This is a genomic window from Burkholderia sp. Bp9142, assembly GCF_003853415.1.
In the GTDB taxonomy this organism is placed as follows: Bacteria; Pseudomonadota; Gammaproteobacteria; order Burkholderiales; family Burkholderiaceae; genus Burkholderia.
Map to the genome: position 1 here is coordinate 1 of NZ_QTPP01000011.1, position 114,762 is coordinate 114,762.

Annotated in this window: 103 protein-coding genes, 2 tRNA genes and 2 pseudogenes (1 of these 107 only partly in view); 32 read left to right on the plus strand and 75 right to left on the minus strand. The window is 65.5% G+C overall.

Annotated elements, in window-relative coordinates:
- Both DIE22_RS14425 and DIE22_RS14430 read right to left on the minus strand, forming a co-directional pair.
- Positions 1-296, minus strand: a 296-nt coding sequence (locus DIE22_RS14425) for an amidohydrolase family protein (RefSeq protein ID WP_148092773.1), incomplete at its 3' end; no start/stop codon positions are given.
- 19 nt (positions 297-315) lie between these two features.
- Positions 316-483: a DUF1427 family protein gene (locus tag DIE22_RS14430; RefSeq protein WP_006756038.1), complete on the minus strand. Its 168-nt coding sequence runs from the start codon at positions 481-483 to the stop codon at positions 316-318.
- A gap of 103 nt (positions 484-586) precedes the next feature.
- Between DIE22_RS14430 and DIE22_RS14435 the strand changes: the two genes are divergently transcribed.
- A complete protein-coding gene (locus DIE22_RS14435; RefSeq protein WP_124502166.1) occupies positions 587-1,510 on the plus strand; it encodes a LysR family transcriptional regulator in 924 nt (307 codons plus the stop codon).
- Between the two features lie 61 nt (positions 1,511-1,571).
- Here DIE22_RS14435 and DIE22_RS14440 read toward each other — a convergent pair whose 3' ends face one another.
- A complete protein-coding gene (locus DIE22_RS14440) occupies positions 1,572-2,258 on the minus strand; it encodes a hydrolase (protein ID WP_124502167.1) in 687 nt (228 codons plus the stop codon).
- A gap of 276 nt (positions 2,259-2,534) precedes the next feature.
- Between DIE22_RS14440 and DIE22_RS14445 the strand changes: the two genes are divergently transcribed.
- Genes DIE22_RS14445 through DIE22_RS14460 form a run of 4 tightly spaced genes read left to right on the plus strand, consistent with a single transcriptional unit; the run spans position 2,535 to position 5,776 of the window.
- Complete coding sequence (locus tag DIE22_RS14445; protein ID WP_124502168.1) at positions 2,535-2,795, plus strand: XapX domain-containing protein; 261 nt, start codon at positions 2,535-2,537, stop codon at positions 2,793-2,795.
- Between the two features lie 34 nt (positions 2,796-2,829).
- Positions 2,830-4,410 carry a sodium:proton antiporter gene (locus DIE22_RS14450; protein WP_124605365.1) on the plus strand — a complete coding sequence of 527 codons (1,581 nt, stop codon included), beginning with the start codon at positions 2,830-2,832 and terminating at the stop codon, positions 4,408-4,410.
- A gap of 53 nt (positions 4,411-4,463) precedes the next feature.
- A complete protein-coding gene (locus DIE22_RS14455; protein WP_124502170.1) occupies positions 4,464-4,856 on the plus strand; it encodes an OsmC family protein in 393 nt (130 codons plus the stop codon).
- Positions 4,857-4,891: 35 nt separating this feature from the next.
- Positions 4,892-5,776, plus strand: coding sequence for a pirin family protein (locus DIE22_RS14460; protein WP_124605366.1), 885 nt, complete (start codon positions 4,892-4,894; stop codon positions 5,774-5,776).
- A gap of 60 nt (positions 5,777-5,836) precedes the next feature.
- Here the strand turns inward: DIE22_RS14460 and DIE22_RS14465 are convergent, their stop codons facing one another.
- The 9 genes from DIE22_RS14465 to bcsB all read right to left on the minus strand — a co-directional run bounded on the left by DIE22_RS14465 (position 5,837) and on the right by bcsB (position 20,840).
- Positions 5,837-6,034 carry a hypothetical protein gene (locus DIE22_RS14465; protein ID WP_006761544.1) on the minus strand — a complete coding sequence of 66 codons (198 nt, stop codon included), beginning with the start codon at positions 6,032-6,034 and terminating at the stop codon, positions 5,837-5,839.
- A complete protein-coding gene (gene bcsG, locus DIE22_RS14470; RefSeq protein WP_124500948.1) occupies positions 6,016-7,572 on the minus strand; it encodes a cellulose biosynthesis protein BcsG in 1,557 nt (518 codons plus the stop codon). Before bcsG ends, DIE22_RS14465 begins: the two co-directional genes overlap by 19 nt.
- 27 nt (positions 7,573-7,599) lie before the next feature.
- On the minus strand, positions 7,600-10,137 hold the full coding sequence (bcsA, locus tag DIE22_RS14475) for a UDP-forming cellulose synthase catalytic subunit (RefSeq protein WP_124605367.1): 2,538 nt from the start codon (positions 10,135-10,137) through the stop codon (positions 7,600-7,602).
- Positions 10,134-10,922 (minus strand): cellulose biosynthesis protein BcsQ, encoded by a 789-nt coding sequence (gene bcsQ / locus DIE22_RS14480; RefSeq protein ID WP_124605368.1) that lies wholly within the window; start codon positions 10,920-10,922, stop codon positions 10,134-10,136. Before bcsQ ends, bcsA begins: the two co-directional genes overlap by 4 nt.
- Positions 10,919-11,128 (minus strand): hypothetical protein, encoded by a 210-nt coding sequence (locus DIE22_RS14485; protein WP_124500951.1) that lies wholly within the window; start codon positions 11,126-11,128, stop codon positions 10,919-10,921. The genes bcsQ and DIE22_RS14485 overlap by 4 nt, the downstream gene beginning before the upstream one ends.
- The gene (bcsE, locus tag DIE22_RS14490) at positions 11,125-13,086 is read right to left on the minus strand and encodes a cellulose biosynthesis protein BcsE (RefSeq protein ID WP_124605369.1); all 1,962 of its coding nucleotides are present in this window, start codon (positions 13,084-13,086) and stop codon (positions 11,125-11,127) included. The genes DIE22_RS14485 and bcsE overlap by 4 nt, the downstream gene beginning before the upstream one ends.
- 294 nt (positions 13,087-13,380) lie before the next feature.
- Positions 13,381-17,313, minus strand: coding sequence for a cellulose synthase subunit BcsC-related outer membrane protein (locus DIE22_RS14495; protein ID WP_124500953.1), 3,933 nt, complete (start codon positions 17,311-17,313; stop codon positions 13,381-13,383).
- Positions 17,298-18,518 (minus strand): cellulose synthase complex periplasmic endoglucanase BcsZ, encoded by a 1,221-nt coding sequence (bcsZ, locus tag DIE22_RS14500; protein ID WP_124500954.1) that lies wholly within the window; start codon positions 18,516-18,518, stop codon positions 17,298-17,300. The genes DIE22_RS14495 and bcsZ overlap by 16 nt, the downstream gene beginning before the upstream one ends.
- A 3-nt stretch (positions 18,519-18,521) precedes the next feature.
- Positions 18,522-20,840 (minus strand): cellulose biosynthesis cyclic di-GMP-binding regulatory protein BcsB, encoded by a 2,319-nt coding sequence (gene bcsB, locus DIE22_RS14505; RefSeq protein ID WP_124500955.1) that lies wholly within the window; start codon positions 20,838-20,840, stop codon positions 18,522-18,524.
- 78 nt (positions 20,841-20,918) lie between these two features.
- On the opposite strand from bcsB, the gene DIE22_RS38745 reads away from it, so the two are divergent.
- Positions 20,919-21,677: a diguanylate cyclase domain-containing protein gene (locus DIE22_RS38745; RefSeq protein WP_260426672.1), complete on the plus strand. Its 759-nt coding sequence runs from the start codon at positions 20,919-20,921 to the stop codon at positions 21,675-21,677.
- Positions 21,678-21,723: 46 nt separating this feature from the next.
- On the opposite strand, the gene DIE22_RS14515 is transcribed toward DIE22_RS38745, so the two are convergent.
- From DIE22_RS14515 to DIE22_RS14530, 4 genes are all read right to left on the minus strand, one after another.
- Entirely contained in the window at positions 21,724-22,176 is a 453-nt protein-coding gene (locus DIE22_RS14515) for a hypothetical protein (RefSeq protein WP_124500956.1), read from the minus strand.
- Positions 22,176-23,576, minus strand: coding sequence for a phosphatase PAP2/dual specificity phosphatase family protein (locus DIE22_RS14520; RefSeq protein WP_124500957.1), 1,401 nt, complete (start codon positions 23,574-23,576; stop codon positions 22,176-22,178). Before DIE22_RS14520 ends, DIE22_RS14515 begins: the two co-directional genes overlap by 1 nt.
- The gene (locus tag DIE22_RS14525) at positions 23,573-25,342 is read right to left on the minus strand and encodes a bifunctional alpha/beta hydrolase/class I SAM-dependent methyltransferase (protein WP_124500958.1); all 1,770 of its coding nucleotides are present in this window, start codon (positions 25,340-25,342) and stop codon (positions 23,573-23,575) included. Before DIE22_RS14525 ends, DIE22_RS14520 begins: the two co-directional genes overlap by 4 nt.
- A gap of 67 nt (positions 25,343-25,409) precedes the next feature.
- Positions 25,410-26,015, minus strand: a complete 606-nt coding sequence (locus DIE22_RS14530) for a CDP-alcohol phosphatidyltransferase family protein (protein WP_006757190.1) — start codon at positions 26,013-26,015, stop codon at positions 25,410-25,412.
- 83 nt (positions 26,016-26,098) lie between these two features.
- Between DIE22_RS14530 and DIE22_RS38210 the strand changes: the two genes are divergently transcribed.
- The 3 genes from DIE22_RS38210 to DIE22_RS14545 all read left to right on the plus strand — a co-directional run bounded on the left by DIE22_RS38210 (position 26,099) and on the right by DIE22_RS14545 (position 28,066).
- Complete coding sequence (locus DIE22_RS38210; RefSeq protein WP_185640614.1) at positions 26,099-26,236, plus strand: hypothetical protein; 138 nt, start codon at positions 26,099-26,101, stop codon at positions 26,234-26,236.
- Between the two features lie 231 nt (positions 26,237-26,467).
- Positions 26,468-27,100 carry a lysophospholipid acyltransferase family protein gene (locus tag DIE22_RS14540; protein WP_124605370.1) on the plus strand — a complete coding sequence of 211 codons (633 nt, stop codon included), beginning with the start codon at positions 26,468-26,470 and terminating at the stop codon, positions 27,098-27,100.
- A 36-nt stretch (positions 27,101-27,136) separates the two neighbouring features.
- Positions 27,137-28,066, plus strand: coding sequence for a phosphatidate cytidylyltransferase (locus DIE22_RS14545; protein ID WP_124605371.1), 930 nt, complete (start codon positions 27,137-27,139; stop codon positions 28,064-28,066).
- Positions 28,067-28,117: 51 nt separating this feature from the next.
- On the opposite strand, the gene DIE22_RS14550 is transcribed toward DIE22_RS14545, so the two are convergent.
- From DIE22_RS14550 to DIE22_RS14570, 5 genes are all read right to left on the minus strand, one after another.
- A complete protein-coding gene (locus DIE22_RS14550) occupies positions 28,118-28,966 on the minus strand; it encodes a topoisomerase IV (RefSeq protein ID WP_124605372.1) in 849 nt (282 codons plus the stop codon).
- A gap of 100 nt (positions 28,967-29,066) precedes the next feature.
- Complete coding sequence (locus DIE22_RS14555; RefSeq protein ID WP_124605373.1) at positions 29,067-30,896, minus strand: methyl-accepting chemotaxis protein; 1,830 nt, start codon at positions 30,894-30,896, stop codon at positions 29,067-29,069.
- Positions 30,897-31,223: 327 nt separating this feature from the next.
- Positions 31,224-31,535 (minus strand): hypothetical protein, encoded by a 312-nt coding sequence (locus DIE22_RS14560; RefSeq protein ID WP_124605374.1) that lies wholly within the window; start codon positions 31,533-31,535, stop codon positions 31,224-31,226.
- On the minus strand, positions 31,535-32,896 hold the full coding sequence (locus tag DIE22_RS14565; RefSeq protein WP_124605375.1) for an acyclic terpene utilization AtuA family protein: 1,362 nt from the start codon (positions 32,894-32,896) through the stop codon (positions 31,535-31,537). The genes DIE22_RS14560 and DIE22_RS14565 overlap by 1 nt, the downstream gene beginning before the upstream one ends.
- 37 nt (positions 32,897-32,933) lie before the next feature.
- Positions 32,934-34,232 (minus strand): CitMHS family transporter, encoded by a 1,299-nt coding sequence (locus DIE22_RS14570; protein WP_124500966.1) that lies wholly within the window; start codon positions 34,230-34,232, stop codon positions 32,934-32,936.
- Positions 34,233-34,329: 97 nt separating this feature from the next.
- Here DIE22_RS14570 and DIE22_RS14575 point away from each other — a divergent pair, with 97 nt between their 5' ends.
- Positions 34,330-35,160, plus strand: a complete 831-nt coding sequence (locus DIE22_RS14575) for a LysR family transcriptional regulator (protein WP_124605376.1) — start codon at positions 34,330-34,332, stop codon at positions 35,158-35,160.
- A gap of 40 nt (positions 35,161-35,200) precedes the next feature.
- Here the strand turns inward: DIE22_RS14575 and DIE22_RS14580 are convergent, their stop codons facing one another.
- Positions 35,201-35,794, minus strand: a complete 594-nt coding sequence (locus DIE22_RS14580; RefSeq protein ID WP_124605377.1) for a flavin reductase family protein — start codon at positions 35,792-35,794, stop codon at positions 35,201-35,203.
- Positions 35,795-36,319: 525 nt separating this feature from the next.
- Here DIE22_RS14580 and DIE22_RS14585 point away from each other — a divergent pair.
- Positions 36,320-37,549 carry a transglycosylase SLT domain-containing protein gene (locus DIE22_RS14585; protein WP_124605378.1) on the plus strand — a complete coding sequence of 410 codons (1,230 nt, stop codon included), beginning with the start codon at positions 36,320-36,322 and terminating at the stop codon, positions 37,547-37,549.
- Positions 37,550-37,730: 181 nt separating this feature from the next.
- On the opposite strand, the gene DIE22_RS14590 is transcribed toward DIE22_RS14585, so the two are convergent.
- Both DIE22_RS14590 and DIE22_RS14600 read right to left on the minus strand, forming a co-directional pair.
- Complete coding sequence (locus DIE22_RS14590) at positions 37,731-38,063, minus strand: hypothetical protein (protein WP_260426673.1); 333 nt, start codon at positions 38,061-38,063, stop codon at positions 37,731-37,733.
- A gap of 120 nt (positions 38,064-38,183) precedes the next feature.
- Positions 38,184-38,930, minus strand: a complete 747-nt coding sequence (locus DIE22_RS14600) for a MipA/OmpV family protein (protein WP_124605450.1) — start codon at positions 38,928-38,930, stop codon at positions 38,184-38,186.
- Positions 38,931-39,175: 245 nt separating this feature from the next.
- Between DIE22_RS14600 and DIE22_RS14605 the strand changes: the two genes are divergently transcribed.
- Positions 39,176-39,901 (plus strand): response regulator, encoded by a 726-nt coding sequence (locus tag DIE22_RS14605; RefSeq protein WP_124605381.1) that lies wholly within the window; start codon positions 39,176-39,178, stop codon positions 39,899-39,901.
- Entirely contained in the window at positions 39,902-41,302 is a 1,401-nt protein-coding gene (locus DIE22_RS14610; protein ID WP_124605382.1) for an ATP-binding protein, read from the plus strand.
- 40 nt (positions 41,303-41,342) lie between these two features.
- Here the strand turns inward: DIE22_RS14610 and DIE22_RS14615 are convergent, their stop codons facing one another.
- The 5 genes from DIE22_RS14615 to DIE22_RS14635 form a co-directional block, all read right to left on the minus strand.
- On the minus strand, positions 41,343-42,383 hold the full coding sequence (locus tag DIE22_RS14615; protein WP_124605383.1) for an iron ABC transporter permease: 1,041 nt from the start codon (positions 42,381-42,383) through the stop codon (positions 41,343-41,345).
- Positions 42,380-43,405: an ABC transporter substrate-binding protein gene (locus tag DIE22_RS14620; protein ID WP_260426674.1), complete on the minus strand. Its 1,026-nt coding sequence runs from the start codon at positions 43,403-43,405 to the stop codon at positions 42,380-42,382. Before DIE22_RS14620 ends, DIE22_RS14615 begins: the two co-directional genes overlap by 4 nt.
- Before the next feature lie 5 nt (positions 43,406-43,410).
- Positions 43,411-44,208 carry an ABC transporter ATP-binding protein gene (locus tag DIE22_RS14625; RefSeq protein ID WP_260426675.1) on the minus strand — a complete coding sequence of 266 codons (798 nt, stop codon included), beginning with the start codon at positions 44,206-44,208 and terminating at the stop codon, positions 43,411-43,413.
- A complete protein-coding gene (locus tag DIE22_RS14630) occupies positions 44,205-46,298 on the minus strand; it encodes a TonB-dependent siderophore receptor (protein ID WP_124605384.1) in 2,094 nt (697 codons plus the stop codon). The genes DIE22_RS14625 and DIE22_RS14630 overlap by 4 nt, the downstream gene beginning before the upstream one ends.
- Positions 46,299-46,629: 331 nt before the next feature.
- A complete protein-coding gene (locus DIE22_RS14635) occupies positions 46,630-47,007 on the minus strand; it encodes a nuclear transport factor 2 family protein (RefSeq protein ID WP_124605385.1) in 378 nt (125 codons plus the stop codon).
- Positions 47,008-47,100: 93 nt separating this feature from the next.
- On the opposite strand from DIE22_RS14635, the gene DIE22_RS14640 reads away from it, so the two are divergent.
- A complete protein-coding gene (locus tag DIE22_RS14640; protein ID WP_124500977.1) occupies positions 47,101-47,763 on the plus strand; it encodes a hypothetical protein in 663 nt (220 codons plus the stop codon).
- Between the two features lie 41 nt (positions 47,764-47,804).
- Positions 47,805-48,026 carry an alpha/beta fold hydrolase gene (locus tag DIE22_RS38750; protein WP_260426676.1) on the plus strand — a complete coding sequence of 74 codons (222 nt, stop codon included), beginning with the start codon at positions 47,805-47,807 and terminating at the stop codon, positions 48,024-48,026.
- A 282-nt stretch (positions 48,027-48,308) separates the two neighbouring features.
- Here DIE22_RS38750 and DIE22_RS14650 read toward each other — a convergent pair whose 3' ends face one another.
- The 4 genes from DIE22_RS14650 to DIE22_RS14665 form a co-directional block, all read right to left on the minus strand.
- Positions 48,309-48,755 carry a hypothetical protein gene (locus DIE22_RS14650; protein WP_124500978.1) on the minus strand — a complete coding sequence of 149 codons (447 nt, stop codon included), beginning with the start codon at positions 48,753-48,755 and terminating at the stop codon, positions 48,309-48,311.
- Between the two features lie 373 nt (positions 48,756-49,128).
- On the minus strand, positions 49,129-49,740 hold the full coding sequence (locus tag DIE22_RS14655; protein WP_124500979.1) for a hypothetical protein: 612 nt from the start codon (positions 49,738-49,740) through the stop codon (positions 49,129-49,131).
- 29 nt (positions 49,741-49,769) lie between these two features.
- Complete coding sequence (locus DIE22_RS14660; RefSeq protein ID WP_124501010.1) at positions 49,770-50,075, minus strand: RebB family R body protein; 306 nt, start codon at positions 50,073-50,075, stop codon at positions 49,770-49,772.
- Between the two features lie 106 nt (positions 50,076-50,181).
- A complete protein-coding gene (locus DIE22_RS14665) occupies positions 50,182-50,739 on the minus strand; it encodes an RNA polymerase sigma factor (RefSeq protein ID WP_124500980.1) in 558 nt (185 codons plus the stop codon).
- A gap of 406 nt (positions 50,740-51,145) precedes the next feature.
- On the opposite strand from DIE22_RS14665, the gene DIE22_RS14670 reads away from it, so the two are divergent.
- Positions 51,146-51,820, plus strand: a complete 675-nt coding sequence (locus tag DIE22_RS14670) for a Crp/Fnr family transcriptional regulator (protein WP_124605386.1) — start codon at positions 51,146-51,148, stop codon at positions 51,818-51,820.
- 79 nt (positions 51,821-51,899) lie between these two features.
- Here DIE22_RS14670 and DIE22_RS14675 read toward each other — a convergent pair whose 3' ends face one another.
- The 4 genes from DIE22_RS14675 to DIE22_RS14690 all read right to left on the minus strand — a co-directional run bounded on the left by DIE22_RS14675 (position 51,900) and on the right by DIE22_RS14690 (position 54,035).
- On the minus strand, positions 51,900-52,223 hold the full coding sequence (locus tag DIE22_RS14675; RefSeq protein ID WP_124500982.1) for a RebB family R body protein: 324 nt from the start codon (positions 52,221-52,223) through the stop codon (positions 51,900-51,902).
- A gap of 203 nt (positions 52,224-52,426) precedes the next feature.
- Positions 52,427-52,795 (minus strand): RebB family R body protein, encoded by a 369-nt coding sequence (locus tag DIE22_RS14680; RefSeq protein ID WP_124500983.1) that lies wholly within the window; start codon positions 52,793-52,795, stop codon positions 52,427-52,429.
- A 190-nt stretch (positions 52,796-52,985) separates the two neighbouring features.
- The gene (locus DIE22_RS14685; RefSeq protein WP_124500984.1) at positions 52,986-53,321 is read right to left on the minus strand and encodes a RebB family R body protein; all 336 of its coding nucleotides are present in this window, start codon (positions 53,319-53,321) and stop codon (positions 52,986-52,988) included.
- 81 nt (positions 53,322-53,402) lie between these two features.
- Positions 53,403-54,035: a hypothetical protein gene (locus tag DIE22_RS14690; protein ID WP_124500985.1), complete on the minus strand. Its 633-nt coding sequence runs from the start codon at positions 54,033-54,035 to the stop codon at positions 53,403-53,405.
- 106 nt (positions 54,036-54,141) lie between these two features.
- Here DIE22_RS14690 and DIE22_RS14695 point away from each other — a divergent pair, with 106 nt between their 5' ends.
- Positions 54,142-54,339 (plus strand): hypothetical protein, encoded by a 198-nt coding sequence (locus DIE22_RS14695; RefSeq protein ID WP_124500986.1) that lies wholly within the window; start codon positions 54,142-54,144, stop codon positions 54,337-54,339.
- Between the two features lie 539 nt (positions 54,340-54,878).
- On the opposite strand, the gene DIE22_RS14700 is transcribed toward DIE22_RS14695, so the two are convergent.
- The 5 genes from DIE22_RS14700 to DIE22_RS14720 are packed head-to-tail and all read right to left on the minus strand — an operon-like array spanning position 54,879 to position 61,056.
- Entirely contained in the window at positions 54,879-55,238 is a 360-nt protein-coding gene (locus DIE22_RS14700; protein WP_124605387.1) for a hypothetical protein, read from the minus strand.
- A gap of 31 nt (positions 55,239-55,269) precedes the next feature.
- The gene (locus DIE22_RS14705) at positions 55,270-55,761 is read right to left on the minus strand and encodes an SMI1/KNR4 family protein (protein ID WP_124605388.1); all 492 of its coding nucleotides are present in this window, start codon (positions 55,759-55,761) and stop codon (positions 55,270-55,272) included.
- A 36-nt stretch (positions 55,762-55,797) separates the two neighbouring features.
- Positions 55,798-57,597: a PAAR-like domain-containing protein gene (locus DIE22_RS39195; RefSeq protein WP_124605389.1), complete on the minus strand. Its 1,800-nt coding sequence runs from the start codon at positions 57,595-57,597 to the stop codon at positions 55,798-55,800.
- Entirely contained in the window at positions 57,590-58,933 is a 1,344-nt protein-coding gene (locus DIE22_RS14715) for a DUF2169 domain-containing protein (protein ID WP_124605390.1), read from the minus strand. Before DIE22_RS14715 ends, DIE22_RS39195 begins: the two co-directional genes overlap by 8 nt.
- Before the next feature lie 11 nt (positions 58,934-58,944).
- Complete coding sequence (locus tag DIE22_RS14720; protein WP_124605391.1) at positions 58,945-61,056, minus strand: type VI secretion system Vgr family protein; 2,112 nt, start codon at positions 61,054-61,056, stop codon at positions 58,945-58,947.
- Positions 61,057-61,198: 142 nt separating this feature from the next.
- Between DIE22_RS14720 and tssF (DIE22_RS14725) the strand changes: the two genes are divergently transcribed.
- Positions 61,199-63,079 carry a type VI secretion system baseplate subunit TssF gene (gene tssF / locus DIE22_RS14725; RefSeq protein ID WP_124605392.1) on the plus strand — a complete coding sequence of 627 codons (1,881 nt, stop codon included), beginning with the start codon at positions 61,199-61,201 and terminating at the stop codon, positions 63,077-63,079.
- A 1-nt stretch (position 63,080) separates the two neighbouring features.
- On the opposite strand, the gene DIE22_RS14730 is transcribed toward tssF (DIE22_RS14725), so the two are convergent.
- Complete coding sequence (locus DIE22_RS14730; protein WP_124605393.1) at positions 63,081-63,653, minus strand: hypothetical protein; 573 nt, start codon at positions 63,651-63,653, stop codon at positions 63,081-63,083.
- 21 nt (positions 63,654-63,674) lie between these two features.
- Positions 63,675-64,052, minus strand: coding sequence for a DUF3592 domain-containing protein (locus DIE22_RS14735; RefSeq protein WP_041491136.1), 378 nt, complete (start codon positions 64,050-64,052; stop codon positions 63,675-63,677).
- Between the two features lie 405 nt (positions 64,053-64,457).
- On the opposite strand from DIE22_RS14735, the gene tssF (DIE22_RS14740) reads away from it, so the two are divergent.
- Positions 64,458-66,269 carry a type VI secretion system baseplate subunit TssF gene (tssF, locus tag DIE22_RS14740; RefSeq protein ID WP_124605394.1) on the plus strand — a complete coding sequence of 604 codons (1,812 nt, stop codon included), beginning with the start codon at positions 64,458-64,460 and terminating at the stop codon, positions 66,267-66,269.
- 51 nt (positions 66,270-66,320) lie between these two features.
- Here tssF (DIE22_RS14740) and DIE22_RS14745 read toward each other — a convergent pair whose 3' ends face one another.
- The 6 genes from DIE22_RS14745 to DIE22_RS14770 are packed head-to-tail and all read right to left on the minus strand — an operon-like array spanning position 66,321 to position 74,516.
- Entirely contained in the window at positions 66,321-66,572 is a 252-nt protein-coding gene (locus tag DIE22_RS14745) for a PAAR domain-containing protein (RefSeq protein WP_124605395.1), read from the minus strand.
- An 11-nt stretch (positions 66,573-66,583) separates the two neighbouring features.
- Positions 66,584-67,363, minus strand: a complete 780-nt coding sequence (locus DIE22_RS14750) for a putative type VI secretion system effector (protein WP_409410193.1) — start codon at positions 67,361-67,363, stop codon at positions 66,584-66,586.
- Entirely contained in the window at positions 67,332-68,063 is a 732-nt protein-coding gene (locus tag DIE22_RS14755; protein WP_124605396.1) for a putative type VI secretion system effector, read from the minus strand. The genes DIE22_RS14750 and DIE22_RS14755 overlap by 32 nt, the downstream gene beginning before the upstream one ends.
- Complete coding sequence (locus DIE22_RS14760) at positions 68,060-70,960, minus strand: T6SS effector BTH_I2691 family protein (RefSeq protein WP_124605397.1); 2,901 nt, start codon at positions 70,958-70,960, stop codon at positions 68,060-68,062. The genes DIE22_RS14755 and DIE22_RS14760 overlap by 4 nt, the downstream gene beginning before the upstream one ends.
- Before the next feature lie 43 nt (positions 70,961-71,003).
- Positions 71,004-71,978 (minus strand): DUF4123 domain-containing protein, encoded by a 975-nt coding sequence (locus tag DIE22_RS14765; RefSeq protein WP_124605398.1) that lies wholly within the window; start codon positions 71,976-71,978, stop codon positions 71,004-71,006.
- Positions 71,979-71,984: 6 nt separating this feature from the next.
- Positions 71,985-74,516 (minus strand): type VI secretion system Vgr family protein, encoded by a 2,532-nt coding sequence (locus DIE22_RS14770; RefSeq protein WP_124500998.1) that lies wholly within the window; start codon positions 74,514-74,516, stop codon positions 71,985-71,987.
- A 308-nt stretch (positions 74,517-74,824) separates the two neighbouring features.
- Between DIE22_RS14770 and DIE22_RS38770 the strand changes: the two genes are divergently transcribed.
- The 3 genes from DIE22_RS38770 (at position 74,825) to DIE22_RS14785 (ending at position 76,820) form a co-directional block, all read left to right on the plus strand.
- The gene (locus DIE22_RS38770) at positions 74,825-75,553 is read left to right on the plus strand and encodes a hypothetical protein (RefSeq protein ID WP_260426677.1); all 729 of its coding nucleotides are present in this window, start codon (positions 74,825-74,827) and stop codon (positions 75,551-75,553) included.
- A 110-nt stretch (positions 75,554-75,663) separates the two neighbouring features.
- Entirely contained in the window at positions 75,664-76,632 is a 969-nt protein-coding gene (locus DIE22_RS14780; RefSeq protein ID WP_124501012.1) for a DUF932 domain-containing protein, read from the plus strand.
- Entirely contained in the window at positions 76,629-76,820 is a 192-nt protein-coding gene (locus tag DIE22_RS14785) for a hypothetical protein (protein WP_124500999.1), read from the plus strand. Before DIE22_RS14780 ends, DIE22_RS14785 begins: the two co-directional genes overlap by 4 nt.
- A 367-nt stretch (positions 76,821-77,187) precedes the next feature.
- Here the strand turns inward: DIE22_RS14785 and DIE22_RS14790 are convergent.
- Positions 77,188-77,264 (minus strand) — tRNA-Arg (locus DIE22_RS14790).
- Positions 77,265-77,441: 177 nt separating this feature from the next.
- Positions 77,442-78,272 (minus strand): undecaprenyl-diphosphate phosphatase, encoded by an 831-nt coding sequence (locus DIE22_RS14795; RefSeq protein ID WP_124605399.1) that lies wholly within the window; start codon positions 78,270-78,272, stop codon positions 77,442-77,444.
- Positions 78,273-78,756: 484 nt separating this feature from the next.
- Here DIE22_RS14795 and DIE22_RS14800 point away from each other — a divergent pair, with 484 nt between their 5' ends.
- The 5 genes from DIE22_RS14800 to DIE22_RS14820 all read left to right on the plus strand — a co-directional run bounded on the left by DIE22_RS14800 (position 78,757) and on the right by DIE22_RS14820 (position 84,291).
- The gene (locus DIE22_RS14800) at positions 78,757-79,668 is read left to right on the plus strand and encodes an aldose epimerase (RefSeq protein WP_124605400.1); all 912 of its coding nucleotides are present in this window, start codon (positions 78,757-78,759) and stop codon (positions 79,666-79,668) included.
- A 133-nt stretch (positions 79,669-79,801) separates the two neighbouring features.
- Positions 79,802-80,494: a peptidoglycan DD-metalloendopeptidase family protein gene (locus tag DIE22_RS14805; protein ID WP_124501002.1), complete on the plus strand. Its 693-nt coding sequence runs from the start codon at positions 79,802-79,804 to the stop codon at positions 80,492-80,494.
- Positions 80,495-80,872: 378 nt separating this feature from the next.
- A complete protein-coding gene (locus DIE22_RS14810) occupies positions 80,873-82,492 on the plus strand; it encodes an acyl-CoA synthetase (RefSeq protein WP_124605401.1) in 1,620 nt (539 codons plus the stop codon).
- A 91-nt stretch (positions 82,493-82,583) separates the two neighbouring features.
- A complete protein-coding gene (locus tag DIE22_RS14815) occupies positions 82,584-82,910 on the plus strand; it encodes a DUF2288 domain-containing protein (RefSeq protein ID WP_124501004.1) in 327 nt (108 codons plus the stop codon).
- Positions 82,911-82,920: 10 nt separating this feature from the next.
- Complete coding sequence (locus tag DIE22_RS14820) at positions 82,921-84,291, plus strand: MATE family efflux transporter (protein ID WP_124501005.1); 1,371 nt, start codon at positions 82,921-82,923, stop codon at positions 84,289-84,291.
- 19 nt (positions 84,292-84,310) lie between these two features.
- Here DIE22_RS14820 and DIE22_RS14825 read toward each other — a convergent pair whose 3' ends face one another.
- On the minus strand, positions 84,311-84,502 hold the full coding sequence (locus tag DIE22_RS14825) for a hypothetical protein (RefSeq protein WP_124501006.1): 192 nt from the start codon (positions 84,500-84,502) through the stop codon (positions 84,311-84,313).
- 135 nt (positions 84,503-84,637) lie between these two features.
- Here DIE22_RS14825 and DIE22_RS38215 point away from each other — a divergent pair, with 135 nt between their 5' ends.
- Entirely contained in the window at positions 84,638-84,808 is a 171-nt protein-coding gene (locus DIE22_RS38215; protein WP_162840567.1) for a hypothetical protein, read from the plus strand.
- A 210-nt stretch (positions 84,809-85,018) separates the two neighbouring features.
- Here the strand turns inward: DIE22_RS38215 and DIE22_RS14830 are convergent, their stop codons facing one another.
- Together DIE22_RS14830 and sixA are read right to left on the minus strand one after the other, a co-directional pair.
- Complete coding sequence (locus DIE22_RS14830; protein WP_040143919.1) at positions 85,019-85,825, minus strand: GNAT family N-acetyltransferase; 807 nt, start codon at positions 85,823-85,825, stop codon at positions 85,019-85,021.
- Positions 85,826-85,984: 159 nt separating this feature from the next.
- On the minus strand, positions 85,985-86,446 hold the full coding sequence (sixA, locus tag DIE22_RS14835; RefSeq protein ID WP_124502187.1) for a phosphohistidine phosphatase SixA: 462 nt from the start codon (positions 86,444-86,446) through the stop codon (positions 85,985-85,987).
- Between the two features lie 161 nt (positions 86,447-86,607).
- On the opposite strand from sixA, the gene DIE22_RS14840 reads away from it, so the two are divergent.
- Positions 86,608-86,684: transfer RNA gene (locus DIE22_RS14840), tRNA-Pro, on the plus strand.
- Positions 86,685-87,923: 1,239 nt separating this feature from the next.
- Here the strand turns inward: DIE22_RS14840 and DIE22_RS14845 are convergent.
- The 5 genes and pseudogenes from DIE22_RS14845 to DIE22_RS14865 form a co-directional block, all read right to left on the minus strand.
- Entirely contained in the window at positions 87,924-88,211 is a 288-nt protein-coding gene (locus tag DIE22_RS14845) for a PAAR domain-containing protein (RefSeq protein ID WP_124502164.1), read from the minus strand.
- Between the two features lie 11 nt (positions 88,212-88,222).
- Complete coding sequence (locus DIE22_RS38220; RefSeq protein ID WP_185640618.1) at positions 88,223-89,179, minus strand: T6SS immunity protein Tli4 family protein; 957 nt, start codon at positions 89,177-89,179, stop codon at positions 88,223-88,225.
- Between the two features lie 74 nt (positions 89,180-89,253).
- The gene (locus DIE22_RS14855) at positions 89,254-91,203 is read right to left on the minus strand and encodes a triacylglycerol lipase (RefSeq protein ID WP_124605402.1); all 1,950 of its coding nucleotides are present in this window, start codon (positions 91,201-91,203) and stop codon (positions 89,254-89,256) included.
- Positions 91,204-91,238: 35 nt separating this feature from the next.
- Positions 91,239-94,013: a type VI secretion system Vgr family protein gene (locus DIE22_RS14860; protein ID WP_124605403.1), complete on the minus strand. Its 2,775-nt coding sequence runs from the start codon at positions 94,011-94,013 to the stop codon at positions 91,239-91,241.
- Between the two features lie 190 nt (positions 94,014-94,203).
- Positions 94,204-94,649, minus strand: a pseudogene (locus tag DIE22_RS14865) (phage late control D family protein); the annotation flags it as partial.
- 326 nt (positions 94,650-94,975) lie between these two features.
- On the opposite strand from DIE22_RS14865, the gene DIE22_RS14870 reads away from it, so the two are divergent.
- Entirely contained in the window at positions 94,976-95,416 is a 441-nt protein-coding gene (locus tag DIE22_RS14870) for a hypothetical protein (protein ID WP_124499605.1), read from the plus strand.
- A 49-nt stretch (positions 95,417-95,465) separates the two neighbouring features.
- Here the strand turns inward: DIE22_RS14870 and ppx are convergent, their stop codons facing one another.
- Positions 95,466-96,980 (minus strand): exopolyphosphatase, encoded by a 1,515-nt coding sequence (gene ppx / locus DIE22_RS14875; protein WP_124499604.1) that lies wholly within the window; start codon positions 96,978-96,980, stop codon positions 95,466-95,468.
- Between the two features lie 279 nt (positions 96,981-97,259).
- On the opposite strand from ppx, the gene ppk1 reads away from it, so the two are divergent.
- Entirely contained in the window at positions 97,260-99,323 is a 2,064-nt protein-coding gene (ppk1, locus tag DIE22_RS14880; protein ID WP_124499603.1) for a polyphosphate kinase 1, read from the plus strand.
- 120 nt (positions 99,324-99,443) lie between these two features.
- Here ppk1 and phoR read toward each other — a convergent pair whose 3' ends face one another.
- The 11 genes from phoR to DIE22_RS14940 all read right to left on the minus strand — a co-directional run bounded on the left by phoR (position 99,444) and on the right by DIE22_RS14940 (position 111,686).
- Entirely contained in the window at positions 99,444-100,763 is a 1,320-nt protein-coding gene (gene phoR / locus DIE22_RS14885; RefSeq protein WP_124605404.1) for a phosphate regulon sensor histidine kinase PhoR, read from the minus strand.
- A gap of 57 nt (positions 100,764-100,820) precedes the next feature.
- Entirely contained in the window at positions 100,821-101,522 is a 702-nt protein-coding gene (gene phoB, locus DIE22_RS14890; protein WP_006750313.1) for a phosphate regulon transcriptional regulator PhoB, read from the minus strand.
- A 30-nt stretch (positions 101,523-101,552) separates the two neighbouring features.
- Positions 101,553-102,257 carry a phosphate signaling complex protein PhoU gene (gene phoU, locus DIE22_RS14895; RefSeq protein ID WP_124499601.1) on the minus strand — a complete coding sequence of 235 codons (705 nt, stop codon included), beginning with the start codon at positions 102,255-102,257 and terminating at the stop codon, positions 101,553-101,555.
- Positions 102,258-102,275: 18 nt separating this feature from the next.
- On the minus strand, positions 102,276-103,124 hold the full coding sequence (gene pstB, locus DIE22_RS14900) for a phosphate ABC transporter ATP-binding protein PstB (protein WP_124499600.1): 849 nt from the start codon (positions 103,122-103,124) through the stop codon (positions 102,276-102,278).
- A 15-nt stretch (positions 103,125-103,139) separates the two neighbouring features.
- Positions 103,140-104,033: a phosphate ABC transporter permease PstA gene (pstA, locus tag DIE22_RS14905; protein ID WP_124499599.1), complete on the minus strand. Its 894-nt coding sequence runs from the start codon at positions 104,031-104,033 to the stop codon at positions 103,140-103,142.
- The gene (pstC, locus tag DIE22_RS14910; RefSeq protein ID WP_124499598.1) at positions 104,030-105,016 is read right to left on the minus strand and encodes a phosphate ABC transporter permease PstC; all 987 of its coding nucleotides are present in this window, start codon (positions 105,014-105,016) and stop codon (positions 104,030-104,032) included. The genes pstA and pstC overlap by 4 nt, the downstream gene beginning before the upstream one ends.
- Positions 105,017-105,110: 94 nt before the next feature.
- Entirely contained in the window at positions 105,111-106,145 is a 1,035-nt protein-coding gene (gene pstS / locus DIE22_RS14915) for a phosphate ABC transporter substrate-binding protein PstS (protein ID WP_124499597.1), read from the minus strand.
- A 454-nt stretch (positions 106,146-106,599) separates the two neighbouring features.
- Complete coding sequence (gene glmM / locus DIE22_RS14925) at positions 106,600-107,955, minus strand: phosphoglucosamine mutase (protein WP_124499596.1); 1,356 nt, start codon at positions 107,953-107,955, stop codon at positions 106,600-106,602.
- A gap of 36 nt (positions 107,956-107,991) precedes the next feature.
- Complete coding sequence (folP, locus tag DIE22_RS14930; RefSeq protein ID WP_124499595.1) at positions 107,992-108,933, minus strand: dihydropteroate synthase; 942 nt, start codon at positions 108,931-108,933, stop codon at positions 107,992-107,994.
- Positions 108,934-108,961: 28 nt separating this feature from the next.
- Positions 108,962-110,857: an ATP-dependent zinc metalloprotease FtsH gene (gene ftsH / locus DIE22_RS14935; RefSeq protein WP_124605405.1), complete on the minus strand. Its 1,896-nt coding sequence runs from the start codon at positions 110,855-110,857 to the stop codon at positions 108,962-108,964.
- A 166-nt stretch (positions 110,858-111,023) separates the two neighbouring features.
- A complete protein-coding gene (locus DIE22_RS14940; RefSeq protein ID WP_124499593.1) occupies positions 111,024-111,686 on the minus strand; it encodes an RlmE family RNA methyltransferase in 663 nt (220 codons plus the stop codon).
- 194 nt (positions 111,687-111,880) lie between these two features.
- Between DIE22_RS14940 and DIE22_RS14945 the strand changes: the two genes are divergently transcribed.
- Entirely contained in the window at positions 111,881-112,408 is a 528-nt protein-coding gene (locus tag DIE22_RS14945) for a YhbY family RNA-binding protein (protein WP_124499592.1), read from the plus strand.
- On the opposite strand, the pseudogene DIE22_RS14950 reads toward DIE22_RS14945, so the two are convergent.
- The 3 genes and pseudogenes from DIE22_RS14950 to carB all read right to left on the minus strand — a co-directional run.
- Positions 112,372-112,925 (minus strand): annotated as a pseudogene (locus tag DIE22_RS14950) (DUF4149 domain-containing protein). The gene DIE22_RS14945 and the pseudogene DIE22_RS14950 sit on opposite strands and share 37 nt — an antisense overlap.
- A 14-nt stretch (positions 112,926-112,939) precedes the next feature.
- Positions 112,940-113,416 carry a transcription elongation factor GreA gene (gene greA, locus DIE22_RS14955; protein ID WP_014897431.1) on the minus strand — a complete coding sequence of 159 codons (477 nt, stop codon included), beginning with the start codon at positions 113,414-113,416 and terminating at the stop codon, positions 112,940-112,942.
- 118 nt (positions 113,417-113,534) lie between these two features.
- A protein-coding gene (carB, locus tag DIE22_RS14960; protein WP_124499591.1) for a carbamoyl-phosphate synthase large subunit crosses the window boundary here: on the minus strand, positions 113,535-114,762 show its 3' portion. Its footprint extends 2,027 nt past the window's final position; only the last 1,228 of its 3,255 coding nucleotides appear in the window; the start codon falls outside the window, past its right edge — the gene reads right to left on this strand; the stop codon is at positions 113,535-113,537.

A 114,762-nucleotide genomic window follows, 5' to 3' on the forward strand; every position in this document is an offset into this window, starting at 1 on the left:
TCCATCGCGACCGCGAGCGAGCGCACGCCGTCCCAGCGCAGCTCCATGTTGTAGTTCAGGCCGCCGCGAATCACGTGCGTGTGGTTGTCGGTCAGGCCCGGCATCACCGTGCGGCCGCCGAGGTCGACGACCTTCGTCGCGCGGCCCGCGAGCGGCCTCACGTCCGCGTCGCTGCCGACCGCGACGAAGCGGCCGTCCTTGATCGCCACCGCGGCGGCGACGGGGTTCGCACGATCGAGCGTCGTGATGCGCCCGTTGTGCAGGATCAGATCCGGTTGAGTATCGGTTGCGTTCATCAACATGTCCTCGATGCGGTCAGAAGCCGAGCCAGTGACGCACGGGCCCGATGGCCTGCGCGCCGACCAGCATGCCGGCGAGGCCGATCAGCGCGATCAGCGGCGGCGCCGGCGAGCGCACCTTGATCACGCTGTACACGACGCCGATCAACACGCCGGCTGCCAACGACGATAGATAAGATTCCATAACGATTTTTTCTCCCGGCCGGATTAAAATGACCCGCATCGCGTCGGCCGCATGCGTCGCCGCCTTCGCCCCCACTTCGCGTCCCTGTCACCCTTGTCCGACCATGCAACACCTTCCTGATCTCGAAGCCTGGGCCATCTTTGCGCGCGTCGCGGAAACCGGTTCGTTCGCGAAAGCCGCGGAACTGCTCGGCGTGTCGCAGCCGACCGTGTCGAAGGCCATCGCGCGCCTCGAAAAGCGCCTCGGCGCGATGCTGCTGTACCGCACGTCGCGCAAGCTGTCGCTCACGCCGACCGGCGAACTGCTGCGCGACCGCGCGATCCGCCTGCTCGCCGATGCGGAACTGATCGAGAGCGAGGCATCCGCGCAAGCGCTCGAACCGCACGGCCTCGTGCGCGTGAACGCACCGATGTCGTTCGGGCTGCGCCATCTGTCGCCGCTGCTGCCCGCGTTTCTCGAACGCTATCCGCACGTCGACATCGACCTCGTGCTGACCGACCACATCGTCGACATCGTGTCCGGCGGTTTCGACGTCGCGATCCGCATCGCCGAGCTAAGCGATTCGTCGCTGCGCTCGCGCAGGCTGTGCGCGGTGCGCCGTCCGCTCGTCGCATCGCCCGCGTATCTCGACCGGCGTGGCCGCCCCGCGCATCCGCGCGACATCGAACAGCACGTGTGCCTCACCTACACGAACCTGCCGACGCCCGAGTACTGGCGCTTTCGCAATTCGGCATCGGGCGAGGAAGTCGGCGTATCGGTGCAAGGACGCATCCGCACCAACAACGCCGACGTCATCGTCCCCGCGCTCGTCGCCGGCCACGGCCTCGCGCTGCAGCCCGAGTTCCTGGTGTGGGACGAACTGCAGCGCGGCGAGCTCGAGGAAGTGATGCACGACTGGAAGATCGCCGACATCTACGTCAACCTCGTCACGCCGCCCGGCATGCTGCGCGCCGCGCGCGTGACGGTGCTGCTCGATTTCCTCGCCGAACATTTCTCGCACGCGCCGTGGGCGCTGCCCGTGAGCTGAGCGCGCGACGGCCGGCGCGTGCATCGCGCACGCCGGCCGCGGCAATCCGGCCGACTGCCCGTTACTTCGCCGGAACGGCCGGGATCGACTCGTGCGGCGTCAGCGTACGCTCGGCGGCCTTGTGGACCATCGTGTACGCGTAGTCGACGCCCATCCCGTACGCGCCCGAATGCTCCTTCGCGATCGCCATCACCGCGTCATACGTGTCGCGGCGCGCCCAGTCGCGCTGCCACTCGAGCATGACCTGCTGCCACGTGACGGGCACCACGCCCGCCTGCACCATCCGCTGCATCGCGAAGTCGTGCGCGGCCTGCGACGTACCGCCCGATGCGTCGGCCACCATGTAGATCTCGTAGTCGCCTTCGAGCATCGCGCACAGTGCGAACGTGGTGTTGCAGACTTCCGTCCACAGGCCGGACACGACCACCTTCTTGCGGCCGTTCGCGGCGAGCGCGTCACGCACCTTCTGGTCGTCCCACGAGTTCATCGACGTGCGTTCGAGCGTCTTCTGGTTCGGAAACACGTCGAGCAGCTCGGGATACGTATGACCCGAGAAGCCCTCGCTTTCGACCGTCGTGATCGTGGTCGGGATGTTGAACGCCTTCGCGGCCTTCGCGAGACCGACGACGTTGTTCTTCAGCGCCTGGCGATCGATCGACTGCACGCCGAACGCCATCTGCGGCTGCTGGTCGATGAAGATCAGCTGGCTGTTCTGCGGAGTGAGTACTTCAAGTTTCGGGTTGCTCATGGCGTGAATCATCCTGTGAACGAAAAGAGGGACCGGCCTCGCCGCGAACGCGGGAGGACTCGAGTCGGTGTTGCGCCGGGTCGGCGCCGTCCGGCTCCAATTATTTAAACTGCAATCCTGCTGTACGAACACCCAAAAACTGGAATCACTCGGATTCCAGAATAGGCGGTCGACAAGGGCAATCCGCCCTTTTTTTCGTCACGTAAACCCGATACGCTTCCAGGACCTCGACGATGCACTCGTCGCCACCAATCGTCCGATCACGAGACGCCCGTCATGAAATCCTATGTCCTGTCGCTGCTCGCCGGCATCCTCGCCGGCGTCATCTACGGCGCGATCGGCGTGAACTCGCCCGCGCCGCCGCTCATCGCGCTCACCGGCCTGCTCGGCATGCTGGCCGGCGAACAGATCCTGCCCGTCGCGCGGCGCATGCTCGCGGGCCATCGGCTGAACGCCGCATGGCGCGACGCGAAGTGCAGCCAGCACATGTTCGGCGCGCTGCCGGGCGGCAGCACGAACGATCGCAAGCCGTCGTGATGCGCACGCCCCGCATTCGCCATATTCGCCGCGCATGAGCAACGTCGAGCTGTTCCATTACCTGCTGCTGTTGATCTGCGGCGCGGGCGCGCTCACGTGGCTCGCCGAACGGATCTCGATTCCGCCAGCCGTCGTGCTGCTGCTCGGCGGCTGCGCGGTGGCCGTCGCGGGCAAGCGCGTGCCCGACATGGACCCGGCGCTGCTGCTCGCGGCCGTGCTGCCGCCGCTGCTGATGTCGAGCGGCTTCTATACCGCGTGGAAGGAATTCCGGCGGGATCTCGCATCGATCGCGTCGCTCGCGCTCGGCGCGGTGGTGTTCACGACGGTTGCGGTCGCGCTCGCGGTGCATGCGGCCAATCCGGCGTTGCCGTGGGCCGCGTGCTTCACGCTCGGCGCGATCGTGTCGCCGCCCGACGCGGTCGCCGCGAAGGCGATCCTGCAGCGCCATCCGCTGCCCGCGCGGCTCGTCGCGGTGCTCGAAGGCGAAAGCCTCGTCAACGATGCGTCGGGCCTGCTGCTGTATCAGATGGCCGTATCGGCCGCGCTCACCGTCACGATCACGACCGCGAGCGCCACCGGCCTGTTCTTCTCGCTCACGCTGATCGGCATCGCGGTCGGCCTCGCGTGCGGCCATGCGATGTGCTGGGTGCTGCCGCGCCTGCGCGAGCCGATGCTCGGTATCGTCGTGACCTTCGCGATGGCGTGGGGCAGCTACGGGATCGCGGAAGCCGTGCACGGCTCCGGCGTGCTGTCGGTCGTGACCTGCGGCCTCGTGCTCGGCGTGCGCCAGCATCGCGTATTCGACGCCGACCTGCGGATCAAGGCGAAAGCGACCTGGGAAGCGATCGTGTTCGTGCTCGACGCACTCGTGTTCATCCTGATCGGCCTCGCGCTGCACGCGATCCTCGCGCGCGTGAACCACGAAGGCGCGGTGCTGATGGCCGGCCTGCGCGTCGCGCTGCCTGCGACGGCCGCCGCGATCGCCGCACGCGTCGTGTGGGTGTGCGTCGCGATGTGGCTGCCGGGCCGCCTGCGCGCATCGCGCGCGGGTCATGCGCCGTGGTCGTGGCGCGAGGCCGTCGTGCTCGGCTGGTCCGGCATGCGCGGCGTCGTGAGCCTCGCCGCCGCGATCGCGCTGCCGAGCGATTTCCCCGGACGCGACCTGATCCTGTTCAGCACGTTCCTGCTGATCATCGCGACGCTCGTCGTGCAGGGCGGCACGCTCGCGCCGCTGATCCGCGTGCTGAAGCTGCGCCCGGCCGCGCGGGAAACGATGTCCGAGCACGCGGTGCGCGCGCATACGTTCGGCGCGGCGCTCGCCGAGCTCGATGCGCGCGGGCAGCGCGGCGCCGGCCTCGAACGCGCGTCGCTGGATCGCCTGCTGGCCGAATACCGGAACCGCGTCTCCTACAACGAAAGTGCGCACCGTCACGGCGCCGAGCCCGCGAAGGTGCGCGCGCGCATGCTGCGTGTCGAGCTCGAACTGGTCGGCGTGTCGCGCGACGCACTGCTCGACCTGCACCGCGACGGCCGGGTCGACGACGCCGTGCTGCACCGCATAGAATCCGAGCTGGATTTCGAGGAACTGCGACTGCAGCGTCTGCTCGAACCATAAGGCCCGGCCATGCCGGCCGCCGGCCCGCCCCCCTCTCCCCACCTGGAATTGCAATGAGCGAACTGTCCGTCGAAGCGAGCATCGGCTCGGTCGATTACCTGGTCCATTTCACCGACGGCGTCCATCAGTGGCGCGCCGACGAGCCGGCGCCGCTCGGCGGCGGCGACGCCGCACCGACGCCCGTCGCGCTGCTGCTGTCGAGCCTCGGCGCATGCACCGCGATCACGCTGAAGATGTATGCGCAACGCAAGGGCTGGCCGCTCGCCGAAGTGCACGTGAAGCTCGCGCACGAATCGGGCAGCGCGGGCAGCACGATCATGCGCCGCATCACGCTCGACGGCGACCTGTCGGACGAGCAGCGCGAACGCCTGCTGCAGATCGCGAATGCGTGCCCGGTGCACAAGATCCTCACGCACCCGATCACGATCGACACGGCCATCGCCTGACGCATCGCACCCCGACCACGAGATAGATCCCCGTCATGTCCGCATCGATCAAGACCCTGCTCACACCGCGCGAAAGCGACATCGGCAACCTCATCGTGCGCCGCGTGCTGCCCGCGCGCGCCGCACGCCTCGTCGGCCCGTTCATCTTCTTCGACGAGATGGGGCCGGCCGTGCTGCCGGCCGGCAGCGGCATCGACGTGCTGCCGCATCCGCACATCGGCCTCGCGACCGTCACTTACCTGTTCGACGGCACGCTGATGCATCACGACAGCCTCGGCTTCCGCCAGAAGATCGTGCCCGGCGACGTGAACTGGATGACGGCCGGGCGCGGCATCGTCCACTCGGAGCGCTCGCCTGACGAGGACCGGCCGCTTGAACAGCCCGTGCACGGAATCCAGACCTGGGTCGCGCTGCCGGTCGAGCACGAGGACACCGCACCCGCGTTCGTGCATCACGCGGCCGACACGCTGCCGTCGTTCACGCGCGACGGCGCGAGCGTGCGCGTGATCGCGGGCACCGCGTTCGGGCTCACGTCGCCGGTCGCCGTGTTCTCGCCGACGCTCTATGCGTATGCGCAGTTCGCGGCGGGCGGGCAACTCGCGCTCGATGCGGAACACGACGAGCGCGGCGTGTATCTCGTCGACGGCGACCTCACGCTCGACGGCACGCCGCTCGCGCCCGCGACGATGGCCGTGCTCGAACCCGGCACGAGCGTCGTGCTCGCGAGCGCGAATGGCGCGCGCGTGATGCTGCTCGGCGGCGCGCACCTGCCGGGCGAACGGTTCATCGAATGGAATTTCGTGTCGAGCGAGCGCGCGAAGATCGAGGCGGCGCGCAACGCGTGGGCCGCGCAGACCTTCGGCAAGGTGCCGGGCGAGGAAAACGAGTGGACGCGCCAGCCGGAGCGCAAGGCGAAGTAAGCCGGTAGCGCCTGGTCCATCGATGCACGGCGGCCGGCATGCACGCCGGCCGCCGTGCGTTTACCGCTTCAATCCCATCAGCTTCGCCAGTACCGGCCAGCGGTCGAGCGATTCGACGAACGCGCGCCGCGCCTGCTCGTCGACATAGCGGGCCGGGTCCAGCGCGGGCAGGTGCCGCGCGAGGCCGAGCACGTCATTCGGTTGCGACAGGCGATCGTCGTCGCCTTCGCCGATGTTGATCACTGTTCGTCGATCCATACGCCATCCGGAGTCTTGACTGCGTAGCCGGCGTTCGTCGGCATCGTCACCGTGCCCTCGTTCTCGCCGACCATCCGTGTGCTCGGCAGGTCGGCCGCGTATTGCGCGAGCGTCACGCCAGGCTTGAACGGGCTGCTCGACACGAGGTTCGACAGCAGTTGCGCGAGCGCGAGGAAGCTCGTCGGCTGGTCGATCACGGTCGTCGCGCCGTGATTGCCGGCGAAGCCGACGAGCCGCACGCCGACCGGCCCGTGAATGATGCGCGGCGTCGGAATCTCGCGCAGCCCCGCGACCTGGTTCTTGTCGCCGCGCAGCGCGGCGCCGTGCTCGGGCACGAACACGATCACCGCGCGCCGGCCCGACTGCGCGATCAGGTCGGCAAGCCGGTCGAAGTCGGTCATCAGCCGGGTCGCGCGCTGCGGATACGAATCGATGCTGGTCAGCGAGCTGCCCACCACGCGGTTGCCGTCGTGCAGGCTGATCGTGTTGTAGTACAGCGCGACCGGGCCCGGCACCGACGCACGCTGCGCGTACCAGTTCGCGAGCGTGCCGTAGTCATCCTTGATCGCCGAGCCGTCGAACGCGTGCATCGCGACCGGCGCGGCCGCGTTCGAGATCATCGGCGCGTCGGGCACGCCGAGGTTGTCGTGAATGACCTGCAGGAAGTTGTCGAAGTGGCCGTCGTGGTTCAGCAGCGACTGCACCGTATAGCCGGCGGACGCAAGCTGCGAGAACAGGTAGCACTGCTGCGGCGCGCTCTTGTACAGGTCCGCGTGCGCCTCCTGCCCGCAGCTCGCGCGCAGCACGCGGATCGCGGCCGGGCCGCTGTAGCTCGCGGCCGTGCTGAAGTGGTTGAACAGGTAGTCGAAGCGGCTCAGCATCGGGTGATTGCGCACGTTCGCGGCATCGAGGTCGTCCCACGACAGCGAGCAGATATGCAGCACGATCACGTCGAACTGCGCGGACGGATCGCTCGCGAGATGACCGAACGCGACCTGCCGCTGCGACTCCTGCGCGCGGAACGTCGCGAGTGCCGCATTGTGATCCTCGGGCTGGCCGGCGCGAACGCCCGCTGCCTCGACCGGCCGCGATGCGGCCGGCGCGGCGACGCGCGCCATCAGCCCGTTGCCGGCCTGCCACAGCGGCATCACGATCAACACGGCGAGCACCAGGGTCGCGACGCGCACCCAGCGGTTGACGATGAAATAGACGATCAGCACGCCTGCCACCGTCAGCACCAGCACCGGCGGCAACAGGCGCGGCAGCAGCTCCATCCAGTAGTCGACGCGGAACGTGCTGACTTCGCGCGCGGCTTCGGCGAGGCGCGCGAGCGGCGGTGCATGCAGTTCGCGCGCGAGCAGCGGCACCGCGATCGCGATCGCGACGAGCTGCCGCACGATGCGCCAGACGCGCTGCCGGATCGGCGCGCTCGCCGCGAGCGCCAGCGCGAACGCGAGGTTCGCGAGCCACAGCGGCTGCAGGTGGCCGGTTGCGAACAGCGCGAACTTCAGGATGAAATACAGATTCCAGAACGTCATCTAAACCACTCCGTGATGGGCGCCGCGTCAGTCGCGCGCCCGATCGAGCTTCGGTGCCAGCATCGACTGCACGCCGCGCGCCACACCCTTCCACATCCGTACGTAACCGTCCAGGCCCACCCGCAGCACTTCCTTCAGTCCGCGCAGCGGCGTGTCCGAACGCGTGCCCGCGTGCCAGTCGAGCCACGCGTCCGCACGGCCGAACGTGCACTGCACGAGCTGGCGCTCCTGCTCGAGCGTCAGCGCCTCGAAGCTCACCCCGACGTGGGTCGGCGTCACGCGGCTCACGCGCACCGGGAACGGGAACGGCCGATCGCCGCGCGTCACGCACACCGTCAGCGTGTCACCGACCGCGAGCGGCAGCCCCGGCACCGCCTCGAGGCCGAGGCCGCCGGTCGAGTAGTCGCTCGTGAAGCACGCGGCCGTCGAGCCGTCGGCGAGCAGGAGCGTCGCCGGCACGCGCATCGCGATCCGGTGCGTGACGCGCACCTGCTTGGTCTCGCGCGCGACGGCCAGCGCCGCGCCGAGCATCGCGAGGTTGTAGACGGTCCAGCCGAGCGTGATCAGGATCGTCGACGCCTCGTCGCCCTGGTCGGCCACGAGCCGCCACAGCCCGGCCGCGATCGCGAGCACGTTCAGCGCGAACAGCACCAGGTACGGCTTCGACGTCGACCAGTCGACGTAGCCTTCGTCGATCTTGCCGCCCTTGTCGGTCACGTTGAACTTGCCGTGCTTCGGGCTGAAGAACGCGACGGTGGTCGGCAGCGCGATGTACCACGCGAGCACCGATTCGTAGACCTCGGCCCAGAACGAATGGCGATAGCGCCCCTGCATCCGCGAGTTGGCGACGTTCGCGAGCACCAGGTACGGGATCACGTAGCTCGCGAGCGCGATCGACGACGCGTTGATGAAGTACAGGTGGAAGAACAGGTACGCGAGCGGAATCGTCAGGAACACGAGCCGCGGGATCCCGTAGAAGAAATGCAGCATCGCGTTGCCGTAGCAGATCCGCTGGATGAAGCCGAGCCCGCGCCCGAGAAACGGGTTGTCGATGCGGAAGATCTGCGCCATCCCGCGTGCCCAGCGCGTGCGCTGCTTCACGTGGCCCGCGAGGCTCTCGGTCGCGAGGCCCGCCGCCTGCACGGTCGGCAGGTACGCCGACGTGTAGCCGCGGCGATGCAGCTTGAGCGCGGTGTGCGCGTCCTCGGTCACGGTCTCGACCGCGACGCCGCCCACCTCCTCCAGCGCGCTGCGCTTGAGCACCGCGCACGACCCGCAGAAGAACGTCGCGTTCCACAGGTCGTTGCCCGACTGCACGAGCCCGTAGAACAGGTTGCCCTCGTTCGGGATCTCGCGGAACGTGCCGAGGTTGCGCTCGAACGGATCGGGCGAGAAGAAATGGTGCGGTGTCTGCACCAGCGCGCATTTCGGGTCGCGCAGGAACACGCCCATCGTGGTCTGCAGGAACGAGCGCGTCGGCACGTGATCGCAGTCGAAGATCGCGATGTATTCGCCGTGCGTCTTCGGCAGCGCGCGGTTGATGTTGCCGGCCTTCGCGTGGCGGTTGTCGTCGCGCGTCAGGTAGCCGATGCCGGCCTCCCGCGCGAACGCGGCGAACTCGGGGCGTCGGCCGTCGTCGAGCAGGTACACGCGCAGCTTCCCGGTCGGCCAGTCGATGCTCTGCGCGGCGAACACGGTCGGCTTCACGACCGACAGCGGCTCGTTGTAGGTCGGGATATAGACGTCGACGCTCGGCCAGCTTTCGGGATCGTCGGGCAGCGGCACGATCGGCCGGTCGAGCGGCCACGCGGTCTGCACGAAGCCGAGCAGCAGGATCATCCACGTATAGGCCTCGGCACCGTACAGCAGGTAGCCAGCGACCGCTTCGACAGGGCTGCGGAAATCGAGCGTCTGGGTCGTGCGCCACCACACGTAGCGCACCGCGGCGAGCAGCGCGAGCGACGCGAGCGCGAGGGTCGGCAGATGCCCCGGCAGGCGGCGCAGCGCGAGCGCCAGCACCGCGACGATCGCGAAGAATGCGAACTGCGCGCCGGGCATCAGCGGCGACATCCCGGCCGCGGCCCACATCAGCGCACCGGAAATCAGCAGCAGCGGCGCGAGCCAGCGGCGCCGGCCGACGCCGTGCGCGTGCGCGTCGAGCCAGTGGCCCCAGCGCGCCCACGGCAGACGCTCGAGCAACGCGTCGACGCGCGCGCCGAGCGCGCGCGCCGCGACGTAGACCGGCACGACGAGCGTATCGAACCACGCGAGCGGATCGCGCGCGGGCTGCCCGTCCGCCGCGCGCGGCGCGCGCACGATCGAGCGCCACAGCCATTCGCGCAGGCTCAGCGGCTGAAGCACGCCCCACTCGCGCGCGAGCCACCGGAAGGCGCTGCGCGCCCAGCGGCGCACGCGATCGGGCCGGCCGGGCGGCGGCGCATGGAAGAACAGCCGCACGAGCCAGTCGAGCAGCGTGCGCTGTGCCGGCAGCCCGATCCCCCGCGCGCACCAGTCGGTCGCGCGCCGGGCCGCGGCGCGCCAGCGTGACGCGAGCGCGGCTTTCATCGCCGGGCTCCCGCACGGCCGGCCGCGGCCGCCGCGAGCCACGTGTCGACCCAGTTCGCGACGCCGTTCAGGTCGTGCGACGCCTGCGAATACGGCGCGTCGTCGAAGATCCAGCTGCCGCGCGCAAGCGTTTCGGGCACGGCCGCGTCGACGTGAATCCGCTGCTCGAGCATCGACGCCGGCCCCGCGACCGCGCGCAGCATCGCGAGCGCATCGCGCTGCATGTCGCGCGCGGGGTTCAGCCGGTTCACGACGATCTGCAGGTCGCCGCCGCCGGCACGCAGCGCGTCGAGGCGCGCGGCGACGCTCGCGCAGGCGGCCGGTTCGGGCGGCACGACGACGAGCGTCAGGTCGGCGCGGCGAATCGCCTGCTCGGCCTGCGGCGACGGATAGCGGGCCGTGTCGACCAGTACCACGCCGTCGTCCGGCAGCGCGATCTCGTCGAGCGCGCGCGACAGCCAGGCCGAATCGGCCACGAGCCGCGCATCGCAGGCGGCGGCGCCCGCCGCATCGACTTGCCCGTACGGCACGAACAGCACGCCGTCGGCATTGCGCCACGTATGCGCGTGCCACGGCGCGGCGTCACCAGGGTCACCGAGCAGGCCGTGCGCGAGCCCGTGTTCGGCCAGCGTGTCGAGCCCGAGCGCCGCACCCATCAGGTTCTGTGCATCGAATTCGACCGCGACGACCGGCCGGCCGCGGCGCGCGAGCAGCACCGCGAGCGCGGCGGCGAGCGTCGTGCGGCCCGCGCCGCCGGTCGTCGACGTGATGGCGATCGTCTTCATTGCGGGGTCTCGTCGGTGCCGTCGGCATCGGGCAGCAGGCGCCCGCGCAGCGCGACCGGCACGAGTTCGCACGGCACCGCGTCACGCCGGTGCAGCCCGCGCGGCGCATGAAAACCGCGGCCGATGCCCAGGTGCTGCGCGACGATCCACACCGGCACCGCGATCGCGATGCCGACGATGAATCCGATGACGAGTTCGGCGATCATGCGTCCTCCGGCTTGCGCAGCGGCATCGCGCTGCGAATGGCGCCGCGCGTGCGCGCGGCGGGATTGTCGGGTTCCGGCGCCGATGCGTCGACGGACGCGGGCGTCGCACGGATCGCCTCGAGCGCGACGATCGTATCGATCGCGTCTATCGCATCGCTCACTTCACTCGCTTCACTCGCTTCGGTCGACGCCGTGCCGAGATCGGCGCGCGCCGCCGTGGCGCGCGCGGCACCCGCCGGCTGCGCGGTCGCGAACAGGTCGCTGTAGTCGGCGATCGGCGCGCGCCGGTTCTCGGTCTTCAGCGCGTCGAGCTCGGTGTCGATGCTGCCTGCCCCGAGACACACGACACGATCGGACAGCGTATCGACCGGCGCGTCGAAGATCCGCGCAAGCGCGTCCTCGGCGTCGGCCGGCTCGCACGCGAACAGGAACACGTACAGGTGCCCGGCATCCGCCGTCACGACGTCGCCCGCGCGGCGCGGCCGGCAGTGCCGCAGCGCATCGACGTGCGACACGCCGGGCAGCAGCGCGATCTTCGCGAGCGTATGCGGCAGCGCGAGCACGGCGCCGCGATCGAGCACCGCGCGAATCCGCAGGCAGAACGCGCCGACCGGCAGGTAGCCGAGCACCGAATCGCCGAGCGCGGCCGCGAGCGCCGCGCGATAGTCGGGCGCGACGGGCCGCGCATAGAGCTGCCCGCGCAGCGCGTGCACGGCGGCCTGCATCCGCGACAGCGGCAGGTCGCGCGCGACGACGCGGTTCGCGCCGACGCTCAGCAGCAGCATCTCGAACTGCTGGCGCAGCACCTCGCCGCGTTCGACGACGGCGATCTTCAGTGCACCGCCGCACTGCCGGCGCAGCGCGTGAACGGCCGCGCACAGCGCCTCGAGCTGCGCATGCGAGCGGAATGCGAGCACCGCGGTCGCGGCCTGCGCGTGCGCACAGGCGGCGACGACCGCCGCGTTGTCGTCGACGAGGTCCCAGCCGGCGGGCACGCGGCCCGCGTCGTCGAGCACCGCGCGGCTGACGATGACGCGATCCTCGTCGATCGCGAGCTTCATCCGGCGCGACGGTTCGACGGCGCCGCCGTCGACGATCGCCGCGAGCCGGCCGTCCGGCGCGAAGCGCAGCGGCCTCACTTCACCGGCCGCGAGCGTGTCGCCCGCGCGCCAGAAATCGACGACCCACAGCAGCTCGCCGTGCGTGCGCTGCAGCTGCGCGACGCCCGAGCACACGCCGTGAAAGCCGCTGCGCGGCGCGCGATTCGCGTCGCGCACGAGCGGCGGATCGTCGGTGTCCGGATCGGCGCCGGTGCGCACGATCTCGGGATCGACCAGCAGCACCAGCGCGATCCGGTGCGTGCGGCACCAGTCGGCGAGCGCGTGCGCCTCTTCCGCGAGCGCGGCCGGATCGTCCCAGCTGAACCAGCGTTGCGCGCCTTCGATGAAATACAGCGAGCGCGCGCGAAAGCCGTAGCGCTTCATCGCACGCAAGCCGCCCGTGAGCCGTGCGAACGGACCCGGCGCCGCACGGCGCGGCACGCCCGGTTCGATCGCGGCATCGCCGTCGGCGGCCGCGGGCGCGGGCGGCATCGCCAGCACGTTGAGGTTGCGCGGCCAGCCGGCCGGCTGCGCGCCGCCCGCGAAACCGCGCGCCTGCATCTGCGCGGCCACCCGCGCCGCGTCGCGTGACAGCACGACCGTCACGTCGCGCGTGCGCGACTGCCGCGCGCTTTCCCACACCAGCGCGTCGCACGCCGGCGTGCCGGCGGCCGCGTAGACGGTGTACAGGCCGCCCGCTTCCAGTTGCGTCCACGCATCGGGCAACCCGTCGATCGCGAGCCGGCTCAGCGGGCCGGCGCGGCCGCCCGCCGGACCCATGCGCAGCAGCGCGCGCAGGCGGCCCAGCAGGCCGGCGGCGCCGAGCGCGGGACGGGTTGCATCGATTTCCGTATTCACGCGCTTCCCCTAGGGTCTGCTTGCATATGGAACGCACATGCGTTGCCACGAGAACGGCCGCTCGCGAGGCGCGCGACGCCGCGAATACTGACGTATTCGCAAGGAGCGCAACGCGGCGAGCGGCCGTTCTCGTGGCAACCCCAAATTAAAAAACCCATTCCAGGGGAATGCCCGAAAGCGCCCGTATGGCGGCGTCGCTCGTCGCTTGTTTGGCACGGCCAAACGGCGCTCCTCACTTCTTGCCCTACGAGCGCTTTCGGGCATTCGCATGTGCGTTCCATATGCAAGCAGACCCTAGTAATCCGAATAAAGCCGCACCGGCGTCGGCGTGACGAGCCAGCTGCGCTCCGCGCGTGCGTCGAACGCATAGCGCAGGTACACGAGCGCCGAACTCGGCGCATAGTCGTGCGACCGGTCGACGTGCAGCTGCGCGCCGACGCTCAGGTGCGGATTCACGCGATACTCGGCGATGCCGTTCACGCCGTACGAGAACGACACGCCGCGCGTCGAACTGCCCGCGTAGACCAGCCCGGCCGCCTCCTGCGCCGCGCGCTGGTCCGCGAAGGTCGGGTAGAACAGCGAATCCTTTTCATGGCTGTTCGAAATCCCGGCCGTGACGGTCAGGTCCCACGACAGCGCGTCGCGCCGCCCCGCCCATTCGATCGGCACGCCGAGCGACAGGTAGCGCTGCGGGCTGTAGTAGCCGCCCTGCCCGTACGTGTAGTAGCGCAGGTTCTGCGCGTAGTGCCACGCATTGCCGACGAGCCCCGTGCTCACCCTCATCGTCGCGCGTTCGTACACGGGCACCGTGAAGCCCGAGCGCAGCGTGACTTCCGCGTTGCGCTCGACGTTGCGGCCGGACAGCACGCCCGCGCCGAGTTCGGCGAACAGGTTCACGCGCCCGACGTCGACCGCCGCACGCAGGTTCACGCCGTCGCGGCGCACGCCGCCCCATACTGCACCGGTCCACGGGTCGCGCATCCCCGCATACGACAGCACGCTGCTCGTTTCCGGCCGGCGCGACGCGTTCACGGTGAAGCTCGCCGGGCCCGCGTCGAAGCGGTAGCGCACGCCGCCGACCAGGTAATGCACCGGGAAGCCGAGCGGCGACGTGCCGAGATCGACACGCCACGCGTCCGTGCGGTAGCCGGCGCCGAGCGCGACGCCCGTCATCGGCTGGTGCAGGTCGCCCTGCGGATGCGCGATCAACGCGGCGGCCTGCTGATTCAACGGCGACTGCACGGGCAATGCGGCCAGCGCGTTGAGCGCCCCGTAGGTCCCGAAGGTCTTCAGCGAATACGCGTTCGGGTCGCTCGTATCGAGCGTGCCCGCGTCGAGATGCACGGTGTCGAGCTGCAGGAACGCATGCCCGTCGTAGCGCACCGGCATCTGCATGTAGATCGGCACCTGCTGCGCGCGGTACGCGGAAATCCCTTCGTCGCCCGACTTGTACGCGGGCAGCCAGCCGATCTCGATTTCCGGATCGCGCCGCTGCTCGAGATCCGCGAACGCGGCCTGCGCGGGCGTGCGGCCGTCGCGGCCCGGGCTGACGCCGCTCGTGCGTTCCTGCGACAGCGACAGCCGGTACAGCGACGCGGCATCGTCGTAGCGGCCCTGCGCCTCGGCCACGCGGCCGGCCGCGACCGTCACGTCGGCGCGCGCCGGATACGCGGCCTGCAGCCGGTCGGTCAGCAGCGCGGCTTCGTCCGGGCGGCGCAGCGCGTTCAGGCGGCGCACGGCGGACAGCCGCGTATCGACGTCGTCGTCCGGCGTGCGCGCGAGCACGGCCTGCACGCGCGCGAGTGCCGCCGCGCGATGACCGCTGTCCTGGTCGATCCGCGCAAGCGCGAGCTGCGTATCGGCGTCTTCCGGCGTGCGCGCGACGACCGGCGCGAGCGCGTCGCGTGCCGCGTCGTAGTGCCCCTGCGCGCGTTCGAGGTCGGCCAGCTCGAGCGCATGGCGCTTGTCCGCGCGTCCGGCCGGGCTCGCGCGATCGAGCAGCGTGCGCGCGCGCGCATAGTCCTGCTGCGCGATCGCGTCGTCCGTCTGCCGCAGCACGAGCCGCAGCGACTGATCCTCGATGCGCGCGGTCTGTGCCGCCGTCAGCGCCGGCTCGCGACGCAGCGTGTCGAGCCACGCGGCGAGCGCGTCGTCGCGTCCCGCGCTGCCGAGCAGGTCGCCGTAGCGCAGCCGCACATCGGTATCGGCATCGTGCGGATGCGCGGCGATCCAGTCGCGCAACGGCGCGAGGCCGCGCTCGGGTTGGCCCGCGTCGATCCACTGCGCGCCGATCGCGGCCAGCATGTCGGGATCGTCCGGCGCGCTCGCCTGCGCATGCGCGAGCGACGCGGCGAACGCCGTGCGATCGCCGCGGCCGAGCGCGGTGCGCGCATCGGCCAGCGCGCCTTCGGCGTCGAGCTTGCGCGCGAGCGCGCGCATGCCGTCCGAGCGGTGCGCGTCGTCGACGCCCGCGAGCGCGGCCTGCGCGCCGGCGACGTCGTCGAGCGAGTTGCGATACAGCGCGCTCGCATAGCGCATCTCGGGCGTATCGCTCTGCGCGAGCCCGTCGTCCATCACCGTGCGGCCGAGCTGCGGCAGCCCCATGTCGCGATACAGCCGCGCGAGCGCGAAACGCGTCCACGGCGCATCGGGTGCCGCGCGCACCGCCGCTTCGTAGCGTTGCGCGGCCGGTCCGCGTTCGCCCTTGTCCGCGAGTGCGCGTGCCTGGTTCGCGAGCAGGTCGGCACGCAGGCCGTCGAGCGCCCGGCGGTCATCGCGGCCCGTCACGCGGCCTTGCAGCGCGTCGAGCAGCGGGCCGATGCGGTCCGCGCGGCCGGTGTTCTCATACAGCGTCGCGGTGTCACGCACGGCCGACACGTTCGGCGAACGGGCGGCCAGCAGTTCGCGCAGCACCGGCTCCGCGCGTGCCCAGTCGCGCTGCGCGAGCAGCGCATCGGCGAGCTGCAGCTTCGCGTCCAGGCTGCCGGGCTGCATCGCGAGCGCGGCGCGCGCCGCGCGCTCGGCATCCTGCGGGCGTCCGGCCGACGCCGCCGCGCGGCCTTGCGCGAGCCGCCCCCAGAACTGCGCGGTGCGCGCGAGGCCCTGCCACTTGCCGCGCTGGTCGGCCGACAGTGCCGCGGCACGCGTGAACAGCGCACGCGCTTCGTCGTGCCGGCCTTCGCGCAAGCGCAGCAGGCCGAGCCCGCCGACCGCATCGGCATCGTCGGAGCGCGCCTGCACGGCGCGCGCGAGCAGCGGATCGGCGCCGGCCAGGTCGCCGCGCGCGAGCGCCTGCAGGCCGCGCTGCTGCGCGATGTAGTCGGGATCGCGTTCGAGCCGGCGCTGCGCGTCGCGCTGCCGGTCGAGTGCGGCGGCGCGATCGCGAAATTCGGTGTCGTCCGGCACACGCGCCAGATACGCCTGCAACGCATCGAGATACGCGGGATCGTTACCGGCGGACTGCAGCACGCGCCGCCACACGGCCATCGCTTCCGTATGGTCGGTGTCGGCCCGCTTCGCGAGCGACCAGGCGATCCGGTTCGCTTCCGCGCGCGTGTCGTCGCGCTGGTTCAGGAGCCGCGCGAGCGCCAGCGCCGCGCTCGCGTCCTGCGGGTCGGCCGCGACCGCGCGGCGCAACGCGGCGATCGCCGGTTCGCGGCCGCGCGGCGCGTTCGAGACGATCTGGTAGTACTCGGCGCCGAGCGCGCCGGACGGCGCGCCGTTCGGAAACAGCGCGACGATGCGCCGCGCCGCTTCGTCGGCGCGGCCGCTGCGCGCGAGCAGGCGGATCTGCGCCATCTCGCCGCGCCCGCTCGTCGCGACGCGGTATTCGTCGGCCGCGCGACGCGTGTCCGGTGCCGCGGGCGCACGGGCCTGCAGGCGTGCCAGCGCGGCCTGCGCGCCTTGCGCGTCGCCGAGCCGCAGCAGCACGCGCATCTGTTCCGCCAGCAGCTCGGGATCGTCCGGCGCGATCAGCAGCCCCTTGCGCAGCGCGTCGCGCGCGAGGTCGTCGCGATGCTTGGCGCCCCACATGCGGGCGGTCGCGAGCTGGCGCTGCGCGTCGGACGGATCGGCCGTGGCCGGCGCCGATGCGGACTTCGGCGCGACGGTTTTCGGCGGCGTGGCGGCGGCGACGGCGGCCGCGGCCGGCGCCGCCGCACAGACCGACGACGCGAGCCACGCGAACCCCGCGACGCGCGGTACGGTGAGCTTCATCGGACCGCGCATGGACGGCCCTCCCAGCGCGCATCGAGCGCCCCGTCCGCGCCGAACCGGTAGCGGCCGTCGCGCCAGCCGAGGCCGAACAGCGTCAGCACGCTCGTGTAGTAGCCGGGCGCCGACTGGCGCGCGAGCGTATCGACGCGGGCCGCCTGCGCATCGGCGAGCGCATGCTGGCCGCGCGCGTCGAGGAACGGCACGGCCGCCGCGGAGAAGCCGCCGTTGCCGTCGTTCGGCCCCGCGACGCCGGTCGTCGTGTCGACCTTCTCCGGCGGTGCGCCATGCGCGGCGATGTAGTCGGCAAATGGCGCAAACCGTGCAAGCAGCGGCGCGGCAAGCGGATCGGCGCGATCGAGCATGCCGGCCCACAAGTACACGCGGATCGCGTTGTACGCGCTTTCCGCACGGGTCTGCGGATCGGGCCCGAAGCCGGCGCCCGCGCGATACAACGCCCAGTCCGGCGCAAAGCCCTTCGGCGCGGTGTCGAGCAGCACGCGGCCGGTGCCGGCCGCGAGCGCGGCCCAGCGGCGCTCGTCGGGCAGGCGCGTGGCGAGCCCGCGGATCACCTGCGGCGGCGAATAGCTGGGGTTCACGCGCCATTGACCATCGGCCAGCTTGAACCCGGTCGGCCCGGGCAGCAGCGTGAGGCCGAGGCCCGGCACGCTGGCCGTCTCGTCGTCGAGCACGCGCTTCGCGAGCAGCGCGCCGCGCGCGGTATAGCTGCGCTCGCGCCACAGCCGTCCGGCTTCGACGAGCGTGTAGGCGATCCACAGGTCGGCATCCGACGCCGCGTTCGCGTCGAGCACGCGCCATGCGCCGTCCGGCGCGCGGCCCCACAGCCACGCCGGCAGACGAGCGCTCAGGTCGCCCTGCGCGAGGTTGTTCTCGGTCCATGCGAGGATCGTGTCGAACGTACGCCGGTCGTTCGCGACGAGCGCGAAGAACAGTCCATACGCCTGCCCCTCCGATACCGTGCGCGAATCGGCCGAGCCGACGTCGATCACCCGGCCGTCGGCCGACACGAAATCGCGCTTGAACGCGTCCCAGCGCGGCCACGCCGCGCCGCACTGCAGGTCGGTCGCGCCGCTTTGCGCGGCCTGCGCGCGCCCGGCGGTCCCGGCCGCCGCGCACGCTGCCGCGACGGCCAGCACGAGCGTCGTGCCGGCGCGACGCGCCGGCCGCGTTGCCCGTCGCCTTGCGAATGCCCACGCCATCCGTTACATCCCCCGTCGGCGCGCGGCGATCCTCTGCAGCACGCTGAACACGCCGAGCGCGAGCAACAGCCCCGCGACGACGCCAACCACGCCGAGCACGACCGGGTGCCGCGCCGCATGCGTCCAGACGCGCGCATACCACGGCACGAAGCCGACCACGTACGGCTCGCCGACACGCAGGCTGTCGACCTGCCCCGGCCGCACCAGCGCGAGGTCGCCCTGCAACTGCGACACGAGGCCCGGCTTCTCGAATACGTCGAGCAGGTCGGCCAGGCGCGTCTGGTCGGTCGCCGTCAGCGCAACGACGCTGCGGCCGTGGCTGCCCGGCAGCTCGAACCCGGCGAGCGCGGCGAGCGCGCCCGTCTGTTCGACATGCGCGCCGCCGTCGGCCATGCCGACGCCGTTGCGCCAGCGCTCCTTCACCGAGAATGCGACACGCGTCGCGCCCGTGCCGGGCTGCTGGTCGATCGACAGCGGCAGCGCCGCGCGCCAGCGCGACAGCAACGGCGACGCGGGCGAGCCGTCGATCACGAGCAGGTCCTTGCGGCCCGCCAGCGCGGCAACGTCGCCGGGCCGCGCGACCTGCACGCGCAGCGCGGGGAAGCCGGTCCACTGACCCATGTGGCCGAGCATCGTCAGGTAGGCTTCGAGCTCGTGCGGCGACGGCCGGTCGGGAATCACGACGGCCGTCTGCGACAGGTCGGCGAAACGCGTGAACGGGAAGCCGCTGTTCGCGAAGAACGCCAGATTCGGCAATTGCGCGTAGTGGACGAAGTGCGAGAAGTCGATCGTCGAATCGGGATCGATCGCCGCGCGCTGCGGCTCGGTCGCGGTGCTTGCGCAGAGCCCCGTCTTCTGCGAATCGAGCGTGAAGCGGAACTGCAGCTGGTTGCCGCTGCCGACGCGGAATGCCGGGATGTCGACATCGCTCGTCACGCGCCCTTCCGGCACCGACAGCAGCGGCAGCTGCATGCGCCCGCGCGCGTCTTCCGCATGGGCCGGCCCGAGCCGGTACGACTTCACGAGCTGCTCGTTGATCTCGACGGCGAGCGTCGAGTTGTCCTGCACGGTCGGCGCCGTATAGCGATAGCGCAGCGTGATCGGCACGCCCGAGCCGTTCCACGAATGGAGATCGGCCGGCACGCGCAGGTTCAGCCGGATCGCGTCGGGCGACGTGCCGCGCACTTCGAGTTCGCGCGGATCCGGCACCAGCTCGCGGAACGCGATCGGCCGGTTCACCGGCAGCCAGCGCGGTGCGTCGTACGGCTGGCGCGGCGCGCCGAGATCGACGTGCGCGACCGTCGCCGCCGGGCCCGACAGCGCCGCGCGGCCGAGCACGAGCGTGGCGACCGCGTCGTCGACCTCGGCCGCCGTGCGGCCCGTCGCGACCAGCAGCTTGCGGCCCGGCGCGGCCGGGTTGTCGGCGACGGCGAGCAGCGGGCCGTTGATCGACGGCAGCGCGAGGCCGGCCGGCAGCGTCGCAGCCGTGCCGACCACCACCGCCTGGTCGTCGGCCGGCAGCGCCGCTGCGACCGGGAAGCGTGCCTGCCGGTAATCGGCCTGCGCGCCGAACCACGACGCGAGCACACCGGCGCTGCGCAGCGTCGCCGAGTCGGGCGACGCCGGCAGCACGAACGGCAGCCGCAGCAGTCCGTTGTCACGCCGGTCGAAGAACGGCGCGGGCAGCAGTGCGAGATCGTTCGGCAGGCGCACCGGCGACTCGTCGAGAATCAGCTCGCTGGTCGGGCTCACGTCGGCCCACAGTGCCGAGTTCGACGGATCCTCGCAGTGATCGAGCGTGTAGTGCGCGATCAGGCGCAGCCCGATCTGGTTGAAGTCGGAGAAATAGCGCGGATCGATCGGGATGTCCTGCGTGACCGTGCGGCCCGCGCGCGCCGCGTCGAACGGGACGGTCGCGACCACCTCGCCGTTCATCGACACTTTCAGGTGCGACATCGGGAACACCAGCGACGGCGAGTACGCATAGGTCAGGCGCAGCCGTGCGCCGGTGACCACCCGGTCGAGCCGTACGCCCGCGCTGATCGTGCGCGCATCGTCGGCGCCGCGCAGGCGCACCGGATCGAATGCGCCAAGCGACGCGAACGGCAGGTGCACGGTCGTCGCCGGCAGGCCGGCGGCGCTCGGCGCGGCCGCGAGCGGCGGCACGGCCGCGCCGCTGGCGAGCGCCGGCCCGGGCGGACTGCCCGCGGACGCCGAAGCGGCCGCGGGCACCGCCGGCATCGGTGCGGCCGACAGCGCGGCCGCATGAAACGCGCCAAACGTGGCGACCGACAGGACGAACAACGACATCGCCGCCTTCATGCGCGGCCCCGCATCGTCGCGATCATCCGGTCATCAAGCGCGTCGCGATCGGCGCGCGCAAAGCAGCTATGCCCGTGAGTGCACATCCCCACTGCTTCCCCTCATGTCTGGCCTGAATGCATTTATGGAAACGACGCGCCGGACTCCTCCGCTGCCGGTTCGTCGTACTGCGCGCGCCTGGCACCGGCGCACGCCCATTCGTCACACTATCTCAAAATTAGGGCAGAACTTACCCTGATTCGTGATGACGAAGGGAAAAAAACTCAATTCGGTCGGAAATGCTGCGCGCCGCGATTGAATGGCAAGAATTACGCCGTTGCTGGCGGTCGGGCCGCCCGGCATACTGCCGGCTGGCCGGACGGCGACCACGACCCGTTGCGACCCGTTGCGAGCCGCCGGAACGCGCTGCCGCGTGAGCGGCGCGTATGCTACCGCAAGCCCGCGTCGCGCGCTGCGTTTTCTCGATGGAAAACTGACCTGGATCAAATCGTCGACACCGCCACCCCGTCCTCCGACACGCTGCTGCGCATCATCGCCGCGCGCATGCTCGGCACCGTGCGGCGCTCGGATACGGTTGCGCGGGTCGGCGGCGACGAGTTCGCGGTGATCCTGCCCAACGTCGGCAACCGCGACGATGTCGACGCGCAGCGCGCCCGGCTCGCCCGGCAGGTCGGCGAACCGTTCGAGTTCGAGGGGCATCCGCTGCGGCTCGGCGTCAGTGTCGGCGTCGCGATGCTGCCCGACGACGGCACCGACATGAACGCGCTGATCGAGCACGCGGACCAGGCGATGTACGAAGTGAAGCGCACGCGGACGCAGCGGGTGGCGCACGCGTGATGCACGACGCGTGCCGTGTCCCGCCGCCCGGGCCGCGACCGCGCGGCTAACCGACCCGCGGCAGCGCGATCGCCAGCCCGACCACGCTCCACTGCACGATCGCAACCAGCACGCCGGCACGGCACAGCCCGACCGCGCCGCGCACCCGCGCGTCGAGCGTGCGTCCGGCCTTCCCTTCATCGATCCAGCCGAGATCGGCGAGCGCCCGATCGAGCGCGGCGAGCCCGTCGTCGACCGACGCGTCGTCCGACACCGCCCGCGCCAGCGCGGCAAACAGCCGCCGGTCGATCTCGATGCGCACCGCGTACCACAGCGCGGCAATCCCCGACACGGTGCTGACCAGGGCCAGCAGCACGCGCGCGATCGTCGCCGGCGTCCAGCCCGACGCGATCCACCAGCCGGCACCGGCCGCGGCCAGCGCGGCCGCGATCGCCCACGCGCCCGCGTCGAGCGCACCGCGCGCGGCGGCGATCCGGAACGGGGCGGACGGGTCGCGCATCACGCCCCTCCCGTCACGCGGCGCCGGTCGATCCAGTCCTGCAGCACGGCCACGGCGTCGTTCGACCAGACCGCGCGCGGCCGCACCGCCCATACCGCCGCGAGCGCGTCGCGCGCGTCGCCGAGCCCGCGCCGCGCGGCAAGCCAGGCGGCCGCGCACAACACGCTGCGCCCGTAGCCGAGCGCGCAGCAGACCAGCACGTCGCGCCCTTCGGCATGCAGGCGTTCGAGTGCCGCGACGGCCGCCGCGAGCTGCGCGGAGGTTGGCGCGACGAGGTCGAGCTGCGGCACCGCCGCATACGCGAACGACGCGTCGGCCGCGGCCCAGCGCGGCATCTCGGCCGTCAGGTCGACGAGCGCGGTGAAACCGTGGCGCCGCATGTCGCGCGTGGTCGGCGCACGGCCGATCGACACGCGTTCGTCGATCCGCACCGGCGCCGGCTGCCGGAACGTCCACAGCCGCGAATTGACGAACGCGCCGGCGATCGTCGGTGCGAGCAGCCAGCGGATGAACACGGGGATGCGGCCCGCGTCGTCCTTCTGGAACGCACCGGGCGCCCCGCGCCGGTAGATCCACGCGACGCACGCGAGCGCCAGCGCGCCCCACCCGGCCGCCAGCGCCCAGCCCGGCGCACGCGACACGCAGTAAAGCGCCGCGAGCGCGACCAGCGCCGCGCCGAGCGCGTAGCGGCGCGCCAGCGCGCGGCCGGCGGCGGACGGCGAGCCCGCGGCACCCGGCAGCCGCCCCGCCGCGTCGCGCAACGGAAACAGGAACAGCGCCAGACAGCCGACGGCCGCGCCGGTCGGCACGTCGATCGCGTGATGCTGGTAGGTCGTCAGGACCGACACGCCGATCGCCGCGAACCACGGATGCAGCACGATGCGCGCGGCCGTGCCGCGCAGATGCTTTGCATAGACGGCCCACAGCACGACGAGCAGGCCGATGTGCAGCGACGGCGCCTGGTTGAACGGCTTGTCGAACCCCATCAGCAGCGTGAACAGCGCGCCGGCCGCGCCGAGCGCATCGGGGCGCTCGAAGCCGAAGCGCAGCGGCCACGCGATGAAGCACGCGACCGACACCAGCTGCACCGTCAACAGCCGCTTCACGTGATCGAGCAGATCGTCGCGGCGGGTCCAGAAGAAGAACGACAGCGCGTACAGCAGGTCGATCGACCAGTACGGCACGATGCTCCACGGCACGAACGGAATCGCGTGCTCCCAGCCGAACGCGAAGGTCGGCACCACCGCACGGCGCGCGGCGAGCCAGTTCGCGAAGCCGTAGGTGGAAAAGAACACGGCGCCCATCGCCGCGAGCCAGCCGACGCGCAGCGCGAACGACGCGTCGCGCGCGCCGGCCGCCGGCTCGGCGAGACCGTCCGCGCCGCCGCCGAGCGCGCTCATGACGCGTCGACCCGCTGCGCGAGACTGACCGTGAAGATGCCCATCTCGTCGATGCGCTGGTCGAGCTTGCGGAAACCGGCGCGCGCGACGAGTTCGTCCATCTCGGCCTGCGAGCGGCGGCGCATCACCCAGGTCGCGTCGCCACGGTGATTGTTCAGCGCACGCGCGATGAATTCGAGCTGCGGATGCCACGGCTGCCCCGTATAGACGAGATAGCCGCCGGGCGGCACCGCCTGCGCGAGCCCGCGCAGCGAGCGCTCGATCAACGCGTTCTCGCCGAACAGTTCATACAGCCCCGACACGATCGCGAGCGTCGGGCGCGGCTCGAGCGTCGCGAGCGACGCCTCGTCGAACGCGTCGCCGCGCTCGAAGCGCGCGATCGGCTCGAGGCCGCGCTGCGCGATCAGCACGCGCCCGGCCTCGACGTTCGGCGGGCTGTAGTCGCGCAGCGTGATGTCGTCGGGCGCCGCGCCGTCGCGTTCGGCGGCCGTCGCGATCGCGTCGAGCACGTAGCGTCCGTGCCCGGCCGCGATGTCGACGATCCGAACCGGTTCGCCGCGGCCGCGCAGCCGGCCGATCGCCGCGCCGATCAGCTCCTGCAGATGCACCTTGCGCTGACGGATGCCGACCCAGCCCGGCGAATCCAGATAGGTGCGGTCGATCAGCGCGCCGACGCCGAGCCGGCCCTGTGCGCGGTTGCGGTACACGTAGTCGAGCGTCGAACCCGAATCGAAGCCGAGCCGCAGCCCGAGCGCGATGCCGTCCGACAGCGCGCCGCCGGCCTTCAGGCCCGCCCGCGTGATCGCCCAGTACGCACGCGCGAACGGGTTCGCGGGCGGCCGGCCGAGCGCCGCGTATTCGTCGTGGAACGCGCCGCGCCGGTCGGCGTCGGCGAGCGACACGCGCGGGCTCGGCATATCGAACTCGCGCAGCACGAACGTGCGCAGCGGCGCGAGCGCCTGCGCGCGGTCGCGCTCGCCGAGCGTGTCGTGATAGAAGCCGGGCAGCACGATGCGCTCCTTGCGCGCGGCGCCGAGCCGCTCGAAGAAGCGGTCCTGCGGGCCGCGATGCACGACCCAGTCGGCGCCCGAAATCAACAGCTGCGTCGGCACCGTGATCGCGGCCGCATCGGCGACGATCCGCTTCGCGGTGTCGTGCAGGTCGAGCAGCATGTTGACGGCGATCGGCCGCGTGATCAGCGGATCGGCCGCATAGCTCGCGATCCGTTCGGGGTCGTGGGTGAGGAATTTCGGTTTCACGTAGCTGTTCACGTAGAACAGTCCGCGCAGCTTGTGCATCAACCGCAGCCCCGGCCGCGCGAACGGCACGTAGAGCTTGATGTGGAACGCGGGCGACGCGACCACGAGGCAGCGGATCGGCGGGGCGTAATCGTGAACCCAGGTAGCCGCGAGCACCGCGCCGACGCTCTGCCCGACCACGGCCATGTCCTCGATCGCGATGCCGTGCGTGTCGCGGATATGCTCGACGAAGGTCTGCAGGTCGCGCACCGACGCGGCCGCGCTCGGGCTGTAGCCGCGCGCGCCGGGCGAGCGGCCGTGGCCGCGCGCATCCCACGCGAAGAACGCGAAGTCCGGCAGGCCGAGCTCGTCGACGAGGTGCGCGACGCGCGCCGAATGTTCGTGGCCGCGATGCAGCAGCACGATCGCGCCGCGGCAGCGCGGGCCCGTCGCGGGCCAGTGACGATAGAACAGCGTTTCGCCGTCGTGCGTGATGAAGTCGGCCTCGCGGGCCGTGCGTGCGTTCATGCGTTTCTCTCGTCTCGTTATTCGAATCATGCGGCGCCGCCCTCCGGCACCGGTCCATCCAGGGCCGTCAGCCGCCCGCTTCGGCGACGCCGGCCTGCACGCGCCGCACCACCGTCACGATCGACAGCACGATCAGCACGCGCCACAGCCATGCGGCGACGCTGCCGACCGGCAGACCGAAGCCGATCCACAGCGCGAATGCGCCGAGCGCAAGCGCGCGGTCGCTCTTGCCGAACGGGCCGTCGTAGCGGCGCGTCGCGCCGGCGAGCGGGCCGATCAGCCCCGCGCATTCGACGATCACCGCCGTCAGCGCGAACAGCCAGACGTCGGCCGGCGCGAACGCGGGAATCGCGAGGAACGGCAGCACGAGCGCGACATCGGACACGACGTCGCCGAGCTCGTTCAGGTATGCGCCGAGCGTGCTCTTCTGCCCGTGTTCCCGCGCGAGCATGCCGTCGATCGCGTTGAGCGCCATCCGCACGAACAGCCAGATCGGGATCAGCAGGAACAGCACGCGGGCGAACACGCCGAGCCCGGCGAGCGCGCCGACGACGATCGAGCCGCCGGCCGCGAACAGCGTGACCTGGTTGGCGGTGACGCCGCGTTCGGCAAGCGAATCCGCGAACGGACGCAGACGGTTCTGGAATTTCGGTTTGAGTGCGTAGAGGCTCATCGTTTTATTGGTTCGTCACGTTCGGACACGTTTCCAGCCGCCATGCCCCGGGCGGCGCAACCGCCAGCGGCGGTTTTCGACAGGTGGTCGTCATCGTCGCCGAGCGGCCCCGACGCGTCAAGCCGCGCCCCGCTTCGGCCGCGCCGCGCAATCTGGCGTTTTTGACGGAAACTCGCGATAATCCGCTGGCCCGTGAGCGCAGCAACGCATTCGAACTGTGACCGGGCACTCGTGCAACAGCCGATTATCACGCCGCCGACCGGCGCATTCGCCGCGACGCAAAATGCGCGAGCGAATCGTCCGATTACCGCGGCCCTGCGACAGGCAGCCACGAATTTGAAAAAACTTGAACAATGGCCGTCTGGCGCGCATCCTGCCGCGCCGGCATTCCGGGATTCCGCCCGCCGCGCATGCGCGGCTGCGCGGGCATGCAGGCAGGAGGCGCGACGCCGATGAACATCCTGAACGTCTGGCAGCGCGATTTCCTGCTGTCGATCGTGCGGCTCGTCGCCGGTGCGTATCCGGTCTGGCATCAGGCGCCGCCGTCGCCGACGCAGAAGATCTACTTCTCGAACCACACGAGCCATATCGACACGCTCGCGATCCTCGCCGCACTGCCGCGCGACGTGCGCGCGGTCGTGCGGCCGGTCGCGGCACGCGACTACTGGGACAGCAGCGACCTGAAGCGCCACATCGCGCAGAAGCTGCTGAACGTCGTGCTGATCGACCGTCACCGTGACAGCGGCGGCGACCCGTTGGGCCCGGTGCGCGACGCCCTGCGGCAAGGCCACTCGATCATCATCTTCCCGGAAGGCACGCGCGGCGCCGACGTGTTGCCGCAACCGTTCAAGAGCGGCCTGTTCCATCTCGCGACCGAGTTTCCGCACGTCGCGCTGGCGCCCGTCTACCTCGAGAACCTGCAGCGCATCATGCCGAAGGGCGCGATCTGGCCCGTGCCGCTGATCTGCAAGGTGCACTTCGGCGCGAACGACGCGCTCGGCGCCGGCGAAGACAAGCCGACCTTCCTCGCCCGCATGCGCGACGCGATCGTCGCGCTCGCGCCGCCGCAGCGGCCGGCCGGCTGAACGCGGCGCCCCCCTCTCCCTTTTCCGGACTTCTTCATGCGAACTCTCTTCTGGGAACTGGTCGCGGGCGTCACCGGCGTGCTGCTGCTCGCGACCGTGGTCGGCGCGATCCTCGGCGCGCGCAGCGGCGGCACCAGCGCGACCATCGTCAACCTGAACCAGCGCATCCGCGCGTGGTGGGCGATGATCGCGATCATGGTCATCGCGATCAGCCTCGGCAACAACGTCACGTATCTGGTGTTCGCGCTGCTGTCGTACCTGACGCTGCGCGAATTCATCACGCTCACGCCGACGACCGCAAGCGACCACACGACGCTGTTCATCGCGTTCTTCGTCGCGATTCCGGTGCAGTACCTGCTGCTCGGGATCAACTGGTACGGCATGTACTCGATCTTCGTGCCGGTGCACCTGTTCTTCGCGATGTCGCTGGTGTCGGCGCTCACGCAGGACACGCGCGAATTCCTGAGCCGCAACGCGAAGATCAACTGGGCGCTGATGGTGTGCGTGTACGGGCTGAGCCACGCGCCGGCCGTGCTGATCCTCGACATTCCGCGCTATGCGGGGCAGAACGCGCTGCTGCTGTTCTTCTTCCTGTTCGTCGTGCAGGTCAGCGACGTGCTGCAATATGTGGTCGGCAAATTGTTCGGGCGGCGCAAGATCGCGCCGCGGCTGTCGCCGTCGAAGACGGTCGAAGGCTTCATCGGCGGCGGCCTGCTCGCGACGCTGTGCGGCGCGTCGCTGTATCGCGTGACGCCGTTCAGCTTCGGCGCGGCGTTCGGGATCTCGCTCGCGATCGTGATCGCGGGCTTCGTCGGCGGCCTCGTGCTGTCGGCCGTGAAGCGCTCGCTCGGCACCAAGGACTGGGGCTCGATGATCGCGGGCCACGGCGGGATGCTCGATCGCGTCGATTCGATCTGCTTCGCGGCGCCGGTGTTCTTCCACCTCGTGCGCTACCTGTACGTGTGAGGTGCGGGCGGCGCAACGCCGCCCGGTTTCGCGGTTCCGCGCACGAACCGCTCAATACCCTTCGCGCACGGCCTTCGGCACGATGTAGCGGCCGCGCGCCGCGTCGAACTTCACCGTATGGCGCGCGTGAATCGCGCGATCGCCACGCTTGCCGGTTTCGGTCACGATCAGCGGATAGACGCCATCGCCCGCGCGCGCGTCCGGCGCGATCGCGAAGCGGCGTTCCTCGCAGCGCGCCGGATCGTTCGCGCATTCGGTCGATTCCGCATTGTCGAGCGCTTCGTCGATGCGCGCCGCCGCCAGCACCAGCGCGTCGCCGTACGGCAGCCAGATCGAGCGGATGCTTTGCGTATAGCCTTGCCGCGAATCGCTGTCGCCGATGACGAAACCGAACAGGTGCGGCCCGAGCCGCTGGATGCTCACCGTGCCCGGCTCGCCGCGCCCGCCGGACGCGATGCCCGTCTTCTTCAGCGCCGCTTCGAGCGTCGTCCCGTCCTGCGACGGCCGAAGCACGTACAGGTCGATCGCGCCCGACGTGGCATCGGAATCCATCCCCGGCATCCCGTTCTGCACGGCGTCCTCGGTCTCGCCGCACATCGCGAGCAGCGTGCGCGGGCCGTCGGCCGTCGCGACGCGCAGCGATCCGCACGGCGCATAGACGAAATCGCCCGCGTCCGACTGCCAGCCCTTGCGATCGGCACGCCACTTGCCGTAGGTGTCGCGGATGAAACTTTGCAGCTGGCGGTCGGGATGCGTCGGCTCGGCGGCATGGGCAGGCGATACCGCGGCGAGCGCGGTGAACACCGCGAGGGCGGACAGTGCGGCCAGCGTTGCCGCGAACCGGCGCCCGCGCCCGGCCTCGCCATTCGTGCAGCCCGGCGTAACGATCTCGTTCTTCATTCCAGGATCCGGTCGATGCGCGCGGCCCCTGCCGCACGCGCGGGCCGATGCCCGCGAGCCCGTAGCGTACACGCACGCCGCGGCCCCGGCGCGCGCCGCATCACGCCGGCGCCATATCGGCCGTTTGCGGACGCGCAAGCTTGAATTCGCCGACCGTTTGCGCGAGCTGCGCCGCCTGCTCGCGCAACAGTGCCGCGGCGGCGGCGGACTCCTCGACGAGCGCCGCGTTCTGCTGCGTCGAGTGATCGAGCTGCGACACCGCCTGGTTCACCTGCGCGAGACCCGTGCTCTGCTCGTTCGCCGCAACCGTCATTTCCGCGATCACGCTTGTAATGCCGCGCACGCCCTCGACGATCTCGTCCATCGTGGCGCCCGCCGTGTGCACGAGTTCCGACCCGCCCTCGATCTTGTCGACGGACGCCTGGATCAGCTGCTTGATTTCCTTGGCGGCCTGCGCGCTGCGTTGCGCGAGCGTGCGCACCTCGCCCGCGACGACCGCGAAGCCGCGCCCGTGCTCGTTCGCGCGCGCCGCCTCGACGGCCGCATTCAACGCGAGGATGTTGGTCTGGAACGCGATGCCGTCGATCACGCCGATGATGTTCGAGATTTCGTTCGAGGCCGCCGTGATCTCGCCCATCGTCGCGACCACCTGGCTCACCACCTCGCCGCCGCGCGTCGCGACGCCCGACGCCGATTCCGCGAGCCGGTTCACCTGCGTCGCCGCATCGGCCGAGTTGCGCGCCGTGCCGGCAATCTCCTCGAGCGCTGCCGCGGTTTCCTGCAGGCTCGACGCCGCATGCTCGGTCCGGCTCGACAGGTCCTGGTTGCCCTGTGCGATCTCCGCGCTCGCCACGCTCACGGATTCACTGAACCCGCGGATCTGCAGCAGGATCGCCGAAATCTTTTCCGCAAACAGGTTGAACGCGCGCGCGATCTGCGCAGCCTCGTCGTTGCCGTCCGCCCGCAACCGCTTCGTCAGGTCGCCGCTCCCGCTCGCGACGTCGGTCAGCGCATCGCGCACCAGCAGCACGCGCTTGAATGCCGCATTCGTCAGCGCGCCGACGAGCGCGGCCGCGATACAGGCCACGATGACGATGGCCACGAGCGTCGTCGTCGCGACGGCGCGCATGCCGGCCGTCACGTCCGACCGGTCGAGCGCCATCACGAGCGACCAGTCCGTACCGGCGATCGGTTGCGCGCGCAGCAGCTTGGTCACGCCGTCCATCGCGATCGCCACCGGCTCGGTCGCGCTCTGCAGGCCGGTGAGACGCTCGGGCGTCAGTTCCGGTGACAGCTGCGTGGCGGGTTTCATGATCAGGTCGGTCTTCCCGCCCGCGATGAGACGCCCGCCGCGGTCGACGAGAAACGCGAAACTCGCCGGCGTCGGGTGCATCGACGCGACGATTGCGCTTGCGCGTTCCATGTAGAGACTCGCCGCCAGCACGCCCTTCAGCGCGCCGCCGCGCATGATCGGCACCGCGAATGCAAACGCCGGCTTGCCGGTCGACGCGTCCTGGTACAGCGCGGTGACGACGAGCCGGCCGGCCTCGACCGCCTGCTTGTACCACGGGCGCGCGGTCGGATCGTAACCGGACGCGAGCGGGATGTTCGAGAACGCCGTGCGGTCCGGCAGGCCGAGTGTCAGCACCTGGAACCCGCCCGACTTGCCGAGCAGCGTCAGTGCCGGCAGCGGATCGCCTTCGCCGATCGCCAGCGTATCCGCAAGCGCCTGCGTCTGCTGGGCGCGGCCGGCGACCCACTCGTCGATCGCCAGCGCGTGGCCGGCCAGGACCGACCGCAGGTTCTGGTCGATGGTCTCGTCGTTGTGTCGCTTGACAACCTCGTACACGAGGCCACCGGTGACGGCGAGTGCCGTGACGACGATGGCGACGCAGGTTGCCACGATCCGGGCGCGAATTGATGACAGCATGATGACGGCGATCTCCGGTTGCGCGTTGTTATCGAACAGTCAAATGAGTACGCAACCGGATTTAACGACCGGTCGCGACGCAACTTGAGGTTCGACTGGTCAGACCATGCAAAAAAACCGTGATGCACCGGCAGCGGGCGCGCCGATCGATACCCCCGAAGGGTTAATGCACCGGCGGGATGGGAAACGCGCCGCGGCGAGGCGCGGCGCGGCGCGGCGCGGCAGATCCTCGCCGGCGAACGCGTCGCGCACGCGGACGGTCGCCGCGAACTGCTGATTCCGTAACCGCGGTCACGCGCCCCGCCGGCGGCGCGCACCGCCACGCCGTCACGCCGGGTCGGGCACGTCGATCGCCAGCAGCGCGGAGCTGACCGACTTGCCGTGCGCGTCGAGTGCGAGCGAACGCGTGACGCCGCCGCCGAGCGCCTCGCGCAGCACGAAGTTGAACGCGGCGAGCGCAGGCAGTTCGTAGCGCACGACGTCGCCGTGCACGATGCCCGCGAGCCATGCCTTCACCGCCGGCGCATCGAGATGTGCGCGCAGGTGTTCATAGTGACGCGGATCGCGGCAGATGACCGACACGTTCAGCGTATTGCCCTTGTCGCCGGTGCGCGCATGCGCCAGTTCACGCAATTGCATCAGGCCTCCACGAATGAAAACGACGGCGCCACGGCCGCGCGCGGCAGCAGCACCGACTGCACCGCGATCACCTCGCGCGTCGACTTGAACGCACCGCCGCCGCCGGCCGGCCCGTTCGTATAAAGCGTCTCGACTTCGTTGCCGATCCGCGCGGCTTCGGCCGCACTCGCCGCACGGCCGGCGACCCGCACGCGGACTTCGGCCGGCTCGCCGCGCACGGCGGGCGTCGCGTCGCCATACAGCGAGTCGACGCCGATCAGATCGAAGCGCAACTCGGTCGCGGCCACGCCGGTCAGCGCGAGCCGCTCGCGGACGATGTCGAGCGCGAGCCGCGCGCGCGCCAGCGCCCCCGGCCCGCCGTAGGAGATCTGTCCTTCGCCGATATGGCCGTCGACGTATGCGACCGACACCTTCAGCGTATCCGTGCGCGCGGTGCCGCGCCCGCCCGTCACGCGCACGCGGTCCGGTGCCTCCTCCGTGACGGCCACGCGCGTGAAATCCGCGACGACGTCGGGCTGCAGGTAGCGCGCCGGATCATGGATCTCGTACAGCAGCTGTTCCTTGCAGGTCGCCGCGCTCACGCGGCCGCCCGCATGCGGCACCTTGGTGATCACGACCGAGCCGTCGGCCGCGACCTCGCCGATCGGGAAGCCGAGCCGCGCGAGATTCGGCACGTCCTTGTAGCCGGGGTCGGCGAAATAGCCGCCCGTCACCTGCCCCGCGCATTCGAGCAGATGGCCGACGACCGTCGCGGCCCCGAGCGTGTCCCAGTCGTCCATCCGCCAGCCGAACGCATGGATCAGCGGCGCGGCGAACAGCGACGGATCGGCGACGCGCCCGGTCAGCACGACGTCCGCGCCGGCCGCGAGCGCATCGACGATCGGCGCGGCGCCGAGATACGCGTTCGCGGACACGATGCGGTCGCGATACGCGGCGACTTCGTCGCCCGACTCCTCGAAGCGGAACGCCCCGCGCAGCACGACGTCGAGCACGTCGTCGCCTTCGACCGCCGCGACCTTCAGCCCCGCGAGGCCGAGCGACTGCGCGATCCGCGCGGTGCGCCGCGCGGCCGCGCGCGGGTTGGCCGCGCCCATGTTCGACACGATCCTCACGCGCTTGTCCGCGGCCACCGGCAGCACGGCACGCATGCGCGCGTCGAGCAGCGGATCGTAGCCGAGCGACGGATCCTTGCGCCGCGCCTGCTGCGCGATCGCGATCGTGCGCTCGGCCAGGCATTCGAAGACGAGATAGTCCAGCTGCCCGTGTTCGGCCAGTTCGACCGCCGGCTCGATCCGGTCGCCCGAGTAGCCGGCGCCCGCGCCGATGCGCACGCGCCGTTCGTGTGGTGGCTTTACTGTCATGTCCGTACCGTCATCCGGCGCGCCGCGCCGGGAGAGATCAAAAAACGCCCAGCACGACGCATGCGATCGTCATCACGATCGAGGCGCCGAACAGCAGCGGGAACGTGAATTTCTGGTGCTCGGCCAGCTCGATCCCGCACAGGCCGACGACGAGGAACGTCGCGGGCGTCAGCGGGCTGACCGGAAACCCGGTCGTCATCTGGCCGAGCAGCGCGGCCTGCCCGACCTGCACGGCCGGCACGCCGAGCTGGCCGGCCACTTCCGCGATCACCGGCAGCACGCCGAAGTAGAACGAATCGGGATCGAACAGCATGCTGAGCGGCATCGACGCGAAGCCGAGCGCGACCGGGATGTGGCCGGCCATCGACGGCGGCACGAAGCCGACCGCCGCCTGCGCCATCGCCTTCAGCATCCCGCTGCCCTGCATGACCCCAGTGAACACGCCGGCCGCGAGCAGGATGCCGGCCATCATCAGCGCCGCGCGCGCATGCGCGTCGATGCGCTTTCGCTGCATGTCGACGTCCGGGTAGTTCACCAGCAGCGCGACGCACAGCCCGACCATGAACATGATCGCGGGCGGGATCTTCTCGCCCATCACGACCATCGTGCCGAGCACGACGAGCGTCAGCACCAGGTTGAACCAGAACAGGTGCGGCCGGCGCAGCGCCTGTTCGTCGGGTGTCAGCTCGCGTTTGGGCAGCGGGATCGACGCATCGTCGCGCGACAGGCCGAGCCGCTTCTCCTCGCGCCGCCCGAGCCAGTATGCGACGCCGAACACGAACACGAGCCCGATCGCCTGCACCGGAATCAGCGGATTGAACAACGCCGACACCGGCAGGTGCAGCGATGCCGACGCACGGATCATCGGCCCCGTCCACGGCAGGAAGTTGATCCCCGCGGCCATCGACACCGCGGCGGCCAGCACGCGCCGGTCCATCTTCAGGCGGTCGTACAGCGGCAGCACCGCGGGAATCGTCACGAGAAAGCAGACGGCGCCCGAGCCATCGAGGTGGATCAGCAGCGCGAGCAGCGTCGTGCCCATCACGATCCGCGTGGGCCGCGTGCCGACCGCGCGCAGGATGCGGTCGATGATCGGGTCGAGCGTGCCGGCGTCGGTGATCGTCCCGAAATAGAGGATCGCGAACACGAACATCCCGACGACGGGCGCGAGGCCCTTCAGCCCGTCGATCACGAATTTGCTCGTGTGCAGCCCGAAGCCGCCGATCAGCGACGCCGCGATCGGCACGATGATCAGCGCGACGAGCGGCGACATGCGTTTCGACAGAATCGCGGCCAGCAGCACGACGATCGTGCCCAGCCCGAGTAACGGCAGCATCCGTGTCTCCTACCTTGTCTTTTGTTGGAGACGAGCGTAAGGTCGGCGCAGCGATAGCACAATTGAAATGATTTGATCGCAGCAATCACGAACCGTTATGGATCTGAACCTTCGCGACATTCGCGCGTTCGTCACCGTCGCGCACGCCGGCAACTTCACGCGCGCGGCCGCGCGGCTGTTCGACCGCAACAGCCGCAGCGTCGCGCTCACGCAGACCGGGCGCGAGCTGCTGCCGCTGCTGCAGCGCGCGCTCGACGACATGGAGCGCGTGCTGCGCGATGCGCGCGCGCTCGGCGAAGGCGCGAGCGGCACGGTACGGCTCGCGTGCCTGCCGACCTTCGCATCCAGCCTGCTGCCGGAGCTGATCCAGTCGTTCCGGCGCGACGTGCCGCGCGCGGGGTTCGACATTCGCGACGGCGTCGCGAGCCTCGTCACCGCGCTGGTGCGCAACGAGGAAGCCGATCTCGGATTGACGGGCGGCGACACGTTCGATGCGTCGCTGGAGGTGCTGTATGCGGGCGCCGACCGGCTCGTCGCCGTGTGCCCGAAGGATCATCCGCTCGCGCGCAAGCGGCGCGTGCGTACCGCCGACGTCGCCGCCGTGCCGCTCGTGCTGACCGCGCAGGGCACGAGCGTGCGCAGCGTCGTCGATGCCGCGCTGGACGCGGCCGGCTGCACGCCCGACATCGCGTGCGAACCGACCTACATGATGACGGCCGTCGCGATGGTGCGCGGCGGCCTCGGCGTGACGATCCTGCCGGCAACCGCGCGCGAGGTGCGCGCCGAGCCCGACCTCGTCGCGAAGCCGATCGACGACCCCGCGTTCGTGCGGCCGATCGCGCTCGTCGCGAAGCGCGGGCGCACGCTGTCGCGCGTCGCGCAGGCGTTCGCCGACGTGATGCTCGCGGAATTGAAAAAGCGCGCGTGAGCCGCGCGCCCGGAACGGCGGCCGACAACCGGCCGGCTGCTTACTGCGGGTCCGGCTGGCCCGGATCGACGTGCAGCGACTCGCCGATCGCGTAGAAGTTGCCGCCCGCGATGTAGTGCAGGCTGCGCAGCGCCGGATCGGCCGATTCGAAATACCAGTGACCGTCGCGGAACACGCGCGTGTCGGACCACGCGCCGACCACCTCGCCGATGAACAGGTCGTAGGTCTGCTGGTTGTGCGGCTCGGGAATCAGCTTGCACGCGAGCCAGCCGGAGCAGCCGGCGACGAACGGCAGGTCATGGCCTTCGACGTCGAACAGCGTGACGCCCGCGTCGCGCAGCTTGTCGGGCCGCTCGGCGAGACTGTGACTGCCGACCGCATGCGTGAGCTGCAGTTGCGCGGCCGTCGGCACCTGGATCACGAACGTGCCGCTGCGCTCGACGAGCTCGCGCGTCTTCGCGGACTTGTCGAGCACGACCGTCAGTTTCGGCGGCAGGAAATCGAGCGCGCAGGCCCACGCGGCGGCCATCACGTTGTCGACGCCGTCGTGGCGGGCAGACACGAGCACGGTCGGGCCGTGGTTGAGGAGACGGTAGGCTTTCTTCAGCTCCACCGGAGCGATGTGACGGTCCATGCGAGTTTCCCTGGTGAGCGGCGCGATGCGCGCCGGCCGAAGGCCGCATTCTCGCACTCCACGCCGATCGCCGCCGACGCTGCGCAAGGCTGCGCGTGTCGTCCTGGGCGGCCGGCTGCGCGCGGTGTCGAGCGGCTGGTCGGCCGGAATCGCATGGCGGATGCCGGATGGCGGATTCATCGACACCGCGGCTGCGGCCGCCGTCATCGTTTCCGGGCTGCACACCGGCGCCCCGTGCCGTTTTCCTTCCCATCGCTGCGCGATTCATTACCGTATTCGCGGCGCAACTGACGCGTGGCGTCAGTATTGCGACTGCGATCAGCGCCGGCCTGCGCGCGAGAATCAGCCTTTTTTACCGATTCCATTGCGTCGCGCTGCGATACCGACGCCAGGGAGAATGCCCGACAAGCGCGCGGGCAAATGCAAAGGAAAGTTTGACGCCAGCCATTTGCCTGCGCGCTATGGCACACTTCGCGTCTGCGTAATTTCCTTGCACCGGGCGGCCGGATTCCGCCCCATCCTGCCATGCCGCGTCAGACTGCCCGTTCGATCAGCCATGCCACGCCGAAGATCGCCGCGACGATCGCGCTGTCGTGCGCGCTGCACGGGCTCGCGCGGGCCGACTGCCTCGACGACGCGGCCACGTTCCAGAAGGTGAGCGTGAGCCTGCTGCGCGGCATCGCGCAGGTCGAATCGGGGATGAATCCGAACGCCGTCAACACCAACACGAACGGCACCGTCGACATCGGCCTGATGCAGATCAACAGCACCTGGCTGCCGACGCTCGCGCGCGAAGGCATCACGCGGGAAAGCCTGTTCGATGCGTGCACCAACGCGTACGTCGGCGCGTGGATCCTGTCGCAGAACATCCGCCAGCTCGGCGCCAACTGGACCGCGATCGGCGCGTACAACGCCGCGTCGCCCGACAAGCGCCTCGCGTATGCCCGCAAGGTCTATGATGCAATCCGGACCATGCCGGATTCGCCGGATACTCCCATGCCCATCCTTCCACCCTCCTTTACGCCGCCGCAGCAGGTGCAGGCGTATAACCCGTTCGCGAGCCTGAGCGTGCCGGCGCCGCCGGTCACGCGTGCCCGCACGCTCGCGCCGGCCGCACCGCCGCCGCAGCCGCAAGGCGGGCCTGCCGGCCCGGCCGGCACGTACAACTTCGGCTGGACCGTCACGGGCGCCGACCAGGCCAAGCCGACCCAGGTGTTCGACGACGGCGCGCGGATCTACGTGCAGTTCAGCGACATGAAGCATGTGCCGGCGATCTTCACCGAAACGTCGTCGGGCCGCGTGCTGATGTCGTGGGAGCTGCAGTTCCCGTATGCCGTTCTGACGCGTCCCGCGCAAACGTTGATCTTCCAGCTCGGGCCGTTCGAAGCGCGCGCGCAGCGTGGCGCGGCGGGCACGATGATGCAGGCGGGGGCTGGAGCGGCAGCGGGAACGCAGCGTTCGGGCGCGGCGCCGGCAACGGCTGCCGCGGCACCCGCATCGAAACAGCCCGCGCATGCGCCGGCGAAGCGTACGGCTTCGGCCGATGCACTGTGGTATCTGAATACGCCGTCGACGTCGGGATCGGCATCGACCGCGAGCACCGCGAATACGCCGACGACATCCAGCGCGCCCGCCACGTGGCCCACCGCGGTGACGTCGTCGAACACGCCGCCTGCCGCCTCGGCCCAGGCACCGGCCGCGGCGACACCAGCCACGCGCGTCAGCACCGACGCGCTCTGGTATATCTCGAAGTAACGGGCGCGCGCAGGGGTTCGCCAGCCGCCGCCGCGTTCACTTCGTCACGGTCGGTGCAAGTTCGGGCGTGTTCATATCGTCCGCCCATGGCAGGTCGGCCCTGCCGTTCACGCTGAAATGCACGCGCAGTCGCACGACGTCGACGATTCCGGCTGCGGGATCGCCCCATCGGCACAACCCGTCACCCGCGCCGCACCCAGATCACCTTGCCGTCGCGCATGCCGAGATCGCGGCGCTCCTGCCGGTAATCCATCGTGCCCGGCAACGACTTGCCGTCGCGCTCGAGCACGCGCCACAGGCAGCCGTCGAGCAGCGCGGCCGCATCGGCCTCGGTCTTGCCGATCAGCGCGTCGTCCGGCGTCGCATCCGCCTGGCACGCAGGCGCGGCGTTCGGCGCGGCGCCGCCGGCAGTGGCGTTGGGGTGCTTCACGTTCATGTCCGCACATCCTGCAAAGGTTGCGCTCGCAACGAGTGCGACGAGCATCGCGATCGTGTTCGTGTTCGTGTTCTTCATCGGTTTCCCCCTGTCGCGGCCCGGCGTGCTGCCGGCCCCGCCTGCATGTTACCGCACGCAATGCGCGGCGAACGCGCAACACCGACGCATCGCGTGCGGCATGCGCGCGCCGGCGCCCATTCAGAATTTGTAGGTCGCGCCGGCCATCCCGTAGTAGTTGCTGCGAGACTGGACGATCGGGCTGTCGCCGTGGCGCCCAAGCAACCGCGCCACGCCACCCGTCGCGAGCACCGACCAGTGCCGCGACAGGTTCCAGTGCCACGCGACCGACATCGTCGCGCTGTCGATCCCGCCGCGCGTCGAATACGGCCGGAAGCGGCTCGTCATCGACTGTGCATCGGTCACGCCGTAGAACGTCTGCGCGTAGCGACCGGTGCCAGCATGCACGCTGCCCGTCACGACGATCTCGTGCTGCGCGGTCTTGAACACCGGCACCGCGAGATCGACGTGCCCCGACACGCCGCGCGACGTACGCGTCACCGGCGTGTCGACCGTGACGCTCAGTTCGGCCGCGTCGAACAGCGTCACACCTGCCCGCACGCCGACGAGCACCGAACCCGGAATCCGGCCCATCCCCTTCAGGTAGTCCGAACCCGGCAGGTCGAAGCGGTTCTCGTCCGCGCGGCCCGGATCGTAGCTGACCGCCGCCGACACGAACGCACCATGCGGCAGATCCAGCCGGTAGCCGGCCCCTTCCGCACTGTCGATGAAGAAGCCGTTGCCGAATTTCGCGGAAAACCCCGGCGCCACGACGCCGCGATACTGGTTGCTCCCCTGGTAGCGCGGCGCGAACCCGCCGCCGAGCGAAATCGAATACTGGTTTTCCGCGTGGGCGGCGGCGGCAAGGGTCAGGCCGGCAAGCGGCACGCAATAGCGGGAGCGGCGAACGGTTGAGCGCACGATATTCAGACAAGAGTGACGGAGCCCGAAGTCTAGGTGCCGCCATGCGCCGGGACTGTCCGGAATCTGCGGGGAATCTGTGCTCAATTGTGTTCGATTGTTCGCGATTGTCGTCCTGCTGCCCGGGCCGCCGGAACGCCGGATAGAATTTGCGTGCCGTGCCGCGCATCCGCCTGCCGGGTGCAGGACGACACGCGCGTATCGAGGAGACCATGTACGACAACCCGCTCAAATACCGTGTGCTGCTGATCGAGGACGACGACCGCCTCGCGCAGCTCGTGCGCGAATACCTCGACAACTATGAATTCGCGGTAACGGTCGTGCGGCGCGGCGACCTGGCCGTCGCGGCGGTGCGCGAGCACCAGCCCGCGCTCGTGATACTCGACCTGATGCTGCCGAATCTCGACGGGATGGAAGTGTGCCGGCGCATTCGCGCCTTCACCAACGTCCCGGTGCTGATTCTCACCGCGCGCGCGGACGTCTACGACCAGGTCGCGGGCCTCGAAACCGGCGCCGACGACTACGTGACGAAGCCGATCGAGCCGCGCGTGCTGGTGGCGCGCGCCCGCGCGCTGCTGCGCCGCGCACAACCGGCCGCGACCGAAACACCCGCCGCCGCGCCCGACGCGCTGGTATTCGGCGAACTGACGATCTCGCCGCCGAACCGCACCGTCACGTGGCGCGGCGAACCGGTCGACCTGAAGACCGCCGAATTCAACCTGCTGCTGATCCTCGCGCGCGCGGCCGGCACCGTGCTGAGCCGCGACGACATCCTGAAGCAGTTGCGCGGGATCGAGTTCGACGGGCTCGACCGCTCGGTCGATTCCGGCATCTCGAAGCTGCGCCGCCGTTTCGAGGATGCGTCGTCGGAGCCGCACAAGATCAAGACGATCTGGGGCCGCGGCTACCTGTTCAGCCCTTCCGCGTGGGACGAATAAATGCTGCGCCCGTTGATCAGGCTGTACCTCATCGTGATCCTGTGCGTCGCCGGATCGATCATGTTCATTCAGTTGTCGTTCGACCGGATCTTCTATGATCGCGTCGCGCAAGCGCAGCGCGATTCGCTGACAACCTACGCGTTCGTGCTGAACGATTATCTGGAACGCCATCCGGGCGCGCAGCGCATGCTCGCGCTGCGCGAACTCGCGAAGCACGGCAACGAGGGATTCGGCTTCGTGACGATGGCCGATGCCCGCGCGCAATTGAGCGGCACGCCGCTGCGCGATCTCGACGCCGGCCGGATCGCGATCAGCTACGACGGCAAGGACTACTACATGCCACTCGCGGACGGCTCCGTTCTGCATGCGCGCCCGACCGAGGCAGCCGATCTCGACATCAAGATTTACGCCTACTTGCTGCTCGCGCTCGCCGCGCTGTTCGCGGTCGTGCTGTGGATCTCGTACCACTGGCGCGACCTGCGCAAGCTGCAGGCCGCCGCCCACGCATTCGGCGCGGGCAACCTGTCGACGCGCGTGAGGCTGTCCGGCCGCTCGAACATCTATGAGCTGTCGCAGCAGTTCAACGACATGGCCGAGCGGATCGAGGCATCGATCAAGCAGCAGCGCGAGATGATGCACGGGATCTCGCACGAGCTGAAGACGCCGCTCGCACGCCTCGAATTCGGGCTCGCGCTGCTCGCCGACTCCGACGAGAGCGGTCGGACACGCGAACGCCGCGACGAACTGCGGCGCGACGTGCGCGAACTCGACGACCTGGTGACCGAATTGCTGACGATCGGGCGGCTCGAACAAGGCGCAAGCGAACTCGCGCCGATGGACGTCATCGTCGAGGCGTTGATCGACAGCGTCGCCGGCAACGTCGCGAACGACGTCGCCGATTGCGGCATCACGCTCGGCGTGTCGACGGCCGGCGCACCCGCCACTCACGTGTGCGATCCGAAACTCGTCGCACGCGCGCTGCTGAACCTGATCCGCAACGGCGCACGCTATGCGGCGCGCACGGTCCTGCTGTCCGCGACGCACGATGCGTCCGGCGCACTGGTGCTGAGCGTCGACGACGACGGCCCCGGCATTCCGGTCGCCGAACGCGCGCGCGTGTTCGAACCGTTCCAGCGGCTCGATTCGAGCCGCGACCGGCAGACCGGCGGGTTCGGTCTCGGGCTCGCGATCGTGCGGCGCGTTGCGCTCGTGCACGGCGGCAACGTGCGGCTCGAGGATTCGCCGCTCGGCGGCGCACGCTTCGTGATTTCGCTGCCGGCGCGAACCCTGCCGGACTTCCTGGGCGACGCGCAGGCAAGTGCGGCACGCGGCCGGTGCGGCGTCGCCCGCGCGGCTTCATCGCTTCGACAAGCGGTTGCGCGGCCGCGCGACGACACATGATGTGCCGCCCCCCGCTCGCCCGCTGCACACCGCCGGCCGCTCAGCGCCGGCGCAACAGCGCGACGAAGAACAGGCTGCCGAACAGCGCGGTCACGATGCCGATCGGCAAATCCTCCGGCGCCGCGAGCGTGCGTGCGGCGACGTCGGCCCATACGAGCAGGATCGCGCCCGTCAGCGCGGCGACCGGCAGCAGCCGGCCGTGCTCGGCGCCCACGACGCGGCGGCACAGATGCGGCGTCACGAGCCCGATGAAGCCGATCGCGCCGCTCACCGCGACCATTGCACCGGTCGCGAACGACGCGACGACGAACACCTCACGCCGCATCCGGCCGCCCGACACGCCGAGCGCGGCGGCCGCGACGTCGCCCGACATCAGCGCATTCAGCTCGCGCCGCCGCGCATGGAGCGCACCGCCCGCGAGCACCGCGCACATGGCCGGCACCGGCAGCAGGTCCCAGCGCGCGAGCCCGACGCCGCCGAGCATCCAGAACAGCACCGACGACGCGGCGCGCTGGTCGCCCAGATACAGCAGCAGGTTGCCGAACGCGGCCATCATGAACGACACGGACACGCCGGCGAGCAGCAGCCGGTCAGAGTCGAGCCGGCCGCGCCGGTACGCGAGCGCGACGACACACGCGGTCGCGGCCAGCGCACCCGCGAACGCGGCGGCCGACAGCGTGAACGGGCCCAATGCGGCGCCGGCCACCATCGTGACCGCAACGGCGCCGAGCATCGCGCCCGCGCTCACGCCGAGCAGGTGCGGATCGGCGAGACGGTTCGCGGTCGCCGCCTGCAGCGCGACGCCGACCGCCGCGAGCGTCGCGCCGACGATCGCGGCGAGCAGCGCGCGCGGCATCCGGATCAGCCAGACGATGCTGTCGTCGCCCGTGCCGGTTGCGAACGAAGCGGCCGCGCCGAACGCGGACGCGACGTGCGCTGCGACGATCCGCACCGCGACCGGCATCGCGATCGGCGCGGGGCCGAACGCGGCGGACACGACGATCGATACCGCCAGCAGCGCCGTCAGCAACGGCAGCATCACGCGCGGGCCAAGCCGCGGCCCCCCGCCCCGCCCGCTCATCGCGACGGCCCGGCGAACGCGGCCGGATACAGTGCGCGCGCCAGCGCCTCGACGGCCGCGACGTTCTCGGGGCCCGGCGTCGCCGCGTCGTACGGAATCACGACGAAGCGCCGGTCGCGGATCGCGGCGACGCGTGCGAGCGCCGGCTGGCTCAGCAGGAACTGCTGCTTCTGCGCGGCCGTCACGGCCGAGTAGTCGACGATCACGATCGCCTGCGGATCGCGCGCGACCACGCTTTCCCAGCTGACCTGCGTCCAGCTGCGCGGCAGGTCGTCCATCACGTTGCGCGCGCCGGCCGCGGCGAGCAGCGCGCTCGGCATCGCGAGCCCGCCCGCGGTCATCGGCTTGTCGGTGCCGCTGTCATAGACGAACACGCGCAGCGGCGCGGGACGTCCGATCGCGCGCGCCACCGCCGCGAGACGCGCGCGCATGCCGGCGACGACCTGCGCGGCGCGCGCGTCGACACCGAAGATCCGGCCGAGATTGGTCAGGTCGCGAAACATGTCGTCGAACGACGCGGGCGGCCGCTTCATCACGTGCGAGCACGACTCGGTCAGCTCATACGTGCGGATGCCGAACGGTGCGAGCGTCGCCGGCGTTACCGCGCCACCGACGTGCATCCCGTAGTTCCAGCCGGCGAGATAGAAGTCCGCGCGCGCGGCCGCCAGCACCTCGAGCGACGGATACTGCGCGGCCAGTTCCGGCACGCCGCGCAGCGCGTCGCGCACGCGCGCGGTGCCGGCCTTCCAGCCGCCGATACCGGTATAGCCGACGAGGCGGTCCTTCAGGCCGAGCACGAGCATCATCTCGGTCAGGTTCACGTCGTTGCTCACCGCGCGCGTCGGTGCGCGCTCGAACGTCAGGTCGCGATCGCAACTGCGCACGGTGACGGGATAGGCGCCGGCATGCGCCGCCGCGCAGCCGAGCACGGCGGCGGCGACCAGTCGGCGGCGAAGCAGGTGAGGAAACGGGCGGGAAAGCGACGAACGCCACGATCGGCGGCATGAAGCGGAAAACGGCATGACGGTCATTCCGGATGAAGCGGCGTGATGCGCGGCCGGCCCGTGACCGGATGGCGATCGACGAGCGCGGCGACGCCGAACACGTCGCGCAGCAGCGCATCGGTCAGCACGTCGGACGGCGCGCCGGACGCGACGACGCGCCCGTGCGCGAGCACATGAAGCCGGTCGCAGTACGCGGCCGCGAGATTGAGGTCGTGAATCGTCGCGAGCGTGGCGATGCCGAGGCGCCGCACGCGCGCGAGCAGTTCGAGCTGGTGACGCAGGTCGAGGTGGTTGGTCGGCTCGTCGAGCAGTAGCAGCTCGGGCTGCTGGGCAAGTGCACGCGCCAGCAGCGCGCGCTGCTTCTCGCCGCCCGACAGCGACGCGAAGCGTTGCGCGCGGCGCTCGACGAGACCGACATCGCGCAACGCGGCCTCGACGATCCGGCGATCGTCGGCGCTCTCCGCATCGAATGCGCGCTGGTGCGGCGTACGCCCCATGCCGACCAGTTCGTCGACCGTCAGCCCGAAGTCGTCGGGCGTCTCCTGCAGCAGCACCGCAACGCGCTGCGCGAGCGCGCGCGGTCGCATCCGCCACACGTCCTGCGCATCGAGCGAGACGCGGCCCGCGTCGGGCCGCGCATAACGGAACACGCAGCGCAACAGGCTCGTCTTGCCGCTGCCGTTCGGGCCGACGAGACCGACGAACTCCCCTTCGGCGACGGTGAGCGTCACCGAGTCGAGCACGGCGAGCGCGCCGTCGGGCGACCAGCTCACGCGCTCGATATCGAGCATGTGCATCACGGGCGTCACGCTGCTCGTCATCGGAAGCGCATCGTCGCGACGAGCTCCGCCGCGCGCGACGGGGCGAGCAGCCATTGCTCGCCGCCGTTCGAGGTCGTCACCGCATAGGTGCGGTTCGCGAGGTTGCGCAGGTAGAGTGCCAACTCGGTGCGCGAGCTTGGCTGCCAGCGCAGCGACGCGTCGAACACCGTATACGACGGTACCTTGAGCCGGTTCGCATCGTCGCCGTACGTCGCGCCGACGTAGCGCACGCCCGCATTCGCCTGCCAGCGCTCGGCGAACGCCCAGCCGAGCCACAGGTTCGCCGTCTGCTGCGGCACGCCGGTCGGCACGTTGCCCGCACGCGATACCGTGGTAGCGCCCACTTGCTGGTCGAATTCGTCGTAACGCGCGTGCAGCAATGCGACGTTCGCATCGAGCGTCACGCCGTACGGCAGCCGTGCGCCGCCCGTCAGCTCGACACCGCGCGACGATTGCCGGCCGACCTGCCGGCGCAGCGCCGGATTGAACGGATCGGTGCTCAACAGGTTCCGCTTCGTGATCTCGTACGCGGCGAGCGTCCAGTATGCGCGGCCGCCGAACAGCGACTGCTTGACGCCCGCTTCCCATTGCTCGCCGGTCGCGAGCCGGTAGCCGATCTGCGAGGCCGACAACGTGACGAGCGAGCCGACACCCTCCGCGCCGGTCGTGTACTGCGCGTACGCGGTGAGCGCCGGCGCGATCTCGAACACGAAGCCGGTGCGCCAGCCGACGTTCGCGAAGCGCTTGTCGAAGCCCGCGCCGGTGGCCGCCTGCTCGCGGCTGAATGCAATGTGGTCGTAACGCAGCCCGCTCACCCACGCAAGCCGCGGCAGCACCTCGAGGCGGTTCTCCGCGAACATCGCGACCTGGTTCGCGCGCGTGCTGAACTGCGGCACCGTCGGATCGTCGCTCGCGAATACGCCGGGGTCGAAGCCGTGCGCGGGAACCGTCGATTTGCCGCCGTACGGCGCATTGTTGGTGCCGGTGAACGTGATGCGGCTGAACTCGGCGCCGACGACGAAACGGTTCGCGCGGCCGAACAGCGTGCCGTCGAACCGCGCGCTCAGCCGGTCGCCGAGCTGCCGCTGGTGGTGACCGATGTCGAGATAGTCGCCGCGCGTGACGCGCCCCGTGCCGGGATCGAGCGCATACGCTTCCGCGTTGCGCCAGTGGCGGTTCGACGTCAGGTAGTAGAGCTGATTGTCGATCGTCACGCCCGGTGCGGGGCGGTAGCGCGCGGACAGGCGCGTCCAATGGTCGTAGTACGCGATCGACGCATCGCCGACGTTGTAGTTCAGCTTGCGCAGCGACGGATCGAGCACGCCGTTCGGTGCGGGCACGCCGTAGTACGTCTGCGGCATCTGGCGGCCGTAGTCGTAATCGAGCGTCAGCGCGAAGCGCGGGCTCACGTCGAGCCTCAGCGCGCCGCCGAGCGCGCTCGTGTGCGTATCGGCCCGTTCCGCGAGGCCGTTCGCACGCGCATCGCTCACGTAGAAGCGGTACGACAGCTGCGGCCCGAGCGCGCCCGTCGTATCGAACGCGACGCGCTTCGCGCCGTCGGCGCCCACGCCGACCTGCAGCGTCGTCTCGCGCGTGCGCTGCGGCCGCTTCGGCACGACGTTGACGACGCCGCCGATCGCGCCCTCCCCGTACAGCACCGACGCGGGGCCGCGCAGCACCTCGATGCGCTCGACCGATCGCGTATCGAACGGAAACGTGATCGTGCCGGCCGCCGGCAAGAGCCGCACGCCGTCGAGCAGCGTCATCACCGATTCCTGCCCGCTGAAGCCGCGCACGCTCAATGCCGTGCCGCCCGTGCCGGGTGCCATCGCGCTCGCGAAACCCGCGGTGCGCGTCACCGCGTCGAGCACCGTGCGATCGCCGCGCGCGTCGATCATGTCGGCCGTGACCGTCTCGACGCTCGCGGGCGTGTCGAGGCTCGCGAGCCCGAGCCGCGAACCCGTTTCGAGCGGCTGCATGAGCGGGTCGGCCTCGGCCGCTGGCGCAGTGACGCTGATCGCCGGTAGCGCGTGCCGGTCCTCAGGCGCCGGCGTGACCGCTTCCGCGGCGAGCGCGCCGGAGCTCGCCACCGCACAACCCAGCAGCGTCGTGCACCCTCGTGCGGCACATGCGCGCCAGCCCCCGTGGTTGCGGTCCGATGCCGGATGGCGTCGGTCGCGCCGCGCCGGTCTGTTCCTGGTTTTCGTCACTTCGTATCGATCTTCGCGTGGCTTCGCCGCGATCAGCCATGCCCGACAAATCAGGCTGGCCCCGGCGAAAACGTCAGATGATACAATATATCACTTGAGTCGTCGGGATTTTGTCAGGTTGCGCGCGGGATGGCGGCGGTGCTGCCCGATGCACTCCGCGCGCGGCCCGATCGCGGGTAGCAACGCGCGGGCACCTCGGCGCCGCCGTCGCTCACCCGCCGACCTTGAACGCCGGAAGCTGCTGGGCCAGCCGCGCGCCCATTTCCGCGCCGAGCGCCTGCAGCGCATTGAACGGCCGGATCATCACCTCGAATTCGACGATCCGTCCGTCGACGTCGAAGGGGATCATGTCGATCCCCTTCAGCCGCTTGTCCCCGAGCGTCGCGCTGAATTCCAGCACGACGCTCGTGCCGTCGTCGGCGGCGAACTGGCGATGGTATTCGACGTTCTCCAGGATCGTGAGTACCGTGCGCAGCGCCAGCAGCAGCGCGGGCGCCGGTCCGTACGGCTTGAACGCCATCGGCGAGCGGAACACGGCGTCCGGATGGACGATCGTGTCGAGCTCGCCCAGATCCTTGCGCGCGATCATCGTGTGCCACCCAATTCATGCAACAACGCCATTCACGCGTGTGGCGCGCTCACGTCCTACTCGGTGCAGGCTCAATTCATCCAGGAGAAATCGATGACGACGATTCACACTTCGGGCGGCGAATTCGAGTTCGCCGTGTATGCCCCTTACAACTCGAGCCCAGGCGAACCCGTTGGCGGGCGCATCAACGTGGGCGTCGATACGGCACTCTGGTTCCGCGCGGACCTGGACAGCGACAACGTGCGGCTGGTCCAACTGATCCGGCCGCAGGGACAATGGATCAACGAGCGCGAACGGGCACGCGCGGCGAACGGCTGGTCGCTCGATTCCAACAGTCTGTCGCCCTGGTACGGCACCAATGATCTGGGCGTGCCCCGGCCAATCCGCGATCTGACGCCGAACATCACGCCGCAGTTGCGTGACTGGATCAAGCAGAACGGCATCCAGACCTTGTCAGGCGCAGGCTCGAGGCGCGGCAAGGGCTACCAGCGGGCGTGGATCGTCGATACGCCCCGGCACATGGCAGCGCGCGTCGGCGAACTGGTGCAGGTCCGGCTCGTGACGATCGCGGTGGATGTGCAGCACAGCGCCTATCTGGGCGGCGTGGCGTGGGGCTTCAATCTGTCGGAGCCGGGCGTGGTCACCGTGGCGCCAGCGAAGCTCGCATTCAAGGTGAATCCGGCGGGAGATTATCTGCAGGCGCTCGACAACTGGAACCAGCAGGCCGGCAACACGCCACTCGTGCTGCCAGCCTGAGCGAGACACCACGATTCGAGCGCGATCGCGGCAAGCCCAACGTGCTAATCGCCGTGCTGTCGGTCGATGCCGACGGGCTGAGGCCGGCGGCGGGCGGCCGGGCTCTGGCCGATGCGCTGCCGCGGGTGAGCCATAAGGTGCTGCGAGCCTGCGGCCATCCGTTGATGCTGGAGCGTCCGCGGGAAGTGGAGCGGGTGCTACTCACGCTGCTCGCCGAGCCTGGCTCGATGTCCTCGCGATACCGGGATTCGCGAAAACGATGAGGGCAATACGCGCCGCGAGCGCCTGAGAGCGCCAGTGGGCCTCGCGCAAACGTAACGCAAGCATTGCCGTAGCACCCAGTCCTGGCACCTGTCACATGACGGACCACTGCAATCGGCCGCGCCGAACTGGCACGAGGGTCATTCCGTCTCAGTGGGGGCACCGACGGTTTCCACACAGCCTCGGTCGGAAACAGCCGCTACGCAGCATCAACGACGATCACGCAAATGGTATGAGCCGGTGCCCCTTCGCGTGGCGGGCGCCGCTTCACCGTACCGCGCCTGCTACACGTCGGTCCACGCGCCGGCGCCCTGCTGATACTGGATCACGCCACTGTTGAACCGCACCCGCAGATTGCCGTCCGGCAACTGCACCCAGGTCGTCATATCGAGGCTCTGCATCAGTCCGACAAAGAAATCCCGCAGCTGCTGCGACTGGCTGGCCTGCCAGACGTCGATGCGCCCGAGGCATGCACGCAGGTTGCCGCTCGGCTGCATGATCGTGCCGACCTGTCCGGCCACGTTCGACGCCGGATCGTAGATCGGCGTACCGTCGCCGCTGACGATCGACAGATGGATCCCGCGCACTGACGCAGGCTGGCCCGGTGTCTGCTCGACGAGCGCGATGCAGCTCGTCATCGCGCCGAAATTGATTTCCGTCGCATCTCCCCAGATGCACTCGCCAACTGCCAGCGGCGCGGGACCCTGTACGTTCTGAATGATGTAGGGCATGAGTTCCTCACATGACTCGATGGGACTACCGGTAGCAGGGCCGCGACGTGTTCGGGAAAACGGACGTGCGTCGGTCCCGCCGCTCACACATCCCGCATCAGGCCTGGCGGCCCTGCGGGTCGTGTCGATTGATTCTTTGTCGCTGTGCACGCAAAAATCAATCGACCTGCGTTCACGGGCATGATTGCCCGGGACGTTCGGCATCGACGCGACAATGGACCCACCTGTCGGTGGCACCGTTATTTCTCCGCTCGTGCCCGAGAATCGGCGAGTTGGAAATCCGCACGTCGCTCACCTTCGCCTCGCGTCCCCAAGGACTTCCGTCGCCACCGGACGTGCAGCGGCGATGCGCCGCGGCGCCCGCGGGCGTGCACTACGCGCCCTTCTTGTCCAGCAGCGCCTGGTACTTCTGCAGGCTCTCGTCGATCTTGTCGAGCGCGACGCTCGCGGCCTCCCCTTCGATCGCTTCCGCGGCGCCCGCGACGATCGCCGCAGTCGCGACGAACAGGTCCGTCAACAGCAGGCCCATCGCATCCATCGCCATCCCGGGCACGTTCTCGTCGATGGTCTTCTGCGCCAGATCCTTCATCAGCACGCTCTTGCCCGCGATCGCCAGCGACGTCGACGCCTCGAAGTAGTTGGCCGCCGCCTGCGCGACCATGCCGCCCGCCTGCGTGATCAACATGTTCGGACCGACGGCGATCTGCGTCGTCGCGTAGGACGCCGCTTCCGCGTTGATCGCCTGCACGGTCTGCAGCGCGGAGCCGCCGCGCCCGGCCGCATCCGCGATCTGGTTCGGCGCCTTCAGCGCATCGGTGAGTCTGCGCAGCCGGTTGACCGGCCACGCGCGCGCGCCGACCTTCGGCGCTGCGGCGGCCGGCGCGACATCGGCCGGCGTCGCGGCTTCGGCTGCAGCGTCTTCGACATCGCGCGGCGTCTGCGGCGCGTCGTCGCCGCGCCCGCCCAACATGCCTTTCATGTTCATGGTTCAGGTATCCCGAGAGTCATCGCGTCCTAATGCGTGGAACCCGTCTGCGGCCCACCCGTCGCGGCATGCGGCACGCCGCCCGATGCGCCGCCGGACGTGCCCTTCGGTGATGCTTCGACGGACAGGATCATCGCCACCGCCTTCGACACGACGGCGTTCGAAATCTGGTTCAGCGCCGCCTGCTGCTGCGTCATGTTCTGTGCCGAGATGCCGACGGCCTGGCTGAACATCTGATAAAGCATGCCCAGCGCCTGTGCCGGCGATCCCGCCACGACGTTGACATTGGTCTGCGTCAACGCGTCGGTAACCTGCTCATTGACTTTGTCTGCCACGAGGCCTCCTCGGATCTCGGCTCCGGCATGCGATTGAAGGAACGGGCGGGCCATCGACGCCGCGTATGCCGTTAGGAACGCTGCGTCCCTGCGTTCGTGAACTCGCTCAAGCGAGTTCCGCGCGCAACTTCTTGCGCAGCAGCTCGACGCGCTTTCTGGCAAGCGGTTCGTTGATCCCGAGCATCGCCGCGATATGCGGATAGGGCTGGTCCTCCTCGAACTTCAGCGTGAATAGCACCTGCTGCTGCGGCGGAAGCATGGACAGCGCCTGTTCGAGACGCAGCAACTGCTGCCGCAGCAGTAGCTGCTGCTCCACCGACGGTGCATGGCCAGCCAGCTCGGCGGTGTGATCGTCGTCCCAGTTCGAGTCGAATTCGAGCATGCCGTTTTCGCGCTGACGGTGGCGCGCGCCAGAGAGGAACGCGTGGTTCAGCGCCAGAAAGAGAAAGCCGGCCAGGTTCCGAACGCGCTCGGGCGAACGCTGCAGGTAAATGTGAACCTTGAGTGCGGTATCCGAAAGCAGTTCGTCAGCACGGTGAATATCACCCTTGCACAAGAGGCGCGCCCGCCGTCGCAACTTCCCCTGCATTTCACGCCACGTGTGATCGAGCTGCTGCGCCTGTGACGCTGCCGGCGAGGCAGCATGCTGGTTCGAGGTTGTCATCCCGTGCCCTCCTTTTTTATGGAAAGCACAGAATCGATTTGATCCTGAGAATGACGCTGTTACCCGCGTAACACCATTATCAAGATAATCGTTTTGGTCAATTTTCTTGATTATTATGAACGGAAATTATTGACTCCCGGGCGCAGCCCGTTCCGTCGTGTCAGGCGCTCCGTCGGGCGTAAATAACGGCATTTCCATGAAAAAAGAACGACTGCCGCCGCGATGAGTTCGCGCGCCCTCACGCCGCTATCCATATCGGTCGACCGAGCGTCCTTGCCGTCGAAGTGGCGTCACATCTGGACTGCTCGCCGATTATTTCGCTCTCTTCATTATTTTTTTCACGCAGTGCCAGAGGCAGCGTTTTCCGCTAGGTGGCCGCATCGTCAAACAACCTCGCACCGAAAACATGCCTGCCCTTGCTAACGCCCGAACGCTGCGCAACATACCGATACTCACGGATCTCCCGGAAAGCCTGCTCGCTCACATCGAGCGGCATGTCACGCACTGGCCCGAACTCGGCAACCGCATGTTGTTCTTCAAGGGCGATCCGGAAGATTTCGTCGCCTTCGTGCACCGTGGCCGCGTCTACAAGACACTGCACGAACCCGGCGGACGCGAAATCATTCTCGGCCACTCGATGCCGGGCGAACTGATCGGCGAAAGCACGCTACTTCGCGCACACCGGCGCAGCTTCACCGCTCAGTTGAGCCCCGACTGCCGCATTTCGCTGCTGCATCGCCAGTACTTCGCACCGCTGCGGGCCAACGCGGATTTCATGGAGCGCATCTACGAGCAACTGTGCCTGCACATCCATCAGCTCAGCGACTTCGCCGAGTCGGCGTGCCTGTACCGTCTCGAAGCAAGGCTCGCGCGCCATCTGCTGAACCGCATGCAAGGGAACGATCTCGAGGTGCCGCTGCCGGAGAGTCAGAGCATCCTGGCCGCGATGCTCAACGTCAGCCGTCCGCGACTGAACGGCACCCTGCAGAAGATGCAGCGCGACGGGCTGATCCGGCTTCACGAACACGGCGTGACGATCGAGCAACCGGAGCGGCTCCGGTACATCGCCGACGCAAATTGATGCCTCGGCACGCACGTGTGTCGTGCGGCGCCGCAGCGCCGGGAGGTTGCGCGCCGGGTTGCGCGGCGCGCGGTGAAGGTCAGCCGCGCCAGTGGCCGATGGCGTTCATCAACTGCGCGACGGCAGCCAGTTGCGACACAAAGCTGTCGTTCGCCGATCGCGCCGCGGTGGCCACCGCCACCGGCGAGCCGGCATAGAGCTGCATGATGCCGACGGTCGTGGCGGCGAGGTTGGATGCCGCCTGATTCGCCTGCATCTGCACCGCGTTGTGAAGCAGGATCGCGGACGCATGGCTGTTCGACTGCATGAGTGTGCCCAGGGCCACGGAGGGCGCTTCACCCACCACCTTGACGTTGGCTTGCGTGACCGCATCGGCAATCGCGGCGGAGGCCTGTTCCGGCATGTCGTTACTCCTGTTTTGCTCGCCGCCGCGACGCAGTCGGCGCGGTCACGGCGAAAGCATGAGTGGGTCGGTCGGCGAAGCGCGCCGCGCGACCGGCGATGCGACGCGGGCGCCCGCCGTCGCGGGTGTCGGCACGACATCGGGCGCCGAGCGGCCGCCACCGTGACCGGGGCCGCCGCCCGGCGCCGACGCCGGGTTACGCGTCAGGCGAGCGCCTTGCCGATCGCGAGCACGTCAGCCAGCACGGAGAGCACGCCGTTCGAGCCGATTTCCGTGGCGGCCGCGCCCGCGCTTGCCGGTCCGAGCGTGTAGAGCTGCATCGTCCCCACGTTCGTCGAGGTCGGCAGCTGCACCGCGGACTGCGACTGCTGCTGCACGGCGTTCTCGAACAACACGCTGAGCGAATGGCTCTGGGCCTGGTACAGCGAGCCCGTCGCCATCGCGGGCGCTTCGCCCACCACCTTGACGTTGGTCTGCGTGACCGCGTCCGTGATCGCGGCATTGACCGCGCAGGTCTTGCAGTCGCAGGGGTCCTTCGAATCGTCGGCGGTCGCATTTGCGTCGTTTGCCATCGTATTTCTCCTGATTTGCGAACGGGCGCCGCATCGAATCGGCTCGGCCCGTTCTGTCGGTTGCTCCGGAACGCCGCGCGGCACCGCTGCTCAGGTACCGGCGGCCGTGCTGCGGATCCGCGGCGCGGCGGGCGTATTGGCGGCTCGTGCCGCTTGCGCCGCCGCTCGACCACGGCATTGCGACGGCGCCTTAGGTGCCCTTCACCGCCTTCCCGATCGCGATCACGTCGGCCAGCAGCGCGATGATCCCGTTCGCGCCGATTTCCGTGGCGGCCGCGCCCGCGCTTTCCGGCCCGATCGTGTAGAGCTGCATCGTCCCCACGTTCGTCGACGTCTGCGACTGGATCGCGGCCTGCGACTGCTGCTGCACCGCGTTCTCGAACAGGATGCTGAGCGAATGGCTCTGGGCCTGGTACAGCGAGCCCATCGCCATTGCCGGCGCTTCGGCGACCACCTTGACGTTGACCTGCGTGACCGCATCGGTAATCGCGGGATTGACCTGGCACACCTGACACGAATGAGTCATTTGCTGCTCCTTGGTTCACGTAGTTGAGAGGTCGCACATCGGGGCCGGCCGTTTTTCGCGTTCAGCCGCATGACCCGCGTGCTACTGCATGGACGCTGGGCCCGGGGTGTCGTGAACGACCGCGGCGGCGGCATCCGGCGCCGTCGATTCGGACAGTTCGGTCGAACAGGCGCCGAGGCTTTGCAGCCGGTCGTATATCGCATCGAGCCGTGCGGCAAGCGAGTCGACGTATTGCCGGAAGCATGCTTCGATTTCCTGACGGATGAGACTCGTCAGCTGTTCACCGATCATCGCCAGCGCCTGACGGGTGCTGTCCTGGATGTCGGCCTCGCCGGATGCCTGAGCGTCGTCCGCAGACTCGTGCGCATCGAGCACCCCGGACACCTTCCGCTGTTCCGACGCCAGCATGCCGAGCGTCGTCTCGTTCTGCGCGTCGATTGTCTGCAGGATGCCGCGCATCTTCTCGTATGCCTTCTGCTGATTGAGCTGCAGGAAATGCTTGATTTGCTCGCGCGCCTCCTGCCGGGTTTTCAACTGCAATGGCGGGTTCGTGGCGTGCGCCTGGGCGGCCGTGCCTGGAGCAGGCGCCGGGTGGTCGGCATGCCTGCTCGGCAGCCGCTCCAGCAGCGCCTGTTCTTCACCCGGCGCGAGGGGCCGTCCCAACCGCTTCTCTGCGAACTGTCGCAGTAGCGGGTCAAGTGCTTCGTTGCTCATGGCTCACACCTCCTCGATGTCCGCCCGCGACGCCGGTGCGTGCGGATCGGGTTCGGACAGAAGCGGCACCGACGTGCCTGCGTCGGAGTACTGCAACGGATATCGCATGATGTTCTCCCGGCAATGGATGCGCGACGGCCTTGCCGGAAATTCGGCAGGACCGCTGCAGGGACGAACCATGTGGAGGGTCTGTGAAATCAGTGGTCGCCGCGCGCCGGCTGCAGGTGTCGGATATCCGCCGTCGCAAGCGTCAGAACTGCGCGTGGAACCGTTCATCGATACGTCGGCCGAGCGTCCGGCCTGATGGCTCCTCGACAACCTGCCCGACGAAGGGATTCGCGCGTCGCCCGCGCGCGAGCGGCGAAGAGCGATTCCCGGGGCGCGTGTGGGTGCGTTCGCGTACTTCGGGCGCGGATTGGCCCGCACACCCATGCCGCTGGCCGATCACTTGCAGGAAGCACCCGGCGCGCCTGTAATCGCTTTCGCTCGACGAACCCGAACGCCGTGGCGATGCCCGAGCGAATACTGACGCCCGCCTCATCCAGCACATGTCGGCGGCGGACGCGCAGCGGCAGTTGCTGCTCACGTGCAATAAGCTGTTGCCGGACTACGGTGCGGACTTCCGCTGCGAATCGAAAGGAAGACTATCGAGACCAGCGCCAGAGGGATGACATGAAAATCAACAATGCGATGTATGCTGAAATGCGGAACGGTGGAGACTCGTGTACCGGACCGCCGGACGTCTGGCTCCTCAGATTCCACATTTATTGCCGCGGCTCTTGAAGGCTGGCTTTGCTCCCTCGAAGATATTCACTACCTTTTAAAGAACCTCGGGGTTTTCATTTAGACATATATAAATTCAACCAAATCACTATCCGGATTAAAATCCACCCTCATAAAGGCCTTCGCGTCGTAAAACCAACGATCGATACCGTCATGAACAGGCCACAACCTATCTGGCTTCCCCAAAACACGAATGACCTCATCTTTCGTGTAACCGATCCCGACTCCACGAACATCACCCGAAAACGGGCTCCTGATACGAACAGAATACACCTTTCCATTCTCGGAAAAAGCCGTTATCGCGCCGTCAGCCCGCTCAATCACATTTACCGTTTTCGCCCCGATCTTCTTGGGTTGCGGGGAGGCATTGAGTAGCGATGCCGCAGCAGCCTCCGTTTCACCAGACAGAGGATAATCCATCTTCATTCCTTAAAAATCACAATCCAAGCCATCAAGCCAAATCTTTATCTTTCAATGCATCCAGAAATTCCGAGAATGAATCAAACAGTAGCGTTATGTTATCGAAGCTGCTTAATGTTGGATCTTCCGCAGGCTCCGCACCCTCATGATTCCAAAAATATACCTTCCCATTGCGATCCGGATTTCGATCGCAATCCAACAGGTACAAGTTTCCGCCCGGATCATCAGCTATAGGCACGAAGCCAACCGGAATATATTCGTCCAGATTTTCCATCTGCGCAGGAATATGCCGATTCTTGCTGGGCGAAAGAGTTGAAAAATAGGAAACCAACAACGGACCCAACGGGGTGTCCTGAAGATAGCCTTCATTGAAGCAACCGCCGTTGTACTGTTGCAAGAAAGCCTTATAGGCTGCTGGACACATCAGCTCGTGCGACGAAAAAAACTCATCAATCGCATCGTCGGCAGCACCGTCGTACCGCACTGACGAATGGCTATGTGTTGAATACGTCAACGCTCTCATGTGCTTTCACCATCAAATATCCAGTTCTGCGGATCCCTACCCGCCACCACCGACGGACACACCGCCAGCATGAGGGAAACCACCTTCGGCAACATTGTGAATCGATTGTGGTACTAACTGCATTGTCTTGCCGTCTTCCACATGGTGCCACGTAAATCCATCGGGCGGATCGCTTCCTGTCAGTCCGATCTTCTCGTTGGCCTTTCTGAAGTCGCTCGTATGGTTAAACTGCATATCGTCGATCTTGACCGACTCGGTAGCGTGCGGTGAGAAATCGGGGAATCCTTCCTTGTTGTAAGTGACCTGCACGCCATCCTTGCGGATGTATGTGACCGATCCATCTTCGTGGGTGACAATTTTCCCGCCCTTCTTGACCCAGCTATTCCAGTTTGGCGGGTACTTCCAGGCTCCTCCTGAAGGCTTGACTCGAATCCCATCTCCAGAAATATCCGCCAACGCGTCGAATTCGCTCTTGGGGACAACCGGAGCGTTGGTCCCCGCCGCGTCACCCGCCGCCTTCGTACCTGCAGTCGTCGCATCGTCGCCAACGGCTCCTCGACCCAATTGCGACTCACCCGCGGTATCCGCAGCCTTTGCAGCGTTCGCGGCTTCTCCCGTTCGACCTGCTGCGCTTGTCGCTTCAGCCGTCTCCCCCATCTTGCCAGCGACAGTCGTGGCGTCGCCGACTTTTCCAGCCACACTCGCTGTCTCTCCAATCTTACCGCCAACGTTAGCCGCCTCTCCGACCTTGCCAGCCACATTCGCCGCTTCGCCAGCCTTGCCGGCTACGCCGACACCACCGACAAACAAACCGCCGATGTCGACCGCGCCGCGCCCCAGCGCCTCGCCATAGTTGCCCTGGCTCCACGCCTCCATATACGGCTTGGTGATGCCATCAACAATCGCCCCAGGATGATCGTAGATTGCCTGCGCCGTCTTTCCGGCAGAATCGACGGTCTGGGAGTATCCATGATAGTCATATAGCCCCGTCAGGTCGGACAAGCCTTCGGCAGCCTGCGACACCGGCGACAACTTGGCCGCTCCGACTGCCAGTCCACCCAAACCCTTCGCCATATCCCACACCGCGCCGCCGGCCCCTTTGAAGAACCCACCGACTTGATGCATCACACCCTTGTCGGGTGGCGGATTGGCGTCCCCCACGACGTTTCCGTTCGCATCAACCGAACTTCCCGGCGCAGGTGCCGTCACGTAGGTTCCCGTACAGTTGCCGGAGTTCATCGTGCAGGGGTCGCCATCCCGTATCACGGGATGGCCGCCCGCTCGAACTGTCGTGCTGCCTCGCGTTGGCTTGGTCTCGCCTCCCACCGTGCCGGAACCGACACCAGTGGCCGAACCCGCCTCGTCACCCGTGCACGTCGGGACCACGCTCTGATCGAGCACGTAAGCCGGCTTACCGTTGAATCTCACGGTCGGCACGATGCCGGCTGAGCCACTCAGATCCGAAACGATCTGATAGGGCACCGGAGGCGTCGAACTGCCCATCGGCGTCTTGCAAACGTCGGGCGTGCTACTCACCGCTTTGAAACTGCCATCCTGTCTCGATGCAATCCGGTTTCCCGTTGAGAAATGATCGGACGGCTGTGCCTTTTCCTCCGGCTTGTAGACGCCGGTCTCGAAGCGCCTCTGAACCGACTTCGCCGCCTCGTCAAATATGTCTCGCAGGTCAGGACGATCGCTCCACGGGTTCTGTGTATTCCATAGCGAATCCAGATTGTTCACTGCGTCGCGGGCCTGCTCGACACTCTGGATGTTGAAGTGCTCACGGAAAACGTCACCAGCGTCCCCAGTGACCGTAATTTCCAGCGGCTCAGCCATGTTGCGCCCCCGCCCGTCCGATCGAGTCTTCCGTCGAACGCGCAACAATGCGCTCCATGTCAGTCCGGTCGACGAACCTTGCTTCAAAGCGCTGCGCGCGCACCGATTTCATCAGCGTTGCGCGCCAAATCATTGTCACCTCCGGCTTCGACACGTCCGAAAGATCCACTGACAGCGTATCGAGTAGAAGCGGTGCGAACTTTAGCGAATGCTCGGTATATATCCACCCCATCGACAAATGGCCTGGCAAAGTCATACGCATGACCGTGTTGCCCTGTTCGTCTGGCTTCGAGCCCGGGGTACCGGCAGGAACAAGATTCTTCAGCACGAGTGTCTCATTGCCCATGAGATGCTGCACCTGCATCGCCGAATGCGCGCCGTTCCAGTAGCCGAACTGAAAATCTTCGGGCAAGCCCGGATGACGCGCTTCGAGCCACCGATCGTCGTAGGTACCGGCAAGCCCCCGCCTTGATCGCCACGCTTTACCAACAATGCCGAAACCGACGGGTTGCAACAATGGCGATGCCTGACCATTCGAGGCATCAAGCCACACCTGTACGGAAACGGGTTCGCCACTGGGTTCGATCTGCGGCGCTGCTACCTTCTCTGGCCTGACCGCCTTCATATACCAGGACTCCGCAAACCCTAGACCGATCGGATTGTCTTCGCAAATCGTATGCGCGATCGGAACACGCTCTTGATCCGGATGTGCGGCCCGCTGCGTGTCATCAAGGCGAGATGCGTTCGGCACACGTTTCTCGGCCGGATTCCCCGCATCGACTCGACATTGCCCTCCCCACGCGAACTCGTAGCGAATAGGTAACTGCGTGATGGGCTCCGCCACCGTCAGTTCCCAATCCAGGGGGCGCACTATCCCGAGCGTACCGACCTTCACAAGTCGATTCATGCATCTAACAAGTAGCGACCGCCGAGCAAAGTATCTTCGGCCGTGTACCGATAGTCTGCGATCGAGCAACACTTTCGTCGTCAGCACGCCCGCATCTTCACTGGATCGAACAGGCGCGGACACAATCTGGACGCCAACCATGAAGCGCGACAACGGTCGACCCTGCGGTGCATAGGCCGCCCCGTTGATCAGAACGTCGCAAGACGGTTTATACGGAGCGAGGTCGCTTTCCTCCGCCACGCTGGACTGATTCGCCTCACCGTGGAAACGATCGGACGTTGCGAGAGGTTTCTGAGTTTGCGCCAGTATCAGCGAACCGTTTCGCAGTTCGAAGGTCTGCCGCAAGACGACTGTATGGAACGACGCGCCATCCGGCGTAAACGACTCGAACGCTAGCGCGGGGAAAGGCGTGTAATTGGAGAATTCCATCGCTCCCCCTGTCAGTTGACGTCAACGTCCTTACCGTTGATCTGTACTGGCCCGGAGCCCTCAATCAGCAACTGCGTTCCGCGCAACGTGATGTGCCCGTTGCTCTCCATAATGAGAACGGCGCTACCCGTCTTAAGCTCGATTCGGTCGCCGGCCGTGATCGTGTAGGTTTTCCCGACCATCGTGGTTTTCGACAGGCCAACCTCTTCGGCACTCGCAAGGCCGGCGGCCGTATTGATCGCGCCGGCAACCGTGACCGTATATGCACCACCGACCGTCAAGGCTTTTGCGAGTCCGACCGTTTCTGTGGACGTCAATGCGATCAAGAGGTTTTCCATCCCTTGGATTGTTTCGTTCCGATTGCCGCCGACCGTCAGCGTTTCGTTATTGCCTACGGTTTCCGTTCGATCCACGCCGATGTGAATGGTCTCGTTGTTGTCGACTGTTTCGGTCCGATCGTGCTTCACGTGCACCGTCTCATCGTGATCGATATTCTTGCTGCGATCGTTGCCAACCCAGTGCGACTCGTCGTGCTCGACCTCGATGCGCTGATCCTTCTCGGCATGCAGCCACACCTCTTCGGCACCTTTCTTGTCCTCGAAGCGGATCGCGTTGGCGGTGTTGACGTTACCGGTCTTGGTTGAGCGCGTCAGAATCCCGCTCTGTGTCGCGTTGGCCGGAAGTTCCCAAGGCGGCATGTTCTGCGAGTTGTAGACGCGCGAGGTCACCAGGGGACGGTCTGGATTTCCGTCAAGAAAACTCACGACCACTTCGTCGCCGATTCGCGGAATCTGGACCATCCCGAATCCGCTACCCGCCCACGGCTGGCTCACACGTACCCAGCATGAGCTGCCTTGATCGCGCTTGCCCAGACGATCCCAATGAAACTGGACCTTCACGCGGCCGAGACTATCGGTATAAATCTCCTCGCCCTTCGGGCCGACGACAATCGCCGTCTGCGGCCCGACGATCGTCGGACGCTCGCCCTCGAACGTGGGACGATAAGGAATTTTCTTGCGAATGCAGGTGAAGCTGCACGAGTACGCCGAGCTTCCCTCGCCAGGTTGATAGTTGTTCGTGCCGGTGTGCGAGACAGTCAGCAACAGAAACTGCCGATCTTCCTGTTTGGTACTCGCATGATCGTAGTGGTCGTCCAGCTCGAAGTATCGGCACGGCATCATCCGCCGGCTGGTCGTCGTTCCGACGAACGTCTTGCTGTGCGCGGCGAGCGCTTCTGTCCGGAAACGCGTGAGTTCTTCACCTCGATCGCTATCCGCAAAGCCATGTTCGCCCAGGTAGTCATAGATCTCGTACGACGGCACTTCGCCCTGGTTGACTTCAGTTCCGCCTGAAACGAATCGTCGCGCCTGGGGAATCTTGTAGTCGAAGGTCTTCAGTCCGACCGTGCTGGGTGCAAGATGACGTTGGGCCTGAAACGACGTGACGACGGCCAGATTATCGAGCGGCTCGTCCTGGTTGTACTGTAATGACGGACTACGCCCGTCGATCGGCTTGGCCGTCACCGAGTGATCCGCGATGATCAGCTTGTGCCCATCCTTCGCATGCTCGAAGTAGTAGAAGAGGCCATCCTCTCGCATCAGCCGTTCGACGAAGGCAAGATCCGTCTCGCGGTACTGGGTGCAATAGCTGCGGTTCTTCGTTCCCTTCGACAGGCGGAACTCGAACGACGCGAGCTTTCCATACTCCTGGAACACCCGTGTGAGGATCGCCTCAGTGTTCTCTTCCTGGAAGATCCGGATGTCCTGTCGACGAGAGAGCATCCAGAGCCACGGCAGAATCGTGGCGCTATAGATGGCGAAACCACCATCCGTATCGAGATGCGAGAACGCTGCAACATATCCGTGGAAATAGCGCTCTTCGGAACTGGCGAGCGCATCGGTCAACTGCAAGGTAATCGTAACCGGCTGACCGATCAGCTTTTTCAGTTCGATGTTCTTGTCTTGAGACGCAAGTCGAACGTGGGTCTCGAAATTCTGGGATAACCCCTCGGTACAATGGAAATCGACAAGCACCAGATCCGATCGCCCTTTCAGCGGCGTTTGGATCGTAAACAGGCGATTGCTCTGGAGCTGGAAGAAGCTCGCAATTTCTGACATTTGCATTTGTAGCCTCGGAATCTCTCAGCGGAGGGGGCAGCTTTTTGTCGGCCGAGCCATTCTAATATGGCTGCGCGGCGATTGAACCAGATCTCGACTCGAGAAAAACAGGGCCTGAATATTATGGATTATTGAACATTCATAGCAAATGGACCATCTGCTGTCACATTACGAACACGAAGTTGGGATGCTGGTCCGCCATCTTGCGGAATTTTCCCGGCGCTTTCCCAAGATCGCGGCACGCTTGGGCATTGCCGGCGCCCACGTGGAGGACCTGCATGTCGATCGAATCATGCAGTCGTTCGCACTGCTGGCTGCACGCATTGACGCGAAACTCGACGACGACTATCCGCAATTCACCGAAGCCCTTCTCGAAGTCGCCTATCCGCAGTACCTGCGTACCATTCCGTCATGTGCGCTCGCCTCGTTCGATCCGGCGATAATGTTTGGCCAGCTAACCGAACCGATGACTATCGCACGCGGCACGATGCTTGACGCCAACGCGGCGCCCTGTCGATTTCGTACCGTGTACGACGTCACGTTGTCGCCGTTGCGCGTACATTCGGCGCGTTATTCGCCGGCTACGCTCGCGCCCGCATCGGCACGCATCCCGGCGGAGGTGACGGGCATCATTTCGATCAGCTTTGCGAGCGAAGCGGCATCCCAGATCTTCGACGAGGCGATCCCGTCCGGCCCTATTCGCGTACATCTGGCAGGAGACAGGTCATTGGTCGTCGCACTTACCGACGCACTCCTGCTTCGGGCGTCGAGCGCCTATGTGGAAGCGGACGACAGCAGGCACTGGATCAGCTTGTCGAAAGTCCCGATCGAAGCAATTGGCTTTGGTAATGACGAGCATCTATTGCCCGACGAAGAGCCAACCGATTCACAGTCTTTCCGGAGTCTGATTGAGTATTTCGCCTATCCGGAAAAATTCGATTTCGTCGACGTCGACCTGGGTCGAATCCGCCGCGCTGCACGCGCCGCCGAGGCGCGGCGCCTGACGCTCCACGTTGCCGTGCAAGGTACGCCCAACGATTCTGCCGCTGCTCAGATTCTGGCAACGCTAGGCACAAGCGCGTTCCGGTTGTTCTGTACACCGGTCGTCAATCTGTTCGAGCGCGCGGCAACCCCGATCCAGCTCACGAGCAGCGATGCGGCCTATCCCATCGTCCCGATTCCGTTGGCGACTGGAATCCCCCTCAGCGTCTATTCGATCAAAGGCGTGTACCTGGGCGATCGTACGGAATGGGAGAAGGACAAGGTGCCTGGTGTCGCGCACCCGACCTCCAGAATTCGAGTATTGCCGTATCGGGCGTTTAGTCACACGCAGTCCCCGGAGGCTTCCACCGTGTACTGGGTCGCCTGCCGAGATCCAGAAGCTGCGCCAAGCGCCGCGTTTACAACACCGTTACTGACATTGTTGAATTTAAACGGTCATCCTGCGAATCCGCGACATCCACAGGTCGACGTCGACGTGCTGGCAACAAACGGCGAACTGCCATCGCGCTTGCCGATCGGCGCGCCAGATAGCGATCTTCTGTACGAAGGCTCCGCGCTCACCTGCCCCATTACCCTGCTTTCACGGCCAACCTTGCCGGCATCCCTGCCGCGTGGGCACGGAGCGCTATGGCGCGTCCTGTCGGCCCTGGCACCTCACCCGCTCGATTTGACGCGATCCGGATTGCCGGCCTTGAAGGACTTTCTCCGTCAACATGCCCCGCGATCCAGCGTCGTGGCTCAGCGTTGTATCGATGCGATCGTAGACCTCAGCTACAAACCGGCGATCAGGTGGATGTCTCTCGACAACCAGTTCCCGTCATTTGTTCGTGGCGTGGAAATCCTGCTTTCGTTCTCGGAGGCTGCGACACGAAATGTTAGCCTGCATCGGTTCTCGGCCATCATGGACCCGTTCTTCGGCCCCTACGCTCACTCCAACAGCTACATTCAACTCGTCATTCTGTCGGCCGAGACCGGCAAAGAGCTTTTGCGATGCACGCCACGCCCCGGGACGCGATCGCTGGTTTAGTTCAGTGAACATATCCAGCAAGAATCCCGACACTGCCTCCGGCCTGGAAACCCACCGTCTGCCCGCGCATGAACAATACAGCCGGCGCCTCGGAAATTGCGCGCGTGAGCAACCAGCTGAAACCAGGGTTTGATAGACCGGTTGCCATCAATGCGGGGTTCATGCCAAGCAACATCGCATCACCTGCCCAACCGTAAAGCGCCGACAGCGACCCGTCGACATAAATCGTTCCACCCTGAAAATCCGATCGCGACAACTCTGTACCGCGAAACGCGCTCGTCATGTAGATGCTGCCGTAACTCGGGAAGTCCAACGTGGAACCCGCCGCCCCGACGCTGCGGCCCCGGATCGGCGGCAACTTGATTTCCGGTATCGAGATTTTCGGCAATTTGATTTTCGGGATCTTCAGGCCTGCGCCGATTCCGATGCCGACGCCACCGTAATAGAAGCTCTGATCGTGCTTCTCAGGGTCAGTCAGCACGATCGTGCCACCGGTTGCCGTCACGATCTCGACACTCAGGCCACCACCTGCCCCGGTGTTATAGGTCCACTTGCTCAGCCTCAAGAATGACATGCCCGCGCCCCAGTGATCCGGCTATTGTCGTGACGGAAGGTTGATCAGCCCACAAACGATGAAGCCCAATCCGAAGACAGCGAAAAAGACCACATTCCCCCAGATCGCATCGAATCGATCGATTCTCGCAGTCGGAATCGGATTCTCGGCGAGATAACGCACCTGCGGTCGATCGCCGACAGCCATTTTCGACACGATCCCGCCCTGCGGATACGAGACGTGTTCGCCGGCCTTCGTCACGAACTCGATCTCCGGGTGATACCCGCCCGCGTTCAACTTCACCACTTCGCCGGGCACCATGATCGACGTCCGCATGAATTCACGCGTCAGCTGAACGTTTATCGCCGCTGCGATCAAAAAGCCGACTCCAATCACGACAAAGGCTACGGCCTTGTACATAAATGTGCTCGCTCGTTCGTTCGTCAAATGGCAGTCGGAATCATACACAACGCGGCCCCGCACACCGAACTACCTTGCGACATCCCGCCCCGAAAAGGATTAGAACGTAAGTTTGTCGAACGTATGATCGTCGGCCAGTCAAAAATGACCTTGTGCAGCGACGATTGTGGCCCGTGGGGCTGCATCTTGAAATGGGGCGGAAGGCAGCGGGGCCGGCGTAATGCAAAGCCGTTTCGGGTTCGCTGATCGTGGAATTGGGCCTCCCCGAGTCGATCGACGAGCTTTTTCCGTCAAGCGGTTATCATAGCAACGTCAGACGTTTAGCGTGCCCGACACCATTCAGCGCAACCGAAACAGGCGGCGAATATATCGGTTCGCCGCCTTGCCGGTTCATCACTTCACGCAATGGATCAACTGCTTCCGCACTACGAACGAGAACTTGCGCTACTGCGCCAATCGATTGGAACCTTCGCGACACGCTATCCCAAAATTGCTGTTCGCCTGGGGATTTCCGGCGACCATTCCGAAGATCCCCATATCGAACGGATGTTGCAATCGTTCGCCCTCCTCGCCGCAGATATAGGCAGTCGGCTTGAAGATAACTATCCGGAATTCGCCGAAGCCCTCCTCGGCATGCTGTATCCCCAGTATCTTCGAACGGTTCCTGCGTGCGCAATCGCCCAGTTCGATGTCTCAGACATGTTCGAAAAGCTCACTGAGCCATCGCTCATTGCCCGCGGCACAGAGCTGGCGAGCAAAACGGAAGACTGCCTCTTCCGAACCGTATATGACGTAACGTTAGCTCCCGTGCGAATTTCGGCTGCGCGCTACGCCCCGGCGACTGCAGTTCCCTCCGACGTCGTCCTGCCCGCCGGCACAACCGGCCTGCTCTCCATCACCTTTGCGGTTGCACGCCCCGACTTTCGCATCGAAGCCGTTCCCGGCCCGTTGCGCGTCCATGTCAACGGCCCCTGCGAAGTCGTCGGCGCGGCAATGGATACGATGACGATGCGCACGGCAGCCGCCTTCGTCGAAAACGCCGAACGTCGCTGGTCGACGCTGACCACACTGCCTCTCGCTGCCGCCGGCTACGATGAGCCCGAGAAGCTGCTCGACGAAGACGACGGACCTCCGGCCCTGCGGCTACTGAGCGAATATTTTGCGTTTCCGAAGAAGTTCGATTTTGTTGACGTCGACCTCGCCGCGCTCGCGCATACGGCGGGCTCCAGCCAGCAACTTACCTTGCATCTCGCCATTTGCGGCGTTCATCCAGATTCGTGGACGGCACAGCGACTAAAGAATCTGTCGGCGGACAATCTGAGGCTCTTTTGCACACCGATCGTCAATCTGTTCCGGCTTTCGTCGCTGCCACTCAAGCGGAGTCCGATCACGAACACGTACCCCGTGCAATCCCAGAATACGGGCGTTGCCGGTGTCGAAGTTTGGTCTGTCGAGTCGGTCCGTGCCACGACAGGCAGCTCCAGAGCGAACATCATCCATCCATTCGTGTCGCTCATGCACGGCAGTTCCGACAAACCGACCGGCCCCTACTGGGTTCTCGTGCACCATAACGCGGCCTCGCCATCGGGAAAAAAGGAAACCGCGCTCAACCTGGTGGACCTCGACGGCCGACCGATAACCGGCACCGTAATCGAACAGATAACTGCAGACGTCATCTGTTCGAATGGCAATTTCCCTCGGACGATGCGGGCCGGCGCCGAAGATGGTGACCTGGTAAACGAGCAGGGAACGATGGTTTCGCGCATCGTGATGCTGGACGCACCGACAGAAGTCGCGCGATTGTCGAGCGAAGGCGAGGCAGCTTGGCGGCTCATCACGCAGTTCGCCCCGCACTCGATCGAATTGACTCGCACCGGACTTACGGAGCTGAAACGCCTGTTCCGTCAGTTCACTGCTCAATCCGCTGGACACGCGAAACTCCTCGACGGACTGACGAACTTGAGCCATCGAACCAAACAACTCTGGCTTCCAGGAAAACCAATGCCGAGTTTCGTTCGGGGTTTGGAAGTAACGTTGACGGTCGACGAACAAGCGTTTGCCGCCGTCAGTTTGAACGCATTCATCAGCGTAATGGATCACTTCTTCACCGTGCATGCGCCGACGACAAGCTTTGTCCAACTTGTCGTGATGTCGACCAACTCCGGCGCGGAAATTCGACGTTGCGCGCCACGACCAGGCACAATCATGCTCGCCTGATTTTCCTGCCTCCAAACTGCGACGATCGAGTCACCCTACAACTCGTGTAGATTAGGTAAGGCTCGAAATCAGGTGACAACCGCAGGTCGCCCTGTGACCGTGCCGAGCAATCGGAACACCATCATCTGTCATCGATTCATCACCCTCTTCGATCAAATTCGGTTTGACGTCCGGGTGTTGCGGGCAAGTTACCTCATCTCCCTTGCGAGCAACGAAACGACCGTCGAAACGCATCGTCGACGAACCCGTGATCACCTTGCCGCCGTGGTCGGTATCATCGCCGACGCGGATGAGATTCATCATCGTAGAATGCCTTACGAACGATAGCGAAAATAGTGAATGCCATATTCGAGATCTCGATTATCCGGCCTCATCTGCTTTGACGAACGCACGAGACTAATCCTACGTACGTCGCTCCAGCCGTAGCACGAGAAAATTACTTCGGCCAATCTAGCAAAGTGCTTCATCTTCAGATAAGCGCGGTAAAACAAGATCCAGAATATCAATAGAGAAAAGGCACCTGCCCCGCCTAGGACTATCATGAGAGTCATCCCGTCGATACCATCAGCGTCACGTGACAACATGAAGCACATTAGCGCGTAGATCGGCACAAAAAACCACAGCATGATCTTCATCAGCCAACGATAAAGAGCCGTTCTTCCCCTCGTTGCATGCGGATACACTGCGACCATGTCGTCCCGAACTCTCCGAATTGAATAGGCGAAGTAGCGGTCACGCGGCCTCAGTTCAGCAACGATTTCGACCTCGTCGCCGTCTTTCATCGGCATCTTCCAGAGCCATCCCTCGATCTGCTTGCCGTCGAGTTCAAACTCCACCCAGTCCGCTTCCTCCTCGGAATTCGCAGACGATTGGATCAACCCGATCGCCGATGCTCCCATGCCGGCCAACGCAGCACCCGCCGCCGTTGCCTGCATATAGGCATGCTCCGTTTCACTCAAGACGAAGTCCTGCTGGCGACGCCGGCACTTCAGCCTGCTGATCGTGCCTCGCAGCACCTGAACTGCATACTCTCGCTCAGAACTCATGCCATTTCCGCCCCCTTCAAGGCCGATAACGAAAGTAGTGAATACCATATTCGAGATCTCGACTCTCCGGTTTCATCTGCTTCGACGACCGCACAAGATTAATCCTACGCACATCGCTCCAGCCATAGCACGAGAAAATTACTTCAGCCAATTTGGCAAAGTGCCTCATCTTTAGATAAGCGCGGTGAAATAGTATCCAGAAGATCATTAGAGCAGCGGCGCCGGTTATGCCGAGGAAGATTATGAGCGTCGTTCTTTCAACGCCATCTGCATCGCGGAATAACAGAATGCACAACAACCCAAAAATAGGCACGAAGAGACTCAGCATAATCTTCATAAGCCATCGATAAAGTGCTGACCTCCCTCTCGTTGCGTGCGGATACACCGCAACCACATCATCATTGACCCTTCGGACGGAGTAGGCGAAGTATCGATCCCGTGGCCTCAACTCAGCAACGATCTCCACCTCGTCACCATCTTTCATCGGCATCTTCCACAGCCATCCTTCGATCTGCTTGCCATTCAGTTCAAACTCCACCCAGTCTGCTTCCTCCTCAGAATCCGCAGATGATTGGATCAACCCGATCGCCAATGCTCCCATGCCAGCCAAGGCAGCGCCTGCGGCCGTTGCCTGCATATAAGCATGCTGCGTTTCACTCAAGACGAAGTCCTGCTGACGACGTCGGCTCTTCAACTTGCTGATCGTCCCTCGCAGCACCTGAACCGCATATTCACGCTCCGAGCTCATGCCATCTCCACCATCGCTTTGTCGAAGGCTTTTTCCTGTTGTGCCATATCCGAATATTTGCCAACGCTGTGATCTTTCACACGCAGAATACTTTCTTGACCGGTGCCAAATGCGCAACGCGAACACCACGACTCCAACTCATCGGGGGTCACGAAATCGGCGAGAGTCTGCAACGCGAGCACCGCGATCGTCGCCTCCCACGTAATCAACATACTGACCACTCTGAGCGACGCAACTACTGCCACTCGCGTCGCCACAGTCTCGACCGCCATGATGACGACGCGATTCCCCGAGCGCGACGCTAATTTCTTGAACAACGGCGCTGCGGTACTGATTGCGTCGATCACGAATGCCGTACCTGCGGCCGCCCCGACCAATGTCTTTAGACCGAGAAGGAACGCCACTTCGTACTGACCACTCTTCAACACCTTAGTGGTCGCCTTATAATCAAGCCAAGATGCAACAAATGCACCGGTTCCCGAAAGAAACCCTCCCACCATCTTCCAACTCATCGTCCGAACAGCCTTCTTCAGCGTCCCGTAATACGGAGTCATCGTGATTGTGATGATCGACGCACTGAGTGATGCGCCAGACTTGATCAACTTGGCGTTGGTATCTTCGTCCTTGGCTTCCGACAACAGATGCCAGAAGTTCACCAACTCGCATAGCGCAGCAATCACCGCGATACGACCGAGGCGAAGCTCCTTCATCGCGTTCGAGTCCTTGTCCGCCTTCAACTTTTCCCATACCTCATACAACTCGGTGGTCGGGTTAGGCCCAGCCTTTGTCGACCCTGCTAACACGGTTCGTGCTGTGCGAAAACGCTGCAAGATTTCGCTTCGGCTCACCTTGTCATACTGAGCCTGCTTGCGAACAAGTGCCAGTGCATCCTCGACCGGTATCCCCGCTCGCTGGAGAAACAGCGTCTGAACAATCTTCTCCCCGACGAAGTCCCCCAACTTATTGACTCGGAGTTTCTCGAAAACCCGATCACCAATAGCCATGAGTAATACGTCACGCCCTTGCTCTTTGTACGTTGCCCCTAAGTACGAGATCTTCGCTTGGTTTGTTTCGAGCGCCAACTTCGAATATTTCTTGTAATAATCGACCAGTTTGCCAATGTACTTCACCGCCGTTACGACGTATTTGACACCATCGTCCTCTAGCGGCTTATCCTTGTGCTCCAATGCGCTGGCGAGAAATTTCTCAAGTTCCTCGCGCCCCGCAGGATGATTCATGGCAACTGCCCGCCAAACGATGCTTTCCTTGTCCGTCGGCTTCCAGCGGCCAACCAGATCATCGAGAATCGCAACCCCTTTGGGCGTTGATCCCAACCCGTCGATTGCCATTGCAACGACAACCTCGAATTCGAAGCTATCACTGAGATCGTCGCAGTAATAGTCCTCCAGCGTATCCGCAAGAAGCGGTGCTCGCAGCCATTTTCCAACATCATTGCTGCGTGTGTCCTGCAACTGGAACACCGCGTTCTGCAATTTCTTGTATGGCTTGCGGAAATCCTCGATCTGCTTGCGCTGAAGTCGGGCTTCGTACCGAGACCATTCAGATTTCTGCATTCTGTCTAGATTGCGATCATGGAACCCGGGTTGCGCTTTCGCATACTCACGCGCTTCGTTCATGATCTCATCGCGGTACTTGCCAAGGTAAGGCGCACTTGAATTTGCGCTGCCCGCGCGACTAAATCGTCCAATCTGGATAAGACGCGTCTGATAGCTCCCCGGAATGTTATTGGCAGCCATCCAGTCGAGATCATCATAGTACGCATTGACCTCTTGGGCACGTGCAGCATCCGCGCCCGCCAGTGCTCTGGTGCGTTGCGCCGCCAAACCCGCGCGGGCCGTCGCCGAACCGAGCGGAGTCATGGCATGCGCCTCTTTCGCCATCGCCTCCTGAGTTGCAAGGTTCTGTTTTGTACGCGAATCGACGATACGTTTGGCGGTGTCGATGTCGTTCAGGGCCATCACTTTCATGCCGAGTTCCTGCTGCGACCCATAGCGGTCAAGCCAAGACACTGGATCGTTGCGAAAGCCATTCAGCTCATGAACGTTGCCGACTGCATCCCACAAGGCGAGCAACATCGGGGGAAAGATCGGCGGAGTTGCCCCGCCACCACCGGCATCGGCTTTTCCAACTTGGCCCATCATTTTCACAAGCGACTGGCTCGCCGATGCTGGCGATGCCTGCCGAATGTTCAAGGGATAACGTGAGACCTCACGGGCGAGCAGATTTTCTCGATAGCTTCCATCGTCAGCAGTAAAGCGCTGCTTATCGTCAAGCAAACCAAGCTGCTTCGCATCAAGGCCCGGCATATACTCCAGCACATCGTTGATAGAAGACTCCGTTGCAACGACTGCGTGACCCGCCCCGTCCTTTCCGGTGGAGATCCATTTTGACGGCTCGATCCATTGCATGCGTTGTTTACGCAAGTCGACGTATATCTCGTATTTGTCGAAAGTCCGTGGATGCCATGCAAGTTGCGAAAACGCAATATAAACCTTGCCCGTACATAGTTCGGGTTGCTCGATCGCGATGACGTCCATCGGAACCGCAATGCTCGTCTTGGCACATGCCGGATGGGTGGTTGGAATCGACGGCAGCGGTCGCGATTGCTTCCACAACCTGCCGTCTTCAGTCACCTTGTATGCTTCCCAGTAACTGGTACCCCGTGCGCCTACTTCGTAGAAAAGATAGAGCCAACCGTCGCGCAAAGTCCGCAGGCCATACTGGTGCTCGGTGAGACCGACATTCGTCACGCGATCGCCGGTGATGCCAGCGGGCATCTTTGCCTTCACCGATTTAGGCAAGACGGCGTACCGCACCGGCAAGATCGGCAGTCCCGTCTTCTCACAGTTGGCACATTTCCGGTTATTTGCTGCCATACGCTCTCTTCGTATTGAATTCAGGCAATCTTGCCGACACCAATCAGCGGGACGACGAAGCGCTCAATCGCACGTACCAGGCGCGGTCTCGAATCTCCGCGACATCCTCTTTTGTCAATACAGCAACCGCTGCCGTATAAAACTCATCGGGCGCTCTTGCGCCCAAAAGCTGTAACACCTTCGGATGCAGGTCGAACTGCGGATGCCATGCTAACGCGTTCCCTATGAATGCAACGCAATCGTCCCGGTCGAAAAGTCCATAGTGCTCCGCACGAGTGGCGGCAGCGTCTGCGGCCGCAACTTCGGATTGCTCAGGTTGACGATCGAGCGTCATTGCGTACAGCGCAAGCGCTCTATTTACTAGTCCATGGCGGTGGATCCGCTGCCATTGCTCCTCCGTCAGCGAAAGATCAGCACGCGACCCAGCTGGTACGCTGTACAGGCAAAATTTGGCGCATGCGTCGAGCGCATGCCACGCTTTTACCGGCCCCAGAAGCGCCTGCTGTTGCTCTTGGGAAAACATTGGCCAGATCAAACTGAGCGCTCGCGTATCGTAGAAACGTAGCGCACACGGCCGTCCTTCCTCGTTGTACTGCAGAACGTGACGGGACCAATGCTCGGCGACCTCCGTCAACGGCGCCTCGCTGGCGAGCCATCCACCGACCCGTTGCCCCAATCCTTCGGCCATCGAAATTGGTCGGCGATCCTCGAATGCGGCCCGCACACTCTCTACCAAAACCTCACTCCCCTCGGAAGTGGCAAGATCCAATTCGACGAGATAGGGCCTGTGACTGTCGGGAAACGCGTCGTGCTTGACCTCCACAATCGCACGCTTCAATTCCTGGAACCGCTCGGCTTCCTCGTGATCATTCGTGAAATCTCGCTGGCTCGGATCCACAACGAGATAGCAGCGCATCTCCGGCCGCTTGCTGAAATATGTGCGCAAGCTGCTGACAGCTGCGTCTATCACGGCAGCCTCCGGAGACTCGTCCATGCCGAGCGCGTCTGAGTTGTCCATATCCACTTACTCCAGCACAACGCTCGAAGCGCTATCTGCAGACGCCGAAGCCGTCTTCCATGCACACCCCTTCGGCACACTCGCAATCTGCGAAGGCAGGCGCATCGACGACGCACCCGGCTTGTCCCAGCTCGCGCACTTTTCGAGAATTTGACCACTGGTCCCGTTCTCGATCAGATCGGGCGTGATTTTGATGTACGAACCGCCCGCACCGATCCAGATCTCCTTCTCCGCCGAAATCACGACTTTCCCGTTCGAGCTGGTGATCGTTACGTCGTTGAGCGCTGAGAGCTTCATCTCGTCGCTCTGTGCCTGGATCTCGACCTTGCCCTTCGACGCAAACAGCTTGATCCCTGCGTTCTGCGCGAACAGGCTTATCTTCTCCATCACACTCGCGATCAGCGATTTGCCGGCGGCCACGTGCACGCTCTTGCCACTGACGATATTGACCTGCTGGTTCGCCGTAATTTGCGCTGAATCCTGCGTCGACAAACCCACACCTGCGGGACTGGCCATCAGCATGATCGGTGTCGAAAAGCCATTCGCATTGCCCGTGCCACCGCCGCCCGTCCGACCGCCGCTGCCCGCGCCGCCGCTCACGCTATAGTGCGTCGCATCAGTGAACTTCTTGAGCGCGTCCTGCCCCTCCTCCAGGCTCTCCGCCTGGTTCGCCGAACTCGCCTGTGACGTCAGATCAACAACGGTTTCCGCACTAGCTAACTGCTCGGATGCAGCCGTCACGTTCAACGGCTGGTTCGTTGCTGTCGGGTGTGTCGACACGAACAAGCCCTGTCCCGCCCGAATGGCACCGTAGGCATCCGATTTGAGGTCGAAACCGCTGCCGAGGAACGCACCGCGCGTATTGTCGGTCTGCTGGATCAGGTACCCCAGGTGCAAGTGCGACTGATAGCTGCTCGAGTAAAGGTGAACCCGATTCTGCTGCGTCGAGTCGTCCATTACGAGTTGGTTGTAGCCGGTGCCGCCGTACTCACGCGATCGCTGACCGGACAGCAAGCCGTTCGTGTGCCACACCGGCTGCGTAGCGCCCCCGTACATTCTCGCAATGATGACGGGCCGGTCACAGTCACCTTCCATGAAGCCGACGACCACTTCGTCGCCCTTGCGCAGCGGCTGAATCCCGCCACGGGTCGATCCCGCATCAAGAAACGTTGGGCGCACCCAGCACGATGCGCGCTCGTCCTGACCGTTGCGGCGGTTCCAGTGAAACCACACCTTCACCCGGTTCAGCGAATCGGTATACACCTCCTCGCCGCTTGGTCCGGCAACGATCGCGTTCTGCAACTGCATCACCGGCTTCTTGTGTTCGAACGGGCTACGGAATGGGACGTTGCGTGGCTGCGCCTCGACTACCACCTGAAAGAATCCTTCGCTGCCGTCTGCATGGCGAACCGTCGTGCCAGCCTTTGCTTGAGCGACTTCCGCAGCCAGCCCGTCGGGGAATTGCTCTGCTTCGTCCAGGCCAGGCAAATTATTGCAAATCAGCCAGTCAACCCCGAGCAGAACAAATTCGCGATCCGGTTGGCTGCCCGCATCATGCACCGGATGACCGCGAAGTTCGAAGCGCCGCCCCGGCATCGCGCAGCGCAAGCCACCGATGCCGTGAAAACGTTTCATCCGCGATTTGCGCTCTTCAAGCCGAATCTGGGCAAGACGCTCACCTTGCTCACGGTCCGACCACATGTACGCGCCAGGGTAGTCGTAGATCTCCCCATCGGTCGGCAACTGGCCGTCCACGTCGGTCACGCCCTGCACCTGCCGAGGGAGATCGGGGCGCTTATAGTCGAACGAGCGAGACGTCAGCTGCGCACTGTCAATCTGAAGCTGCTCCTTCCACTGCGCGAACCCGTCCAGTTCGCCGCTAATTTCCGTTGGGCCGAACTCGACAACCGGCTGCTTCAGCTCCGGGACAAAATAAACGTCGTCCGTCAGAACCATCGCGTGCGCCCGGCCGTTGTCTGCCTGCTCGAAGTATGGGAACACCCCCACTTCTTCGAGACTACGATGAACAAAGTTCAGGTCGTATTCCCACTGCACACGGTTCGAATACGACGGAAGCGGTTTATGCAGATCGAAACGATACGCGCCGCGCGCTTGCGAGTGCTCATTGAAAACGTCAGTCAGAATCTGCTCGCCGTTCTGCTCCTGCCAGTCACGCATGTCGCGGCGCAGGCGCAAGAAATAGAGCCAGGACGAGAACGCCAGCTTGTAAAATGTCAACGGCCCATCCGCTCCCAGCCTGCTGAACCGGTGAACGTAGCCGTGGATCGGCATGTATGAGCCGTCCGTCTGGTGGATCCAGAGCGTGACCGGCTTGGCGAGTAGCGCACTCAGTTCAATCTGGTTACCGCGTGGTGAAACGGCATCAATCACGAATTCGTAATCGCGACCGAGTCGAGCCGTTCCTTTCACATAGAGCGGCAATAACCAGTCGACGCCAAGCGGCGTGTCGAGTTTGACAAGACGATTGTATTGCGCGTCACCCAGACGCAACGTCTTATAAAGCGCGGTGTGGCCCATGCAGCTTTCCCTTGGTTGGTATTCAGGTGGGGTTTCTGCCGAGGGCTGATTATAAATGCCTTTCGGAACAACACGATAGTGCGCCGCGCATGCCGACCTATCTCGAATAAATTGGTGGCCTGACGTTCGTGCGTGAAATTGCCGGAATTTCACAATCTTCCAGGAACAAATTTCCGATTGCTTCGTGAGCCAGATTTTTTGAATCACATATCACTTTCCTGAACACGGCCAGCTACGGTCGCTCCGCTGACGCAATCCACGCTCCGCTGACGCAATCCAATGTCGGCGCACTTTGCTCAGGAGTTTTCGTGAATCCCACGCTCTACCTCACCATCCAAATCGGCGTCGGGCTCGCTCTCGTCACCATGTTCGGGTTCGGCTTCTACTGGTTGACAACCAAGGATCGCCCTGGCGGTCCAGACTCGTCGACACCGCCTATGCCCCAAGCCACTATTCCGGTCGATGAATTCGACGAATGGGAGGCGTACGCGCCATATCCCGATCACGCCGTTCACGCCGCGCATGAAGCCAGTGCTGCGCTCGTTGACTATCCGCCGTTCAGTCAGCATGGAGATCCCGCCTACGCGTCCCCTGCGACCGAAGCTCGCCACGATCTGCATGACGCAATTGAATCGTTGATGGGCGAGCCCGGCAAGCCCGTTACGGCACCGTCCAAGGCCGCCGCACCGTCATCGTCTGGCCCAGCAATCCGCTGTCCGCGTTGCCTGTCATCGCGAATCGACACGCGCAACCGCGGTCGCAAGGCCGGCAGCACCATCGGCAGCGTCGCCGGCGCGACAGGCGGCATGGCGGCCGCTATGGCGGGCGCTGAAACCGGTGCCCTCGTCGGCTCCGTCGCCAGACCAATCGGCACCATCTTCGGTGGGCTCGCCGGTGCGGTGATCGCCGGGCTCGTCGGCAGTGCCGCGGGCTGCGCGGCCGGGTCGGCCGTCGGCGCAGCGATCGATGACAACGTTCTCGACAACCACGCCTGTCTCGCCTGCGGCCACGCATTTAGCGTCAAGCAAGCCACATGATCCCCTCGTCGCCGGCAACTCGCGCGACATCGTCTCTTACCCTCCTCATTCGAACCAGTCCGGCGATTGCCGGGCTATATGCACGTGTCTATTTCTACAAGGGGTTGTTTATGCATCTCGTTCAAACCATGGCCTACGTCGGTGCCGAACCCTGGCACGGACTCGGCAACAAACTCTCGCCGAAACAACCGCTCGAAGTCTGGGCACAAGCCGCCGGGATGAACTGGCGGATCGAAGAAGCCGAAGTGCGGTTCGTCGCCGCAGGCAACCGCAGCCTCGGTTCGATCCACGCGTTTCCCGAACAGAAGGTGCTGTACCGCTCGGACACGAAGGCTCCGCTGAGTGTTGTGTCTTCTCGCTATCAGGTCGTGCAGCCCGAAGAAATTCTGGAGTTCTATCGCGACCTGACGGAGATCGGCGGCTTCCAGCTCGAGACGGCGGGTGTGCTACGCGAAGGGCGGAAACTCTGGGCGCTCGCGCGTACCGGCCAATCCGGTATGCTCAAGGGTAAAGACGAGATCAACGGCTATCTCCTCTTGGCGACCGCATGCGACGGAACGTTGGCAACCACCGCCCAGTTCACGTCGGTACGTGTCGTGTGTAATAAGACGCTGCAAATCGCGCTGGATCACAACGTCGGTGCAATCAAGGTCTCGCACCGCTCGCAGTTCGATGCGGCGGTGGTCAAACGCCAGCTTGGCATCGCGGTCTCGACGTGGGATGCGTTCATGGCACGCACCAAGGCGCTGTCCGAACGCAAGGTGACGGACTCGGCAGCCGAAGCCTTCCTGCGCCGCGTGCTGACCTACTCGACTGCCAATCTCCCTGATCGCGAAACGGTTGCCGTCAACGAGCGCGCCATCAAGGCGGTTGGTCAGCTCTATGCTGGGCGTGGCAAGGGGGCAGACCTGGCGTCGGCATCGGGGACGGCATGGGGCTTGCTCAACAGCGTGACGGAATACGTCGATCATCATCGCCGCGCACGTAGCGACGATCACCGCCTTGATGCCGCATGGTTCGGTGCAGGTGCGACGTTGAAGCAGCGAGCCTGGGACGAGGCAATGAAGCTTGTCGCATGACCAAGCTCATCCTGCCTCTGGCCGTCGACATGCGCATTCAGATTCCGCGCAGCGCAGGGTTACGGTTCGGCGGGCGTCACGCCACGATCCTGCAAATCAAATCCCAAGGTACAACTGTCCACTTAGGAAACGGCAAACTCGCTGGTCATCGGATCTGTCAGGAACCACACACCGCTTCCGGTGATTAGGCAGACACCGCCCCCAATTTCACCGCTCCGGGCGACTTGATTTTATCGCGACATACATGAAGGTCTCCGACAGGCACTCGGCCCAGAACTTCGCGGAACTCATCCCGCGTCCGCGCCAACACTTGGACACGTAATTGATGCGGCATCAAAAACCACTAAGGCCACCCATCGGATTCGAGCGTCGGGGCCGCGTGCTTCGTTGCATGAACACTCGTCGCACCCGCCCAAGCCCAACTCGGGCCCGTCCGGCGAACAAAAGAGCATCGATGTGCATCCACGTTGACCCAATTGGGTTACGTAGCGGTTACATGAACATGCCGATTTGACAAGGATCGCCTGAAAATATCAGCTAACACACTGATTTCATTGGCCCGCCCTACACGATTCGAACGTGTGACCTACGGCTTAGAAGGCCGTTGCTCTATCCAACTGAGCTAAGGGCGGTCGAGGGAAAAAGACACGGCCGCACAACCCGGACCGCATTTGACGCGCGAGGCTTCGAGCACCACACCCACGAACTCAAAGCCCCGAAACGAAACGGGCCCGGCATGAAGCCGAGCCCAAAATTATACCCGATCATCGCGTCATATCCCACGAGACGCGCGACCGGCGCCGCAGCCATCAAACCGGCTGCGGATGCAGCATGAACCACCCGAGACAGAACACCCCGGCAATCACGCAATACACGCCGAACGAAGCCAACCGCCCGCGCCCTTCGAAATAGCGCATCAGGAACCGCACGCTCAGATAGGCCGCAATCGCCGTCAGCACACCACCGAGCAGCGCATCCGCGAGCTGGTCGCGCGCGTGGAACAGCTTCGGCAGCTCGAGCACGCCCGCAGCAAAAATGATCGGCGTGCCGAGCAGGAACGAAAACTCCGCCGCCTTCTCCGCGGTCAGCCCGGCCACATTGCCGGCGATCATCGTCAGCCCGCTGCGCGAGAAACCCGGAATCAGCGCGCCGATCTGCGCGAGGCCCACGAAGAACGCCTGCTTGAACGTCATCTTCTCCGGCGGCTGGTGCGCACGGCTGCGCTGGATACGATCGCCGACCCACAGCAGCACGCCGTTGATGATCAGCGCGATCGCGACGATCCGGAGATCGTGGAACACGCGCTCGATGCGTTTCTCGAGCAGCAGGCCGACGATCCCCGTCGGGATCGTGCCGATGATCAGCGCCCACATCAGGTGCCCGTCGTCATTCTTGCGGCCGCCGAGCTGCGCGAAGAAACCGCCGATCAACGCAACCCAGCGCGCACGGAAATACCACAGTAGCGCGAGCGCGGTGCCGAGGTGAAGCGCGACGAGGAACGGCAGCAACTGCGGCGCATGCTTGTCGATGTGCATGCCGAACAGCGCGGGCACGAGCAGCGTGTGGCCGAGACTGCTGACGGGGAAGAGTTCGGTGACGCCCTGCAGGACGCTCAGGAATACCAGAAACCAGAGACTCACGCGTCGGTCCTTTTAGTGGTGGTCAATCGGGTAGAGAAGCGGACGACGCATCGCGCGTCCGAAAAACGCGCCCCGATTATGCCGAGCCAGGATTACCGCGCCAAGGCATTTGGCAGGTTATTGCGGCAATGCACACAAACGCTTGCAATTTGTAAGCATCTGGAAAGCAAAAAGCCCGCCATTTGCATGGCGGGCCTTGCGATTCCGGCAGAAATTGCCGTCAGCGGCCGAGCTGGTAGAAAAACAGTACCGTGCTGCCGGTGAACATGCCGAACAGTGCGATTCCCATTGCCATTGCCAGATCCATGGCCCCCTCCACGAAGTGTCATGACCCGGCAACATCACCGGTTTAGAGGCATTATCCCGACAGCCGACACTCTGAAAAACTCGCGATTTCCCGAGAAGGGTTTTCCCCGACCGCCTCGCGGCCCGATAATGGAGCGCGCCATCGCGCACCCGCCCACCCTGTTCATACCGATTCGCCATGCCGATCTTCCAGCAGCACGACATTCATGAACTCCACGCCGGCCCGTCGCTCGTTCGGGTCGCCCCGCAATTCGGCGGCCGCCTGCTGTCGTGGCACGTCGACGGCGAGCCGATCATCTTCTGGCCGGAAACGGCCGACTGGAGCAACCTCGCGCGCGTGCGCGGCGGCAATCCGCTGCTGTTCCCGTTCCTCGGCCGCCATCGCGTCGACGGCGAACTGGGTCGCTGGCGCGACGCCGCCGGCGTGGTCCGCGACTTGCCGATGCACGGTTTCGCGCGCGACCTGCCGTTCGCGGCACAACCGTCGGCCGACGGCGCCGCGCTGTCGATGACGCTCGATGCGGACGACGCGCTGCGCGACAGCTATCCATTCGATTTCCGGTTCGAGACGACCTACCGGCTTGCCGACACCCACACGCTCGACGTTGCACTCACCACGACCAACCGCGGCGACACGCCGCTGCCCTACTACGCGGGCCACCATTTCTACTTCGCGCTGCCGCACGGCGAACGCGCGCAAACCACGCTGGAACTGCCGCCGACGCGCCGCTGCCTGCAGCGCGCCGACGGCTCGATCAGCCCGCTCGAGCCCGGCAAAGCGTCGTACAGCCTCGGCGACCCGGACATCCTCGACCGCTTCCACTGCCTCGACGGCGCGCCGTCCACGCCGGTGCGCATCGTGATGCCGGGCCGCGGCCGCACGATTGAGATCGCACTCGACGTCCCGGGCTCGATCCCGTGGTACGCGGTGACGACCTGGACCGAAAAGCCGGAATCGGACTTCTACTGCGTCGAGCCATGGCTCGGCCTGCCGGACGCGATCCACAACGGTCTCGGGCTGCGCATGCTCGCCCCGGGCGCGACCGAAACGGCCACGCTGCGGATTCGCGCGCTGCCGCTCGCCGGCTGACATCGACCGCACCGAACCGGTGCGCGCCGGCCGCGCCCGCGGCCCGAAACTGCGGTGCGCGGGTCGAACCCGTTAAAATCTGACGTTTTGTATTGCCTGCCGCGTTACGCGCGGCAGGGTTTTGCGAGGTTCAATGTTCGGAACAACAACGAAGCGGCTCTTCGCGGCCGCCTGCGCCGCACTGCTCGTCGCGTGCGGCTCCGCACCCGTCGGCCCGGGTTACTACCGCGTCGAGCGCGGCGACACGCTCTACAAGATCGCGCGCGAGAATCGCACGTCGACGGCGAACATCGTGCGCTGGAACCAGATCACGAACCCCGACGCGATCGAGGTCGGCCAGGTGCTGCGCGTCGCGCCGCCGCCCGGCACGACGACCGCGTCGACCACCGGCACCGGCAGCGCGGGCCGCAGCCGCCCCGCGCCTTCCGCGCCGGTCGAATCGGCCGTCAAGCCGTCCACCAGCATCGCGCTGATCTGGCCGGCCGCCGGCAACGTGGTGCGCACGTTCGACGGTTCGAAATCCAAGGGCATCGATATCGCGAACTCCCCGGGCACGCCGGTGCTGGCCGCCGCGCCGGGCACGGTCGTCTATGCGGGTAACGGCTTGCGCGGCTACGGCAACCTGATCATCCTCAAGCACAACGCCGATTACCTGACGGCCTACGCGCACAACCGTGCGCTGCTCGTGAAGGAAGGCCAGTCGGTCACGCAGGGGCAGACGATCGCGGAGATGGGCAACAGCGACAGCGATCGCATCGCGCTGCATTTCGAGCTGCGCTACGGCGGCCGCTCGATCGATCCGGCCCGCTACCTGCCGGCGCGCTGAACGCGCCACCGTCGACGAGGGGGCGACACGCGATGCCGGCATGCATCGCATGTCGTCGCGAGGACAATCGGGAAGGTTGTGTCAGCGCTTGCGCAGACGGCCGGTGAAACGGCCGGACAACGGATCGACGCGGCTGGCAAACACCACCAGCGCCCCGATTCCGAACAGGCTGAACCCCGCAGCTATCAGAAGCAGATCCATGGTCACATCACTGTTTTGTCGTGATCTTATGCGTCATTGTGGAATCGTGCACTGAGCCGTCCCCGTTGCACGAGCCCGAACATTCCCTATCTATCAGACGCCATTGTGGTTCGGTCGCATGAAATGCAGATGTAAGCCATCGACCGGATCCGTCGATCGACGTCAAGGAGACCCGCGATGCTGCTCGCCGCCGAACGCTACGACGACCTGCTCTCCCGCTTCCGGTGGGAGATTCCGGCCCGCTACAACATCGGCGTGGACGTCTGCGACAAGTGGGCCGACGGCAGCGGTCGGCTCGCGCTGATCCATGAAACGTCACACGGCGACGTGTCGCGCATCACGTTCGACGACCTGAGGAATGCCTCTAACCGGCTCGCGAACAGCTTTGCGCGTGCGGGCCTGCAACGCGGCGACCGCATCGCGATCTTCCTTGCGCAGGGCCCCGAAACGGCGATCGCCCATCTCGCCGCGTACAAGCTCGGCGCGATCGCGGTGCCGCTCTTCACGCTGTTCGGCATCGACGCGCTCGAATACCGGCTCGCGAACAGCGAAGCCGCCGCGCTCGTCACCGACGCGGCCGGCTACGCGAAGATCGCGCCGCTGCGCGTGCAACTGCCGGCGCTGCACACGTGCTACTGCATCGGCGACGACGTGCCCGACGCGCCGGGTGTGCTGCGCTACGACGACGCCCTCGCCGCCGAATCACCGGATTTCGTGCCGGCCGACACCGCCGCCGACGATCCGGCGGTGATCATCTATACGTCCGGGACGACCGGCAAGCCAAAAGGCGCGCTGCACGCGCATCGCGTACTGCTGGGCCACCTGCCGGGCGTCGAGATGTCGCAGCAATGCTTCCCGCGCGACGCGCGCCTGTTCTGGACACCCGCCGACTGGGCATGGATCGGCGGGCTGCTCGACGTGCTGCTGCCGTCATGGCATCACGGCGTGCCCGTGCTCGCGCGCCGCTTCGAGAAGTTCGACGGCGAGGCCGCGTTCGCACTGATGGCGCGGCACGGCGTGACCCACGCGTTCCTGCCGCCCACCGCGCTGAAGCTGATGCGCACGGTGCATGCGCCGCGCGAGCGCCACACGCTGGCGCTGAAATCGGTCGCGAGCGGTGGAGAATCGCTCGGCACCGAGTTGACGGCCTGGGGGCGCGACGCGCTCGGCGTGACGATCAACGAGTTCTACGGGCAGACCGAATGCAACATGGTGCTGTCGTCGTGCGCCGCGCTGTTCGACGCGCAGCCCGGTGCGATCGGCAAGGCCGTGCCCGGTCATACGGTCGCGATCGTCGACGAGCGCGGCACGCCGCTGCCGCCCGGCGTCGAGGGGCGCATCGCGGTGCGCCGCCCCGATCCGGTGATGTTCATCGAATACTGGCGCAATCCCGCCGCGACGCGCGACAAGTTCGCGGGTGACTACCTGCTCACCGGCGACACCGGCACGATCGCCGCCGACGGGTTCGTGCGCTTCGTCGGCCGCGACGACGACGTGATCACCAGCGCCGGCTACCGGATCGGCCCGGGGCCGATCGAGGACTGCCTGCTCACGCATCCGGCGGTGCGGATGGCGGCCGTCGTCGGCGTGCCCGACCCGACGCGCACCGAGATCGTCAAGGCGTTCGTCGTGCTGAACCCCGGCCATGTCGGCGACGACGCACTCGTCCAGGCACTGCAGGCGCACGTGCGCACGCGCCTGGCCGCACATGAGTACCCGCGCGCGATCGCGTTCGTCGACAGCCTGCCGATGACGGCGACCGGCAAGATCGTGCGCCGCGCGCTGCGCGACGCGTGAACCGGGCGCGGCCGCGCCGGGCGGCCGCCCGGTCGCCCGGTCGCCCGGATGGTTTATAGTGGCGCCACGCAGTCTTTCCAGCACACGACCGATGTCCTCCCACCAACACGAATCCGCCGCGGGCGCGTCGCACAGCCCGCTCTACGCCAAACTCCTCGGCGAAACCGCCAAGATCGACTGGTGCGATCTCGAGCGCTTCTTCGCGCAGGGCAAGCTGCTGTCGGTCGCGCGCGATCTCGATCTCGTCAGCGTCGCGGAAGCGATTGCCGGCGACGACGCGGAACAGGTCACGCGCTGGCTGTCGTCCGGCCTCGTCGCGCGCATGCCGGCGGAAACCGCCGCCGACTTCGCGGCGCGTAATCCGGAGCTGTGGGCGGTCGTCGTGTCGCCGTGGGTCTGCGTGCAGGAACGCGCCTGACGCGTCCGCCATGCCCGAATCCGCATTACCGCACGGGGCCGGCGCCGGGTCGGCCGCCGTCTCGCACCGGCGCGTCCTCGCGCTCGCCTTCCCGATCGTCCTGGCGAACCTGACCCAGCCGATCCTCGGCGCGGTCGATACGGCCGTCGCCGGCCACCTCGATGGCGCACAGTATCTCGGCGGCGTCGCGCTCGGCGGGCTGTTCTTCAATTTCGTGTTCTGGGGCTTCGGCTTCCTGCGCATGGGCACGACCGGCCTCGTCGCGCAGGCGCACGGTGCCGGCGACGCCGCCGGCATCCGCCTGGACGTGCTGCGCGCGCTGATCGTCGCATTCGCGCTCGGCGCCGCGGTGCTCGCGCTGCAGGTGCCGCTGCTGTCGTTCGCGCTGACCGCGCTGGGCGGCAGCGAAGCCGTCCACGCAACCGCGCTGGCCTACGGCCACGCGCGGATCTGGAGCGCGCCGTTCGCACTCGCGAACTACGTGGTGCTCGGCTACCTGCTCGGCGTGCAGCGCGTCCGGCTCGCGCTCGTCGCCCAGGTGTTCATCAACGCAGTGAACATCGGCGCCGTGCTGCTGTACGTGTACGGCTTCGGCTGGGGCATTGCCGGGATCGGTGCGGCGACCGCGACCGCCGACGCGTGCGGCTTCGCGCTCGGCGCCTGGATGCTGTGGCGGCTGCGGCCGCGCGGCCTCGCGCCACTTGCCGCGCGTGCGCTGGCCGACCGTGCGGCGCTCAAACGGCTGATCGTGCTCAATCGCGACATCTTCCTGCGCACGCTGTGCCTGCTCGGCGCGTTCGGCTGGTTCGCGCACCTCGGCGCGAAACAGGGCGACGCGACGCTCGCGGCCAACGCATTGCTGCTGAATTTCCAGACCTTCATGGCGTACGGGCTCGACGGCTTCGCGCATGCGGCCGAGGCGCTCGTCGGCGCCGCAGCAGGCGCGCGCGACCGCGCCGCATTCCGGCAGGCCGTGCGCGTCACGCTGCTGTGGTCCGCGCTCGGCGCGCTGCTGTTCGCGCTCGTCTACTGGGCGGCCGGCGGCTGGATCGTCGCGCGGCTGACCGACCAGGCCGAGATCCGCGCGGTCGCGCTGCAATATCTGCCGTGGGCGGCAATTTCGCCGATCGTATCCGTGTGGGGGTTCCAACTCGATGGCGTGTTCATCGGCGCGACGCAGACGCAATCGCTGATGCGCGCGATGGTCGCGTCGTTCGCGATCTTCATTGCCGCGACGCTGGCCGTCGTCGGCCCGTTCGGCAATCACGGGCTGTGGTTCGCGCTGCTGCTGTTCATGGCCGCGCGCGGCGCGACGCTCGCGCGCTACCTGCCGGCGCTGGTGCGCCGGATCGGCGCCGACGCACGCGCGGCCGGCGCCTGACTGCCGCGCGGGCCCGAGGTTATTGTGCGGGTGTGGACGCGGGCGCTGACGGCGCCGGCTCCCCGAGCATCGACGGCGGCGTCATGTCGGTCGGCACGCCATGGTAATCGGCCGGATCTTGCGGCGGGTGGCCGCGACGGGCCTGGCGGGGATCGCTGGCACAGCCGGCAAGAATGGACGCGGCCAGCACGGCCAGCATGAAACGGGACATCGGGAAGGCTCCGGAAAACGGCGCGCCCATCGCGCGCCAGGACCGCGACGAGTCTAGCTGAATTCCCGGTTAGGGGTCGTCCCGCGTATGTTCTAGTATGTAGCCATGGCGCTGTGCCGTTGAAAGGAGGCTGCCATGTCGTCTGAAGAAATCGCTGGCCTGATCGGCCTGTTTATCGGCCTGATGGTGCTCGTCGCCCTGTCCTACTTCGAATCGCGCGAATACAAGCGCAGCCACGGCGGCGAAGGGATGATCCATCACTGGATGGCCGAACACCACCTGCTCGACTGGCGGCGCAAGCACTAGGCAACCCGCCGTAGTCGACGGCGCCGCCGCACGCGGCGACCGCCCGCAAACGTGCCGTTGCGGCACGGTGGCAATCCTATATCGTTGAAATTAACAGGGCCGGATAAATCCGCACGATCCGAATGGTCGAACGCCGTCGCGCGACAGACTGTCGCGCGACGGCGTTCGCATGCATGCGCGCCGCAACCGGCGCGCCGCGATTCGGCTTGCTCAGCCCAGGAAGTGCCGGGCGTAGCGGGCGTTGATGTCCGACAGCCGGAACAGGGTCAGGAAGTCTGCGCAGTTGAAGTCGGGATCCCAAGCCGGCGCACCGCAAATCTTCGCGCCGAGTCGCAGATAGCCCTTGATCAGCGGCGGCGGCGCGACGACGGTGCCCGTCTGCAGTTCGTCGACCGGCAGCGCCGTATGCGGGAACGCGCGGTATTCCGGTGCCGTCAGCGAGCTGGCAGGCAGCGACTGATACAGGTTCGCCGCATAGTGACCGCCGTCGGCCATCGACACGCTCGCGCAGCCGAGCATCGTCTCGTAGCCGTTCTGCATCATGTACGCGCCGAGACCGCCCCACAGCGCCATGATCACGGCGCCGCTGCGGTAGTCGCTGTGCACGCACGAGCGGCCGACCTCGACCATCTTGCCGCGCAGGTGCGTCAGGCGCGACAGGTCGAATTCGCCTTCCGCGTACAGACGGCCGACACGCGCGGCCTGGTGCGGCGGCAGCACGCGGTACGTGCCGACCACCTTCAGCGTGTCGAGATCGCGCACCAGCAGGTGGTCGCAATAGGCATCGAACGGATCGACGTCGAGGCCTGAGGGGCCGCTGACCTGCGCGCCCATCTCTTCGGCGAACACGGTGTAGCGCAGGCGCTGGGCCTCGCGCAACTCGTCTTCCGTGCGCGCCCAGGCGGCACGCAGACGGTACTCGGATGTGACGGTTTCAGCAGCGCGCGGCAGGTGACGCCGCGTCGTGTCGAGGGGAAGCGAGGCAAAAGGGAGCGTAGGCGTCGGCAGTTCTCGCATTAGGCTTTCCTGATCGTAAGGAATAGGACGACATGCCAGCCAATGTAGTAACCGGTCGTTACCGTTCTGTGGCACGACCGTGTCCTTTCAATGACGTGTCGCCGAATTGACTTTAGCAGAAAGCTTGCGGAACCGTACGATCAATACCTTCAAACCCCTTCACACCAGGTCCGGCGTCAACAGCGCGCGCAGCACGGCTTGACGGCTGCCGTCGCGCGTGCGGCTCGCGAGCCACACGATTCCGCCCTTCTTGATGCTCCAGCTGTCGTCGTTGCCGGCGATCAGTTGCGCGGCGACGCTGCCGAGCGTCGGCTGGTGCCCGACGATCACGACCGTCGGCGCGATGCCGTCCGGCCAGCCGGCGGCCGCCAGCACGTCGTCGACGCTGCCGCCCGGCGCGAGCGCATCGATGGTCCGGTACTGGTCGGTCAGCGCCTCTACGGTCTGCACGGTGCGTGCCGCCGGGCTCACGAGGATCACGCTGCTCGACTCGAGGCGGTTGCGCAGCCATTTGGCCATCGCCTGCGCTTCCTTGCGCCCGCGGGCCGTCAACTGGCGTGCGAGGTCGTTTGCCGCGTAGTCTTCGGCTTCGGCGTGGCGCCACAGGATCAGGTTCATCATGATATCTCTCCATGCGTCGGCGAACGATCCGGTCGCGCACGTGCGTGCCGGACGATCATCATCCTCATTGTCGCCAATCGTGAGCGGTTCGTGATGATGTGCGCCGTATGCATATCGTGATTGACCCGGCTACCCATTAGACGATAGAATCTTTGGCTCGTCGGAGCGTAGCGCAGCCTGGTAGCGCATCTGATTTGGGATCAGAGGGTCGTAGGTTCGAATCCTATCGCTCCGACCAAAGGAATCAAGGGGTTAGCTGATGCTAACCCCTTTTTCTTTGGTGTACTGCCGAGTCGTTGCGGTAATCTGCGATAGATACTGACATTCAGCACACCGGTTGCCTCTGACGCAACCTGCCTGGGGTCTCGCCCACCATCGATGACCGGATGACCGCGCGCGCATTCCCGTTCGAGCTTCCGTGTTGTTGTCGACGTAGTGCTCGGATACGCACAGGCCACCCCGATCCGCAGCAATCGATCGCATCAATTCGATGCCCTGCCGCTGCCTGTCTTCGGTGCGACACGTCGGACACCCGCGCCCCTTCAAGATTTCCGTACCCCATGCCATCCACTCGTGCCCCCGGTCGCACTGAAATGGGTAACGAGCCTGAATACGTTGATACAGGGACGCGAGACATCTGCCGCCGTGCTCTGCCGCCTTCGTTTGTAGCTCACAAGTCCGTCTGGCCTTCTCCGCCCATTGACAAAGCATTCTTGACACCATGCCTTACGCAAGATGTCGTAGCCCGCGGCCTCCCATTCGTGTACCGAACCGCATCTGAATCGATATTTCGCCATCCGGCCATCGTAGACGGTCGATATGCACTCGCCACCACGCTCTTGCGCACGATCCTGTATTGGCTTCAGCCCACCTTGATGTCGACGCCGCTCGGATCGTCGTTCGGTTGAGCACTTTGCGCACCAGTGACCATCCAAGACCGAAGCAGCCGTGGCTTCGAATTTATGACTTGCGGCACAGATAAAGCGGTAACGCGTATTTCTCCCGCGATACCGCTTACTCAGACACTGACCGCCTGCTTGATGGGCGATGTCGCAATTACGGATCAGGGTTTGCTTAATCCCGCACTGATGACATGTTAATGGCCCGCGGCGTCCGCGTACCCTGAGCATAAAACTCGCTCCGGACATTGAGGAAACGTGCTTGTCCGCGCACCGGAATCGATACTGATGATGCACGGTATGCCACTTGCGGTCGAGCGCTACAAAACCCGCGTCCGCAAGGTAAGCCCGAAGCATTTCGAAACGTTCGTCACGGGTCGTCACGGAAACAAGGTCTCGCTACCAACACACCAAAGAATAGAGGGGCATCTAGCATCAAGGCATCGGCCCCGTATAGGGACGGAAAACTACATGTCGCCGTTCAATATTTCGGTCGAAGCGCACTCGGTCGCGCTTACTACCAGCACCAGCAGTACAACTTCATTTGCCATCTTTCGGAACATGTTGTTCTCTGTCGCTTAGACCTCGATATACGATACCGACTGTGACGCCACCAGCTTCGGCGGCGTTGGACATGCGCACCGACAGAGGTCATCACTCAGCGCCGATTGTCGGCCATCCGGTCCGGTGCTCGAATGACGTGGTCCGTCGCACTCAATCACGCCGAGTGTCTTGCACACCGGGCACCATACCGGATCGTGTTCATACGCTTGTTCGCGACCGTGCAGAATGTCTTGTCCGTCACCACCCTGCACGATGCCTCCGACGGTCGTCGTGTCACCCTTCACGATGTCGTAGCGTCGCATGTTGCCCCCGCTCAGACTGCGCCAGGCCGCAGTCGCAGACTGTTCAGCAGTGTGTCCCACGTTTGCAGCGCGCCGGCCTCGTTGACCGGTGACGTCGCCTCTTCAGGTTTCAAGTCGGGGCTGCTCGCACCGAGCAGCAACTGAATAGCCGTATGCGGTTTCGCCAGTGTGCTCGGATCGCCCGACGCGAGCAGGTAGAAGCGGTAGGACGTGATTTCGCCTTCCTTCAGCGCGAACAGGACTTCCTCGGCATCCATCCCGGCCACCGTGCGTTTGCCTTGTCGCAGGATGCGGTAACTGCCGCTCGACACGCGATCCATCTGCGCGCGCAGGGCGGGCAACGTCTTGGTCAGGGATTCTTTCTGGTCCGCGTTCACTGAATCGCGCATCTTAATGACGAGCAGCGCTGGCCGTCCCGGCATCAGCGCGAACGACTGGCTGACTTCTTCGGGATAGGTCGACGAGCCCGTAGCAATTCCGCCGTCGAAGCAGAATCCCGATTCGGTCGGCACCGACCAGTTATCGCGCGCCTTGATGCGACGATAGAGGTCGGTGTAAACAGGCTCGAACTTGTCCAAGCCACTTGAGCCAAATGACCCAGTTGTATGGAACAGGGTGTTGTTTTCATAAATATATCCTTCCGTATCAAATGGAAGGGTAACTCCTTCCGTATAAGCATCTTGATACGCAAAAACTTTTGAAAGCTTTGTTGGGTATAATGCCCTTTCAAGCCATGCATGATTCGTTTTTTTGCCGGTACCGGGGTCGGCGCGCTTTCCCGTTTTTAATTTATTTTCCAACCCATCAACCTTGCCCTGATAAGTTGCAGTCGATACGTTGTGCTGCGTTTCCAGCTTATCTCCCCAAAATGCGTATCGCTGATTCGTGATTTCGCTTGCCACTGGCCGGTCGAACACGAAGCGACCGATGCACCACGGGCGCGACTTGGAAAGCAAAGGATTCGTCATAGTCGGTTCACCCGAAAACGTTATCGAACAGGCGCACACGCCCGCCACTAAAAACAGAAGTCGGCCAAGTCGCGTCAGCATGACAGCTCCGGCACATCCTGCGCGATTTGCACGATGCTGTAGAGCAACGCCCAGCGCGCCCACGGATGGTTATAGCTTTCCTGATGCACGTAGCCTCCTTGATCAAAGACCATTTGTACGCCGTGGGCCGCGCTACCTTCTGCGCCGCGGGCTGGGGCCTCCGCCGACCAGACCGGCACCGTTCCGTCACCTGGCACGATGCCATTTTTTTCGGGATCGGGCGCGTCGCTGCCTGGCGGCAGCTTCGCTACCTTCTGCACCTCGAATTCGATGGTGACATTGCGCGAGTCCAAGTGCACGCGCAGCGTGCCGGTATGGGAATCGTCGTGCTTCTCACCCAGGAACCGCGCGGCGCGCAGTTCTTCCTCCGTCACGTCGGGCGGTATATTCCCTTTCCAGATCACCGTGCCCCATGCCAATAGATCGTCGAGCTTCTCGCTTTTCTCGATCTTAGGTTTTCCGTGGCCGTCGCTCGATGCGGTTGATTCCTTGGGTGTCAGCGCCCCATCCCCATATGCTACGTATGTTTTATCGTGGTAAGTATTTATTATTTTTCTCTGATTTTCAACCACAACCTTCATAACGCTTTTGAAATTGTCAAATACAGATGTCTTTATTGGCATGCTGTCGAGTCGCTCTTTGATGATTCCTGCTGGATCGAGCAGCGAAGCCGATTGCTCGGGTACCAACCCGTACCAATTCGAATTGGTATAGATCTCCTTGTAAGCACCTCCTTCCTTCGGAAACTTCATCACCGGAGTGCCGTCAAGCCGCGAAAAGATCCACCATGCCTCCCCGTTGTGGTAATCCGGCATCGGCAACAGCTCAAGCGGTCCCGGCGCATTCGCCGCCACCGCTACGAACTCGTCTGCATCGCTCCCGAGCAGGGCACCGTTGATGAAACCGTTCACCCCGCCCTCGCTGCCGCCTCCTGTGCGGAACCGCTTCGCCGCGATTGGCGCCCCGGTCGCCGGCAGCACGTTGTGGAATACACCGTGCATCAGGTCCGCTCCACCGTGCATCGCGATCGCCATTCGTGCGACTAGCCCGCCCATCGAGTGCGTGAGGATAATCGCCTTGCCGCTATGGTTCTCCTCGATGATCTCCCTGATGCCCATCAGGCGCGCCGTCTTGCCGGTCTTCTTGTCCTTGAAATCCGTGCCATCAATCACCTGTTGTGCCGATTTTTCATTCGATTGCAGCCAGTTGTACCCAATTGCGTACACTCGGTACTGGTATTTCATGAAGTGCTTGAATACCTCCGAGTCTTTTGCGATCGCCTGCCCCCGGCCTTGCGCGCCGACGCCGATCGACCCGTAGTCGGCCGGCTCCGTGTCCAGCAGCGGCTTCAGCGCCCACTTCTTGCCGTCGGGGTCGCCTGCAATCCAGGGCCCTTTATGCTTCCCCAGATGCATCGGCTCGTTCAGTTGCTCCTGCAGCCACGCCAACATGGGTTGATAGCTCGACCGATACACTGAGCCCCAACCCCGCCGAATGGCCTCCTTCTCGTCCACGTACTGGTCTGGTTCAGCATCCTTTTCGTGCTTGCCGGCGCTGACCGGCCCGAACGGGGTGACGGCTGCCAGGGTCGGGTCGAACAGCTTTTCCCGCGTGGACGCGCCCTTGAACCACAGGCCGATCAGTGCTGGCAATGCGCCCGCCTTCCCAAATAGGCCGTCCGTCTCCGGTGCAAAGAACATCTCGTCACCGGTTTCGGTGTTCACCAACGGCGAGCCCATCACGCCTGGCAGGAAGATCACCGGAATGATTGGCCGCACGTCGCACAGCAGTTCTTTGGAGCGCGTGTCACTCGCCGGCGTCAACGTAAAATGCCCGACCGACGCCCCGTCCTTGTCCGTGCGACCAGCCTGCTGGACGACTTCGTTCTCGGCATCGTCACTGAACGGCGATCCGCCGCCGGATTGATCTGTGTTTTCGCTCATCGTTGTTCTTCAAATTCGCGCGTCGGTTATCGGATTCATGCTGCAGGACCGTTCGGCTTCGGCCGCAATGCGCGCACCGCCAGCTTCTCGATATCCTCGCTCTTCTGCTCGGCCACGTGCCCCAGCTCGTTCGTCATCCCACTGAGGCGTGTGCCGTCACCGCGGATCAGTTCGTACGGGTGGTTTTTCATCACCTCTCCCGTGATGCGATCGCGCAGCACATACGGATCGTTAAACTTGGCCTGCGGCAGGCTGTTCATATGCTGCGCAATCGAACTCGGCCCCTGACGGCTGAGCGACGCCGATTTGATCGTGCGCGGGCCTTGCGTGCCGTCTTCAATGCCAGCGGCCACCCACCGGGTGTACGAGCCGCCCGCCTTGATGATGATTTCATCGGCATCGAGCACAATGCGCTTGGCCTTCACGGTCACGTCTTTGCCGGCATTGACGTTCACGTCATCCGTGTTGGCCGACAGCTTGATCGGACCTTTCGCGGTCACGAAGTACGCACCGAGTTTCTGCGCGAAGAAGCTCACCTTTTCCGCAGCCGCCACGACGAACGACTTGCCGGTCGCAACGTACGTGTTCTCGTTACTGACGACGTTGACCTCTTTCTCGGCGACGATATGCGTCGAGCTGTCCGCGATCAGTGCAATGTCTTTCGGCGTCGATACCAAGATGTTCGGCTGCGCAAATCCGTTGGCGCTGCCCGTACCACCGCCTGCCGTCACGCCGCCCGACGTATCGCCCGATACCGGGTGCTGGATATCCTTCGACAGCGCCTTGAGCGCATCCTGTCCGATTTGCAGCGATTCCGCCTGAGCAGTCGTGCTTGCGCTGGACAGCGACTCGACCAGCATTCCTGCCTGCTGCAACTGCGATCGCGCCTCGTCCACGCCCATCTGCTCATCGTCGTAGGATTTCGAGTGCGCACTGATGGACAGTCCCTTGCTAGCACGAACCGCACCGAACTCGTCGGCGTGCAAGATGAAACCCGCACCCAAGTACTGCCCCCGCGTATTGCCGTCATGCTTGATCAGGTAGCCCTGCGTCAGCGCCGCATAACTCTTGCCGGTATAGCTGACCAGCCGCGTCCCGCTTTGATTCGTGGAATCGTCATGGACGAACGAGTTGTAGGCGCCCGTCTTGCCGAACCCCTCCGACTTGAACCCGGACAGCAACGCGTTCGAATGCCATTGGGACGGAGTCGTCCCACCATTGATCCGACCCAACACAAACGGCTTGTCACAATCCCCGTTCCAGTAACCGACGATGACCCATTCCCGCGCCCTCGGCACGTGAACCGCTCCATAACCGTTACCGGTATCGGATTGAAGCGACGACAGCAGCGGTGAGGAGTTGAAGGCGTCCTGTGGATTCTTGCGATCCCATGCGAAATGCACCCTGATCTGGTTCCGATCGTTCGTCCACGCTTCCGCGCCATCCGGGGTCGCGACAAGCGCGTGTTCGATCGACATGACCGGCTTCGGATGATCCAGCGGACTCCGGTATTCGACAGCCGTGGGTTGCGCCTCGACTTCGAGCACGAAAAATCCTGCCGAACCATCCGCCTCATGCCCCAGCGTCTTGAATCGCTCACGGTGAATCGCCTGCTGCTCGGCCAGCGTTGCGCGAAGACTTTGCGGAAACTCGGCCGTCTGCTGGCCGATCGGAACGTTGTTCTCGATGAACCATCGCGCCTCGACCACCAGAAACTCTCGCTTCTTCGAGTCGCCATCCTCGTGGCGAGGATGACTGTTCAACACGAACCGCAAACCAGCATCGAGCCACCGCACGCCGCCTACGCCGAAATACCGGCTTGCGCGCGCATCCCACACCTGCACTCGCCGTTGCGCTCGCGCCTCGCCATTGTCCGAACTGGAATAGCCGTAAGCCGTCGATTCATAGACCGTCATCGGCGCATCAGGAACGCTATGCTCAACTTTCTGGCGGCGCTCCTCTGCGACATAGCTTGTCGCGGCAAGTCCACTCTCAACCTGAAAATTGGACGCGGGTCGCTTGTAATCAAAAGCACGCGACATATAACGCGTGCTCTGCATCGTCTGCACCGCAGCCCAATGGGCGAAACCGTCAGATTCGTTGCTCTCGTTCGCCCGAATGAATTCAACTGACTTTGCGTCGGGAAGTGTCGAGACGCGGTCAACGATGACGAGCGTCGTCTTGGGGGCGTCACCTTCGCTAACGTTTTCGTGGACCCAGTAGAAATACCAACCCTCGGCTTCGGCCAGGCGGTTCACGAAGTGAAGATCGGATTCGCTTTGCCTGCACCACGAACGCTTGGCAGGATCGGACGACAGCGAGAAACGGTACTGTCCGCGTAGCTGCGGATACCGATCAAACACGTCAGAAACGATTTCGCGAGCATCTTTCTCAAGCCAGCCTTCTTCGTTGTGGGTTTTCTCAAGGAAGGCCAGCGCCGACGAAAACTCGATCTGGTACGTGGAAAGACCACCGTTTCCGCCCAAATAGGCGACCCGATGCACGAAACCATGGACCGGACGATAGACAGGGACAGCAAACAGGGCCGTGACTTGCTGAATCTGTAGAGTGACAGGCTGGTGCATCAGCGACAGCAGCGCGGTGTCGTCGCGCGTCGACGCAACGTCGATAGTGTATGAATAGTCACGCCCGATTCTGGCCGATCCGCGCGCACGTAACGGCACCAGCGCATTCTCGCCGAGCGGCGTATTCAGCATTAACAGTCGCCCCTGCTGCAAAACGCCCTTACTGATCGCCTCGTAGAGGTCGCGAAACTTCAGGTCCCCGAGTGCGGACGGTCTGATATCCATTTTCGTTATCTCTCTCAGGTTCGACCGTCAAAACAGTGACGCAAAGACGGTCAGCCATCGCGACAGCAAGTCGCTCGCGCGATTTTATTCTAAAGTCTGAGAAATATGATTCGGCCTGACAGAATTTGATGCCCGGTTGCCCAGCGAAGCGGAGGCTCGCGTTCAGACACGATCTGCGACAGCGAGTCGTTTGCTTCCAGATGCCGAACAGCCCCTCCTCTTCCATCAACCGATGGACGAAATTCCAGTCATCTTCACACTGTGTACAGTACGATCTCGACGGAAGCTGCTTGGACAGCGCGAAGTCAAATCGACCCTTCGCCTGCGGATGCACGTTGAATACATCGCGGAGAATCTCGTCGATTGGCTTGTCCTGCCAGATGCGCTGATCGCGGGGAAATTTCAGAAAATGCATCCATGATGCGAAGCTGATCTGGTCAGTCCACCTTCCGATCCCAGCTTTCGCACTGCATAGACATACCCGTTGCGGGAAAGATACGAGCGATCTGCCTGCTGAATCCAGAGGGTGACAGGCTGACCGATCAGTTTTTTCAGTTCGAGATCGCTGCGCGTCGACAGGACGTCGAGCACGAAATCGAAATGTCGACCGAGCCGGGTGCACCCCACTGCGCGCTGGGACAGCTCGGTCCCATCGATACTAAAGGGTGTGGATCATGCTTGCCGCGCTATCGAATGGCCGCACTGCCCCAATAACATCAATCGCAACCGACTCCGTATAGTCGTCCGAAGCCATCCTGCCCCTCGACGCGGACACGGGGCGACGGTTTGCCCGCGTGGGCGCCGGCGCGATGGATCAGTGCTCCCAGCCTCCACGCTTGCCCCCTTTCACTTTATTCGCCCCGCGCCCGGACCGTCGGCTACCGTTCCGTCCGCCGCCCCCCCCCCGCGCACGAAACTTGCTGGAACACGCGATAATGTCCGCGACCAACCCGCAACCGCGCATGAAAAACCACGTTTTCAAGACCGCCCTGCTCGTCGCGCTGCTCGCATTCGGCGCATTCGGCGCGTCCGGCGCCGCGTCCGCCAAGTCGCTCGACGACTCACTGGACTGCCATTCGAACGGCCATAAATTCGTCGCGCCGCTGCTCGCGGCCGGCGACATTCAGTCGGAGCCGATGCACGTCGAAGCGAATTCAGTGAACGCGTTCCGTACGAACCATCCGCTGACCGCCTACGGCTTCGGCGTATACGTCGTGCTGGGCTACCAGGCGAACGACCCGATCTTCCAGCCGGGCGACGGCACGCCGATCGGTAACTGGGCGTACGGCGTCGTGGTACGCGGCACGAAGGGCGCGGTCGAGCAGGCCGTGCGCAAGGCCGGCAGCGACGCGACCGTCAAGCAGGCGTTCCCGTTCCTGACCGCGATCGTGTGCTCGGACTGAGCACGTCGTCAAGAAAGCGGCGCGAGCGCGCCGCGTCGGCTCAGGGCGGTCAAGCGCCCGTATAAACCACGCGATACGGAATGCCGACCTTCTCCCACTCGGCCGCTTCCTGGCTGAGGCTGTAGTCGGTCAGCGGGTTCTGCTCGACCCATGCGCTCGGCAGGCGCACTTCATACCCGCCCTTCTTCATCTGCGACACGGAAATGTCCGGCAGCCCCGCATCGGTCCGACGCCGGCACAGCAGCGCGGCCAGCCGCAGGCAGAACAGCAGCGGCCATTCGACCTCGCGCGCCTGCGACAACTTGCCGAGCTTGCCCGCATGCCCGAGCACGAGCGCGGCAAGGCGCGCCTGGTCGGTGCGCGAGAAACCGGGCATGTCGGCATTGCTCGCGATATACGCCGAATGCTTGTGATACGAGCTGTGCGAGATCGACAGGCCGATCTCGTGCAGCGCGGCGGCCCAGCCGAGGAACATCCGGCCTTCCTCGCGTGCTTCTTCATCGGATTCATCGAGCTCGTCGTAGAACCGCACGGCCAGTGCGCCGATGCGCTCGGCCTGCGCGCGATCGACGCCGTAGCGGCGCGTGAAGCCCTCGACGGTCACCGCGCGCATGTCCTCGTGCTGGGTCCGGCCGAGCAGGTCGTACAGCACGCCGAGACGCAGCGCGCCATCGGTGGTGTCGACATAGTCGACACCGAGTTCCTCGAACACGGCGAGCATGATCGCAAGCCCGCCGGCGAGCACCGGCACGCGATCGGGCTTCAGCGCGATCAGCTTCAGCCGGTTCACGTTCTCGGACTTGATCAACGCGCGCTTCAGGCGTTCGAGCCCGCCGCGCGAAATGCCGTGCGTGACGCCCGCGTCGTTGAAGCCGTTCGCCTCGACGAGTTCCGCGAGCGCACGCGCGGTGCCGGACGAACCGATCGCCTGGTCCCATCCGGCCTTCTTGTACTCGCTGGAAATGATCTGGATCTCGCGCTTGGCCGCAAGTTCGGCCTGCCGCATCGTGTATTCGTCGACGTTGCCGGCCGGGAAGAACGCGCGGCTATGGCTCACGCAGCCGATATAGAGACTCTCCATCACGATCGGCGTGTAGTGCGAGCCGATGATGAATTCAGTCGAGCCGCCACCGATGTCGACGACGAGCCGCTTGCCGGCGCTCGCCGGCACCGAATGCGCGGCGCCCGCATAGATCAGGCGCGCCTCTTCGCGGCCCGCGATCACTTCGATCGGAAAACCAAGCGCCGCTTCGGCCTCGCCGAGAAATTCGCCCGCGTTCTTCGCGACACGCAGCGTGTTGGTCGCCACCGCGCGCACATGATCGGGATGGAAATCGCGCAGGCGCTCGCCGAACCGCTTGAGCGCCTCCCAGCCACGCTCCTGCGACGCGCGATCGAGCATCTTGTCGCTCGACAGGCCCGCGGCCAGCCGAACGGGCTCGCGCAGCGCATCGACGGGATAGATCTGGCTGCCCGCCGGCGTTTCCTCGACGCGCCCGACGATCAGCCGGAAGCTGTTCGAGCCGAGATCGACGGCTGCCAGCAAGTGGGGGGATGTAACCATCACAAAGGAGCTCCGTGCGCGTTCGCCCGCGGCAGCCGTTCCGGCCACGCTGGACGATCAATCAAAGGCGACATTTTAAGCGTGGAACGCTTGCCGTTGCCACGCTTCACGGGCATGTACACGGGTAGATTGTATATGGCCGAAACATTTATGAGACGAAACGGTTCCGGCGTAGAATTTCCCGATATAAATACACCACCGTCATCAACACGTCATCGTACCGTGAGAGTTTCCGAGCGTCCTTTCGAATCATCGCCCGAATCACCCCCTACTCTGCCGATGTCCGTCCGTTATCCGCTTCTCAATCGTGAACTCGGCATCCTCGGTTTCAACGAGCGCGTGCTGGCCCAGGCAGCTGACCCGCACATTCCGTTGCTCGAGCGACTGCGCTTCATCTGCATTACGAGCAGCAACCTCGACGAGTTCTTCGAAGTCCGGATGGCCGGCCTCCAGGAACAGATCCGCGACAACCCCGGTGCACTGACGCCCGACGGCATGTCGCTGCAGCACGCCTACGATCTCGTCGTCGAGCGTGCGCAACGGCTCGTGCACCGCCAATACACGATGCTGCACGAAACCGTGCTCCCCGCGCTCGAACAGGAGGGCATCTACTTCCATGCGAGCGACACGTGGAACGACGAGCAGCTCGAATGGGCGCGCCGCTACTTCCTCGATGAACTGCTGCCGGTGCTGACGCCGATCGGCCTCGATCCCGCGCACCCGTTCCCGCGCGTGCTGAACAAGAGCCTGAACTTCGTCGTCGAGCTCGAAGGCCGCGACGCGTTCGGCCGCCAGGCGGTGATGGGCATCGTGCAGGCGCCGCGCGCGCTGCCGCGCGTGGTGCGCATGCCGCAGGCGCTGTCGGGCTTCGAGCACGGCTTCGTGCTGCTCAGCTCGTTCATGCAGCGCTTCGTCGGCGAACTGTTCCCGCAGCTCGTCGTGAAGAGCTGCAACCAGTTCCGCATCACGCGCAACAGCGAGCTGTTCGTCGACGAAGACGAAATCACCAACCTGCGCGTCGCGCTGCAGGGCGAACTGCCCGCGCGCCACCTCGGCAACGCGGTGCGGCTCGAAGTGTCGGCGGACACGCCGGCGCATATCGTGCGCCGCCTGCTCGAGGAAGGCCTGCTCGGCGAGAAGGACTGCTATCGGGTGGCCGGCTCCGTGAACCTCGTGCGGCTGATGCAGATCCCCGATCTCGTCGATCGCCCCGACCTGAAGTTCGCGCCGTTCGCCGCATCGATCCCGCCCGCGATCGTCAACACGCCGACGATGTTCGACGCGATCGACGACGGCGACATCCTGCTGCACCATCCGTACGAAAGCTTCCAGCCGGTGCTCGAACTGCTGCAGCAGGCCGCGAAGGACCCGAGCGTCGTCGCGATCAAGCAGACGATCTACCGCACCGGCACCGATTCGCCGCTGATGGACGCGCTGATGGAAGCCGCGCGCAACGGCAAGGAAGTGACCGTCGTCGTCGAACTGCTCGCGCGCTTCGACGAGGAAACCAACATCAACTGGGCGTCGCAGCTCGAAGCCGTTGGCGCGCATGTCGTGTATGGCGTGGTCGGCCACAAGTGCCACGCGAAGATGATGCTGATCGTGCGGCGCGTCGTGAAGGACGGCAACGCATCGCTGCGTCGCTACGTGCACCTCGGCACCGGCAACTATCACCCGCGCACCGCCCGCCTCTATACCGACTTCGGGCTGATGACGGCCGACCAGAAGATCTGCGAGGACGTCCACCACGTGTTCCAGCAACTCACCGGGATCGGCGGCGAGCTGACGCTGCACGAGCTGTGGCAGTCGCCGTTCACGCTGCATCCGCGCATCATCGAATCCATCCGCGCGGAGATCGACAATGCGCGCGCCGGCAAGCGCGCGCGCGTGGTCGCGAAGATGAACGCGCTGCTGGAGCCGTCGGTGATCGCCGCGCTGTACGAAGCGTCGCAGGCCGGCGTCAAGGTCGACCTGATCGTGCGCGGCGTGTGCGCGCTGAAGCCGGGCGTGCCGGGGCTGTCGGAAAACATCACGGTGCGCTCGATCGTCGGCCGCTTCCTCGAACACCACCGCATCTACTATTTCCACGCGGGCGGTGCCGAGGACGTCTATCTGTCGAGCGCCGACTGGATGGACCGCAACCTGTTCCGCCGCGTCGAAGTCGCGTTCCCGGTCCGCGAGCGCAAGCTGAAACGCCGCGTGATCGCCGAAGGGCTGTCGGTCTGCCTCGGCGACAACCAGTCGGCGTGGCTGATGCACAGCGACGGGCACTACCGCCGGCGTCGCGCGGGCAAGACGATCCGCAACGCGCAACTCGGGCTGCTTGCGAAGTTCTGTTCGTAGGCACGCACGCGGTACGCACGGCTCGCGCGCCGCGCAACAAGCAAAAAAGCACAGCCCGCGGGCTGTGCTTTTTTGCTTCGAACGGAGCATCGAGGCAACGCCCCGGCCGGCGTCACACGCTCACGCTTCGAACGCGGCCGGCCGGATCGCGATGATCCGCGAGCCCGGGAAGCGCGCGGTGAACGTGCTGCCGCGCCCTTCCTCGCTCTGCACGTACAGGTGCGAATCGTGCCGCTGCAGCACGTGCTTGACGATCGCGAGGCCGAGCCCCGTGCCGCCCGTATCGCGCGAACGGCTGCGGTCGACACGGTAGAAGCGCTCGGTCAGCCGCGGCAGGTCGGCGGCCGGAATGCCGAAGCCGCTGTCGGTGACGGAAAACACGCCCTGCGCGCCCTCGCGCCGCCACGACACGACGATCTTGCCGCCGTCCGGCGTATAGCGGATCGCGTTGGTGACGAGATTCGCGAACGCACTGAATACTTCGGTCTGCGCGCCGGTGACGCCGAGCGTCTCGTCGATCGAGAACGCGATCTCGTGATGCCCGTTCGACAGCGTCTGCGCATCTTCCTTCAGATGGTCGAACACGGCACGCATGTCGATCGCGTGATCCATCGGCGGCTTGCTCTCTCCTTCGAGCTTCGCGAGCACCAGCAGGTCGGTGACGATGTGGCGCATGCGCGACGCCTGCTGCTCCATCATCTCGAGATAGCGCGCGCGATCCTCCTCGTTCAGCGGCAGTTCGCGCATCGTCTCGAGGAAGCCCGACAGCACGGTGAGCGGCGTCTTCAGCTCGTGCGACACGTTGGCGACGAAGTCGCGCCGCATCGCGTCGGTCCGCTCGAGCTCCGTGATGTCCTGCGTGAGCAGCAGCTTGCGGTTCTCGCCATACGGAAACACCTGCACTTCCAGCACGTTCTGCCGCGAGTCGCCCATCCCGCGCATCACGAGCGTCTCGTCATAATGCTGTGCGTTCAGGTAGCGGACGAAATCCGGATGACGCACCAGGTTCGTGATGTGCTGGCGCAGGTCGCGTTTCGCATCGAGGCCGAAATGCACCTCGGCGATCGCGTTGCACCACTCGATCTGATCATGGTCGTCGAGCATCGCAACGCCGTTCGGCGACGCCTGGATCGCCTGGATGAAGCGCGAATGCTGCTGCTCGACCTGCCGCACCTGCGCGTGCCACTGCTTCGCGAGCTTGTGCAGCCGGTAGTAGATTTCGCCCCAGATGCCGGGTGCGCTCGGCACCTCGCCGTACACGGGTGCATCGAGCAGACGCCACAGGCGTTGCGTATGGAAGGTGCTGAAGAAGCCCTGCGCGACCAGCATCACGACCGCGAACCCGAGGGCCGCGATCGGGCCGGCGAACACGCCGACCAATACGCTGATCAGCACGAGCAGCACGAGCGACACGAGAAAGCGCGCCCAGATGATGTTCATGATTCAGCGCCCGAAAGAATGAACGGCATGCCGCGGCACACGGCATGTCCGGATACGTTACGCGTGCTTGGCGAGCCGGTAGCCGCTGCCGCGCACGGTCTCGATCATCGCATCGCAGCCGGCCGGTTTCAAGGCCGCGCGCAATCGTTTGATGTGGACGTCGACGGTGCGCTCTTCGACGAACACGTGATCGCCCCAGACCTGGTCGAGCAGTTGCGTGCGGCTGTGCACGCGCTCCGGATGCGTCATGAAGAAATGCAGCAGGCGGAATTCGGTCGGGCCGAGATCGAGCTTGATCTCGCTGCCGTCGCCGTGCGCGGCGACGCGATGCGTGGCCGGGTCGAGGCGCAGCCCGTTGATCGACACGACATCCTCGGTCAGCTGCGGCGCGCGGCGGCGCAGCACGGCCTTGATGCGCGCCATCAGCTCCTTCGGCGAGAACGGCTTCGTCACGTAGTCGTCCGCGCCGATCTCGAGGCCGAGCACCTTGTCCTGCTCGTCGCCGCGCGCGGTCAACATGATGATCGGGATGTGCTTGGTCCGTTCGTTGTTGCGCAGGTCGCGCGCGAACGCGATACCGGACTTGCCCGGCAGCATCCAGTCGAGCAGCACGAGATCGGGCAGCACATCGCTGATCAGGTTCTGCGCCTGCTCCGCGTTGTACGCGCGGATCGGGCAGTGACCGGCATGCTGGAGATTCACCGAGATCAGTTCGGAAATCGCGGGCTCATCTTCAACGACGAGAATGTTGCTGGGCATCGGCACCTCTGTTCTTCCTTACGGAGTCGATTAACTGTTGGCTTCGCGATCGAGCGTGTCGCGCGGCTGGTGCCGCACGTCGGTGCCCTTCACGATGTAGATGATGAATTCGGCGATGTTCTTCGCGTGGTCGCCGATCCGCTCGATCGCCTTCGCGATGAACAGGTACTCGAGGCCGACCGAGATCGTGCGCGGATCTTCCTGCATGTACGACACGAGCTTGCGCACGAACGCACGGAATTCCAGGTCGATTTCCTTGTCGTCCTTGACGATCTGCGCGGCCGCCACCGTATCCAGGCGCGCGAATGCGTCGAGCGCGCGGCGCAGGATCGTCACGGCCATCTCGCCCGACACCTTGATCTCGGCGATGTTCACCGTGCGCGCGGCCGGCTCGTCGATCAGGCGGCGCACGCGCTTCGCGATCTTCTCGGCCTCGTCGCCGGCACGCTCGAGGTTCGTAATCGTTTTCGAAATCGACATCAGAAGGCGCAGGTCGCGCGCGGCAGGCTGCCTCCGCGCGATGATGTTGCCGCACTCCTGGTCGATGTCGACCTCCATCGCGTTCAGCGTTTCCTCGGCCGTGATCACCTTCTCGGCCATCTCGCGGTCGAATTCGTTGAGCGCGCGCATCGCGCCGACGATCTGCGACTCGACGAGGCCGCCCATTTCCAGCACCTTCGACGACACGGCATTCAGGTCCGCGTCGAACTGGCTCGACAGATGTTTATCCGACATGGTTGTTGTTCTCCGTCATCAGCCGAAACGGCCGGTGATGTAGTCTTCCGTTTCCTTGCGCACCGGCTTGATGAAGATCTTTTCGGTTTCGCCGAATTCGATCAGCTCGCCCAGGTACATGTAGGCCGTGAAGTCCGAGCAGCGCGCGGCCTGCTGCATGTTGTGCGTGACGATCACGACCGTATAGTCGCTCTTCAGCTCCGCGATCAGCTCTTCGATGCGCCCGGTCGAGATCGGGTCGAGCGCCGAGCACGGCTCGTCGAGCAGCAGCACTTCCGGACGGATCGCAATGCCGCGCGCGATGCACAGACGCTGCTGCTGGCCGCCGGACAGCCCGTAGCCGCTCTGGTTCAGCTTGTCCTTCACCTCGTTCCACAGCGCGGCCTTGGTCAGCGCCCACTCGACGCGGTCGTCCATCTCCGAGCGCGTGAGCTTTTCGAACATCTTCACGCCGAACGCGATGTTGTCGTAGATCGACATCGGGAACGGGGTCGGCTTCTGGAACACCATGCCGATCCGCGCGCGCAGCAGCGAGATGTCGCGCTTGCTCGTCAGCAGGTTCTCGCCGTCCATCATGATTTCGCCTTCGGCGCGCTGCTCCGGATAGAGCGCGTACATCTTGTTGAACGTGCGCAGGAGCGTCGACTTGCCGCAGCCCGACGGGCCGATGAACGCCGTCACCTTCCCTTCGGGAATGCGCAGGTTGATGTTCTTCAGCGCGTGGAACTTGTTATAGAAGAAGTTGAGGTTGTTGACCTCGATCTTCGCGTTCAGCGGCGCCAGCGGACGGCCGTGCGCCGCATCGTGCGTGCCGGCGGGCGCAGCGGTGCGCTCGACGGGATTCAGGTGGCTTTCTGCCATATTCATCGGATTGCTCCGCCGTTACTTTTTCGAGAAGACCGAGCGCGCCAGGACGTTGAGTCCGAGCACCCCGAGCGTAATCAGGAACACGCCCGCCCATGCGAGCGACTGCCATTCCGCGAACGGGCTCATCGCGAACTTGTAGATCGTGACGGGCAAGTTCGCCATCGGCTGGCTCATGTCCCACGAGAAGAACTGGTTCGACAGCGCGGTGAACAGCAGCGGCGCCGTTTCGCCGGCGATCCGCGCGATCGCGAGCAGCACGCCCGTCACGATCCCGCCGACCGATGCGCGCAGCGTGATCTTCAGCACCATCCGCCACTTCGGCGTACCGAGCGCGACGGCCGCTTCGCGCAGCGCGTTCGGCACGAGCTTCAGCATGTTCTCGGTCGTGCGGATCACGATCGGGATCTGCAGCAGCGCGAGCGCGATCACGCCGGCCCAGCCCGAGAAGCGCCCCGACTTCGCGACGACGATCGCGTACACGAACAGGCCGATGACGATCGACGGCGCCGACAGCAGGATGTCGTTGATGAAGCGGATCGTGCTCGCCAGCAGGTTCTTCTGGCCGTATTCGGCGAGATAGACGCCCGCGAGAATGCCGATCGGCGTGCCGACCAGCGTGCCGAAACCGCACAGCAGCAGGCTGCCGACGATCGCGTTCGCCAGGCCACCGCCCGCGGTGTTCGGCGCCGGCGTCGATTCGGTGAACAACTGCAGCGACAGGCCGCCGACGCCGAGATGCACCGTCGTGTAGAGAATCCACACGAGCCAGAGCAGCCCGAATGCCATCGCGCCGAGCGACGCGGTGAGCGCGATCGCATTGGTGATCTTGCGCTTGCGCTGCAGGCTGTTGCGCATCGCGTCGAGGACGGCGCCGTCCGGCCCCGGGAAATTCATGATGGGCTCGCTCATTTCTTGCCCTCTCCCTTCTCGAGACGCAACAGCAGCAGTTTGGAGATGGCCAGCACGATGAACGTGATCACGAACAGGATCAGGCCCAGTTCCATCAGCGCGGACGTATGCAGGCCGGGTTGCGCTTCCGCGAATTCGTTCGCGAGCGCGGACGTGATGCTGTTGCCCGGCGCGAACAGCGACACGCTGTCGAGCAGGTTCGTGTTGCCGATCACGAAGGTCACGGCCATCGTTTCGCCGAGCGCGCGGCCGAGGCCGAGCATCACGCCGCCGATCACGCCGGTCTTCGTATAGGGCAGCACGACCTTCCACATCACTTCCCACGTCGTGCAGCCGATCCCGTACGCCGACTCCTTCAGCAGCACGGGCGTGACTTCGAACACGTCGCGCATCACCGACGCGATGTACGGGATGATCATGATCGCGAGGATCACGCCTGCCGCGAGAATGCCGATACCGATCGGCGCGCCGGACGTCAGCGGACCGAGGACCCACACGTCCTTGAAGATTCGGCCGATCGGCTTCTGGAAGTATTCGGCGAAGATCGGCGCGAACACGAGCAAGCCCCACATGCCGTACACGATCGACGGAATCGCGGCGAGCAGCTCGATCGCGATGCCGAGCGGACGACGCAGCCACACGGGCGACAGCTCGGTGAGGAACAGCGCGATGCCGAAGCTGACCGGCACCGCGATGACGAGGGCGATGATCGACGTGACGATCGTGCCGTAGATCGGCACGAGCGCACCGTAGACATCCGAGTTCGGATCCCACTCGGATTGCCACAGGAAGCCGGCGCCGAACTTCAGGATGGTCGGCATCGACGCAAAGATCAGGGAAACGATGATCCCGCCCAGCAGCAGCAGGGTCACGATCGCGGCAAGCCGTGCGAGGCCGCCGAACACAACGTCGCCGAGACGGCTCGGCGCGCGCTGCTGCGCGACGTCGGCGGACCGGGAGGACGTATAGGAAATATCAGACATGGGCGCCTGTTCTGAATCGCCGGGCGCCGTGACGCCCGGCCTTACCGCACACACTGCCCGGCCGGCACGGCCGGGCAGTGAACCGCTGCTTGGCTTACTCGGCGGCGACCGGTTTGCCCGATGCGTCCGTCACCTTCGTCTTCCATTGCTTGCGGATTTCCGCTTCGACTGCCGCCGGCAGCGAGATGTAGTCGAGGCTGTCGGCTGCCTTCTCGCCGTTCTTGAACGCCCAGCTGAAGAACTTCAGCGTTTCGGCGCCCTGCTCCGGCTTGTCCTGCTTCGCGTGCAGCAGCACGAACGTCGCGCCGACAACCGGCCATGCTTCCTTGCCCGGCTGGTTCGTCAGGATCTGGTAGAACGACTTCGACCAGTTCGCGCCGGCAGCAGCGGCCTTGAACGTTTCGGTCTTCGGCTCGACCACGGTGCCCGTCGAGTTCTTCAGGGCCGTGTAGATCATGTTGTTCTTCTTCGCATACGCCCATTCGACGTAGCCGATCGCGCCCGGCAGGCGCTGCACGAAGGCCGCGACGCCGTCGTTGCCCTTGCCGCCCGTGCCCGTCGGCCAGTTGACCGTCGTGCCTTCGCCGATCTTCGACTTCCACTCGTCGTTGACCTTCGACAGGTAGTTCGTCCAGATGAAGCTCGTGCCCGAGCCGTCAGCGCGGCGAACGACCGCGATGTCCGTATCCGGCAGCTTGACCTTCGGGTTCAGCGCGGCGATCGCCGGGTCGTTCCACTTCTTGATCTTGCCGAGGTAGATGTCGCCGAGCACCGGGCCCGACAGCGTCAGTTCACCGGCCTTCACGCCCGGCACGTTGATGACCGGCACCACGCCGCCGACCACCGTCGGGAACTGGAACAGGCCTTCCTTCGCGAGGTCCTCATCCTTCAGCGGAGCGTCCGAACCGGCAAAATCGACCGTCTTCGCATTGATCTGCTTCAGGCCGCCCGACGAACCGATACCTTGGTAGTTCACCTTCGCGCCGCCGGACTGCTGGTAGTCAGCAGCCCATTTCGTATAGATCGGCATCGCGAACGTGCTGCCTGCGCCCGTGATGTCGGCGGCTTGCGCGGCGACTGCGAAAAGCGCGCCAGCCAGGCCGGCAATCGCGGTTTGCATCAATTTCATGAGACCTCCAGTGTGTGAGCGGATGACTACGGCACCGCGAAGGTTAGGGGCTCCTCATGACGGTAATGTGACAATCGATGAAACTGGCGTGACAGTAACATGACTGGTTGAAAGGGTATATCGGGCCCGGTGCGGGCGGCCGCGCAGGCGCGGCGCGACGGGAACGGCGGCAAGAATTGCCGGTCGGGAAGGGACGGCATGCGCACCCTCCGAGCGGGGGTGCGGGCGATCATTTCGCGGCGTGCAGAGGCGGTAATGCGCTCCCCTGCACGCCGCCGCAACTCAGGGTCGGATGACTTCTTCCGTCAGACGAAATCCGTGCCGAAGCTCCCTCTATCTAATAGCGCAAACCTTTGCGTCTGACGAATTGCGGCGCCCGAAGGCGCCGCAATTCGAATCACCGCCGGGACGACGCGCACACGGCCGGACCGTCGCGCGCCGTTACCGATTCGGATCAGCTCGTCGCCACGCGCACCGCGTCGGCGATCGCTTCCGCGTGACGGGTCGCGTCGGCCGCATGCTGCGCCTCGACCATCACGCGCAGCACGGGCTCGGTGCCCGACGCGCGGATCAGCACGCGGCCGCGGCCGGCGAGCGCGCTTTCAGCCGCGTCGATCGCCGCGCGAATCGATGCGCTGCCCTTCCAGTCCGCGCCCGGCTTCATCCGCACATTGATCAGCTTCTGCGGGAACAGCGTGACGCCGTCGAGCATCTGCGCGAGCGTGCGGCCGCTGCGCTTGAGCGCGGCGAGCACGAGCAGCGCCGACACGATGCCGTCGCCGGTCGAATGGCGGTCGAGCGACAGGATGTGGCCGGAGCCTTCCGCGCCGAGCTGCCAGCCGCGCTCGCGCAACTGTTCGAGCACGTAGCGGTCGCCAACCGCCGCGCGCACGAACTGCACGCCCTCGCGCTGCAACGCGACCTCGACCGCGAGGTTCGTCATCAGCGTGCCGACCGCGCCGTCGACCTTGCCGGCGGTTGCGATCCGGTCCTTCACGAGCACGTAGAGCAGCTCGTCGCCGTTGTACAGCCGGCCCGTCGAATCGACGACCTGCAGGCGGTCCGCATCGCCGTCGAGCGCGATGCCGAGATCCGCATGGTTCGCGCGCACCGCGCGCACCAGTGCATCGGGCGCCGTCGCGCCGACACCGTCGTTGATGTTGAAGCCGTTCGGCGCGACGCCGATCGGGATCACGTCCGCGCCGAGCTCGTGGAACACGTGCGGCGCGATCTGGTAAGCGGCGCCGTGCGCGCAGTCGATCACGAGCTTCAGCCCGCGCAGGTCGTATGCGGCCGGGAACGTGCTCTTGCAGAACTCGATGTAGCGACCGGCCGCGTCGTCGAGGCGGCGCGCCTTGCCCAGCCGGTCCGACGATGCACATTCGAGCGGCTTGTCGAGCCAGGCCTCGATCGCGGCTTCGGTATCGTCGGGCAGCTTGTTGCCGTCCGCGGAGAAGAACTTGATGCCGTTGTCCTGATACGGGTTGTGCGATGCGCTGATCACGACGCCGGCCGACAGGCGCAGCGCGCGCGTCAGGTACGCGACGCCCGGCGTCGGCATCGGGCCGGCGAGCATCACGTCGACGCCGGCCGCCGAGAAGCCGGCCTCGAGCGCCGCCTCGAGCATGTAGCCCGACACCCGCGTGTCCTTGCCGATCAGCACCGTCGGACGCGCACCCGCCGCGACGCCGGCCGTGCCGGCCAGTACCTTGCCGGCCGCATAGCCGAGACGCAACACGAAATCAGGCGTGATGGGCGCCTCGCCCACCGTGCCGCGAATGCCGTCCGTGCCGAAATATCGACGTCCCATGGCGAACCTTCCTCCTTCGTCTTTCCCAGTTTCGACTTATCGTTGCCGCGCGGCTTCGCGCACGGCATTCCAGACCTTCAACGCGTCGACCGTTGCCGCGACGTCGTGCACGCGCACGATCGCGGCACCGCGCCCGACCGCGCACAACGCGGCCGCCACGCTCGCCGCGACGCGCTCCGTCGGCGGCTTGCCGCCGATCACCGCGCCGAGCATCGACTTGCGCGACATGCCCGCGAGAATCGGATACGCGCGCCCGTCGGGTCGCGCGGGCGCCGTGTCCGGCAAGGCGGCCAGCAGCGCGTAGTTGTCGTCGACCACCGCCTTGCCGAACCCGAAGCCCGGATCGACGCAGATCCGTTCCGGCGCGATGCCCGCGTCGCGCAGCGCCTGCGCGCGTCCGGCGAGAAAGTCGCGCACGTCGGTCACGACGTCGCCGTAGTCGGGCTCGCCGACCTGCATGGTCTGCGGCTCGCCGAGCATGTGCATCGCGCACAGCCCGCTGCTGCCCTCGCGCACCGCGTCGATCGCACCCGGCTGGCGGAACCCCCAGATGTCGTTGATCAGGTCCGCGCCGGCCGCGAGCGCCGCGCGCATCACCGCCGGCTTGTAGGTGTCGACCGACAGCGGCACGTTCAGCGGCCGCAGCGCCTCGACGAGCGGGATCACGCGCGCGAGCTCCTCGTCGAGCGGCACGGGCGGCGCGCCGGGGCGCGTCGACTCGCCGCCGATGTCGATCAGGTCGACGCCTTCGGCGATCATCCGCTCGGCCTGGCGCAGCGCATCGTCGCGCGCGAGGAAGCGGCCGCCGTCGGAAAACGAATCGGGAGTCGCATTGAGGATGCCCATCACGAGCGGGCGTTCGAACGTCAGCGAGAAACGGCCGCACTGGAGCGGCGCGGGAATGAACGCGGAAACAGCGGAATCGGACACGGGCGGAAGGCGTTGATGAATGCAAAACGGGCCGGTGTGAAGCCACACCAGCCCGTGAACGTTGCTACAGCGGGGGTCAGGCCGGCGAAGCAGGCGCCGGCGCGTTGCCAGGCTTCACTTCGGCGGTGGTGCCGCCGCCCGACGAATCGCCGCCGACAGCCGGCGAGCTCTTCGGCGAGCGCGGCGGACGCCCTTCCATGATGTCGTTGATCTGATCGGCGTCGATCGTCTCCCACTCCATCAGCGCGGCCGTCATTGCCTCGACCTTGTCGCGGTTCTCTTCGAGCAGGCGGCGCGCAAGGCCGTACTGTTCGTCGAGCACGCGGCGGATTTCGCCGTCGACCTTCTGCTGCGTCGCTTCCGAGATCGTGCGCGTGAAGCCGCGGCCGAACGGGCCGTTGTCGCTCTCGTCGTCGACATAGACCATCGGTCCGAGCGCATCGGTCATGCCGAAACGCGCCACCATCGCGCGCGCCGTCTGCGTCGCCTTGTTGAAGTCGTCCGACGCACCGGTGCTGACCAGGTTCAGGAACAGCTCCTCGGCCACGCGGCCGCCGAACAGGATCGCCAGGCGGTCGAGCAGGTAATCCTTCGAGTACGTCTCGTTGTCATGCTCCGGCAGCTGCCACGTGACGCCCAGCGCGCGACCGCGCGGGATGATCGTGACCTTGTGCACCGGGTCGGCCTTCGGCAGCAGCTTCGCGATCACCGCGTGGCCCGACTCGTGGTAAGCCGTCGCGCGCTTCGCTTCTTCGCGAATCACCGCCGACTTGCGCTCCGGACCCATGAAGATCTTGTCCTTCGCGTCCTCGAAATCCTGCATCTCGACGATGCGCTTGCCGCGGCGGGCGGCGAACAGCGCCGCTTCGTTCACGAGGTTCGCGAGATCGGCGCCCGAGAAGCCCGGCGTGCCGCGTGCGATGACCGCTGCGTCGACGTCGTTCGCGATCGGCACCTTGCGCAGGTGCACGCGCATGATCTGCTCGCGGCCGCGGATGTCCGGCAGCCCGACATAGACCTGGCGGTCGAAACGGCCCGGACGCAGCAGCGCCTTGTCGAGCACGTCGGAACGGTTGGTCGCGGCGATCACGATCACGCCGGAGTTCGCCTCGAAGCCGTCCATCTCGACCAGCATCTGGTTCAGCGTCTGCTCGCGCTCGTCGTTGCCGCCGCCCATGCCGGCGCCGCGATGACGGCCGACCGCGTCGATTTCGTCGATGAACACGATGCACGGTGCGTGCTTCTTCGCCTGTTCGAACATGTCGCGCACACGGGCCGCGCCGACACCGACGAACATTTCGACGAAGTCGGAACCCGAGATGCTGAAGAACGGCACCTTCGCTTCACCGGCGATTGCGCGGGCGAGCAGCGTCTTGCCGGTACCCGGCGGGCCGACGAGCAGCACGCCGCGCGGAATGCGACCGCCCAGCTTCTGGAATTTCTGCGGATCGCGCAGGAAGTCGACGAGCTCGGACACTTCTTCCTTCGCTTCGTCACAGCCCGCGACGTCGGAGAAGTTCACCGCGTTGTTGTTCTCGTCGATCAGCCGCGCGCGCGATTTCCCGAACGAGAATGCACCGCCTTTGCCGCCCCCCTGCATCTGCCTCATCATGTAGAACCAGAACACGATGATCAGGATCGTCGGCCCGAGGTAGTACAGCGCGGACATCAGCGCGTTCGGCTCGTCGTCCGCCTTGCCGCTGACCTGCACGCCGTACTTCATCAGATCGCCGACCATCCAGATGTCGCCGGGCGACACGATCTGGTATTTCTGGCCATCAGCCGGAGTGACGGTGAGGTTGCGCCCCTGAACGATGACGTTCTTGACCTTGCCGTTCTTGGCGTCGTCCATGAACTGCGAATAGGACACACCTTCCTGGACGCGGGGCTTGTCGAACTGCTTGAACACCGTAAACAGCACCAGTGCGATCACCAGCCACACTGCTGCCTTCGAAAACATATTGTTGTTCAAAGCACCACTCCTTCACTCGTAGACGAGCGCCTACATTTTCCTTGCAGCGCTCCTCGGTCATTCTAATCCAGTCCGACCACCCCCGCCATAAGCATTGACAACCGCCGCGATAGCGCTTTGCTTGTCTGGCAAGGGCCGGAGCCCGTTTGCGGCACCCTGCTCCGCATCAATGCGGATGCTTCAGATGCCGACCCAAAATGAACGTTTCGGACGATTTGTCGCGGGACGCCTTCGGCTTGCGCGGCGCGACGGTCTTAAACTGCTGTTTGAACTTCTCGACGATCTGGCTGTAGCCGCTGCCGTGAAAACACTTCACGAGCAGCGCACCGTCCGGCTTCAGATGGTTCTGCGCGAATTCGAGCGCCAGATCGCACAGATGCTCGATGCGCGCCGCGTCCGCCGAGGCCACGCCGGAGAGGTTGGGGGCCATGTCGGAAATAACAAGGTCCACCGCGCGGCCTTCGAGCAATTCTTCGAGCCGGTGGAGGACCTCGTCCTCGCGGAAGTCGCCCTGGAGGAAGTGGACGTCGGCGATCGGCTCCATCGGCAGGATGTCGAGCGCAACGATCGTGCCGTCGATGCCGCCTTCGCGCTCCGCGTCACGCTTCTTGCCCTGCGCGAGCTTGTTGCGGGCATACTGGCTCCAGCTGCCCGGCGTCGCGCCGAGGTCGACGATCACCTGGCCCGGACGGATCAGCTTGTCCTGCTCGTCGATTTCCTTCAGCTTGTACGCGGCACGCGCGCGATAGCCCTCCCGCTGCGCCATTTTGACGTACGGGTCGTTGATGTGGTCGTGCAGCCAGTGCTGGTTAAAGCGGTTTTTTGCCATTCGAGAGAGAGATTGCTGCCATTTGCTTCGTGAAGCCTTGCTTTTGGCGGATAATACGCGTCTTCTTCGCGCGGCTGCGGCCCCTTTTGAGGCCCAAGCCGCGATTTTACGTGGTTTCGGCGCGCGGCTGATGCGGTAACTTCCCGCGATTCGCTCCTGACGCAGCGCGCCCCTATTTAGATTTCGACATTTCCATGCCCGCCCTTTCGCTTTCCCCCGCCGAGCGCTCCGCGCTGCGCTCCCAGGCCCATGCGCTCAAGCCCGTCGTGCTGATCGGCGCCGAAGGGCTCACCGACGCCGTGCTGAAGGAAATCAAGGTGCACCTCGCCGCGCACCAACTGATCAAGATCCGTGTGTTCGGTGACGAGCGCGACGAGCGCGTCGCCATTTACGACGAGATCTGCGACCGCCTGAACGCGGCGCCGATCCAGCACATCGGCAAGCTGCTGGTGATCTGGAAGCCCGAGGCAGCCGTGGCGGCCCCGGCCCGCGGCCGCCGTGCCGGCGCGCTGCCGAGCGCGGCTGAAGCCGTCGACGACAAGAAAGGCCGTGCGCCGCGCACCGTCAAGGTCATCAAGGTGTCGCCGAACGCGAGCCCCGTGCGTCGCCCGAAGCCGACCAAGGTCGTCGTGCGCGGCAACGAGCGCGTGACGGCGGGCGGCACCGTGAAGCGTGCGAAAAAGCGTCAGGCCAGCACGAAGCGGCCGCACCAGGACAAGTAATCCTGCCGCGCGGCACGGGGCAACCCGTGCCGCCCTGCCCGCGCGGCGCCCAAGCCGCTCAGGCGTCTTGCGCCGGCAGACGCCAGATCAGCATCAGCCCCAGCACGCTCTCGACGAGATAGAACAGGCTCGAGACGCCATGCAGCATCCCGAAGCGGCTCGCATACGGCGAGTTCGCGATATCGGTGCCCGCTTCCATCGCGGCCACCCGCAGCGCGTTCATGAACGGCTGCAGCGCAAAATACCCGACCAGCACGCACGCGACCATCGCCGCGACGATCCAGCGCACGCGACGATAATCGCCGTTGCCGCGCCGCACCTGCTGGTTCGACAGCGCGAGCAGCAGCACGCCGCACACGACACCGAGGATCGCCTCGATGCGAAACAGCTGGGCGGCGACCGAGCCGGCCGTCATCCGCTCCAGCGTCTTGAACAGCACGGGCGCGACCGCATACCCGATCGTCAGCAGGCTGCCGACCCACACGGCCGACAGCAGACGGAACACGCGATGCGGCATCACGTCGCCCCGCTTCAGATGTAGCTGACCGAGATGATTTCGTATTCGCGCACGCCGCTCGGTGCCTGCACGGCCGCGACGTCGCCTTCGGACTTGCCGATCAGCGCGCGTGCGATCGGCGAGCTGACCGAGATCAGGCCGTGGTCGATATCGGCTTCGTCGTCGCCGACGATCTGGTACTTGACGGTGTCGCCCGACTCGAGATCCTCGAGTTCGACCGTCGCGGCAAACACCACGCGGCCGTCGGCGTCGAGCACCGTCGGATCGATGACTTGCGCGGCGGACAGCTTCGATTCGAGTTCCGCGATGCGACCCTCGATGAAGCCCTGCTTTTCCTTCGCGGCATCGTATTCGGCGTTTTCGGACAGATCGCCCTGTGCGCGGGCCTCCGCGATCGCGTTGATCACGGCCGGCCGCTCGACGGACTTGAGGCGCTGCAATTCATCGCGCAGTTGCCCTGCGCCACGCTTTGTCAACGGAATGGTGCTCATAAACGGCTCAATCGCTAAAAACGGCTATAAAAAAAATCACCGCGATTAAACGTATTCCCGGCGAACCGGAAACACCGCTTAATCGCGGCACGTGTTGCTTCGACAGGTAACTGACTGCTTAGTTTAGGCGAGCGTGAAGACCTTGTAAATCATAGACTTCCAGATCCTTCAGGTAGCGCAGGCCTTCGACGGCCGCGCGCGCGCCCGACATCGTCGTGTAGTACGTGACCTTGTGCGCCTGCGCGCTCATGCGGATCGAACGCGAATCGGCGATCGCCTGGCGCGTCTCGTCGACCGTCGTGAACACGAGTGCGATCTCGCCGTTCTTGATCATGTCGACGATGTGCGGACGGCCGTCCTTCACCTTGTTGACGACCTTCACCGGCACGCCGGCCGCTTCGATCGCGGCAGCCGTGCCCTTGGTCGCGACGATCGGGTAGCCGAGGTCGTGCAGCATGCGCGCGACTTCGACCGCCTTCGGCTTGTCGGCATCCATCACGGTCAGCAGCACCGTGCCCGACTCCGGCAGGCGCGAACCGGCCGCGAGCTGCGACTTGAACAGCGCTTCGCCGAACGTCTGGCCGACACCCATCACTTCGCCGGTCGAACGCATTTCAGGCCCGAGGACCGGATCGACGGTCGGGAACTTGACGAACGGGAACACCGCTTCCTTCACGCTGAAGTACGGCGGCTCGACTTCCTTCGTCACACCCTGCTGCGCGAGCGTCTGGCCGACCATCGCGCGCGCCGCGATCTTCGCGAGCGGCAGGCTGGTCGCCTTCGACACGTACGGCACCGTGCGCGACGCGCGCGGGTTCACTTCGAGCACGTAGATGATGTCCTGCTTCGAACCGTCCGCCTGCGGCACCTGCTGGATCGCGAACTGCACGTTCATCAGGCCGACCACATTCAGCGCCTTCGCCATCGCGCCCGTCTGGCGCTTCAGCTCGGCCACGGTTTCCTTCGACAGCGAGTACGGCGGCAGCGAGCATGCCGAGTCGCCCGAGTGGACGCCCGCCTGCTCGATGTGCTCCATCACGCCGCCGATGAACACCGCTTCACCGTCGCAGATGCAGTCGACGTCGCATTCGATCGCGTCGTTCAGGAAGCGGTCGAGCAGCACCGGCGAATCGTTCGACACCTTCACGGCCTCGCGCATGTAGCGCTCGAGGTCGCGCGGCTCGTGGACGATTTCCATCGCGCGGCCGCCCAGCACGTACGACGGGCGCACGACGAGCGGATAGCCGATTTCGGCCGCCAGCGCGAGCGCTTCTTCCTCGGCGCGCGCGGTGCGGTTCGGCGGCTGGCGCAGGCCGAGATCCTGCAGCAGCTTCTGGAAGCGTTCG

Coding starts and splice junctions, on each gene's coding strand:
- DIE22_RS14675 (WP_124500982.1), bottom strand. CDS start 52,223: ATGCCGGAACAGGCCTCCGCCGCGATTGCCGATGCGGTCACGCAAGCC.
- DIE22_RS14820 (WP_124501005.1), top strand. CDS start 82,921: ATGCCCGAATCCGCATTACCGCACGGGGCCGGCGCCGGGTCGGCCGCC.
- bcsB (WP_124500955.1), bottom strand. CDS start 20,840: ATGAAGGCGGCGATGTCGTTGTTCGTCCTGTCGGTCGCCACGTTTGGC.
- DIE22_RS14465 (WP_006761544.1), bottom strand. CDS start 6,034: ATGGATCGACGAACAGTGATCAACATCGGCGAAGGCGACGACGATCGC.
- bcsZ (WP_124500954.1), bottom strand. CDS start 18,518: ATGGCGTGGGCATTCGCAAGGCGACGGGCAACGCGGCCGGCGCGTCGC.
- DIE22_RS38220 (WP_185640618.1), bottom strand. CDS start 89,179: ATGACGAATCCTTTGCTTTCCAAGTCGCGCCCGTGGTGCATCGGTCGC.
- DIE22_RS14735 (WP_041491136.1), bottom strand. CDS start 64,052: ATGTACAAGGCCGTAGCCTTTGTCGTGATTGGAGTCGGCTTTTTGATC.
- DIE22_RS14665 (WP_124500980.1), bottom strand. CDS start 50,739: ATGACAACCTCGAACCAGCATGCTGCCTCGCCGGCAGCGTCACAGGCG.
- DIE22_RS14495 (WP_124500953.1), bottom strand. CDS start 17,313: ATGCGCGGTCCGATGAAGCTCACCGTACCGCGCGTCGCGGGGTTCGCG.
- DIE22_RS14530 (WP_006757190.1), bottom strand. CDS start 26,015: ATGAGCCTCTACGCACTCAAACCGAAATTCCAGAACCGTCTGCGTCCG.
- DIE22_RS14705 (WP_124605388.1), bottom strand. CDS start 55,761: ATGAGAGCGTTGACGTATTCAACACATAGCCATTCGTCAGTGCGGTAC.
- DIE22_RS14435 (WP_124502166.1), top strand. CDS start 587: ATGCAACACCTTCCTGATCTCGAAGCCTGGGCCATCTTTGCGCGCGTC.
- DIE22_RS14485 (WP_124500951.1), bottom strand. CDS start 11,128: ATGATCGCCGAACTCGTCATCGGATTCATCGTCGGCATCGCGATCGCG.
- DIE22_RS14455 (WP_124502170.1), top strand. CDS start 4,464: ATGAGCGAACTGTCCGTCGAAGCGAGCATCGGCTCGGTCGATTACCTG.
- DIE22_RS14755 (WP_124605396.1), bottom strand. CDS start 68,063: ATGAGCTCGGAGCGTGAATATGCGGTTCAGGTGCTGCGAGGGACGATC.
- DIE22_RS14700 (WP_124605387.1), bottom strand. CDS start 55,238: ATGGATTATCCTCTGTCTGGTGAAACGGAGGCTGCTGCGGCATCGCTA.
- DIE22_RS14765 (WP_124605398.1), bottom strand. CDS start 71,978: ATGGACAACTCAGACGCGCTCGGCATGGACGAGTCTCCGGAGGCTGCC.
- DIE22_RS14555 (WP_124605373.1), bottom strand. CDS start 30,896: ATGCTGTCATCAATTCGCGCCCGGATCGTGGCAACCTGCGTCGCCATC.
- DIE22_RS14580 (WP_124605377.1), bottom strand. CDS start 35,794: ATGGACCGTCACATCGCTCCGGTGGAGCTGAAGAAAGCCTACCGTCTC.
- glmM (WP_124499596.1), bottom strand. CDS start 107,955: ATGGGACGTCGATATTTCGGCACGGACGGCATTCGCGGCACGGTGGGC.
- DIE22_RS14680 (WP_124500983.1), bottom strand. CDS start 52,795: ATGGCAAACGACGCAAATGCGACCGCCGACGATTCGAAGGACCCCTGC.
- DIE22_RS14550 (WP_124605372.1), bottom strand. CDS start 28,966: ATGAAGAACGAGATCGTTACGCCGGGCTGCACGAATGGCGAGGCCGGG.
- DIE22_RS14760 (WP_124605397.1), bottom strand. CDS start 70,960: ATGGCAGCAAATAACCGGAAATGTGCCAACTGTGAGAAGACGGGACTG.
- DIE22_RS14800 (WP_124605400.1), top strand. CDS start 78,757: ATGCCGATCTTCCAGCAGCACGACATTCATGAACTCCACGCCGGCCCG.
- DIE22_RS14605 (WP_124605381.1), top strand. CDS start 39,176: ATGTACGACAACCCGCTCAAATACCGTGTGCTGCTGATCGAGGACGAC.
- DIE22_RS14635 (WP_124605385.1), bottom strand. CDS start 47,007: ATGATCGCGCGCAAGGATCTGGGCGAGCTCGACACGATCGTCCATCCG.
- tssF (WP_124605392.1), top strand. CDS start 61,199: ATGGACCATCTGCTGTCACATTACGAACACGAAGTTGGGATGCTGGTC.
- DIE22_RS14940 (WP_124499593.1), bottom strand. CDS start 111,686: ATGGCAAAAAACCGCTTTAACCAGCACTGGCTGCACGACCACATCAAC.
- DIE22_RS14450 (WP_124605365.1), top strand. CDS start 2,830: ATGAGCAACGTCGAGCTGTTCCATTACCTGCTGCTGTTGATCTGCGGC.
- DIE22_RS39195 (WP_124605389.1), bottom strand. CDS start 57,597: ATGGCTGAGCCGCTGGAAATTACGGTCACTGGGGACGCTGGTGACGTT.
- pstS (WP_124499597.1), bottom strand. CDS start 106,145: ATGAAATTGATGCAAACCGCGATTGCCGGCCTGGCTGGCGCGCTTTTC.
- DIE22_RS14445 (WP_124502168.1), top strand. CDS start 2,535: ATGAAATCCTATGTCCTGTCGCTGCTCGCCGGCATCCTCGCCGGCGTC.
- ppx (WP_124499604.1), bottom strand. CDS start 96,980: ATGGTTACATCCCCCCACTTGCTGGCAGCCGTCGATCTCGGCTCGAAC.
- DIE22_RS14810 (WP_124605401.1), top strand. CDS start 80,873: ATGCTGCTCGCCGCCGAACGCTACGACGACCTGCTCTCCCGCTTCCGG.
- DIE22_RS14540 (WP_124605370.1), top strand. CDS start 26,468: ATGAACATCCTGAACGTCTGGCAGCGCGATTTCCTGCTGTCGATCGTG.
- DIE22_RS14745 (WP_124605395.1), bottom strand. CDS start 66,572: ATGATGAATCTCATCCGCGTCGGCGATGATACCGACCACGGCGGCAAG.
- DIE22_RS14585 (WP_124605378.1), top strand. CDS start 36,320: ATGCCGCGTCAGACTGCCCGTTCGATCAGCCATGCCACGCCGAAGATC.
- DIE22_RS14730 (WP_124605393.1), bottom strand. CDS start 63,653: ATGTCATTCTTGAGGCTGAGCAAGTGGACCTATAACACCGGGGCAGGT.
- DIE22_RS14565 (WP_124605375.1), bottom strand. CDS start 32,896: ATGACAGTAAAGCCACCACACGAACGGCGCGTGCGCATCGGCGCGGGC.
- DIE22_RS14650 (WP_124500978.1), bottom strand. CDS start 48,755: ATGCCCTACATCATTCAGAACGTACAGGGTCCCGCGCCGCTGGCAGTT.
- phoB (WP_006750313.1), bottom strand. CDS start 101,522: ATGCCCAGCAACATTCTCGTCGTTGAAGATGAGCCCGCGATTTCCGAA.
- DIE22_RS14620 (WP_260426674.1), bottom strand. CDS start 43,405: ATGCCGTTTTCCGCTTCATGCCGCCGATCGTGGCGTTCGTCGCTTTCC.
- DIE22_RS14695 (WP_124500986.1), top strand. CDS start 54,142: ATGATGTTCTCCCGGCAATGGATGCGCGACGGCCTTGCCGGAAATTCG.
- DIE22_RS14870 (WP_124499605.1), top strand. CDS start 94,976: ATGAAAAACCACGTTTTCAAGACCGCCCTGCTCGTCGCGCTGCTCGCA.
- DIE22_RS14805 (WP_124501002.1), top strand. CDS start 79,802: ATGTTCGGAACAACAACGAAGCGGCTCTTCGCGGCCGCCTGCGCCGCA.
- sixA (WP_124502187.1), bottom strand. CDS start 86,446: ATGATGAACCTGATCCTGTGGCGCCACGCCGAAGCCGAAGACTACGCG.
- DIE22_RS14860 (WP_124605403.1), bottom strand. CDS start 94,013: ATGGATATCAGACCGTCCGCACTCGGGGACCTGAAGTTTCGCGACCTC.
- greA (WP_014897431.1), bottom strand. CDS start 113,416: ATGAGCACCATTCCGTTGACAAAGCGTGGCGCAGGGCAACTGCGCGAT.
- tssF (WP_124605394.1), top strand. CDS start 64,458: ATGGATCAACTGCTTCCGCACTACGAACGAGAACTTGCGCTACTGCGC.
- DIE22_RS14845 (WP_124502164.1), bottom strand. CDS start 88,211: ATGCGACGCTACGACATCGTGAAGGGTGACACGACGACCGTCGGAGGC.
- DIE22_RS14785 (WP_124500999.1), top strand. CDS start 76,629: ATGACCAAGCTCATCCTGCCTCTGGCCGTCGACATGCGCATTCAGATT.
- DIE22_RS14520 (WP_124500957.1), bottom strand. CDS start 23,576: ATGAGCGCGCTCGGCGGCGGCGCGGACGGTCTCGCCGAGCCGGCGGCC.
- phoR (WP_124605404.1), bottom strand. CDS start 100,763: ATGAACATCATCTGGGCGCGCTTTCTCGTGTCGCTCGTGCTGCTCGTG.
- bcsQ (WP_124605368.1), bottom strand. CDS start 10,922: ATGAAGACGATCGCCATCACGTCGACGACCGGCGGCGCGGGCCGCACG.
- DIE22_RS14460 (WP_124605366.1), top strand. CDS start 4,892: ATGTCCGCATCGATCAAGACCCTGCTCACACCGCGCGAAAGCGACATC.
- DIE22_RS14750 (WP_409410193.1), bottom strand. CDS start 67,363: ATGGTATTCACTACTTTCGTTATCGGCCTTGAAGGGGGCGGAAATGGC.
- DIE22_RS38215 (WP_162840567.1), top strand. CDS start 84,638: ATGTCGTCTGAAGAAATCGCTGGCCTGATCGGCCTGTTTATCGGCCTG.
- DIE22_RS14615 (WP_124605383.1), bottom strand. CDS start 42,383: ATGAGCGGGCGGGGCGGGGGGCCGCGGCTTGGCCCGCGCGTGATGCTG.
- phoU (WP_124499601.1), bottom strand. CDS start 102,257: ATGTCGGATAAACATCTGTCGAGCCAGTTCGACGCGGACCTGAATGCC.
- DIE22_RS14830 (WP_040143919.1), bottom strand. CDS start 85,825: ATGCGAGAACTGCCGACGCCTACGCTCCCTTTTGCCTCGCTTCCCCTC.
- DIE22_RS14625 (WP_260426675.1), bottom strand. CDS start 44,208: ATGACGAGCAGCGTGACGCCCGTGATGCACATGCTCGATATCGAGCGC.
- DIE22_RS14545 (WP_124605371.1), top strand. CDS start 27,137: ATGCGAACTCTCTTCTGGGAACTGGTCGCGGGCGTCACCGGCGTGCTG.
- DIE22_RS14815 (WP_124501004.1), top strand. CDS start 82,584: ATGTCCTCCCACCAACACGAATCCGCCGCGGGCGCGTCGCACAGCCCG.
- DIE22_RS14685 (WP_124500984.1), bottom strand. CDS start 53,321: ATGACTCATTCGTGTCAGGTGTGCCAGGTCAATCCCGCGATTACCGAT.
- bcsG (WP_124500948.1), bottom strand. CDS start 7,572: ATGACGTTCTGGAATCTGTATTTCATCCTGAAGTTCGCGCTGTTCGCA.
- DIE22_RS14440 (WP_124502167.1), bottom strand. CDS start 2,258: ATGAGCAACCCGAAACTTGAAGTACTCACTCCGCAGAACAGCCAGCTG.
- pstA (WP_124499599.1), bottom strand. CDS start 104,033: ATGAGCGAGCCCATCATGAATTTCCCGGGGCCGGACGGCGCCGTCCTC.
- DIE22_RS14825 (WP_124501006.1), bottom strand. CDS start 84,502: ATGTCCCGTTTCATGCTGGCCGTGCTGGCCGCGTCCATTCTTGCCGGC.
- DIE22_RS14690 (WP_124500985.1), bottom strand. CDS start 54,035: ATGAGCAACGAAGCACTTGACCCGCTACTGCGACAGTTCGCAGAGAAG.
- DIE22_RS14715 (WP_124605390.1), bottom strand. CDS start 58,933: ATGGAATTCTCCAATTACACGCCTTTCCCCGCGCTAGCGTTCGAGTCG.
- DIE22_RS14525 (WP_124500958.1), bottom strand. CDS start 25,342: ATGAACGCACGCACGGCCCGCGAGGCCGACTTCATCACGCACGACGGC.
- DIE22_RS14560 (WP_124605374.1), bottom strand. CDS start 31,535: ATGCAATTGCGTGAACTGGCGCATGCGCGCACCGGCGACAAGGGCAAT.
- DIE22_RS14770 (WP_124500998.1), bottom strand. CDS start 74,516: ATGGGCCACACCGCGCTTTATAAGACGTTGCGTCTGGGTGACGCGCAA.
- pstB (WP_124499600.1), bottom strand. CDS start 103,124: ATGAATATGGCAGAAAGCCACCTGAATCCCGTCGAGCGCACCGCTGCG.
- DIE22_RS14720 (WP_124605391.1), bottom strand. CDS start 61,056: ATGCAAATGTCAGAAATTGCGAGCTTCTTCCAGCTCCAGAGCAATCGC.
- ppk1 (WP_124499603.1), top strand. CDS start 97,260: ATGTCCGTCCGTTATCCGCTTCTCAATCGTGAACTCGGCATCCTCGGT.
- DIE22_RS14655 (WP_124500979.1), bottom strand. CDS start 49,740: ATGAACATGAAAGGCATGTTGGGCGGGCGCGGCGACGACGCGCCGCAG.
- DIE22_RS14670 (WP_124605386.1), top strand. CDS start 51,146: ATGCCTGCCCTTGCTAACGCCCGAACGCTGCGCAACATACCGATACTC.
- DIE22_RS14570 (WP_124500966.1), bottom strand. CDS start 34,232: ATGCTGCCGTTACTCGGGCTGGGCACGATCGTCGTGCTGCTGGCCGCG.
- DIE22_RS14640 (WP_124500977.1), top strand. CDS start 47,101: ATGACGACGATTCACACTTCGGGCGGCGAATTCGAGTTCGCCGTGTAT.
- DIE22_RS14515 (WP_124500956.1), bottom strand. CDS start 22,176: ATGCGCGACCCGTCCGCCCCGTTCCGGATCGCCGCCGCGCGCGGTGCG.
- DIE22_RS14610 (WP_124605382.1), top strand. CDS start 39,902: ATGCTGCGCCCGTTGATCAGGCTGTACCTCATCGTGATCCTGTGCGTC.
- pstC (WP_124499598.1), bottom strand. CDS start 105,016: ATGTCTGATATTTCCTATACGTCCTCCCGGTCCGCCGACGTCGCGCAG.
- bcsA (WP_124605367.1), bottom strand. CDS start 10,137: ATGAAAGCCGCGCTCGCGTCACGCTGGCGCGCCGCGGCCCGGCGCGCG.
- DIE22_RS14590 (WP_260426673.1), bottom strand. CDS start 38,063: ATGAAGAACACGAACACGAACACGATCGCGATGCTCGTCGCACTCGTT.
- DIE22_RS14780 (WP_124501012.1), top strand. CDS start 75,664: ATGCATCTCGTTCAAACCATGGCCTACGTCGGTGCCGAACCCTGGCAC.
- DIE22_RS14575 (WP_124605376.1), top strand. CDS start 34,330: ATGGATCTGAACCTTCGCGACATTCGCGCGTTCGTCACCGTCGCGCAC.
- DIE22_RS14430 (WP_006756038.1), bottom strand. CDS start 483: ATGGAATCTTATCTATCGTCGTTGGCAGCCGGCGTGTTGATCGGCGTC.
- DIE22_RS14855 (WP_124605402.1), bottom strand. CDS start 91,203: ATGAGCGAAAACACAGATCAATCCGGCGGCGGATCGCCGTTCAGTGAC.
- DIE22_RS14945 (WP_124499592.1), top strand. CDS start 111,881: ATGCCCGCCCTTTCGCTTTCCCCCGCCGAGCGCTCCGCGCTGCGCTCC.